This is a genomic window from Cutibacterium avidum 44067, from assembly GCF_000367205.1.
GTDB classification, from domain to species: domain Bacteria; phylum Actinomycetota; class Actinomycetes; order Propionibacteriales; family Propionibacteriaceae; genus Cutibacterium; species Cutibacterium avidum.
The window spans coordinates 1,383,555-1,498,897 of record NC_021064.1; the positions used below are offsets into that span (position 1 = coordinate 1,383,555).

Here is a 115,343-nt window from a genome sequence, read left to right on the forward strand (position 1 = left end):
GCTCCTCCGGGATGGCGCGATTCCCTGCGCCGTGGGCACGAGTGGCTCCCGGACGCAGGAGGAGGTTCTCCCTCTCCTCCCGAACCTCCCGTCCGACGACCTCTCCGGTCTCGATTCGGATGCCACCTGACGGATGGGCATGGACGACGTCATCAACGCCGCGATGACCGGCCATCGTCAGGGCCCAGGCCCGGGCGCGTTCTCCCACTTCGGACATGATTCCATCCTGTCCCACCTCGGCCCGTGGGACCAGACCCGAGTAGGATCAGCCCCCGGAAGCGTCGATCTCGGCGGCCGACAGATCGTCGTCGTCGAGGGTGCGCGAGTCCAGCCAACCGTGGGGCATGACGACCTTGCGACGCGGGGTGCCCTGCCGGCCACGTGCCTTGCCGAGTTCCTTGACGGGAAAGGGCGCGTCGTGGTCGAGGGTGGCCAGCAGTGCGTCGAGTTCCTCGAAGCTGGATATCTGCCCCAAGGCGTGACGGGTCTCCCCACCCACTGGAAAACCCTTGAGGTACCAGGCCATGTGCTTTCGCATGTCGACCAGGCCATGGATGCCCTGATACCTCACGAGCAACTCGGCGTGACGTCGGATCATTGTACAGACCTCGCCCAGGGTCGGCAGGGTGGTTGTGTCGCGACCGGCGAAGGCGTCTGCCAGGTCGCGGAAGAGCCAGGGCCGGCCCAGGCAACCGCGTCCGACCTCGACGCCAGCGCATCCGGTCTGCTCGACCATCGCCATGGCATCTCTGGCCTCCCAGATGTCGCCGTTTCCGATGACCGGGACGTCGACGGTCTCGACGAGGTCGCCGATGGCCTCCCAGTGGGAGTGCCCGGCATAGGCCTCGGCGACGGTGCGAGCGTGCAGGCACACCGCAGCCGCCCCGGAGTCGACGGCGACGCGGGCGGAGTCGAGGTAGGTGATGTGGTCGGGGTCGATGCCGATACGGGTCTTGACGGTGACGGGGACGCCGTGGGCGTCGCCGGCCTGGACGGCAGCGGAGACGACTGCGGCGAACCGGTCGAGCTTCCAGGGCAGGACTCCCCCGCCGCCCTTGCGAGTGACCTTCGGTACCGGGCAGCCGAAGTTGAGATCGACATGGTTGACCCCGTACTTCTCACACAGGATCGACGTGGCCTCACCGACCATTCCGGGGTCGACCCCGTAGAGCTGCACGGAACGGACGTCCTCGCAGTCAGCGAAGGCGAGCATGTCGTGGGTCTTGTGGTCACCATGGACCAGGCCGCGAGAAGTGATCATCTCGCAGACGTAGAGCCCTGCTCCCTGCTCGGCACACAGCTGACGGAAAGCGGCATTGGTGACACCGGCCATCGGTGCCAACACCACCGGGGTGTCCACCGAAACGGTACCTCCAGAAGGCGCGGTCAGGGTCAAGGGGTTGGAAGGCACTCGCCCATGGTAGACGTGGCACACCGGCTCGACCGAAACCGTCGTGCCCGCCCCCGTGGCACCACAGGCCGCCGCAAACCACTTCGCCACACCATCCCGGCGACGAGCCGCGACGGGCTGCCCACTACCCTCATGCTGTGAGCACCCCTGATGAGACCGCATCCACCAGCGACCGTTGGGCCCGCCCGATCCCCCGGATCGGCGACACCACCTCCTCAGCCACTCGCGCCGCTGATCCCGCTGGGTGGTCCCTGAGTGACCAGGTGCAGCAGGGGCTCGACGCCGCCATCGACGCCCGCCGTGACATCCGTCGTTACCGCAACGACGACATCCCCGAAGACCTCGTCAATGCCGTCCTGTGGGCTGGCCACCGCGCCCCCAGTGTCGGTCACAGCCAGCCGTGGCGGTTCATCGTGGTGCGCGACGCCGACACCCGCGATCGCGCCGCCGTCATGGCCGACCGGGAGCGACTGCGTCAGGCCGACTTGCTGACCCCGGATCGTCGCGCCCGGCTTCTCGATCTCCAGCTCGAGGGGATCCGCGAGGCCCCGGTCGGCGTCGTCGTGGCCTGCGATCGTCGCGCCCCGGCGTCGGGGGTGCTGGGACGCAACACCTTCACCGACGCCGACATGTGGAGTTGTGCCTGCGCCGTGGAGAACATGTGGCTGACTGCCCGCGCCCACGGACTCGGAATGGGATGGGTGACCCTCTTCCAGCCAGAGGAACTCGCCGCCCTGCTTCATCTGCCCGAGCGGGTGGAGACCCTCGGTTGGTTGTGCCTGGGATGGCCTGACGAACGTCCCCCGGCCCCGGGACTCGAGCGACGCGGCTGGTCCCGTCGGCTCCCGCTGGCCGACGTCACCCTGGCCGATCGCTGGCCCGACGACGGTCAGCCCGAGGCCCCCGTCTCTGCTCTCCGGGAGACCCTGCACTCACCCGACCGCCATCGGGTGGTGGCGGCCCACGACGATGCCGACCAGCTCCTCACCCCGCCTGGATCGCTCGGCCTGCTCGACCAGACCCTGGACCGCGTCGAGGCCGCAGGTGGAACTGAGATCACCGGCGGCACCCTCGTCCTCGTCGGGGCTGACCACCCGGTCGCCGGCCTGGAGGTGACGGCCTTCGATCCCACAGTGACCCATGACGTCATGGCTGCCTCGGTTGCCGGAACGGGGCTCGGCGTCTCGACCGCCACGGCCGCCGAGCTCTCCCATCTCGTTGTTGACGCCGGGGTCACCCAGCCGGTGGAGGGCGCTCGCTCCATGCGCGTCCCCGGAGAACGCGGGGATCTTCTGCATACCGACGCCATGGCCCCAGCCCAGGTCGAGGCCCTGCTGCGCGATGGTCGGGCCCTGGGCGAGGAGGCTGCCGAGGCCGGCCTGGTGTGTCTGGGAGAGGTCGGTGTCGGAAACACCACCGTTGCCACGGCTCTGGCCTGCGCCCTCACCGGTCTGGCTCCCACGAAGGCCGTCGGCCTAGGAGCCAGCAGCGACACCGCCATGGTTGAGCGCAAGGCTGATGTCATCACAGCTGCGCTGGCCCGCACCCAGGCCGGCCCCAACGACCCCGAGCATCTCTTGGCATCCCTCGGCGGACCGGAGTTCGTCGTCCTGGCCGGGGCGTGTCTGGGGGCGGCCCAGGCCGGGTCCCCCGTCGTCCTGGACGGGCTGGCCACCAGCGTCGCAGCCCTCATCGCCACCAAACTCTCGCCAGGTCTCCACGGCTGGCTCGTCGCCTCCCACGCGTCCCGGGAGCACGCTCACCAAGCCGTGCTGGCCGAGCTTGGGGTGGAACCCCTCATGGAATTGCGGATGCGAGCCGGTGAAGGTGTCGGCGCCTGTCTTGGAGCCCAGATGATCCTCACTGGTCTTCAGGTGCGACGGACAGCCGCGCGCACGCATTGAACTCAGCTGAGACGTCAGGTTGAGCCACTGGCTCGCAGAGGATCAGTCAGGCTTCAGGACTCATTGTCCCGTGAGGTTGCCCCGTGACGCCGGGCGCAGCACGGCGAAGGGGTCGGTGACCTCGTAATCGTGTCGGGTGAAGGTCCAGGTGGCCGGTGGCCGGCCTCCTCTTTCCCCCGACTCCTCCAGGTGACCGGTCTTGACGATCTGGCCACGGCGACGCAGCACTCGCGAGAGGTTCGTGACATCGACGTCATGGCCCAGACAAGCGCAATAGATGTCGCGCAACTGGGCCAGGGTGAACTCTGCAGGCGCAAGGGCATGGGCGATGTTGGTGTAGGAGACCTTGCCACGCAGCCTGACGACGGCTTCCTCGACGGCCTGCGCGTGGTCGAAGGCCATCGGTACAGACGCCCGCACCGGCAGCCAGCGCGCTCCCCCGCCAGTCTCGACGTCGGGGGCAACCAGACCGAGATACGTCGTCGCTACCGTCCTCTCGAAGGGGTCACGTCCCGGCTCGGAGCGCGTGGACAACTGCTCGTGGTGGTCCAACAGTGAGACGTCCAACAGACCCTTGAGGTGGCGGACGACGGCCTGCTCCATGGTCTCACAGACCTCGAGTGGTCCACCGGGCAGAGCAGGCATCCCGGTGAACGGTTCGCGAGCACGATCCTTGACCACCACCTCGAGATCATCCCCCGCGACCCTGACGACGACGACCAGCACCTCGTGACGATACTTCGCCACCCCGCGCTGGTCTCGATAGGTCGGACGCGGGGCGGAATCTCCGGCGTCTCCGTGAGCCGTTGTCATCACGGAGTCAGCTTATCCGGATGCCTCGACGATCCCATTTTCGTCTCTGAGACGAGTAGTTCTAGACTATACGTCGATTACCTGAAAGGAGTCGTTCCCGTGACCACCGACTGCGCCACTACCCGCGTTTCCTCGACCTGGGCCGACAATGTCCGTCGCCTCGCGAAGGAGCGCGACGCGATCATCCTCGCCCACAACTACCAGGCCCCCGAGATCCAGGACGTGGCTGACCACGTCGGCGACTCCCTGGCCCTCGCGCGCCTGGCCGCCAAGAGCTCGGCAAGCACCATCGTGCTGGCCGGGGTCCACTTCATGGCCGAGACCGCTGCCCTGCTGTGCCCCGACAGGACCGTCCTCATCCCTGACCCCCAGGCCGGCTGCTCCCTGGCCGACTCCCTCACCGTCGAACAGCTGCGGGCCTGGAAGGCCGAGCATCCCGACGCTGCCGTCGTCACCTACGTCAACACCACCGCCGAGGTGAAGGCCGAGTCCGACATCTGCTGCACCAGCTCCAATGCCGTCGACGTCGTCAGCTCCCTACCTGCCGACCAGGAGATCCTCTTCGGTCCTGACCAGTTCCTCGGTGCCCATGTGCGCCGCATGACCGGACGCCACAACATCCACGTCTGGATGGGCGAGTGCCACGTGCACGCCGACATCTCCCCCACCGAGCTGTGTGACCAGGTCAAGGCCAATCCCGAGGCCGACCTCTACATCCACCCCGAGTGCGGCTGCACGACCAGCGCCCTGTGGCTGACCAGCAACGGCGACCTTCCCCAGGATCGTACCCACGTGTTGTCGACCGGCGGAATGCTCGATGCCGCCCGTGCCACCCGCAACAGCCACGTCCTGGTCGCCACCGAGACCGGCATGCTCCACCAACTGCGTCAGGCCAATCCCGGCACCACCTTCACCGCGGTCAACCCGGATGCCGTCTGCCCCTTCATGAAGATGATCACTCCGGAGAAGCTGCTGCGCTGCCTGGAGACCGGGGCCGAGGTCGTCACCGTCGATCCCGCCCTGGCCGAGAAGGCTCGCAGGGCCGTTGAGCGCATGATCGCCATCGGCGGGACAGCCGCCACCATCAAGGAGTCGGCTCATGCCTGAGCATCAGTGCGACGTCCTCGTCGTCGGCAGCGGAGCCGCGGGCCTGTCCTGCGCCCTGGCCGCTGCCGAGATCGGGCGCTCCGTGACGATCATGACCCGCGAGGGGATCGACGACTCCTCCACCGATTTGGCGCAGGGTGGTCTGGCTGCGGTCTGGGGCAAGGATGACTCCTTCTCCCTCCATCTCGACGACACCCTCGCGGCAGGTGCTGGGCTGTGCCACCGCGACAGCGTCGACGACCTGGTCCACCACGCCCCGGGGACCCTGCGTCATCTCATGGGCCTCGGAGCTCACTTCGACACCGGGGCCGATGGCGAGCCGGATCTCCACCTCGAGGGGGGCCACCATGCCCGTCGAGTTCTCCATGCCGAATGCGACCGATCTGGACACGAGGTCCATCAGTGCCTCAGCGCTCAGTTGGAGGGAACCGGGATCACCGTCCTGACGGACACCCGTCTCATCGACCTCATCATCGGTCCGAGTGGGGCTGTGTGGGGTGTGACGGCTCTGTCTGACGGAAATACGGTGATGATTCCGGCGCGTTGCGTCGTACTGGCGACCGGGGGCATCGGAGCGCTGTGGTCGGCCACCTCCAACCCCTCGGTGTGTACCGGTGACGGGATGGCGGCAGCCCTGCGCGCCGGACTGACGATCCGTAACCCCGAGTTCATGCAATTCCACCCCACCGTTCTCTTCCTCCCCGGGCAGGAGGGCCGATCTCCCCTCATCTCGGAGGCGGTGCGCGGCGAGGGTGCCGTCCTCCTGGACGTCAACGGTCGTCGCATCATGACCGGAGTCCACCCACTCGCCGATCTCGCACCCCGCGACGTCGTCTCCGCCGCTGAGCACGAGGCCATGGTCGCCACCGGATCTGACCACGTGCTCCTCGACGCGACCGGGTTCGGCGAGAACATGTGGCGGCATCGCTTCCCGACGATCCTGACCAGCTGTCGAGAACATGGCATCGACCCTTGTACCGAGCCGATCCCGGTGGTTCCAGGAGCTCATTACCACTGCGGTGGCATCGCCGCCGGCATGGATGGACGCACCTCGGTTCCCGGCCTGCTGGCCGTCGGCGAGGCTGCCTGCACAGGAGTTCACGGGGCCAATCGTCTGGCCTCGAACTCCTTGACCGAGGCCCTCATCGCTGGCGAGCGCAGCGGACGCTGCTCCACCAGTCCCACTGGCCCGGTCTCCTCGACAGCCCACGTCCCTGAGCGGCTGCGCCATCGTCGCTGGCTACCGGGCGAGCAGCTGGAGTCCGTGCAGGCCATCATGGACCGCGACATCTTCATCAGTCGCAATGGCACCGGTCTGCAGCGAGCCCTCCGAGACCTGCACCGGATGGCTCCCACCGAGGGTCTCGAAGATGCCACCCTCACCGCGACCAATGCCGCTCTGATCGCGACAGCCCTGGCGGTCGCGGCCCTGTGGCGCACGGAGTCCCGGGGAGCTCATCGCCGCAGCGATCATCCGGGTCAGAACCCGTCCTTCCAGCTGCACACCGACCTGCGCCTCGTCGGTGGACGTCCGACGGTCATCACGCACAGGCAGGAGAGGAGCATCGCATGACCACACTGCCCCACGATCTGGCCCGCACCATCTCCGAACGAGGGCTCGATCCCGACCTCGTCGTCAGAACCATCGAGGCCTGTCTGGACGAAGACCTGCGCGGCGGCACTGACGTCACCACCGAGTCGATCTTTGGTGAGGCCGCCGACCGAGCCGACATCAGAGCTCGTCAGAACGGCTGCCTGGCCGGGGTTCCGGTCGCCGCTGCCGTGCTGCACGTCCTCGCCGACCGCACCGGAACCAATGTCGAGTTCACCACCCACCTCGACGACGGCACCCGGGTCTCCCCCGGCGACGCCGTCGCGACCGTCTCGGGGCCGCTGCGCACCCTGCTGGCGGCAGAGCGCACCATGCTCAACCTGGCCAGTCATCTCTCCGGGGTGGCGACGGCCACCTCCCAGTGGGTTGATGCCCTGGCAAGCACCGACACCAAGGTCCGCGACACCCGCAAGACCGTCCCCGGTCTGCGTGACCTCGACAAGTACGCGGTGCGCTGCGGAGGCGGGCTCAACCATCGCATGGGACTGTCGGATGCTGCCCTCGTCAAGGACAACCACATCGCCGCGGCCGGGTCTCTGACGGCCGCTGTCGAAGCGGTGCGATCCCACCGGCCCGACATCGTCTGCGAGGTGGAGTGTGACACCGTCGGCCAGGTGCGCGAGGCCATCGAGGCAGGTGTGACGACGATTCTGCTCGACAATATGGACGACGCCCTCATGACGGAGTCAGTCAGCATCTGTCGGCCCCGCGGTGTCGTCACCGAGGCCTCCGGTGGCCTGACACTCGACCGAGCCAAGGATGTGGCCGCGACCGGGGTCAACTACATCGCGGTGGGTGCCATCACCCATTCCGCCCCGGTGCTCGACCTGGGCCTGGACTTCGACTGAACCGGATCCCGCACACATCACGGGAGAGGGCTGGTACCCGTCACGGATACCAGCCCTCTCGTCGTCTCAGCCGACCTTTCCAATCAGTTGTCCTTGCTGCGCACCCCACGGAACCCGGCACGCCAGCGCTCCCGATTGACCCGGGCGACGGCAACCAACGGGATGCTCACCGGGCAGGCCTCGACGCATTCCCCGTAGAGGGAACAGGGGCCGAAATTCTCGTCGAGGGCATTGACCATGCGACGCGCTCGCTTCGAGCGCTCCTGACGACCCTGCGGCATCATCGCCAGGTGCGAGAGTTTCGCACCGGCGAAAAGCATGGCAGCACCGTTCGGGCAGGCGGCCACGCAGGCTCCGCATCCGATGCAGGAGGCGAAGTCGAGGGCCTGCTCGGCCTCCTTGTGCGGCTGGGGCACCGAGTCGGCGTCGGGAGCGGTTCCCGTCATGACGTCGACGGTCCCGCCGGCCTGCACCAGGCGATCCAAGTTCGAGCGATCGATGGCCAGGTCACGGATGACCGGAAAGGCCGCCGAGCGGAAGGGTTCGATCTTGAAGTGGGTGATCTCGGGGAAGGCCCTGAGGTGCTGACGGCACGCCGGGGTGTTCGGTAGCGGCCCGTGCGGCTTGCCGTTGACGACGAACCCGCAGCAGCCACACACTCCCTCGCGGCAGTCGGACTCGAAGACGATCGGATCACCGTCATTCTCGACGATCTGGTCGTTGAGCCGGTCGAGCAACTCGAGGATGCTCCACTCAGGCTCGGCGTCCTCCACGACGTGGCGTTCGAAACGTCCCTTGGCGTTCGGGCCGTCCTGACGCCAAATGTCCAATGTCACCCTCATCGGTAATCCCTCACCTGCAGATCGATCAACGAGAACGTCAGCGGTTCGCTGTGGCGAACCTGGGTGCCGTCGGGCCGTGTCTCCCACGCCGAGACCGCGCACCAGTCGTCGTCATTACGTTTGGCCTCGCCAGCCTCGGTGGCGTATTCGGTGCGGAAGTGCGCACCAGCCGATTCCCGGCGGTCCAGAGCGTCGAGGATCATGACCTCGCCGAGTTCGATGAAGTCGGCGACCCGGCCAGCCTTCTCCAGTTCCTGGTTGAGTCGGTCACCACTTCCGACGACCTTGACGTCGCGCCAGAACTCCTCACGCAGCTCACGCACCTTGGACAGACCCTCGAGGAGGCCCGACTCGTCACGCGAGACCCCGCAGTGCTCGTAGAGGATGTCGCCGAGCTTGCGATGGAACCACTCCGGACGGTGGGTCCCACCACAATTGAGCAGGGCGTCGGTGCGCTTCCGGACCCTCTCGATGGCCGCGGTGACCTCGGGAGCATCCAGCGGCAGCACTGGCTTCCCGACGAATCCGGCCAGGTAGTTCGGCACCGTCAGGGGCAGGGTGAACCACCCGTCGACGCTGGCCGACAGCAGGGAGTTGGCTCCCAGCCGGTTGGCGCCGTGGTAGTTGTTCGAGGCCTCACCACCGACGAACAGACCCGGGATGGTGCTCATCTGGTCGTAGTCGACCCACAAGCCACCCATTGTGAAGTGGGCTCCCGGGGCGATACGCATCGGCACCTCGTAGGGGTTCTCCCCGGTGGCATCGAGGTACATGTCGAAGAGGTTTCCGTAACGCTCCGCAATGGTCTTCTTGCCCAGACGCTGGATGGCATCTCGGAAGTCCAGGTACACCGAGTTCTTGAGCGGGCCCACACCGTGGCCGCTGTCGATCTGGGTCCTGGCGTTGCGGGAGGCGACGTCACGAGGCGTCAGGTTGCCGAAGGCCGGGTACTTGCGCTCCAGGTAGTAGTCACGCTCCTCCTCCGGGATGTCGTTCGCCGGACGTTCGTCACCGGCCTTCCTCGGCACCCAGATGCGGCCGTCATTGCGCAACGACTCACTCATGAGGGTCGTCTTGGACTGCCAGTACGAACTGACCGGCAGGGCGGTCGGGTGAAACTGCACGAAACAGGGGCTGGCGAAGTAGGCACCTTGACGGTGGGCCCGCCAGGTCGCGGTGGCGTTGGATCCCTTGGCCAGGGTCGACCAGTGGTAGACCGACCCGTATCCGCCGGTGCACAGGATGACGACGTGAGCCGTCCATGCCTTGACCTCACCGGTGAGCAGGTCACGAGTGACGATGCCCTGGGCCTTGCCATCGGCGACGATGAGGTCGAGCATCTCGGTTCGGTTGTGCATCGTCACCGATCCGGCGTCGATCTGGGCCTGCAAGGCCTGGGAACAGGCAACCTCGAGCTGCTGACCGGTCTCACCACGGGTGTAGTAGGTGCGAGAGACCTGCACACCGCCGAAGGATCGGGTGGCCAACTGACCGCCGTACTCGCGGGCGAACGGAGCGCCGATGGCATACATGTGGTCGATGACCTGTACAGACTCGGTGCCGAGTCGAACGACATCAGCCTCACGGCCTCGGTAGTCGCCGCCCTTGACGGTGTCCTTGACGAACCTCTTGAGGGAGTCGCCGTCAACCTTGCGGGACCGAGCGGCGTTGATACCGCCCTGAGCGGCCACCGAGTGGGCCCGACGCGGCGAGTCGTGGAAGCAGAAGGAGTCGACGTGGTAGCCGAGCTGCCCCAGGGTCGCGGCGACGCCGGAACCGGACAGTCCAGTTCCCACCACGATGACGTTCATCTTGCGTCGGTTGGCAGGGTTGACCAGCTTGTACTCGCTCTGACGACGGGTCCACGCGGTCAGCGGGTCCCCCTCGGGGGCCTTGCCGTCGAGCTCGTCCCCGACGAGGTATCCGGCCTTCTTCTGAGCCGACCCAAGGTTGTCGCGGGCCTTGGAGCCCTTGCGGGCTGCTCGTCTCGGCACGCTCACCTCAGCCTGACGTGGCTGAGGCTGCTCGGGCTTGACAAGCTCCTTGGCCGGCTCGTCGACAGTCTCCTCACCGTGACGTCCGGCAATCCTCTCGAGAGGCTTGATGATGGCACCAATGACGTTTTTCATGAGATCACCCCGGCGAGAATGAGCATGGGAAGTGCGCCGTTGCACACCACGATGGCCAGTGCGATGAGCAGGCCAATCACCGTCCAGACGGCACGGAGACGGCGGCCGGTTCCGCCGAAGTCATTGATGGTGTTGCGCACGCCTTGGCAGATGTGCAACCCGATGATGATCATGACGACGGTGTAGAAGATCGCCATCCACGGCCGCGACAGACTGGCGATGAGGTTCTGGTACGCGGTGATCTGGATGTCAGGAGTTCCCTCGTTGACCGGCCCCTGGAAGGACGAGGAGGCAACCCCCTTGCCCAAGGTCAGGTCGAGGATGTGCACCACGACGAAGGCCAGGATGACGATGCCCGACAGCACCATCGTGCGGGCCCCCCATCCCAACGCCTTCATGTTGTACCGGGAGAACTTTCCGCGGGCTCGTCGACCCCTTGCCCAGATCGTCAGACCGGCCCACACATGCAGGACCAGACAGACGAGCAGCACAATCCGGAAGCACCACAGCACCCCACCTATGGGGAACAGTGGGTACAGGACCGTGCGGAGAAACTCCGCGTAGGCGTTGTAGTCGTCTGCGCCCATGAAGGCCTTGAGGTTTCCGACCATGTGCACGAAGACGAACAACGCGAAGATCGTCCCCGTGATGGCCATGATCAATTTCAGTGTGACGTTGGAGGGACGCGCTGCGCTGCGTGCACGAATGGCCACGGCATCCCCCCCGCGCTCAAGTTCACGTCGCTCTCGAACGTCAGGCACGCTCATGGAGTCATCACCCTTTCATTGCTGTCCGAACAGCCTAAAGGACGACGTTTTCCCAAGACGCACCGGGGCCGGGATACCTGAGATGGATACCCCGGCCCCATTGTCAGTCGGATTGGTCTGACCAGAGGATCAGCAGCCGAGCAACCTCCCGGCGAGGTAGTCCTCGACCTTGTCGATGGCGATACGCTCCTGAGCCATGGTGTCGCGCTCACGGATCGTCACAGCGTCATCCTCAAGGGAATCGAAGTCCACAGTGACGCAGAACGGAGTACCGATCTCATCCTGACGACGGTAACGCTTACCAATGGCCTGAGCGTCATCGAAGTCGACATTCCAGTGCTGACGCAGCCGAACCGCCAGATCGCGAGCCTTCGGCGACAAGTCAGAATTACGGCTGAGCGGCAGCACAGCAGCCTTGACCGGCGAGAGACGCGAATCCAGCTTCAGAACAGTACGCTTGTCAACCCCACCCTTAGCATTCGGAGCCTCATCCTCGGTGTACGCATCAACCATGAAAGCCATGAGCGAACGAGTAAGACCAGCCGCCGGCTCAATAACATAAGGCAGATAGCGCTTGTTGTTGGCCTGGTCGTAGTAGGACAGGTCCTTGCCAGAATGCTTCGAATGGGTACCCAGGTCGAAATCGGTGCGGTTGGCGATGCCCTCGAGCTCGCCCCAGTCGGAGCCGGCGAACCCGAACTTGTACTCGATGTCGACGGTGCGCTTCGAGTAGTGAGAGAGCTTCTCCTTGGGGTGCTCGTAGTGACGCAGGTTGTCCGGGTTGATGCCGAGGTCGGTGTACCAGGCAGTGCGGTTGTCGATCCAGTACTGGTGCCACTCCTCGTCGGTGCCGGGCTCGACGAAGAACTCCATCTCCATCTGCTCGAACTCGCGGGTGCGGAAAATGAAGTTCCCGGGGGTGATCTCGTTCCGGAAGGACTTACCGGTCTGAGCGATGCCGAACGGTGGCTTCTTGCGGGCGCTGGTGAGCACGTTCTGGAAGTTCACGAAGATGCCCTGGGCGGTCTCGGGACGCAGGTAGTGCAGACCGGACTCGTCCTCGACCGGGCCGAGGTAGGTCTTGAGCATCATGTTGAAGTCGCGGGGCTCGGTCCACTGGCCCTTGTTGCCACAGTTGGGGCAGTTGATCTCCTCCAGAGGGACGGAGTCCGGATCGTCGATCCCGTGCTTGGCGGCGTGGCCCTCTTGAAGGTGGTCGGCGCGCATGCGCTTGTGGCAGGAGAGACACTCGGTCAGCGGGTCATTGAAGACGCCGACGTGGCCGGACGCGACCCACACGTCGCGGGGCAGGATGACGGACGAGTCGAGGCCGACAACGTCGTCACGACAGGTGACCATGTAACGCCACCACTGCCTCTTGATGTTCTCCTTGAGCTCGACGCCGAATGGGCCGTAATCCCAGGCGGCGCGGGTGCCGCCGTAGATCTCGCCGCAGGGGAACACGAATCCGCGACGCTTGCAGAGGTTGATGACGTTGTCGAGTGTGCTGGTGGAGGCCACAGCCGTCCCTTTCTTCCAAGTCCTCATTGGAGTGGACACCCGGATGGTGCCCACGCGGGCAGCGCCACCGACGGATCTGCATGTCCGGGTAGCGAGGCCATTGACCAGCCTACCGGTAACCACGCGGCAGCAATCACCACCAACCCCGCCTCGGAGCCATCCGAGATGGTGCGCCCGGGGCCATCCACAGGACGCTGGGGTACATTTGAGGCAATTCCACGCCCAGCAGTGAGGTGATCATGGTGGAGAATCGGCGGCGTACGACCAAACAGCGCCTTGCCATTCGTGCTCTGTTTGACGACGAGTCGTTCTTCCTCACTGCCCAGCAGGTCCACGACCAACTGAGGGAACGGGGGGACCAGGTCGGTCTGGCCACGGTCTACCGGAACTTGCAGACGATGGCCGAGGACGGCGAGCTCGATGCCATCCGCTCCGAGGATGGCGAGATGACCTACCGACGCTGTTCCTCAGCTCACCACCACCATCTGGTGTGCCGTAATTGCGGCAAGGCTGTCGAGATTGGCCCGGAGAAGATCCTGGAGGACTGGGCGCGCGACATCGCTGCCAAGCACGGGTTCAGCGAGACCGGACACGAATTGGAGTTGTTCGGGATCTGCTCGGAGTGCTCGACAACGCGCGACAATTCCTGATCAGCGGCGCAGCCGCGGGGTGACGAGACCCAGCTCGCAGGCTCGCACCAGCACCTCGAGACGGCTTCGCACTCCCAGTTTCTTCGCCAGATGACCAATACGCTGTTTGACGGCAGACTCACTGAGGCACAGTTCTTCCGCGATGACCGCGTTCGACAGCCCCTCGGCGAGAAGCTTGAGGACGTCGTCGTCGGCGTTGGAGAGTTCCACCGGGTTCATGTCGACCTGACGAGGTGTTGCCTTACCCCCGACCTGGGCCGAGAAGGTCTCGACAACCCCTCGGGCGATCTCTGGTGAGACGGTCACCTGACCGGCCATGACGGCGCGTACCCCAGCGATGACGGCTTCGGGCTCGGACTCCTTGAGGAGGTATCCGGCGGCACCGGCAAGGATGGCCTCGACGACGATGTCCCGGCGGGCGAAGGTGGTCAGGGCGACGACGCGAACAGAAGGATGGCGGGAGACGATCATTCGGGTGGCCGTCAGACCGTCCATCTCAGGCATTTTGAGGTCCATGAGGACGACGTCGGGCAACAGCTGGTCAACGAGCTCGACGGCTTCACGACCGTTGGAGGCCTGCCCGACGACCTCCATCTCCTCGACGCGGGAGAAATAGCCCGCGAGGGCCTGCCTCATGATCGGATGATCGTCAGTGACGACGAGTCGAACTGACATCGCACCTCCTTACGCTGCTCACCATCCTCGCATGTCCGAGCAGTCCTCATGACACCGGGTTCGACCCAGCGCCACTGACGAACAAATAATCAGAAGCAGGCCAGATTTCCGGCCATGTGAGCAGCCAACCGGCCCATGCGCACAGCATGTCGCTGCACGTGTCAGCGACATGCACGCGACTCCCTGCACCCCGTTGTAGATGACCCCTCCGAAGGGATACATTGTGCCCATGAAGAAAATCATCACCGGCATCGTGGCTGCCTTGGCAGTTAGCTCCTTCTCGATGGCAGTCCCCGCTCAGGCCTCCGCCGAGTCCACCCCTGTCCAGAACGCCGTCAATACGCAGCCAAAGGCACATGTCGAGGGAATTATAGAAGGCTTGTGCGCCATCTATCCTAATTGGTGTTATGACTGATCCTGTATCCAATATGTAGCCTGTTTGGCCCACGGGGAAACACACCAAAGTGAATAGCGGTTCGCCTGGACGTCGCCTCATCCCCAGAGGGAGCAGTCGAACCTCTGGCATCACGGCTACCATCATCACCGTGCTGGTGCTTTCCGGCGCGGACGATCTTCGCATGGCTGTCGTAACTCACCGATGCAGCAGTACGATGATCTGGCTGGTAGCCACTTATGTCTTCACCACGGTGGCCTTGCTGTGTTGGGAGCGTCCTGCGCTACAGGAATTGCTACTGCTTGTCGGCCTGGTCAGTAGCGTAGCCGCGGGAAAAATCGCAGTTAGCATTCCTCTGCTGGTCGTGCTTGCATTCTTCGCCAGCCAACACGGCCTAAGACGCCATTTCATTCCGATAATTATCGGAGCAGCTGTCGTCATGGTTCGAGCGACCGCTCATGAGGCACGATGGGCTTCCATCTTATTGGTCGCTGGCCTCGCATGCGGGATCGGCGTCGGATTCGGCTCTGCATTCCGCTGGATCGATCACCGCCGCAAGCAGGCGGAGAAACAAGCAGCTGACGCCCTCGAACAGGCGGCCCATGCCCGCGAGGAAGAACGCCAACAGCTGGCAGCCGAGCTCCACGACGTCGTGGCCAAGGACCTCACCGTCATCACCATGCTGGCGGGTTCCCTCCGCCTCAATACCGCTGACGAAGACGTCATCACGGCATCGAAGTCCATTGAAACGACCTCCCGGACGGCCCTCGACGACCTTCAGCGCCTGCTCCTGGTACTGCGAAACCAGAATCTTCCGCTGGTGTCCTCCCCCACCCATGAGGACTCCGTCGAGGCCACCGTGGCAGCCATGGTGACGCGCCTTGAAACCTTGGGATGGCACGTCGACTGGTCGGTTGATTGCGAACCGATGCCAGTGAGTGTTTCCGACGCCGTCAACCGAATCCTCGACGAGTCGACCGCGAACGCGATCAAACACAATGGTCCGACCACGGCAAAGATTATTGTCAGAGACGATGGAGATGACGTTGTCGTCACCGTCTCCAATCCGGTTACCGGATCCCAGATTGAACCCGTCCGTTCCACCGGGATGGGTATTGCGCGACTCAAGGAGCGGGTCTCCCTACTCCGTGGTGAGATCTCCATTGGTCTGCGCAATGGTTGGTGGATCGTCGATGCTCGGATCCCGCGCGCCAAACCTGATACTCCGTACAAGAACACACAAACATGAGGCCGACATCACGCCGGCCTCCCGCTATCTCTGACAGCTCAGAACAGTCCAGCGTTCTGATAGTTATTCGTGTCGTTCCAGGTCCACTTCTAGGAATTGATGTCCTGGTCATTCCACGTGGTTCGGTCGTCAGGAAGGCGACCAGCCTGGGTGAGCGGCATCTCCCGGTCAGTGGTACTGGTCGTCTCGAAGGCCTCGTAGGGCTTGAAGGTGTCCCCCATCCCGGGGAGATCACGGCGCGGTAGTCGGCCTGCTTGCACACCGGATGGGTGCTGAGCAGATTGGCTTTCACTGGACCGCTGGTGTCGGTGTGGATGATCGGCACGTTGTGATTAACCGTAGAAGTGTCGTCGTAGCCACCGCAGGTGGCCAGAGGTCAGGCTCCAGACCGGGTCAACGCTCCAGGAATGGCATCGAACGCAGTCCTCGATCCATGTGCCAGGACACGAAGGCGGCGACGAGCCCCGATCCTTCCCGGATCCTCGGCCACGTCACCTCACGGGTGGCAGGCCAGTCCCCCACCAGCAGCGCCTGCAGGTAGGCGATCGTCTCTTCATGGGGATGTGGCGTGCCCGGTGGCTGACAGTTGATGCAGACCACTCCGCCCAGGCTGGGCGAGAACCCAGGGTGCGGGCCGGGAGCTCCGCAGCGGACGCAATCGACCAGATCCGGGGCATATCCCGACGCCGACAAGGATCGCAACAAGTAGGAGTCCAACACCATCTCAGGTGGACGTGGGCCGTCAGTCGTCCCCCGGCCAAGAACCCGCAGCGCACCGGCGAGCAAGCGATACTGGGCCGGGGCAGGCTCCCGATCCACCGGGACCAGGTGATCGGCGGCCTCGACCATGACCTCTGCGGCCGTGAAGAGCCCATAGTCCTGACGCAGTGGCGCGGAATATGGGTGAAGGCATTCCACCTGAGCGACGACGTCAAGGTTTCGCCCCTGCACCAACTGCAGATCGACGAGGTTGAAAGGGTCCAACCGGGCCCCGAACTTGCTGGAGGTGCGTCGGACACCTCTGGCTACTGCGCGAATCTTGCCGTGTTCCCGCGACAGCATGGAGACGATGCGATCGGCCTCACCCAGCTTGTGTGTGCGCAGGACGACGGCTTGATCGCGGTAGGTGGGCATGACACCTATTGTCTCCCAGTCACGGTGTGCAGCCGAAAATGTTCCGCGCAAAACTGCCATGCCTGGCCTCTCAGGGTGTCCGCCGACTCTGAGCATGCCCCCACCCAGTAACGTTGTTGCGACCCCCCACCAGGAGAAGCCTCATGGATACCTTTGTCGCGCTGCTCGGCAGCGTGTGGTACCTGGTGCTCGTGGCAGCCGTCAGTCCGGTCATGATCCTCAATGCCAGCGCCGCTGTGCATGGCCAGAAACAGAACCATGGTTGGGCCTTCGTGTCGGGGGCCGGGCTGGTGCTCGGCGCCATTGGCATCACGAGTTTTGGCTTGCTTGGAAGTGCCGCCACCGACTTCGCATCCCGTCAGCTGGCTTCCCACGCCGTCGACCGTGTACTGGGCATTCTGCTCTTCCTCTTCGGCTGTTATCTGGCGTGGAAGAAATGGGGATCCCATCGCGTCCAGAAATTCCGACACAAGAAATCGTCAGGTCCGCGATCCACGGGTGCTCACGGCATGTTCACCTGGGGTGCTCTCGGCATGGCCACCAACTTCACGACAATCCCACTGTTCATCTCGTCAAGCCAGCGCATCGGAACAGCCGACCTGCCACTCATCGTGCGCATACTGACCTTCATCGTCTCGTGGTGGATCGTCCTGGTCCCGGCATGGCTGCCGATCGTTGTCGATCGTCTGCGACCCAATTCCTCGGGTATCTCCGGACGGACTCGAGAGCGCATCGGCCACTGGACCAGCGTCGCCTCGATCATCGCCTGTCTCGGCTCGGGAATCATCATCGTCTGGACGACCCTGTGATGGTCGAAGCAGACTTGCCAGTTGCTGCTGGTCTGTCTGTACAACATGGGACGTCGGCTGTAACACCAACAACGTCGGATCCCAGGCGAGCGCAACGCCACTACGCTGTGACCCATGGCTCACACCACACCGCGACCCCCGAAGCGCGGCCCGCTGCCGCATCCGTCCGGAGCTCGTCCTCCGGAACTGCCTCCAGAGCTCATCCCCCGACATGTCGCCATCGTCATGGACGGCAATGGACGGTGGGCCAAGCAGCGCGGCCTCAAGCGAACCGAGGGGCATGCCCGTGGTGAGGACGCCCTCTTCGACGTCATCGAGGGGGCCATCGAGATGGGCATCCCCTACCTGAGCGCCTACGCCTTCTCCACCGAGAACTGGAAGCGCTCCCCCGACGAAGTGCGTTGGTTGATGGGGTTCAACCGCGACGTCATCCACCGTCGTCGTGACCAGCTTGACGCCATGGGGGTGCGTATCCGCTGGGCAGGTCGTCACCCCAAGTTGTGGAAGTCGGTCATCAAGGAGCTGGAGTCGGCCGAGCAGCAGTCGGCCGACAACACCGTCCTGACCCTGCAGTTCTGCGTGAACTACGGCGGTCGCGCCGAGATCGTCGACGCGGTGCGAGACATCGCCAGGCTGGCGACCGAGGGGAAGATCGATCCGGATCACATCACCGAGAAGACCTTCCGCACTCACCTCGACGAACCAGAGATTCCTGACGTCGACCTGTTCTGGCGCTCCTCGGGAGAGCAGCGCACATCGAACTTCCTGTTGTGGCAATCGGCCTACGCCGAGATGGTGTTCTCCGACGTGCTGTGGCCCGACGTCGATCGTCGAGACCTGTGGGACGCCGTCCTGGAGTACGCGAAGCGGGACCGCAGGTTCGGTGGGGCCGTCCCCAATGAGGTCAGCCCCACCGCCTGATCTTGCTGGTCGCCCGCCCTTGGCCGGGTCAGCGGCGGGAGCGATTCACCGCGCTGACAACGGCTTTGAGGGAGGCCTGGGTGATGTCGGGATCGATTCCGACGCCCCAGAGGATCTGCGAGGTCTCGCCATCTCCGATCTCACACTCGACGTAGGCGGCGGCCTTCGCGGTGCCGCCGGACGTCATGGCGTGCTCGGAGTAGTCGAGCACCTGGACGGCGACGTCGAGGGAGGCCAGGGCGTCGATGAAGGCCGAGACCGCACCGTTGCCCTCACCATGGATCTGGGCGTCCTCGTCGTTGTTCCGCAGGTTGGCGGTGAGCTGGTAGGAGCCGGACTCCGTGGAGGTCGTGCGGCTGACCAGCTCGATACCGGGCACCTGCAGGTACTCGCGGTTGAACAGGTCCCAGATCTCGTCGTGGGAGACCTCGCGAGCCTGGTCGTCGGTGTAGTTCTGCACCGCACGGGAAAACTCGATCTGCAGACGACGCGGCAGGTCGACCTGGTGCTCGGTCTTCATGAGGTAGGCCATGCCGCCCTTGCCGGACTGGCTGTTGACGCGGATGACGGCCTCGTAGGTACGGCCGAGGTCGTGCGGGTCGACGGGCAGGTACGGGGCCTCCCAGCCGATCTCATTGATGTCAATGCCCTGGTCCTCGGCGCGCCGGGCCAGGTCTTCCAGACCCTTCTTGATGGCGTCCTGGTGGGAACCGGAGAAGGCGGTGAAGACCAGATCGCCGGAGTAGGGCTGGCGGGCCGGTACTGGCAGACAGGTGCAGTACTCGACGGTGCGGCGGATCTTGGGCATGTCGGAGAAGTCGATACCGGCGTCAACTCCCTGGCTGACGAGGTTCATGCCCAGGGTGACCAGGTCGACGTTACCGGTGCGCTCGCCGTGGCCGAAGAGACAGCCCTCGACGCGGTCGGCGCCAGCCATCTGAGCGAACTCGGCGGCCGCGACGGCGGTGCCACGGTCGTTGTGCGGGTGCAGGGAGACGCAGACATTCTCGCGGTCACGGATGGTGCGGCAGAAGTACTCGATCTGATCGGCGTAGGTGTTCGGGGTGCTCATCTCGACGGTGGCCGGCAGGTTGAGGATGATCTCGCGGTCCGGACCGGGCTGCCAGACGTCCATGACGGAATGGCAGACCTCGATGGCGAAGTCGGTGGAGGTCTGGCTGAAGATCTCCGGAGAGTACTCGTAACCGAACTCGACGTCGTCCAGGTACTTCTCGGCGTACTTGACGACCCACTCGGTGCCCTGGTGGGCCAGGTCGATGCACTGCTGCTCGTCCATCTTGAACACGACACGGCGGAAGAGCTCGGCGACCGCGTTGTACATGTGGATGGTGGCGCGGTGGGCGCCGACGAGGCTCTGCGCGGTGCGCTCGATGAGGTCCTCACGGGCCTGGGTCAGGACCGAGATGGTGACATCGTCAGGGACGATGCCGGACCCGACGACCTGACGGACGAAGTCGAAGTCAGTCTGGGAGGCTGAGGGGAAGCCGATCTCGATCTCCTTGTAACCCATCTCGATGAGCAGCTCGAACATGCGCATCTTGCGAGCCGGGGTCATGGGGTCGATGAGGGCCTGATTGCCGTCGCGCAAATCGGTGGACAGCCAGCGCGGGGCGTGGTCGAGGGTCTTGTCGGGCCAGGTGCGGTCAGGCAGCTTCTGCGGGACGAAGGGCTTGTAGCGACCGATGGGCATCTGGCTGGCCAGCTGACAGGGGAGGGGCTGAATTCGCGTCATCAGTGGTGGTCTCTCCGAAAGTGTGTGATTTCTCGGGCAGCCCGATCACCCGCAGCGAGGAGGCCACCCTTTCAACGGGTCTCGCTGCGGCACACAAGCAGGAGCGCGCGCGACATGTGTGTCAGAGTACACCGCAGTCGTGAAAACGTGGGATTCCTCTCAAATTCGTCCGAAGTCTGACATGGGCCACCGTAGGTGGGACCATCTGGTCATGCTGCTGCTTCACGACGCCCGCATTCTCGACCTGATTGACGGGTCCACTGGCGAACCCACCGATGTGTTGCTCTCCGACCGCGTCGTCGCCATCGGTCCGGAGGCCTGGCAGCGTGCCGCTGATTCCTCGGAGGCCGTGCGACGTGTCGACCTGGACGGACGCATCCTCATGCCTGGGCTGTGGGACGAACACGTCCACGTCGGGCAGTGGGCGTTGGCATCCCGAAAATTCCTCGTCAGCCAGACCGCTGATTACCAACAGGTCCTCGACGAGGTCGCGGCACACGTGGAACGACGCACGGATAGTGACGAGCCCATCCTGCAAGGGTTTGGTTTTCGGTCCTCGGTGTGGGACTCGAACCCGAATGCCGCACAGCTCGATGCCGTGACCGGAGACCGGGCAGCCGTCCTCGTCTCGGCTGATCTGCACTCGGTGTGGTGCAACACCGCGGCGATGCGCGAACTCGGCGTCCAGGGTGACGGATTCTTCCGCGAAAAGGCCAGCTTCGACATCCAGACCCAGCTTTCCCACGTCGATCCCCACGTGCTGGACGGTTGGGTCGGAAGTTGTGGGGGTGCGGCTGCTCGGCTAGGAATCGTCGGCATCCGCGACATGGAATTCGACACCGACGTCGAGACCTGGCTGCGGCGCGAGGCAGATGGACGCTGTCCGCTGCGAGTCGAGGTGAGCGTCTACCCCGAGCGTCTTGACGAGGCGATCGCGCAAGGGCTGGCCACCGGGCAGTCCCCCATCACTGAGAAGCCTGGTCCGAGCCGGGTCGCCATGGGCCCGCTCAAGGTCATCGTCGATGGCTCAATGTCAACGCGCACCGCGTGGTGCATGGATTCATATCCATCAGGTGGTGGGCCTGAGGGGACCGGAATCGACTCGGTCACGCCTGAGGACCTCGTCGAGCTCATGAGACGGGCGAAAGCTGCCAACCTGCAGTGTGCGGCCCATGCCATCGGTGATCGCGCCGTCCGGGAGGTCCTCGACGCCTTCGAGACGACCGGTATCTCGGGATCGGTGGAGCACGCCCAGGTCCTCACCGATTCCGACGTCCCCCGGTTCGCAAAGTTGGGAGTGCGAGCCAGCGTCCAGCCCCTGCACATGGTCGATGATCGTGACGCCACCGACGTCATGTGGGCCGACCGCGCCGATCGCTGCTTCCGATTCGCCGACATGGTGGACGCCGGGGCCGAGTTGGCGATGGGGTCGGATGCCCCGGTCTCCCCAGTCGATCCATGGGGTGCCGTACGGGTGGCCGTCGAGCGGACCGGGGACCATCGCCCGGGATGGCACATGGAGCATGCCCTCACCGTCTCCCAGGCCTTGCTGTCCAGTACTCGCCAGATCGCCAAGGTGGTCGAGGGCGGGCCGAGCGACGTCATCGCCGTGGGCCCCAACCCCTTCGACCTCTCCGGGAAGACACTGGCAGGGTTGACCAGTGACCTGACGATCGTCGGCGGAGAGGTGACGGCCTCAGCCATATGAGGCCGTCATCGGTCTCAGAACCCCAGCCGGTTGAGGTACTTCGGGTCGGACTGCCAATTCGGCAGCACCTTGACCTGCAGGTCCAGGTGAGTCGGCGTCCCCAGCAGAGCAGAGATCTGCTGCCTGGCCTGGGTGCCGACCTCCTTGATGTGGGATCCGCGATGACCGATCATGATTCCCTTCTGAGAGTCACGCTCGACGATGAGGGATGCGTGGACGTCGAGCAGCGGACGGTCCTCCGGCCGCCCCTCACGCAGCCCCATCTCCACGATCTCCACGGCCAGCGAGTGCGGGAGCTCCTCGCGCACACCCTCCAGGGCCGCCTCACGGATGAGCTCGGCGACGAGGGTCTCGGTCGGCTCGTCGGTGACTTCTCCGTCCGGGTAGTAGGCCGGCCCCTCGGGTAGCAGGGAGACGATAACGTCGTGCACCTCGTCGACCTGCTCACCGGAGACCGCCGAACAGGGGACGATCGCGGCGAACTCGATGCCGACCTCCTCCTGCAGCTTGTCGATGGCGGTGAGGTGCTCAACCATCCGCGCCGAGGAGACCAGATCCGACTTCGTCGCCAGCGCGATGAGTGCAGGCTTCCTGGGAAGGTCGGCGATCTGCTTGACGAGATAGGTGTCCCCCGGCCCGATCCGCTGGTTGGACGGCAGGCACACCCCGATGACGTCGACCTGGGTCCAGGTGTCGAAGACGAGGTCGTTGAGGCGCTGGCCCAGCAAGGTGCGCGGCTTGTGGAGTCCGGGAGTATCGATGACGACGATCTGGGAGTCCTCGTCGGTGACGACGCCGCGAATGACGTGACGGGTCGTCTGAGGCTTCGACGAGGCGATCGCAATCTTCGAACCGACCAAGGCATTCGTCAGGGTCGACTTGCCGGCGTTGGGACGCCCGACGAAGCACACGAACCCGGAATGGAACCCGGAGCGGGTGGACTCGGCCACCCTGGCGGCCACATAGTCGACGTCGGAGATCTCCTCGTCGTCACCGTCCATGAGATAGGCCAGCGAGGGCATCTCGTCGTCACTCATCGTCGTCCTCCTCATCGGGGTTTTCCTCGGGGGCTCGCTTCACCAGGCAGGTGTCCACCTGGTGACGTCGCCCGGTTGCCTTCTCTGCGGTGATCTCCAGCCCCTCCCAGATGATGACAGATCCGGGGATCGGGACGACGGACAATTCCTTGGCCATGAGGCCGCCGACGGTCTCGACGTCGTCATCGTCGACCTTGAGGTCGAACAGCTCACCCAGGTCGTCGACCGGCAGACGCGAGGAAATCCGGAAGACTCCGTCCTCGATCTCCTCGGTGAGAGTGGGCTCGGCGTCGTACTCGTCGACGATCTCGCCGACGATCTCCTCGACGATGTCCTCGATCGTCACCAGGCCAGCAGTGCCACCGAACTCGTCCACGACGATGACGAGGTGATTACGGTCACGCTGCATCTCGCGCAGCACCTGGTCAACCGGCTTGGAATCGGGAACGACGACGGGCGGACGCATGATCGACTCGACGGTCTCGGACGCGTAGCCCTCAGGGTTGTCGAGGACTCGACGGGAGAGGTCCTTGAGGTAGACGACCCCCCGAACATCGTCGAGGCTCTCACCAATGACCGGGACCCGGGAGAATCCGGAACGCAGGGCCAGGGACATGGCCTGACGCAAGTTCTTGGACCGCGGGATGAAGACGACGTCGGTACGCGGGACCATGACCTCCTTGGCGAGGGTGTCACCCAGCTCGAAGACCGAGTGGATCATCTCGCGCTCGCCGGCCTCGATGAGGTCGGAGGCCTCGGCGTAGTCGACCATCTCGCGCAGCTCGGCCTCGGAGGTGAACGGCCCCTCGGCGTATCCCTTGCCGGGGGTCAGCGCATTGCCGATGAGGATGAGCAGGGCTGCGATCGGGCCAAGGATCTGCGCCAACACACCCCACGGTCGCGACCAGAAGGTGCAGATGGCGGTGTCATGCTGGCGACCCAGGGTGCGCGGCGCCACTCCCCAGGCCAGGAAGTCGACGAGGACCATGATCGCCACGACGACGAGCACCTGCTGCCAGGGCAGATCGAAATGGCCGAAGATGAGGAAAGCGACGAGGGCCGTCGCCGTCACCTCGGAAATGACTCTCACCAGCATCGCGGTGTTGATGAAGGGGGCGGGATCGGCCACCATGTCCTGCACTCGCAGGTGAGGCTTCCACCCATCGGCGGCCAGCTCCTCGGCCTTGGAGTGGGACATGTGCTGAAGGGCCGTCTCCATGGCCACGTTGAGGCTTGCCAACACCGTGAAGATGAAAGCGATCGCAAGAACGACCCATTCCTGCTGCGTCACCGCTGACCTGCCTGTTCTCGATGATCATCCCATGCGGCGATGATCTCGTCGTTGAGTCCGAACATGACGCGCTTCTCCTCCGGCTCGGCGTGGTCGTGGCCGAGCAGGTGAAGCAAACCGTGGATGAGGAGGTATTCCGCCTCCCCGTCGGGGGTACGACCGTTCTCGGCCGCCTGGCGAGCCGTGACGGTCGGGCACAGCACGATGTCGCCGAGCAGACCTGACGGCGGGTCCTCGTCGTCGCCGGGAGCACGCATCTCGTCCATGGGGAAGCTCAGCACGTCGGTCGGTCCGGGAAGGCCCATGAACTTCTCGTGGTAGGCCTCCATCGTGCCCTCGTCGACGAGGATGATCGACAGCTCCGAGGAGGGATGGATGCGAAGCCGGTCGAGGGCGAAGGTCGCCAGTCCGACGAGCCCCTCCTCATCGGCCGGGGAGCCGGACTCATTGGTGATGTCGATCATCGGGTCTTCCTGTTCTTGCGCGGGTTCCTGGGGCCGTATGACTCGGCGACGGTGTCGTACCGGTCGTAGGCGGCGACGATCTTGCCGACGAGACGGTGACGGACGACGTCATGGCTGGTGAGGTTGCAGAAGGCGATGTCATCGATACCGTCAAGGATGCCCTGCACCACTCGCAGGCCGGACTTCACCCCGCCGGGCAGGTCGACCTGGGTGATGTCGCCGGTGACGACGATCTTGGATCCGGACCCCAGACGGGTGAGGAACATCTTCATCTGCTGGGGCGAGGTGTTCTGGGCCTCGTCGAGGATGACGAAGGCGTCGTTGAGGGTGCGGCCACGCATGTACGCCAGCGGTGCCACCTCTACGGTTCCGGCGCCGATGAGACGCGGGATGGAGTCCGGGTCGACCATGTCGCGTAGGGCGTCGTAGAGCGGACGCAGGTAGGGGTCGATCTTCTCCGAGAGTGTGCCCGGCAGGAAGCCGATCTTCTCCCCCGCCTCCACGGCCGGACGGGTGAGGATGATCCGGCTCACCTGCTTGGTCTGCAGGGCCTGGACCGCCTTCGCCATCGCCAGGTAGGTCTTGCCGGTACCGGCGGGGCCGATGCCGAAGGTGACGGTGTGGGCGTCAATGGCGTCGACGTAGCGCTTCTGGTCGAGGGTCTTGGGGCGAACCGTCTTGCCACGGCTACTGAGGATGTCGGCCGTCATGATCTCGGCCGGCCCCTCCCCATTGCGGGTCATCGCTACGATCCGGTCGACGTCGTCGGCAGACAGTCCCTGACCGGTACGGATGATGGTGGTCATCTCGGTGAGGATGTCGTTGGCGTCGGCAAGATCGGCGGGATGCCCGGCGAGGTGAATCTCGTTGCCCCGTACCAGGATGTCGGCACCAAGGGCGTCCTCGAGATGCTTGAGGAACTCGTCGTTGGGGCCGACCAGGGTGACCATGGGAATCGATGCGGGCACCGTCACGACTCGGCGCGCCTGGCCGGGGTTGCCGGTATCGGTGTTGTGGGAGTGCAAGGTGGTGGTCAGGGTTCTCTCCGGTATGACGCGAATGTGTACTCTCCCACTGTAGACGTAGCCAACGACTGTATTGGTCGCCGCGGTAGCCAGGAGGTGGAGATGGGACTGGGCTGGCTCGACGACGCCGCGTTCGTCCTGGGCACGGAGTTGTCCCTTGACGAGGTTCTGCGCGACGGGGTGCGCACCAGCGTCGCTCGGTGCTGGGTGGACGGTTCCACCGTGGCCAGCGAGGGGGCCCACACCGTCATTGCCAAGTGTTTTCGATCCAAGACCATGGCCCACAACTCCGGCGGTTTCGGGATCGTGCGGGAATGGGCTGGATTGGCGACGGTCCCCGGGGCGCCACGGTTGTTGGCCGCCGACCTGGATCTCGGGGTCATCGTCATGGCCGATCTCGGCGAGATGACGACCTTGGCCGATGTGCTGTCCGGATCTGATCCTGATGCCGCTGTGGAGGCGGCTCGGGCGTGGGGACGCGGACTGGGGGCGACGATGCGCGGGGCCGATGTGGCGACCTTCCGACAACTCATCAGGAAGGCCGATCCAGGGACGCTGTCCTCAGGCGGTCCGGCCTCTCCTCGGCTGCCAGGGCGTGGGGCGACGAGGCTCGCTGAGCTGTTGGACGACAGGGTGCTCAGCGCGGAGGCGTCGGCCGAGATCGGGCTGTTCGCCGAGCTCGCAGGCGGGGATGACGCCGTCCTCACCCAGGCTGATCCGTGTCCGGGAAACATCGTCATTCCCGCTGATGGGGGTGACGCCACCTTCATCGACTTCGAGGCCAGCAGCGTCCATCATCCCGCGGTCGATCTCGCACATCTGCAGGTTCCGTGGGTCAGTTGTGACGACTCTGGCCAGGTGAGCGAGGTTTTCAGGGAAGCTGCCATGGCCGGGTATCGGGAGGTCGGCCCCGAGGTGAGTGAGGACATGGTTGCCCTGGCTGCGGCTGCGGCCACCTTGCAAACCACCGAGTTGTCGCTGGGCCCGTTGCGGCGACGGGAGGCTTCCGGACGGTTCGGAAGCGGGCGTCAGCGTCTGGTCTCGCGGTGGCGGTGGGTGGCCGAGCACCCAGGAAGATCTCCGGAACTGGCCCGGATGTGTGGGAGAGCGGCTGACCTGGCCGTCCAGGATTGGGGTTGGCCCGGTGAGTTGGGGACGGTTCCCTGCTTCCGTGGGTGATCAGTCCGGAGGACAGCCCAGGAGGGCCGGCACCTCTTGACGCCGGCCCTCCGAGAGTCAGATCTCAACCGCGGAACTGATCGGTGGCCTTGACCAGCTCGGAGGCGACGAGCGGCTCGAAGGCTGAGTGACCAGCCAGCACGATGCGCAGATCCGCGCTCGGCAGGGCCTTGGACAGGCTGACGGCGGTGACGTCTGGGCAGCACATGTCGTAGCGGCCCTGGACGATGATCGTCGGGATGTCGGCGAGCTTGTGGGCATCGCGCAGCAGCTGCCCCTCAACCATGAATCCGTGGTTGACGAAGTAGTGGTTCTCGATGCGGGCGAAGGCCAGTGCGAACTCCGGATCGGAGAACTCCTCGACGTGGGACGGGTTGAAGGACAGCGAGGTGGTCGCTCCCTCCCAGGTCGTCCAGGCCACGGCGGCGGGGCCGTGGACATCGGGGTCGTCGTCCCAGAGCAGGTCGTAGTAGGCGGCGATGTTGTCGCGGGAGAAGTCATGTCCAGCTCGACGCAGCGGCTCGCAGAACTTGTCCCACAGCTCCGGGTACACCTCGGAGGCGCCGAAGTTGTAATACCAGTCGAGTTCCTGCTCACGTAGGGTGAAGATGCCGCGCAGCACCAGTTCGGTCACCCGCTCGGGATGGCTCTCGGCGTAGGCCAGGGACAGACACGATCCCCAGGATCCGCCGAAGACCTGCCAGCGCTCAATACCCAGCAGCTCACGGATCTTCTCAAGATCCTCGACGAGCTTCCAGGTGGTGTTGCTGGTCATCTCTTCCGGAGTGCGAGCCTTGGCGATGTGCGGGGTTGACAGGCCGCAACCGCGCTGGTCGAGGACGACGATGCGGTAGGCCTCGGGGTCGAAGAAACGACGGCGCTCGGTACCGCCACCACCGCCAGGGCCACCGTGCAGGAAGACCACCGGCTTGCCGTCAGGGTTGCCGCACTGCTCGACGTAGAGCTGTTGGCCATCACCCACATCGACCATCCGGGTGTCGTAGGGCTCGATCGGCGGGTAGAGATCCCGCTGTGGGCTGATGTTGAGTTCCGGGGTTGCAAGGGTCACGGAATCCTCCTTTGGTCGTGGTCGTCACTTCGATGGTATTCGTCAACATGGTTACCATTTCGCCGTGACATTAGACTCCACCAGCCGCAGGTCATCTGCCACCGTCCGTCCGACATATGCCGATCGCGGCTCTGGGCACTATGACATCCTCCTGACCCTCATGTGTGTCGTGGTCATCCTGTCGAACATCGGCGGATCGAAGGGAGTCCAGCTCGGCCCCATCACCACCGACGGCGGGTTCTTCCTCTTCCCGCTCGCCTACGTCATGGGAGACATCACCACTGAGATCTACGGGATCAATGCGGCTCGCCGCGCCATCGTCATGGGGTTCATCTGCTCGATCCTCTCGGTGCTGTGCTTCTGGGCGATCATCGCCCTGCCAGGGTTCAACGACTCCTACTCAGTGGCTCATGACGCCGCCCTCGAGATGTCGCTGGGACCGCTGTGGCAGATGGTACTGGCCGGGGCATGCGGATTCCTCGCCGGACAGTTCACGAATTCGGTCATCATGGTTCGCCTCAAGGCCAAGTGGCTGGAACGTGGCCTGGTCGGTCGTCTGATGGGGTCCACCGGCGCCGGTGAGGCCGTCGACACCGTCATCTTCTGTGCCATCGCGGCACCGGTCGTCGGAATTACCAGCTTCCGGCAGTGGTGCAACTACGCCTTCTTCGGATTCTTGTGGAAGACCCTCGTCGAGTACGCCTGCATCCCGATCACGACTCGGATCATCGCCTGGATCAAGAAGCACGAGCCGACCTACCAGGAGAGGCTGGCAGCGGCCCAGCACTGACGCCGTACCTCGAAACACCAGCGAAGTCTGCCGACAAACGCCGGTGGGGAGGTTGCCATCACGATGTCGGGCCGCTTTTAGCAGATCTCGCTGACGGTCCCGTACACCGGCGTCTTCGAACGTCACGACATGACACAACGGTGCGGGCCCCATCAGGACCCGCACCGTCACACCTTGCGGCGCCGAACGTCACGCCACTGATTCGTTCTGCTTCCAGGCGTTCTTGAAGCTGACCCGACCGTTCGTCTGCAGGATCGAACGTCGGTAGATCCTCTCTCCGGCGAGCACGGCGAAGACCGTGAAGACGAGGGTGACGATGATCGAGATGATCGGTTCCCACCACCCCGCGCGGTGACCGAGCATACGTAGCGGCATGAAGATCACCGAGGCGATCGGGACGTAGCTTCCGATCCTGCTGCTCAGGCCATCGGGACTCGACATCGAGAACACCACCCAGAAGTAGATGATCATGATGAGGTACATGAGCGGGGAAGCGGTATTCTGGAGGTCCTCATTGCGCGAGGCCATCGATCCAGCGGCGGCATACAGGCTTGCCAGGGCCACGAATCCGACGAGGAAGAACAGCAGGAACCACACCACCGACCACGACATCGCGACCGTGATGATGTCCGACCAGTGCGAGAAGGACACGGCGAGCATGCTCATCCCGCAGATGATGATGAGCTGGCCCACCGCCAGCACCGTGTTCCCGATGATCTTGCCGATGAGTAACTGCCGGGCAGGTACCCCCGTCAGCAGGATCTCCACGATCCTGGACTGCTTCTCCTCGACCACCGAGTTGGCGATCATCACGCCGTAGGTGATCGCCGACATCATGAACAGGATGCTGAAGACGATGGCCAGGGTGTACCCGACCGCTTCCGATGTGCCGTCCGATGGCTTCACCTGTCCGGTCTGAAGGGACATCCCCTTGGCCATGGCCGAGGCGTCAACCCCAGCAGCCTCGGCATTGTCAGCCACTGCTGTGATGGCCACCGCTCTCTCCATGATCCCGGTGGACGACCCGTCAGCCGAGGGGGTCTTCTCGTACCCGTCGAGGTGCCACTGGCCGTCCTCCTCGTGCAGGTAGACCGTGTTGTCGTCATCCTGGAGCTTGCGATGGGCCTCGTCCTCATCAGCAGCTCGAACCACCTCGATCTTGTCCACCGATCCTTTGGCAGCCAGGTCCCGCTGGGCCACCTTGACGACGGCAGCGGCCTTGTCATCGGTCACCACCACACTGTCGTGGTCGTGGTTGGAGGAGATGATGGACGACACCACCGGAATCGCCACGATGAGAAGCACCGTGATAATCATCGAGATGATGAATCCCTTGTCACGCAGCTTGATCCCGATCTCGCGGGCAGCGACCAGACGCCAAGCGGCAGATGTGTTCGTCATGACTGGGCCACCTCTCGGTAGATCTCGCCCAGGCTCGGGCGAAGGTGGGTCAGCTCAACCAGCCCGCCACGGTTCATCGATTCGGTGACGATGACGTCGAGGAGACGGTCGACCTGAGTGGGATCAGGGAATTCGACGAGAGCGGTGGTCCCGTCGACGTCGACGACCGTCAGTCCTGGCAACGAGCGCAGCCAGCCAAGATCGTCACGCGCTTCCACCCGGTGACGACGCGGACCGGCCTCGCGCAATTCCTCGATGGTGCCATTGGCAACCATGCGTCCCTCGTGCATGATGATCATGCGATCGCACAGCCGATCGACAAGGTCGAGCTGATGGGAACTGAAGAGGACCGCGACTCCCTGAGCGGTCTTCTCCCTCAGCACGTCGGCCATGGCGTCGACGGCCACCGGATCGAGCCCGGAGAAGGGTTCGTCGAGGATGAGGGCTACCGGATCGGCGAGCAGCGATGCCGTCACCTGGACCCGCTGCTGGTTACCCAGGGACAGCTTCTGCACCTGCTCGCGGGCACGATCAGCCAGCCCGAACCTCTCCAGGTATTCCATGGCCTCGGTGCGGGCCATCCGTGCCGAGGCCCCCTTAATCCGAGCGAGGTAGACAAGCTGATCGATGACCGGCTGCTTGGGATAGAGCCCTCTCTCCTCGGGCATGTACCCAACAGTGCGACGGTCCTCGGCCGTGATCGGCCTGCCTGACCACAACACCTGACCCGATGTAGGTTCCAGCACCCCGACGATCATCCGCATCGTCGTCGTCTTGCCAGCGCCATTGGCACCGACGAAACCCGTCATCCGGCCTGAGGGGATCTCAAAGTTCAGATGGTCGACAGCCACCAGATCCCCGAAAGTCCGGGTCAGTTCATCGACCCGAATCGACACCGGTTCTCGGCGGCGCATGTCCGTGTCGATCATGGCTACCTCCTGCGTCCTCGATCTGCGATCACATGACCATCACACCCAATTCCCGGTCATTGCACATCGGCGGCAAGGTGGATTTCAGTCTCGAGAGAACTCCCCCACACGGATGAGCCCCGACTCATAGGCCAGGGCGACGAGCTGAACCCGATCTCGCAGGTCACACTTCATGAGGCAGTTGGAGACATGGGTCTTGACGGTCGCCTCGGAGACGATGAGTTCTTCGGCGATCTCGGCATTGGACAGGCCCCGCGCCACCAATGTGGCAACCTCGATCTCGCGGGCGGTGAGCTGCTCGACTCCCCTGCCAGTCACCGTCCTACCCTGGTGCACCGACCTGGCGATGACGCGGCGGGTCACCTCGGGAGCGAGCAGGGCATGCCCATCGGCGACCTGACGCAGACCCGCGACGAGGGACTCGGCGTCGGCATTCTTGAGCATGAATCCACTGGCTCCGGCATCGAGGCCATCGAAGAGATAATCGTCTCGGTCGAAGGTGGTGAGGATGACGATCTTGACGTCGCTGAACTCGCGAATCTTCGCGGTCGCCTCGATACCGTCCATGATGGGCATCTGGACATCCATGAGGACGATGTCGGGAGCGGTTTCCCTCACCACGTCCACCCCTTCGGACCCATTGGCAGCCTCTCCGACGACCGTGATGTCGGGCTCCACCGCGAGTATGAGACGGAACCCCTGCCGAACCAGTTTCTGGTCGTCGACCAGCACGACGCGCATCAGTCCTCCCCGTCCTTCATGTCCTCGATCCTCGTCTCCTCGCCATGATGCATCGGCATGACGGCGCGGACCCGCCATCCACCGACCCTGCGCGGACCCACCTCGATGGTGCCGCCCAGGGCCTCGACCCGCTCGGACATCCCGACGATTCCCACCCCGGTCGAGGGAGCCGATCGAATCGGCCGGCCATTGTCGGTGACCTCCACCTCGACCTCGTCCTCGCTGCAGCGCACCGACACCGTCACCTCGGTGGCACTGGAATGACCCTCCACATTGTTGAGGGATTCCTGCACGATTCGGTAACAGGTGTGGCCCAACAGTGGGCCGACCATGGAGTCGTCGCCGACCCGAAGCAAACGCACTGATGCCCGACGCTGCCCGTCACACAACCGGTCCAGGTCAGTCAGACCGAGACGCGCGCGGGACTCGTCACCGGCTCGCAGGGATCCCAGCAGGGAACGCATTTCAGTGACGGCCTCCCGGGACTCCGACTCCACGATTGCCAGGGCCTCTCGCGCCAGACCCGGACCGACGTCGAGGGCTCGACGAGCACCCGCGGCATGGATCCCCACGACCGACACGTGGTGCGCCACCGAGTCGTGCATCTCTCTGGCGATCCGCAATCTCTCGTCGAGGACCGCCTGCTCTGCCAGCTGGGTACGCTGCCGTTCAATCGTGGCGGCCTGACGGCGAACCTCGGCCAGGTCTCGCGCCCACAGCCAGGACACCTGCCCCACCAATGCAGCTCCGACGACGAAGGTGACATTGACGATGACATAGGTGAGGACAAGGTAGATGACCCCTTCACCGTTGCCGTCAGGATTGATGATCTTGAGCTGCTCGGTGAGCGACCTCCCGAAAGCCACCATGACGGCGACCCATCCCATGATGACGACGAAGACTGCCAGCATCGATCCCCATGCGATCCGACGTGTCCGCACCCACACCATGAGGGAGTAGTAGGAGAAGAAGAAGGCCAGGGTCGACACCCAGTTCGTCGCCACGTACGGCGTCGTGTAAGTGCCGATGATCCAGACCAGAGTCATGACGGCGGCCGAGGCGATCGGCACCACCCGTCGGAAGGAGACAGCCACGGCAAGGACCATGACGACGATGACGTCAGCTGCCCCGAGGGTGTCGAGACGGACTTGAAGAGCGGCCAGCAGGAGCCCACCGGCACCCACAGCCAGAGCGACGAGCACCCCGACGAGCACGTCAACAGCGGGCAGGAACCCCACTCCCGGGATCTGCCAGCCCTTCTGCTCCGGCACTCGCCGACGCCACAGGTCGTCCATCGCCATGAAGGACACGATCGACTCTCGCACGTCCCCGAGCGTAACGAGTGGCGCCGTCAATCTCCTCCGTCGCGAGGATGAGATGAGGGAGAACAGGCTTGTCAGTTGGCCTTGGCCAGCCTTCCACCATTGGCATTCCAGCGACCCATGAACTCGGTCTCGAGGGCATCCAACTCCCCGTTACGCATGGCAGCGCGTATCTGGTCGACGAGCCGAACCGTCCAGCGTTCGTTGTGGATCGTCGCCAGGGTGTTGGCAAGCATCTCCTTCGCCTTGAACAGGTGGTGGAGGTAGGCACGGGAGTAATGGGTGCAGGTGTAGCAGTCGCAGCCCTCCTCCAACGGACCGAAGTCACGCCGGAATCGAGCGGTGTTGACGTTGTAGCGCCCGTCGACGGTGTAGATGGCGGCGTTGCGGGCCACCCGGGAGGGATTGACGCAGTCGAAGGTGTCGGCACCAGCACGGCAGGCGGCGAAGAGGTCGTCAGGCTCGGAGATGCCCAGCAGGTGACGGGGACGATCCTCCGGAAGTTCCTCGGCACACCAGGTGACGATCCGCCCGAGATTGACCTTCTCGATGGCACCTCCCAGGCCGAAGCCGTCGAAACGCTGGCTGTCGATCTCCATCTGCGACAGATCCCGGCAGGCCTTGCGGCGCAGGTCCTCGTACTGGGCTCCCTGGATGACCCCTAAGAGAGCCTGGTACGGCTTGCCGACCCGGGCCTCGGTGAGGCGACGATGCTCAGCCAGACAGCGTTCGGCCCACCGTCGCGTCCGCTCCAACGCCTCCTCCTGGTAGGAGCGGGTATTCATGAGCGTAGTCAGCTCGTCGAAGGCGAACATGATGTCCGCACCGAGATGGTGCTGAATCCCCATCGACACCTCAGGAGTGAAGCGATGGAGGTCACCATTGAGCGGGCTGCGGAAGGTGACGCCGTCGTCGTCGACCATGGCCTTGCGGTCGGCGTCGGCAGCAATGACGTCTTCCTCGGTGAGCTCCGAGACGTCCATCGCCAGGGTCTTCTTGAACCCGGCGCCGAGACTGAGCACCTGGAAGCCGCCGGAATCGGTGAAGGTTGGGCCGGGCCAGTTCATGAACCGTCCCAGTCCGCCAGCCTCGTCGACGAGGTCTGGCCCCGGCTGCAGGAAGAGGTGGTAGGCATTCGCCAGCACGGCTTGAGCTCCCAGCTGCGCCACGGACTCAGGCAGCAGGGACTTGACGGTGGCCTTGGTCCCGACGACGACGAAGGCCGGCGTCTCGATATCACCGTGCGGGGTGTGGATGACGCCAGTGCGCCCATAGGAGTCGTCGAGGTGCGAGGTGACGTCGAATCCGAATGGCATGGGCGTCATTGTATTGACGAGTCCCCCCTGGGCGCGCCGGGCCAGAGGGGACCAGGGACACCACCTTGTCCCTCTCCGGTACGGCCCCTACTGCTAGCCTGTGGCTACGCTGTGAGCAATGTGGCTCACCTCCGGGAAGTACTGAGGATGGAAACCGCGCCAATAACCATGAGAGAAACACGCAATCGACACAAGCGCACAAGGTTCGCGACCTGCATGGTCGCGGCGATCTGTCTCATCACGACCAGCGCGTGCGGAAAAGTCAGAACGAGTTCCATCAGTGAAGCCGATACGCTTCCCGACGACGTCAGGATCGCCGCATCCTGGAGCCAACCAAATGACCCCATCTTCAATCGCTCGGGTTTTCTGTCCCTCGACGGCGACACCACCCATGAACTCAAAAAACTTGAAAACGCACCCCGATACACCAAAGCCAGCTCCGATAGTGATGGAAATGTCGACTTCATTGACTTTTCCAACATGTACGTCATAGGGAAATCCGGAACTAGGATCATACCCCGTCACGATTCTTATGTACCGGATTCACAATTCATCAACCCATACCCCCTCGGCGGCGGAGAATTCGCCTTCTTGTCAAATTGGGGCGAGGATCCATCAAATCCCGACGGGTACACATTCCTCCTCGAATTCACCAACGGCGCTTCGATGCACATACCGCACTGGGTGTCTGAAATTATACTGTGTAACAATCAGATCTACGGGCTATCATATAACACAAACCATGACCCTTCAGGGGTACAATTATTCCGTGTCGACCGGCAGCACCACAAAACAGTAGATCTCGGAACTCTTATGAGACCCCGGTGGGGATTGACCCCCAACAGCGGCCTCGCATGCCACGGGAGGGATCTCGTCGTGCGCTTGGGAGCAACGTCATGGAACAAAAAGCGACATATCCCCAAACCACCTTGGCATTCTTTGATCTGGAAACAGGATCAGCCCGGCAGATCCCGATCACCGATGAACACGGGAAACCCCTCAATACGATCGACGGCAGAGGAGTCCGCGAGGACAGCGGCTCAGACGCGGTCATCATGGGACATGAATTCATCTGGACCCTCCTGTCCGGGCAAGTCGTGGCCACTGACCTGACCACTGGAAAATCCCGCCTCATCGTGAACACCCACTTGGCCGCAGACCAGGGAAAGTCACCCCGAATCCAAGGCAAAACCGTCGGGGTGGTCGACACCGCCACCGACAGTCCTGTCATCAGACTTTACGACCTGGAAACCGGCGCCATGATCAAAGAAGTGGACCCATCAGCAGCAAAGAAAGCCCAAGAACGCTCCGGAGGCTTGTTCACCGGCCTGACCCTGTCAGGATTCGCCCTGGTGGTGCCGCGCTGAGGTCAGCCACAGAACCGATACACCGAGTGTGGGGCATCGATCCAGACCCTCCAGGGCACGGCGAACCGACAGCAGCGCCATGATCGTGGCAGGTACGCCACTATGGTGGGCCCCGTGCGCGGAGTTTTTCTCATGTTAGGAGCTGTCCTCTCAGTTCAAATCGGGGGAGCTTTGGCTGCCACCCTCATCCCTCAGGTGGGACCGCTGGGAACCGTTGCGTTGCGAATGTCGCTGGCCGCCCTTCTCATGGCCCCTGTCGTCAGACCTCATCTACACGGCCACACCCGCGACGACTGGATGAGGGTGCTGGCTCTGGTCATCGCCCTGGGCGGCTTGAACACCGCCTTCTACTTCTCCCTGGAGCGATTGCCGCTGGGTGTGGCGGTGACCGTCGAGTTCCTCGGGCCACTGGGGATGGCCGCCCTGGGAAGCCACTCAGTGCGTGACTGGTTGGCGATCCTGCTCGCTCTGGGCGGTGTCGTCGGGGTCTCCGGTGCCCTCAATGCCGATTGGGCCAGCATCAGCATTCTCGGCCTCCTGCTGGCCTTCACCGCCGGTATCTTCTGGGCCCTCTACGCCAAGTCAGCACAGCTCGTCGGGGCGAGTTGGTCGAAGCTCGAGGGGTTGTGGTGGGCCATCGCGCTGAGCTCGGTCGTCCTGCTGCCGATCGGATTCGTTGCCCAGGGGGCTGACCTCGTCCAGCCCCGTCACCTCCTCATTGGTCTCGTGGTAGCTCTGATGTCCTCCGCCCTGCCCTACAGCCTGGAGATGTACGCCCTGCGCCACATTGACACCACGGTCTATGGCGTCTTCACCGGTATGGAACCGGCCGTGGCCGCAACTGCAGGATTCTTCATCCTGGGCCAGACCCTCACCCCGGTGCAGATGGTCGGCATGGCTTTCGTCGTCGCAGCGGCCTGGCTCGTCATGGCCCGCGGCCGTCAGCACGACTGACTACGCTGGTCGGTACGAACCGCCACCCCGAAAGGACCATCGATGGACGTCAACTCCCCTGCGCTGCAACCGCGTGGCCTGGAGAAAGTGGCCAAACTCATCGACAGGGGTGTTCGCATCCCCAATCCGTTGACCGTCGACATTGACGACGACGTCGACGTCGACAACATCAGCGGTGACGGTGTCGTCATTGGCCCCGGATGTCGGATTCGTGGCCGTCGCACGGTCATCTCCGCCGGGTGCGTGCTCGGCGACGAAACCCCCATGACGATCCAGGACTGCCAGCTCGGCACCGGAGTCAAGCTCAAGGGCGGCTTCGCCCAGGACGCCGTCTTCCTGGCCGGAGCGAACATGGCATCGGGCGCGCACGTCCGTGGCGGCACCATCCTCGAGGAAGAGGCCAGCGGGGCCCACACCGTCGGCCTCAAGCAGACCGTTCTGCTGCCATTCGTCACCCTCGGCAGCCTCATCAACTTCTGTGACGTCCTCATGGCCGGAGGAACCTCTCGGTCGGATCACTCCGAGGTCGGGTCGTCCTACATTCACTTCAACTTCACTCCTGACGGCGACAAGACGACGGCATCCCTCTTCGGCGACGTCCCGCACGGGGTGCTGCTCAACCAGCACCCGATCTTCCTCGGCGGTCAGGGTGGGACGGTCGGTCCGGTGGCGACCGGATTCGGAACCGTGGTCGGGGCTGGGTCGATCCTGCGTGACGACATCCCCGACGACGACCAGCTCGTCCTCACTCCTCCGCCCGCCGGTCGGCAGCGTCCGGTGACCCCGGCCAGCTACGCCAAGCTCGACAGGATCATCGCCCACAACGTCACCTACCTCGGCAACCTGTCGGCCCTGGAGGCCTGGTACCGCCAGATTCGTCGCCTCTTCATGTCGCGCGACCGGCTGTCCGGGCTGGTATGGCAGGGAGCCCTCGACAACCTCGTCTCGGCGCGCGCCGAGCGGGTCAAGAGGCTCAGGTCCCTCATTGGCAAGGTACAGCCGACTGACGCGGGCCGAACTCAGTTGATCGAGAATCGTGACGCCTTCCTGTCCGCCCTCGACGTCGTCGACGCCCAGGCTCCCGGGGACGTCGTGCGGCTTTGTGATGCTGCCGCGAACAGTGGAGCCGAGTACCTCGACGTCGTGCAGGGATTCGACGAAACCACCCAGACAGCCATCGTCGAGTGGCTCGGCAGCATCGTCTCCGCCCAGCAGTCCCAGGCTCAAGACGTCATCGACCAGCTGCCGTTGCCGTTCTGATTTCGCTGTTCTCCTGGTGTTCCGGAGCCTCGACCCGAAACTGTCGGCGTCCACAGCCATGATGAGCGTCGAGGGGAGGGGCCATGACACCAATGTCTGAAGCACCGGACGGTGACCTGCACAGCCGCGGATTGGCAATCCTGCGCTGTCTCGTCGGTCGCGATGATGCCGAGTTCCACCCCGGCCAGTGGGAGGCGGTCGAGGCCTTGGTGGCCCACCGCCGACGTGCACTGGTGGTGCAACGCACCGGATGGGGAAAGTCGGCGGTCTACTTCGTCGCTGCTCTGTTGCAACGAGCTGCCGACTTCGGACCGACCCTCATCGTCTCCCCTCTCATCGCCCTCATGCGCGACCAAGTGGCTGCAACGGAGCGCGCAGGTGTGCGAGCCGCCGCGATCTCCTCGGCCAATGTCACGGAGTGGGCTGACATCACCAGTCGTCTCGACGCTGACGAGATCGACGTTCTGCTCGTATCTCCGGAACGACTCGTCAATCCGAAGTTCGCCAGTGAGCAACTGCCTGATCTGGTGAGGCGACTGGGAATGCTCGTCATCGACGAAGCCCACTGCATCTCGGACTGGGGCCATGATTTCCGTCCTGACTACCGACGTATCCGGGATCTCGTCTCGGCACTGCCTGCCGAGATCCCGGTGCTGGCGACGACGGCCACCGCCAATTCGCGAGTCGTCCAGGACGTCGCCGAACAGATCGCACCAGGCCACGACCGTGACGACGTGTTCGTGCTGCGCGGGCCGTTGGCCCGGACGTCTCTGCGTCTCGGTGTGCTCAACCTGCCCAGGCCAGCCGATCGTCTGGCCTGGCTCGTGCAGCACGTGGGTGAACTGCCCGGCTCCGGGATCATCTACTGTCTGACGATCTCCACGGCGGAGGACACCGCTCGAGCACTGGCCGAGGCCGGACACCAAGTGCAGGCCTATACCGGACGCACGGACCCGGAGGAAAGGGCCGTCCTCGAGGAGGCTCTGCGCAACAACCAGGTGAAAGCCCTCGTCGCCACCAGTGCCCTCGGCATGGGGTTCGACAAACCCGATCTGGGATTCGTCGTTCATCTGGGAGCACCGAACTCCCCCATCGCCTACTATCAGCAGGTCGGACGGGCCGGCCGCGCCACCGAGAACGCTGACGTCCTGCTGCTTCCGGGTCCTGAGGACCAGGGGATATGGACCTACTTCGCAACCGCATCCATGCCTACCCAGGAACGTGCCGACACTACTCTGGGAGCACTGTCCAACGGTCAGGTGCTGTCGGTGCCGGCGTTGGAGACCCGCGTCGACATCAAACGCAGTCAGCTCGATCTGCTGCTCAAGGTGATGGCGGTCGATGGGGCGGTCGAGAAGGTTCGTGGTGGTTGGCGGGCGACCGGAAAGCCGTGGATCCATGACACCGAGCGCTACGAGCGGATATCCCAGGCGCGACGCGATGAGCAACAGGCCATGCTCACTTACGAACGGCTGGACACCTGCCGGATGGCCTTCCTCACCGGACAGCTCGACGACCCGTCGGCGGCTCCCTGCGGTCGCTGCGATGTTTGCGCCGGACCTTGGTACCCGACGGACATTGACCCGGCGGCATCGTCCTCGGCGACGACCACCCTGGATCGGGTCGGTGTTCCCGTCGAACCGCGCATGACCTGGCCGTCAGGCATGGACACCCTGGGAATTGGCCTCAAAGGTCGCATCAGCGCCGACGAGACGGCCGAGGAAGGACGGGTCATCGCCAGGCTCTCTGATCTGGGCTGGGGCGGCCCGTTGCGAGACCTGCTTCGTAACGACGCCGACGGCGTGCCCATCGACACCGAGATCACCCCAGCATTGGCCAAGGCTTGCATCCGGGTGCTGGCCGAGTGGGATTGGGAGCATCGTCCAGCCGCCGTGGTCCGAGTGGCATCCGTCACCCGACCTCACCTCATCGACTCTCTCGCCTCGGGGCTCGCCCGCGCTGGCCGCCTCCAGGATCTTGGCGGTCTCGATCTCGCAGAGAATGCCCCACGTCTCGATCCGTCAAGGAACTCGGCTTATCGCCTCCGCGACGTGCATGATCGTTTCAGCGTCGGGCCACAACTCATGTCCCGCCTGTCCCACCTCGGCGGCGCCCCTGTTCTCCTCGTCGACGACGTCATATCCACGCGATGGACGATGACTGTCGGCGCACGCCTGTTGAGGCGAGCTGGGTCTGGCCCTGTTCTGCCGCTGGCACTCGCGCTGACCCAGTGACACCCCGGGGATCACGCACGAATCGCACCACTCGTCCGTCACCGCCACCGTCTCTGTGTTGTCGTCATGAAACAAAAGTGGATTCGTCACCTAAACGCGAACGCGACCACCCCAGCGACCCGTGGTGGGGCACGATGGAAGTAGCACCTATCAGCCAGGAGGATTCATGTCCCTTGCCAAGTTCACCGCCCGTTCCGCTCTGTCGGCGATCTTCATCACCGGAGGCCTCGGCGAGATCAAGAGCGCCGATCAGCTTTCCGGCGCTGTCGACGGACTGCTCGCGAAGCTGCCTGAGGCAGCTACCTCTCAGATCCCCGATGTTGATCCCAACCTGCTGGTCAAGGCCAACGGCTGCACCATGTTGACCGCTGGATCCCTGCTGGCCCTCGGCATCAAGCCGCGTCTGGCCGCCACCATCCTGGCTGCCCAGCTCGTCCCCGTGACTCTCGCTGGCCACCCCTTCTGGGAGAAGGATGACGACGAGAAGATCGGTGAGCAGATCCAGTTCCTCAAGAATCTCGGTCTCATCGGCGGCCTGCTCGCCGTCGCTCTTGGTGGCGCCACCAAGAAGAAGTGATCCACTGAGATGCCGTCGTGCCACGGCGACACGCTCTCCACGCCAATGATGGGGCCGGACGGATCATCCGTCCGGCCCCATCGTCATGCCAGGTACGACGCGCTGCGGGATGCTCTCACTCAGCCATACCGACCATGGCCTGCAACTGGGCGAGGCCGACCACGCCTGCGGTCGAGGTCCGCAACACCCCATCGGAGACGGTGACCGGGCGAGCTCCGGCAGCCACGAAGGACTCAACTTCTTGGTCGGTGATGCCGCCCTCAGGCCCGACGATGACGATCACCTCACCAGACTCGGGCAGGTCCTGGCTCACCAGAGGCTCGGTGGCCGACTCGTGGAGCACATAGGCAGCGTCAGCATCGCGAATCCTCTCAACCACATCCTTGGTCTGCGCCAATTCAACCTGGGGAACGAGGAATCGTCGTGACTGCTTGGTGGCCTCACGGGCAGCCGCCTGCCACTTCGCCACACCCTTGGCCTGCCTGTCGCCTTTCCAGCGCACGATGCTGCGATCGGCCGGCCAGGCCAAGATCTCGTGGACACCCATCTCGGTGAGGGTTGCCACCGCAAGCTCAGCGCGGTCGGTTTTCGGCAGGGCCTGGACGGCAACCCAGCGGTGAGCCGTGACAGGGACCTCGAGCACCTCGGTCACCTCGACGCTCACGGATCCCTTCGTCACCTCGACGGCAGGTCCGCGCACCGCATGTCCCACGCCGTCGGTGACGAGGACGGACTCCCCCACCCGAATGCGGCGCACCGAACCGGCATGGTGGCCTTCCGCACCGGTGATCTCGACCACCGACCCGGGCGTGGCCCCGGCAACCTCCCCGAGGAAGCAGGCGTCACTCATCCGCCGAAGGCTTCCTTGATGCGGGAGAACATGCCGCGTCCACCCGACTTCTCCACGGACGCCGACACCTTGGTCTCCCCGCGGACCTCGGCCAACTGGCGCAACAGGTCCTTCTGGTGGGAGTCGAGCTTGGTCGGTGTCTGAACAATGAAGGTGACGCCCAGGTCACCCCGACCGCCACGACGCAGCCGCGGCACTCCCCGCTCAGGCACGACGATGCGGGTTCCCGACTGGGTTCCTGCCGGCACCTCGACGGTGACCGACTTCTGGGACTCCTCGAAGTCCTCGCGATCGGCCTCGAGGGTGTGCACCGGAACCTTGGTTCCCAGCGCAGCCGCCGTCATCGGAATCGTGACGACCATCTCGAGGTTGTCACCCTCGCGGGTGAAGACCTCATGCGGGCTGATCGTCATCTCGATGTACAGATCACCTGCCGGGCCACCACCGGGCCCCACCTCTCCCTGCGAATCCAGGTGGATCCGGTTGCCATCGGCAACACCAGCAGGAATCTTGACGTTGATGGTGCGGGTGGTGCGCACTCGTCCCTCACCGGAGCACTCCTGACACGGATCCGGAATGACCGTGCCGTAACCACGACAGGTCGGGCAAGGCTGGCTGGTGCGAATGTCGCCCAGGAAGGAACGCTGCACCGTGATGACCTCACCGCGTCCCTGACAGGTGTTGCAGGTGACGGGCTCGGAGCCGGACTCGGCCCCCTTGCCCTGACACTTGGGACACACAACTGCGGTGTCGACCTCCAGCGGCTTGGTGACGCCGAACACCGCCTCGGCCAGGCTCAGGCACATCCGCACCAGGGCGTCCTGACCTCGCCGGGTCCGGGAGCGTGGCCCACGTCCGCCACCACCGAAGGAGGTTCCACCACCGAACATGGCGTCAACGAGGTTGGTGAAGTCGAATCCAGCGCTGCTGAATCCTCCCTCCCCGAATCCGCCCATGCGGGCGTTCGGGTCACCACCACGGTCGAAGACGGCGCGTTTCTGCGGATCCTGGAGCACCTCATAGGCCTCCTGGACCTTCTTGAACTCGTCCTCGGATCCCGGTCCGGCGACATCGGGGTGGAGTTTCATGGCCTTGCGGCGATAAGCCTTCTTGATCTCGTCGGCGCTCGCATCGCGGGAAACACCGAGAATCTCGTAGTAGTCGTTGCTCAAGGATCATCCTTCTGCCAGGAACCGGCCCACATAACGGGCCACGGCTCGCACGGCTGCCATGGTTGAGGGGTAGTCCATTCGGGTGGGTCCGACCACGCCGAGACTCGACAGGGTATCGTCGGATCCATATGTGCTTGCCACCAGTGAGGTGGACTGGAAGGGCACGTCAGTGTTCTCGGCACCAATACGCACCGTGACCTCACCGGCTTCTCCAGCGGTGGCCTCGCCGAGCAATCGCATCAGGACGACCTGCTCCTCGAGAGCCTCCAGAACCGGACGCACCGTCGTCTCCCACTGTGCACCGAATGCGGTGAGATTGGGAACCCCGGCAACCACCACGCGGGCGGATGGGTCGACGGCGAGGATCTCCAGGACGGTCGCGACGACGGAGGTCGCGCGCGGCCCCTCAGCCGGCCCGAGTTCGTCAAGAAGCCGATTGAGGGAGTCGACGGCCTCTGCCACCGTCAGACCGACGAGGGCCCGGTTGAGCCGGGCGCTAAGGGCGACAAGATTCTGCTCGTCGTGACCGGGAAGCTCCACGATCCGCTGCTCCACCGACCCCGAGGACATGATGAGGACGATGAGGATGCGGTCGGTCGACAGGCTCACCAACTCGAGGTGACGGATCGTCGCCGTCGTCGCCACCGGATACTGCATGATGGCGACCTGGTGAGTGATCTGGGCGAGCAGTCGCACCGTGCGACGCACGATGTCATCGAGGTCGACGGCTCCGGTCATGAAGGCCTGGATGGCCCGGCGCTCTGGCCCGGACAGCGGTTTGAGGGTGGCGATCCGGTCGACGAAGAGGCGATACCCCTTGTCAGTCGGAATACGACCGGCGCTGGTGTGGGGGTGGGTGACGTACCCCTCCTCCTCCAGGACGGCCATGTCATTGCGAACGGTTGCCGGGGACACCCGAAGTCCGTGGCGTTCCACCAAAGCCTTGGAACCCACCGGCTCCTTGCTGGAGACGTAATCGGTGACGATGGCCTTGAGCACGTCGAGCTTGCGGTCGTCGAGCACAATCCCTCCTCACGCGATCCCATCGGGTACAAGTCCCACTTTGGCACTCTCAGGTGCCGAGTGCCACCTTATCGCGTTCACCTGACGTCCTTCTGCCTCTCTCGCTGGCAGCGCACCCCCCGGGACGTGCCACACTGGTGGCCATGTCGACGAATCCCGAGACTCCCCAGTGGTCCGCTCTCACTGCCCGGGTATGGACGGCCGTCGTCGAACCAGAAGCCGTCACCTGCGGACTGGTCGCCGGTGACGATCATGTCCTCCTCATCGACACCGGCTCGGCTCCTGAACAGGGACACGCCCTGGCGATGTCGGCGGCATGCATGCTAGGTCGTCCGGTTGATCGGGTCGTCATCACCCACCATCACTATGACCACAGCGGCGGGCTCCCTGGGATTGACGGGGCTGAGACCTGGATGCATGAGGCCGCCCTGGCTCACTGTCCTGATCTCCGGGTCGACCATCCCATCGCGCTGATGGCCTATGTCGACCTGGGCGGCGTCGGCGCCGAGGTCATCCACCCCGGTCCGGCCCACACCGACGGGGACCTCGTCGTCATCGTCCGCGACGAGAAGGTGACCTTCGTCGGGGACCTGGTGGAGACCGCAGGGGAGCCACAGTCCGACGAGACGACCGATGTCCGCGGCTGGCCGCGCGCCATTGACTCGGTCATCACCGGCACCGATGGTGTAGGCGTCTACGTACCTGGCCACGGGCACCCGATCGATGCGACCGCCGTCATGAAGCAGCGCGCCGATCTCGCCGAGAGAGTCCCCGTCGAGATCCCGCTCACCCCGGTGACCGGGCACGTTCCTCCCCAGCTGGCCTGATGCGGACCCGGCCCCGCACGGCTAACTCAGCGCAGCAGTTCAGCAACCACCCGGTAGGCATCCTCGTCGGCTGCGACGACGAGTGTTCCCGACATCTCGCGAGGCCCGTACTCCGCCCCGTCGACAGTCCGAACAACCCCGCCGAGCTCGCGCACCATAAGGGTGCCAGGCAGGTGATCCCATGGGTAGGAGTGCTGATAGGCGGTGACGTCGTTCTCCCCCAGGCAGATCAGTGGGTAGTCCACCGCGCAGCACCACTTCGACATCCGCCACTCCACCTGTGGTGAGGCGATCTTGTAAGCCTCATGGGTCGTCGCGGCGCGAACCGGGATGTGGGACCCGTCGCGGGTCACCGTCTGACCGTCGCAGGTGACCCCGGCACCGCGCTCAGCACACCACATGTGGCCGTGCTGGGGCTGCCAGATCCAGGCCCTCACCGTTTCGCCACGAATAAGTTGAGCGAGCATGACCCCGTGGTCCACCGATCCGTGGACGAAGTTCTTCGTGCCATCGATGGGATCGATGACCCACGCCAGGTCGGCGCCCGGAACGGCGTCGAGGATGGTCGGGTCGGCAAAGGCGGACTCCTCCCCGACGACGACCCCACCGGCGTGCTTGGTCAGCGCCGCACCAAGCTCCTTCTCGGCCTGACGATCTGCGTCGGTGACGAAGTCTCCGGGCTTCTTCTGGTGGATCTGGTGATCATTCAGGGACCGGAACCGCGGGTCGATGATCCTGGCACTGACGTCCCGGATGAGGTCGCAGACCGTCTCGGCGTCGATACTCATGCCGTCTCCCCATCGTCCAGCTCGTCGACATGGTCACAGGTGACGAAGTCGATGAGTTTCTCCATCTCGGTGTTGAACCGTGGATCCAGGTCGTGCCAGTCGCGCACCCTCTTCAACATGGCCTGCCAGGCCTTGCCCACGTCGGCCTGGGTGGAGTGTGGCAGGCCGAGACGTTTCAGGGTGCCGAGCTTGAAGTCCTCGTCCATCGGAACCTCCGGCCACCCCTTCCGTCCGATCCGCTCGGGCTTGATGGCCTGCCAGATGTCGATGAACCGGTGTCCGGTGATCATGACGTACTCGCCATATCCGCCGCGTCTCACCTCGTCAGCCACGCGGGATTCCTTGGTTCCGGCGACGAGGTGGTCGACGAGCACTCCCAGTCGATGCCCGGGGCCCGGCTTGAACTCGGCGACGATTCCGACCAGGTCGTCCATACCGCCCATGTATTCCACGACGACCCCGACGTGGCGCAGGTCGTCTCCCCAGATCTTCTCGACGAGTTCGGCGTCGTGACGACCCTCGACGTAGATGCGGCTGGGAAGCGCAACGCGGGCTGGCCCAGCCGCTCCGGCAACGGACCCCGACGCCGTGTGCTTGATGCTGGCACTGCCCTGACGAGGGGGGATGCACAGATTGACGGGCTTGCCGTCCACCCAGAAACCCGGACCGATGGGGAAGGACTTGCGCTTGCCCTTGCGATCCTCGAGCACGACCAAGCCGTTCTGCCACGCGACGACGGCCCCGACGTATCCGCTCGATGGATCCTCGACGACCATGTCGAGTTCCAATGGCATATCGACGCTTGCCTTCATGTGAGAGGTGCGCCAGCCACTTGCGAGGACGTCGTGGGAATACCGGTCGATCACGGTAGCCACTGTATTGCCACGCATGGCCATGACGACAAGCCGTGCATCACCAGCTGAAATGACCCGCCCGGCATGGCCACCCGCGCAATGACCTCACACCAGCAGATCCGTGATGATCCTGTCGGCCACCATTCGCCCGGCCAGGTTGAGCACCAGGTGACTGCCCTGGATCGCCCCGAGTCCCTGCTCCACGACGTGGTCAGCCCGGTGACGTTCCACCTCCGTCAGCTCGGATAACGGCAACCCGTCAGCCAGACGCAGCTGCAGCAGCACCGTCTCCTCATGATGCTGCTCCGTGTCGAGGACCTCGTGGTCCTCGACGGGCAGACGACCCTCGGCCAGCCTGCTCCGGTACATAGCAGGATGCTTGACGTTCCACCACCTCGTCCCGTTCACGTGGGAGTGGGCTCCAGGACCAATCCCCCACCAGTCATGTCCCAGCCAGTACGCCATGTTGTGACGACACCGGTGGTCATGACCGTCGCGGGACCGGGCCCAGTTCGACACCTCGTAGTTGACGTACCCCGCCTCGGTGAGGGCCTTCTCGGCGATGAGGTACTTGTCGGCGAGGTCGTCCTCGTCAGTCATCGATAATTCGCCACGCCGGATGCGCGCTGCCAGCCTGGTGCCCTCCTCAACAATGAGGGAGTAGGCGGAGACGTGATCGGGCTCGGCCGACAGCGCGGCCTCGAGACTGCACCGCCAGGAATCCATGTCCTCCCCGGGAGTGCCGAAGATGAGGTCGAGGCTGACGTCGTCGAATCCCACCTGGCGGGCCAGCCTTGCCATCTCCACGGCACGCCCGGGCCGGTGACGACGATCCAGAATCGTCAGGACGGACTCATCGGAGGACTGCATTCCCATGGACAATCGGTTGATCCCGGCCGCGAGCAACCCAGAAAGCACATCCTCGTCCAGGGTTTCCGGGTTGGCCTCCGTGGTGATCTCGGCGTCGTCGTCGATCCCCCACGCAGTACGGATGTGATCGACGAGCTCTCCCAGTTGGGCCGGGGTGAGCATCGTCGGAGTGCCTCCCCCGAAGAAAATGGTGGACACCGCCGGACGCCGTCTCCACATCTGCCCAGCGAGGTCCAACTCGCGATGAGCCGCCTCCAGGTAACCAGAGATGGCGTCCTCCCCCATGGCTGAGAGCACATAGGTGTTGAAGTCGCAGTATCCGCACCGGGACGCACAGAACGGCACGTGCAGATAGATGCTCCATGGGCCGTCAGCTGCCTGGAGCTGGGGCAGGTCGCCGTCTGCGTGAGTCATGGTCCTCCTGATGTCCAAGGTGCGAATGCGGCCCTTGCATGATGCCATCTGGGCCGAAGACGGCTCAGCCACACGAGTCCACAGCTATTCGAATGGCGAACACCACGATCAACGGGTGAAATTTCAACAGTTTGAGGTTTAAGCTGCCGTCATGAATTTCTCTCGCCGTCACTTCCTCAGCGCATCCGCCGGTTTGGCCACTGCCGCGGTCCTGACCGCATGCGGATCGAACACCGGTGGCGTCTCCACCGACTCGAAGTCCAGCGCCGCTTCGGGTGGCTCCGGAAAAATCGTCCAGTGGTACCACGAATACGGCGAGAAGGGGGTCCAGCAGGCCGTCAATCGCTACGCCAAAGATTACAAGGACGCCACGGTTACCGTGAAATGGAACCCCGGTACCGACTACATGAAGCTGCTGAGCACCACCCTGCTGTCCGGATCGGGCATCCCTGATGTCTTCGAGTCTGAGTACGGCGCCACCCTCGACATGATTCAGAAGGGTCAGGTTGTTGATCTCACCGACACCATCGGTGACGCCAAGTCCAAGTTCTCGAAGCCGGTGCTAGATCGCATGACCCTCGACGGCAAGATCTACGCGATCCCGCAGGTCGTCGACATGCAGCTGCTCTACTACCGCAAGTCGGCCCTGGAGAAGGCCAAGCTGTCGGCCCCGACCACCTTCGAGCAGCTCGTCGAGACTGCCAAGGCCGTCAAGACCAAGGAGATGGGCGGCTTCTTCGCCGGCAACGACGGTGGCGTCGGTGTGCTCGGCAACCTCCTCATCTGGGCCTCCGGATTCGACCAGCTCAACGATGACCACACTGATGTCGCCTTCATGGAGCAGGCCTTCTTCGACGCCGTCGCCGCTTACCGCGACTTCTACAAGTCCGGCGCCCTGCTGACTGCCGCCTCCAAGGATTGGTTCGACGCCTCCCCCTTCACCAATGGCGAGACCGCCATGCAGTGGGGTGGCCTGTGGTCGTTGGGCGACATCTCCAAGAAGTGGAAGGACGACTTCGGCGTCATCCCGTTCCCTGCCATCGGTAAGTCCGGCAAGCAGGCCGTGCCCTTCGGCGCCTACGGTTCCTGTGTCGCTGCCAAGGGAGCAAACAATGACGTCGAGGCCGCCAAGAAGTACGCCAAGTGGCTGTGGGTCGATCAGACCGACAAGCAGGTCGACTTCGCCAACTCCTACGGCACCCACATCCCGTCGCAGCCTGACCTCACCGACAAGTGCTCCCAGATCAGCAGCGGCGCAGGCAAGGCCGCTGCCGAGATGGTCGACAAGCACGGCAAGGCCGCGAGCCTCTTCTGGACCTCCAAAATTTCTGACGCCTACAGCGCCGCGCTCACGAACGTCGTCAAGAAGGGTGCAGACCCGAAGTCGGCCTTTGCCGGAGTGCAGTCGACGGCCAAGGCCGAGCTCAAGCGCGTCAACAAGTGAGTTCGTCGGCAGTCTCGGTGCCCCCCACCCGCAGTTTCTGGCAGCGGGTTCGGGGGCACCAGGGGCGTAACCTCTGGTTTGCCCTGTTCGTTGCGCCGTTCCTGATCGGACTGCTGGTCTTCGTCTACATCCCGATCATTTGGAGCGCCTACCTGTCGCTCTTCGACGCCCGGGCAACCCTGTCCCCCACGAAGTTCGTCGGTTTCGCGAACTACCAGAACCTGTTGTCGGACACCCTGTTCCGCAACTCGATGCTGGTCTTCATCATCTTCGCGGTCTTCATTGTTCCGCTCACCTACGTCTGTTCCCTGGCCCTTGCGCTGGCCCTCAACAACGTCAGCAAGTTCCGGGCCTTCTTCCGCTCCTCCTTCTTCATCCCGACAGCCTGTTCCTACGTCGTCGCGGCAATGGTCTGGCGACTCAGCTTCTTCAACGGAGCACGGTTCGGCCTGGCGAACTCCCTGCTGCGCAAGGTCGGCGGTAACAACATCGACTGGCTGTCCGGAGTGGGCTACTGGTACTGGATCGCGCTGATCTCACTGCGGTTGTGGCTGCAGGTCGGCTACTACATGATTCTGCTCATCGCGGGTCTCAACCGCATTCCCACCGACACCTATGAAGCTGCCGCGATTGACGGTGCCGGCCGCTGGGCGACCCTGCGTCACGTCACCATGCCGCAGCTGCGGGGAGTGAGTGCGGCCGTCCTCATGCTGCTGCTCATCGGTGCTTTCCAGGCCTTCGACGAGTTCTACAACTTGTTGTCCTCCTCAGGCACCTACCCGCCCTACGCTCGCCCCCCGCTGGTGCACCTGTACCTCATCAGCGTCGGTGGAGCCGACCAGGATCTCGGTATGGGTGGCGCCGGGACCGTCACCCTCACCGCCATCATCGTGCTGTTCGGACTGGCCCAGAACTGGCTCATGAGTGGCCAGGAGCGTCGCGAGAAGAAGGCCATCAAGCAGGCCGCCAAGACCCACCGCAAGGAGGTGTCCGATGGCTGAGGAACGTTCCCACATGGTCACGGGCCGCTCGGGGAGCCTCTTGCACGGTCTCAAGATCGTCGTGCTGTTCATCCTGGCCCTGCTCTTCCTGCTGCCCTTCTACGTCATCTTCCGCAATGCCTTCAGCAGCTCGGAGGCCTTCGTCGCCGCGGACTGGAAGTGGTTGCCTGACAACCTCGACTTCTCGGTGCTGCGGGATCTCTTCTCCGACACTGACCTCAACCTGCCTGGGGCGATGGTCCACTCGGCCATCCAGGCCGTCGGCCAGACGGTGCTGACGGTCATCGTCAGTTTCATGGCTGGCTACGGGCTGGCGCGATTCCGCAGCAAGGCTGCGACGGTGGTGTTGCGTCTGACGGTGCTCACCCTCATGGTGCCGACCGCTGTCACCTTCGTGCCGAGTTTCATCATGACGACCCGATTCGGGTGGATCGACTCCTACCGTGGCCTCATCATCCCGATGATGTTCTCGGCCTTCGCGACCTACATGTTTCGGCAATCCCTGCTGGAGTTCCCCAAGGAGCTGGAGGAGGCTTCGAACCTCGACGGAGCCAATCCGTGGACGACGATGTGGCGCATTGTCGTCCCCAATTCCAAAGGAATCATCGCGGCCGTCTCGACGATCACCTTCATCGGCGCCTGGAACTCCTTCCTGTGGCCGCTGCTGGTGGCTCGCGACAACACCACGACCGTCCAGCTCACCTTGAGTCGGTTCATGACGAGCCAGGGAGTCAACTACTCCGAGCTCTTCGCCGGCGCCCTGGTGGCCATCGTGCCGGTGGTCATTGTCTTCCTCGTCCTGCAGCGCTACCTGGTGCAGGGCCTGGAGACCTCTGGCATGGACTGAGGAACCGTGCCCCTGCGTGGCTACGCCGTCGAGAACCATCGCGAGGGCCGGGACACCAGATGGTGTCCCGGCCCTCGCACGTCAGTGGAGTGGCTCAGTCCTCCAGGGTCGACAGGTCCCCCTCGTCCTCCCCCAAGGCACGAGCTTTGAGGACGCGACGCATGATCTTGCCCGAGCGAGTCTTCGGCAACTTCTCGACGAACTCGATGGCGTCGGGCTTTGCGATCGGCGAGAGGGTCTCGGCTACGTGGCCGCGGATGTCGGCGATGAGATCCTTGGACGGCTCATATCCAGTGTTGAGCACGACGACCATGTGGATCGCATTGCCCTTGACCTCGTGCGGCAGACCGATCGCGGCGCACTCGGCGACGGCCGGGTGGGAGCCGACGGCAGCTTCGACCTCGGCGGTGCCGATGCGATGACCGGACACCTTGATGACGTCGTCGGTACGACCAATGATCCAGATGTAGCCGTCCTTGTCGATACGGGCGGAGTCGCCAGTGAGGTAGGCCCCCGGATACTTCGACCAGTAGGTGTCGAGGTAACGGTCGGGATCCTTGTAGAGAGTACGCATCATGGCGGGCCACGGGTTCTTGAGGACCAGGAAGCCCTCTTTGCCGGCGGGCAGTTCGTTGCCCTCCTCGTCCACGACAGCAGCCTCCTGACCGAAAACCGGTCGACCAGCGGCGCCGGGTTTGAGAGGCATGGAGGGAACCGTGGTGATCTGGAACATGCCGGTCTCGGTCTGCCACCAAGTGTCGGTGATCGGGCACGTGCCGTCGCCGACGACGTCGTGGAACCAACGCCAGGCCTCCGGATTGATCGGCTCGCCGACCGAGCCGAGCATGCGCAGGCTGGACAGGTCGTGCTTGCGTACCCAGGCCTCGCCGAAGCGCATCAGGGTACGGATGGCCGTCGGAGCGGTGAACATGCTGTTGATGCCGTAATGCTCGATGAGCTGCCACCACACATCCGGGTAGGGGAAAACCGGACTGCCCTCGGCCATGAAGGTGGTCGCGCCGCGCAGCAGCGGGGCGTAGATGACGTAGGAGGTGCCGGTGATCCAGCCCGGATCAGCGGTGCACCACCAGCGATCTTCCTCGTGGATGTCCATGCAGTACTTCATGGTTGCCGACAAATGCACCTGGTAACCACCGTGAGTGTGGACAACTCCCTTCGGCTTACCGGTCGAGCCCGACGTGTAGAGGATGAACAACGGATCCTCGGCGTCCACCTGGACGGTCTGGCACTTTCCCTTGGCAATCGGCAACTTGCACAGCTCGTGATACCAGTGGTCCCGGGTCGGGTCCATGGTGACCTCGGTGGCCGTGTTCTTGACGACGATGACGTTCTCCACGGTCGGTGAGAACTTCACCGCATCGTCGACGATCTGCTTCATCGGGAAGACCTTGCCGTTGATCCACGACCCGTCAGCGGTGATGACAACCTTGGACTCCGAGCCGTCAATGCGCTGGTTGAGGGCATCTGAGGAGTAACCGGCGAAGACCACCGAGTGAACGGCGCCGATCTTGGCGCAGGCCAACATCGCGAAGAAGATCTCGGGGATCCGAGGCAGATAGATGGTGACGACGTCACCCTTGTGCACGCCCATGGCCTCGAGGACGTTCGCCATCTGCTCGACTTCGCGGTTGAGGGCGAAGTAGGAGAAGGTGCGCACCTCGTCGGTGTCCTCACCGACCCAGATGAGAGCCAACTTGTTCCGACGGGCGGTATCGAGGTGACGGTCCACCGCATTGGTGACGATGTTCGTCTTGGAACCGGTGAACCACTTGAAGAAGGGCTTGCCTGAATCGTCGAGGATCTTGTCCCACGGCTTCGACCATTCAAGCTCCCCGGGCTCGTTCCTCCCAGTAAGCGACTGGGTCGGCCTTGGCCTTCTCCTCGAGCGTCTTCCAGTCCGAGACCCAGGCGTTGTCGATGATGCTCTGATCAGGCTCGAAGACGTCCTGCTGGTCCGCCATACGGTCCTCCTCGACCTTCTACCGCTCTTGCGGCATCCGTTTCGTGTGTTGGGAACGATAGAACCACATCGACGGGTCTTTTGTGAGGAAAATCACAGAAAATTCCCGATTCTTCTTTGCGACACTGGATACATGACTTCCTACCTGCCTCCGTCGTCCACTCCTGTCCGCCGACGTCGGGCCGAAACACCGAGCCGCACGAACTCCATCGCCAGCAGCGCCGGGGTGATGACTGTCGTCGTCGCGATCATGTGGGTCCTCGAGGTCGTCGACACCGTGCTCGGCAACACCCTCGATCAGTTCGGGATCCATTCCTGGACCGGTCAGGGACTGTGGGAAATCTTCACTGCTCCGTGGCTGCATTACGGCTGGGCCCATCTGGCCGGTAACTCCGTGCCGCTCTTCGTCCTCGGCATGCTCGTCTACATGGAATCGACATCAACTTGGGTCATCTCGGGGCTCATGATCACGGTGTGCTCGGGCCTCTTCGCGTGGTTCTTCAGCGCACCGGGAACCATCACCCTCGGTGCGTCCGGGATCGTCTTCGGTTGGTTGGCGTATCTGCTGGTCCGGGGCCTGTTCACCAAGAGGCTGCGCGACATCCTGGTGGCCATCGTCGTCTTCCTCATCTACGGGTCTGTGCTGTGGGGTGTGCTTCCGGGACAAGCTGGGGTGTCCTGGCAGGCCCATCTGGGCGGTGCGGTCGGAGGTGTCATCGCGGCGTCGTGGCTGGCTCGTCGTCCCAGGTGAGACTGCCTAACCAGGGGTGGTAGCTTCCACCGGGTGAGCACCCATCCTTTCGTCTCCGACACCTTCGACGCAGACCGTTGGCGCGAGGTCAACCTTCCCGGCGACCCCTTGACCGACATGACCTTCCACCGCCTCATCTCGCGTGGAGAGATCGACCACGCCCCGGCCGGCGAGGACCTGCCGGTGGTGCGGATCGCCTTCGACCGTCCTGCCATCCGCAACGCCTTCCGCCCGCACACCGTCGACGAGCTGTACCGCTGCATCGACGCGGCACGCTGCACCCCTGACGTGGCAGCGATCATCTTGACCGGGAACGGCCCCTCCCCGCGCGACGGCGGATACTCCTTCTGCTCCGGCGGTGACCAGCGCATTCGCGGTGCAGCTGGCTACCAGTACGAGTCCGAGGAGACGGCCGGCGACGAGAACCTGGCCACCGACACCCGCCGAGAGCGGATCGCCAGGGGCCGTCTGGGGCGTCTCCACATCCTCGAGGTGCAGCGGCTCATGCGCGCCACCCCCAAGCCGATCATCGCCGCCATTCCTGGTTGGACGACCGGTGGTGGCCACTCCCTCATGGTGGTGGCCGACATGGCGGTGGCCAGCCGGGAGAACGCTCGGTTCAAGCAGGTCGATGCCAATGTCGGCTCCTTCGACGCCGGATATGGTTCGGCTCTGCTGGCTCGCCAGATCGGTGACAAGAGGGCCCGCGAGATCTTCTTCCTGGCGGAGACGTACACCGCCGAGCAGGCCGAGCGGTGGGGGGTCATCAACCGCGCCGTCGATCACGTCGAGCTGGAGAGCACCGCCATCGAGTGGGGCCTGACGATCGCCGGCAAGTCCCCGCAAGCCATCCGAATGCTCAAGTACGCCTTCAACATGGTCGACGACGGCATCGCCGGTCAGCAGGCGTTCGCCGGGGAGGCAACCAGGATGGCGTACATGACCCCGGAGGCCCAGGAGGGGCGCGACGCCTTCCTCGAGCACCGCTCCCCCGACTGGTCCAGCTACCCGTACTACTTCTGATTCCTCACCTCTGGACACCACGACCCGACAGGAGGCCCGATGGCCGAGACCGCACGACTGCACGTCGTCAGGGTGGAACGCACCCAGACAGACGTCGTCTGGCTGACCGAGCGCTTGACACGCTTCTTTCAAGGCTCAACGCGCTCGGTTCTCGTGCCGGCCGGGAGCGAGGAGAACCCAGTGGCCACCCTCGAGGACGTCGAGAGGAGGACGGTCTTCCTGCCCGATGAGGTCGGGCTCGTGATGCGCACGTCCGGGTCGACCTCTGCTCACGGACGCCTCGTGGGTATCTCAGCGGCTCAGCTGCTGGCGTCCATCAACGCCACGGATGCGCGACTTGGCGGGGCCGGAACCTGGGTGCTCGCCCTTCCCCCCAACCACATTGCCGGTCTGCAGGTCGTCGCCAGGGCCGCAGCCGGTGATCGCTCGGTGGTCGTCGTCGAGGGGAAGGTGACTCCTCGGGCCCTGTCTGACGCCATCGACGAAGCGGTACGGAGGGATCCGGACGGTCGGGTACATCTGTCCCTGGTGCCGACCCAGCTGACCGACTGCATGGATGACTCAGTTGCCCGTGACGCCTTGACGCGGTGTTCCGCGATTCTCGTCGGGGGTGCCGCGACCTCCTCGCAGTTGGTTTCCGACGCTCGGGCTGCGGGGATGCCGATCGTACTGACCTATGGCATGAGCGAAACCTGCGGCGGTTGTGTCTACGACGGGGTTCCGCTCGACGGGGTGCAGGTACGTCTGGACGAGGATGGTCGGGTGTCACTGTCCGGTCCGATGGTGATGTCGGGGTATCTCGATGAGGGACCGGCCGATGATTGGTACCTCACCGGGGACATCGCCCACTGGCAGGACGGCCGACTCGCCGTCGATGGTCGGGCCGACGACCTCATCGTTTCCGGTGGACTCAAGATCTCCCCCAGCCAGGTGGCCGATGCCGTCACCGCAACCGGGTCGGTGAAGGACTGCGTCGTCGTCGGGCTGCCCGACGAGAGGTGGGGCCAGGTCGTCACGGCCGTCGTCGCGGGATGCCAGGAGCCGGAGCGTATCCGGGACACCGTCGATCTGCCACGGGAACTTCGTCCGCAAATCGTCGTGACGGTCGAGGCCATTCCCATGCTGGCTTCCGGGAAAGTGGATCGTCTCGAGGTAAGGAGACTGGCCGAGCAGGCCAAGGCAGACGGATCTGCCTGGACGCGTTGACTCAGGCCGCTGCTGCCTCGCGCGGCCGGCCGACAGGCCCGGAGTAGCATCTCCTCTCGTGCACACCTTGTCCTGCGATGTCGACCTGTCCGCTGCGAGTGGGGCTCGGTGGTTGGATACCGCGCGTCGTTACTGCCCGCCCGAGGTCGAGCCGTGGATCTGGGTGGCTCCCGACACCGACGATGCCCCGGCCATGGTCGGGTGGGGCGAGCAGGCCCGCTTCACCGCAGGCGGCCATGGCGCTGCCGCGAAGGTGTTCAACGCCTATTCATCGTGGGCTGCTCAGCACTCCGACGCAGCTCCCGTGGCTTTCGGTTCTTTCCCGTTTTCCCGGGACGAGGACGGATTCCTCGTCGTCCCCGCTGTCCTCCTCCTCCGTCGTCACCTGGGCGAGCGCACTCTCGTCTTCTGCGCGGAATCCACCCCGATTCATCGCGGCGATTCCGACCTGCCGGTCATCGAGACTCAGCTTCCCGATCTTGACGCCGAGCACTGGAGCCAGGCCGTCAACGCCGCGACGACCCGGCTGTCCCAGGACCCCGAGCTGGAAAAAGTGGTGCTCTCACGGTCAGTGACCGTCCAGGCATCCGCCCCGATGGACCGTGGACTCGTCGCGTCCCGGCTCTCGGGCAAGTTCAGCGGCTGCTGGACCTACTGCCATGACGGCCTGGTTGGCGCGACTCCCGAGCTGCTCGTTGACTGCCGCGATGGCCTGTTCCGTTGCCGAGTGCTCGCCGGTACCCGCAAGCCTTTCTGGTCCCATGAGCTGTTGCAGGATCCCAAGGAGCATCGTGAGCACGAGCTGGCGGTGGCTTCCGTGACAGGACGACTAACCGAGGCTGGCCTGTCCGACCCTGCCATCCGCGGGCCTTTCCTGCTGGAACTGCCCAATGTCACCCACTTGGCCACGGACATCACCGCCAGGGTCGGCACGTCGAATGCTGCACAGATCGTCGACGTCATCCACCCGACCGCAGCTGTGTGCGGCACTCCTCGAGAGCTCGCCTACCAGTTCATCGAGCAGACCGAGGTCATTGACCGAGGACGATTCGCCGGGCCAGTGGGATGGATGTCGCCGGATGGGTCAGGCCAGTGGGCCTTGGCCCTGCGCTGCGGTCAGTTCTCCGAGGACAACCGATCCGTCCGGATACATGCCGGTGCGGGCATCATGCCCAGCTCCGACCCGGACAAGGAGTGGATCGAGACCGGAGCCAAGATGGAGGCCTTCCGTAGCTGTTTGGAACAGTCCACGGACTTGTCATGACGCCGACCTCGAGATGGGTACATTCCTCACTTGTTTCGAGCGCTAATCCAATCGAGGGTTTTGTCGATGACCTGATCACGAACAGTCTCGTTAAGGATCTCGTGCATAAGACCTTTCCACACAATTGCAGTCTTATCTTTCGAGCTAATCGCGTTGTACCAGTTAACATCAGCGAATGACGGCGCAAGCCCGTCGGCCTCGCCATGCATAATGAGGGTCGGGGTGGTGAAGTCTTTGGCATTGAAAGTGGTGTACAACTGACCGACGACCATCTGAGTCAGCAGGCCTGCGGTCATGTACCTGTTGTTGAGCAGGTCGTAGGCAAAGCTTTCGTAGGATCGCGAATCTGTGCATACCCCGTCGTACGTCGTCTTCGGGAAGACGACCAACGTGTTGGGGATCTTCACCTTGGCCGAGGTCGCGTAGGGCGAGGATGGAAGACGGACATTCTTCGGATCCTTCTGGAACTGCGGCAGTAATGAACGCCTGACGCTCGTCATCTGGTCAAGCGGTAGCAACTGAGAGACGGTGGGCTTAGCGTGTTTTTCGGCCTCAGTCAGGTTCTTGGCCGTTATCACCTGAGGCTTGAGAGTGTCCTTGCCATAGCGGTTCATGCCGATTCCACCAGCCGTGGAGATGATGCCATCGACGTCATTGGGGTAAGCGATGCCGTAGCCTTGGACGGCCTGAGCACCCATCGAGTGCCCCAGCAAGAAGATTTTCTTACCTGGCGTGTCTTTCTTCGCGATTCCGACCAACTGGTGGATGTCACCGATAATTGAATTCCAATCGTCAATATGACCGCGCGGAACCACGTTATTCACGTAGGGTGCAGCGCTCCTGCCATGTCCGCGGTGATCCAGCCGAAAAACGTTGTATCCAGCCTGAGCAGAACGTTTGGCTACGTAGTCATATCGACCTTGATGTTCATTTGCGCCGGGGATAATGACAATGCTGCCGCGAGGATGTGCCACCAGGTCCTTCTTGATGAAAATCTTTGTCTGCCACTGGTCTGTGGACGTCATATATCCGGTGACAGTCTCAATCTGTGGCGCAGCAGCCTTGTTAGCACCAACAGGCGCCTCAGAATATTGCGCTGGTGTAGCCTGAGCGCAGACACATATACCGACAAAGGTGGTGACTCCAGCAACAAGACCGGCGGTCATCCGCATCCACAGTCCTTGCCTCTTCTGTCCTGACATTGGCGAGCCTCCTTTGGCTTCCACGAGTCCCTCTCGTGGCCCTCGCCCTAGGAGTCCACGGGGTCACTCTCGAGACACCACGTGATGCCTCGAGCTTCGTCCGGAGGCTACCGATGCTAAGCGGCATGTGCGTGCGCCGATGACAGGATCATACCGGAGGCAGAGACACCTCGACGACCCTCCTACCATGAACCGGCTCAGCCAATAGGCGGCGCATCTGTTCGTGTAGGCGCGTGGGATCACTTGACGCAACGGTGCAATGGTGTGCCCCAAGTCCGGCCGCCAGGGCCGACAGGTCCAGACATTGCGGAGTAAGGAACATTCTCTCGAGAACAGGACGAGGTGCCGCAGCATGCTCCAACCCACCAAAGATCGCACCACCGTGATCGTCGAGGACAATGACTTGCACGTCGACGTCATCATCGGTGTCGCCAGTGAGTAGCGCCGTAGCGTCATGGGCAAAGGTGAGATCCCCGACGACCACCCGGACTGGGCATCCACCGCCTAGCGCATGGCCGATTCCCGTGCTCACCGTTCCATCGATACCAGCCAGTCCGCGATTAGCCACTGCGTGAGGTGACTCACGCTGCGGCACTGCACCGATGTCGAAGGCTCGGATGACGTCAGAGGCCCCAATGACGAGTTGCGGAGCCCCTTGCCGCGCTGAGGCCTGCCAGATAACGTCACAGATCTCCTGTTTGCAGGTGAGGCCGACTGGTTGGTCGGCGTCCAGCCAGCGTGACAGCCAGGACTCATCAACCTCAACGTCGATCAGCCTCGCTGGGCCAGATACCACTCGCGCCACCCCAGCGACATCGGTCCAGCGCGCCCGATCAGTCACGACAGTCACCCCGGGGCGCGACAGCAGCCGCGACACTGGACGCGAGAGGGTTGGATGCCCCATGACAAGTATCCCGTCGACATCCTTGACCAGCGAGCCAGCCAAGACTGCCTGGTAGTTAGTCAGGGCATGGGAACCAGCCCGGGCCCCCGAGGTCGGTTCGGCCAGCAACGGCCATCCGCCCTGCTCGGCCAGCCTCTGGGCATCACTTCCAGCACCGTCTCCAGCAACCACGACGGTACGCGGCGGCATCGACAGTGGTGTCCCGTCACCTACCGCTGGCCTGCGCTGAGTACTTTCGGAGTGCTCAGCTCCATAAGGCTCGATGTGACGACGTGGTATGTGTGTGGGTCGCCATGAATCATCTGGTACCAGCGGATCGCGAAAACCGACGTTTAGGTGAGCGGGGCCAGGGTCATAGGTAAGTACTCCGGTCGCGGCACTTATCGCACGCAGCACGAGTGAGTCGAGCCTTCCATCGGCAGGAAACCCGGCGGGGATTTCAGCGTCGAATCGCGATGCCGACCCGAAGATTCCAGCCTGCAATGTCGTCTGGTTGGCCCCGGTGTGCCACATTTCATGTGGTCGGTCAGCTGAGACGACGACAAGTGGCACCCCCGCCGCATCCGCTTCCAGCACGGCTGGATGCAGATTTGCCACAGCAGTCCCAGACGTCGTCACGACCGCTGCCGGATGCCGCAACCCGGCTGACGATTTCGAGATCCCCAGGGCGACGAATCCGGCCGACCGTTCGTCGAGACGCACGTGGGCGTGCAGCCATCCAGCAGCCTCAGCATCCGCCAAGGCATATCCGATGGGGGCGTCGCGGGATCCGGGACAGTAGACGACATGTTCGACCCCAGCTCCGACAAGGGCACTCACCAGTCGGCGAGCTATTGCAGTGGAGGGGTTCACGGTCATCTCCGTTCCAAGTCGGCCAGGGCGGCCACGGTGAGATCCAGACGCTCGGTCCATCTCGGACACAGGTCGTCGTCGGGATCGTCGGCCTCGGCGTCGACCACGCCTCGCTGCGGAGTCAGGTAGCCGTCGACGGGCATCAGGGGTGAGCCGCAGACATCACCACGGAAGAGCCTCAGGGTCCCCAACCCGCAGGCATGGTCGAGCTCGGGCAGGGCGGCCGCCAGGTGGGTGGCCAGTCCGATGCCGACGCTGGTGTCCAGGGCCGAGGAGACGACGGCCGGCAACCCGGCGGCATCAATGACCTCGAGGGCGCGGACAACACCGGCCAACGGCTGAGCCTTAACGATGATGAAATCAGCCGCACCAGCTCGTGCCACCGCAACCGGATCCTCAGCGCGACGCACCGACTCGTCGGCCGCCACCGGAACATCGACCCGGCGTCTCACCTGGGCGAGATCCTCGACTTGGGGGCAGGGCTGCTCGACGTACTCCAGTCCCTCGGCTGCAGCGTTGAGTTCGGTGATGGCTCGCACTGCCGTCTCGACGTCCCACGCAGCATTGGCGTCCACCCGGATCTGGCCGTCTGGCATGGCCTCACGCACCGCGGCGACCCGGCGGCAGTCCTCCCACAAGTCGCTGCGGGGATCGGCGACCTTGACCTTGGCGGTGGTGCAGGCCGATTCAGCTGCCATCGTCCGGGCGAGATCAGCGTCGACGACAGGGATGGTGACGTTGACGGGGATGCGGTCACGTCGGGCGGCCGGGACAGGTTGAGTGGCTCCCTCGATGCCCGCACGCAACCAGGACGCGGACTCGACCGGGTCGTAGTCCCAGAAGGGTGACCACTCCGACCAGCCCTCGGGCCCGTGCAGCACCATTCCCTCGCGCACCTCGATGCGTCGGAACCTGACGGTCAGGGGCACCGACCAGACGCCGAGCTCGTCGATCCCCCGGTCGGCGAGGGCGGCCGGCACAGCCAGACGGTGCAGCCGTAGCTCGCCGCTCATTTCTTCTCGGAACCCTCGCCGGTCCTCAGGGCGGCCACGAAGGCCTCCTGGGGCACCTCGACCGAGCCGACGACCTTCATCCGTTTCTTACCGGCCTTCTGCTTCTCGAGCAGCTTGCGCTTTCGGGAGATGTCACCACCGTAGCACTTGGCCAACACGTCCTTGCGGACGGCGCGGATGGTCTCTCGGGCGATGACGCGAGCGCCGATGGCAGCCTGGATCGGCACCTCGAACTGCTGGCGCGGGATGAGTTCCTTGAGCTTGGCCGCCATCGCGACGCCATAGGAATAGGACTTGTCGCGGTGGACGATGGAGCTGAGGGCGTCGACCGGATCGCCATTGAGCAGGATGTCGACCTTGACGAGGTCAGCGGCCTGCTCACCCGCCTCGTGGTAATCCAGCGAGGCGTAGCCCTTCGTGCGGGACTTGAGCTGGTCGAAGAAGTCGAAGACGATCTCCGAGAGGGGCAGTCGGTAACGAATCTCCACGCGGTCCGAGGAGAGGTAGTCCAGTCCCTGCTGGACCCCACGACGCTGCTGGCACAGCTCGAGGATGGTGCCGATGTACTCGGCAGGACTGAGGATGGTGGCATCGACGATGGGCTCGTGCACCTCGGCGATACGCCCGGAGGTCGGGTACTCCGACGGGTTGGTGACGGTGACGGTCGACCCATCCTCCATGAGGACGTGGTGCACCACCGAGGGCGCGGTGGAGATGAGGTCGAGATCGAATTCGCGTTCCAGGCGCTCGCGCACGATCTCCATGTGCAGCAGGCCCAGGAAGCCGACACGGAATCCAAACCCCAGGGCGGTCGAGGTCTCGGGCTCGTAGACGAGGGCTGCGTCATTGAGCTGCAGCTTGTCGAGGGCATCGCGCAACTCCGGGAAGTCCTTGGCGTCGATGGGGAAGAGCCCCGAGTACACCATCGGCTTGGGATGCTGGTACCCTCCGAGATCCTTCTCGGAGGGCTTGGCAGCATTGGTGACGGTGTCGCCGACTCGGGACTGACGAACATCCTTCACACCGGTGATGAGGTAACCGACCTCGCCGACGGACAGTCCGTCAGCTGGCACCATATCCGGGGAGATGACGCCGATTTCAAGCACCTCGTGGGCTGCCCCGGTACTCATCATGAGGATCTTCTCGCGGTGGCGCACAGCACCGTCGACGACGCGAACATAGGTGACGACGCCGCGGTAGGTGTCGTAGACCGAGTCGAAGATGAGGGCACGAGCTGGGGCGTTGGCCACTCCTTCGGGAGCAGGCACCTTGGCGACGATGGTGTCGAGCAGGTCGTCCACCCCGTCACCGGTCTTCGCGGAGACCCGCAGCACCTCGGACTCATCGCATCCAATGATTCCGGCGATCTCAGCGGCGTGACGATCCGGTTCGGCGCCCGGAAGGTCAATCTTGTTGAGAACTGGGATGATCTCCAGGTCAGCCTCCAGGGCCAGGTACAGGTTGGCCAGGGTCTGGGCCTCGATGCCCTGAGCCGCGTCGACGAGCAGAATCGCCCCCTCACAAGCCTGCAGGGACCGCGAGACCTCGTAGGAGAAATCGACGTGCCCCGGGGTGTCGATCATGTTGAGGATGTGGGTGACACCGTCGACCTCCCAAGGCATCCGCACCGCCTGGGACTTGATGGTGATGCCGCGTTCCCGCTCGATGTCCATACGGTCCAGGTACTGAGCGCGAGCGCTGCGCTCGTCAAGGACACCGGTGATCTGCAACATCCGGTCGGCCAGGGTCGACTTGCCGTGGTCAATGTGCGCGATGATGCAGAAGTTCCGAATGATGGCCGGATCTGTGCTGCCAGGCTGAGGCGCGGACATCTGCTCCCTCATGTCTCGACGATGGTGCCGGGGGTGCCCGGCTCAACTTCCAGTGTCTCACGCACCAGCGACACGGTGCTCATTCCGTCGACCACACGTCAATCCCGACGGTCAGCTCCACACCCGACTAGGCTCGAATCATGGTCGCCGACGACAGCCTCCGACATGCGAGCCTCGATCCGTCCACCCAGCAATCCTTCGAACTGCGCTGGGAGCGTTATCTCCCCGATCTGTGGATCGGTCTCAGCAGGGTCTACGGCGATCGCGCCGACGAAACCTTGCAGAGAGTCCGGGACATTCTCGTGACCCGGATCGCCGAGCGCCCCGACGATCTCAAGCGTCTCGACGAGGCTCGGCTCCTCGAACCTGACTGGCTGCAGAAGCCGTCCATGATCGGGTACGCCACCTACACCGACCGCTTCGCAGGCACCCTCAAGGGCATCAACGATCATCTGGACCATCTGTCCGAGATGGGGGTGCGATATCTGCACCTCATGCCCTTGCTGCAACCACGACAAGGAGCCAATGACGGGGGCTACGCCGTCGCCGACCATCACACGATCCGTACTGATCTGGGCACGATGGACGATCTCGACGATCTGACGGCCACGCTGAGGAGCCACGGCATCTCCCTGGTCGTGGACCTGGTCGTCAACCATGTGGCGGCCGAGCATGAGTGGGCTCAGCGAGCACGTGCCGGTCAACAGAAATACCGTGACTACTTCCACGTCCTGAAGACTCAGAACGAGGTCGATGCCTGGGAGAAGGATCTCCCGGAGGTCTTCCCCGACTTTGCGCGTGGCAATTTCACCTGGAACGACGACTGTCAGGGATGGGTCTGGACGACCTTCAACGAGTTCCAGTGGGACCTCAACTGGGCCAATCCCGACGTCTTCTGCGAGTTCCTCGACCTGATGTGTGAACTCGCCAACCGCGGAGTCGAGGTCTTCCGTCTGGACGCCATCGCCTTCATCTGGAAGAAGCTCGGCACCGGTTGCCAGAACCTCCCGCAAGTCCACGACATCACCCAGTCACTGCGCCAGGCGATGCGAATCGTCGCCCCTGCTGTGGCCTTCAAGGCCGAGGCGGTCGTCGGCCCGAATGACCTCATCGGGTACCTGGGACGAGGCCGTCACTGGGGCAAGGTATCGGACATGGCGTACCACAACAGCCTCATGGTGCAGCTGTGGAGCGCCCTGGCTGCCCGCGACGTCAGTCTCATGGAGACGGCCTTGAGCCGGGTCCCCGACAAGCCCTCGACGACAACTTGGGCCACCTATGCCCGGTGTCACGACGACATCGGATGGGCGATCGACGACGCTGACGCTCACGACACCGGGCTGGACCCCGTCGCCCATCGTCGATTCCTCTCAGACTTCTACTCCGGGGATTTCCCCGGGTCCTTCGCCCGCGGCCTGGTCTTCCAGGATAACCCGGAGACCGGGGACCGTCGCATCAGCGGCTCCCTGGCGAGCCTCGCTGGATTGGAACGTGCCCTGGAGGCCGAGGACCCGGCCCTCATCGACGCCACCATCGCCCGCATCGTCATGATGCACACCGCGATCCTGGGGTACGGCGGCGTGCCGCTCATCTGGATGGGCGACGAGGTCGGAATGCTCAACGACGACTGGCAGCGCGACCCTGATCATGCCGACGACAACCGATGGGTCCATCGTCCGGTGATGGACTGGTCGTTGGTGGAGCAGGCTCAGGCCGAGCCTCACAGCGTCCCTGGTCGAATCTGGCGCGGGGTGAGACGAGCCATCAATGCCCGTCGTCGCAGCCCCGAGTTCCACGCGTCGGTGGAAACGGTCGTGCTGCCCTCACCCAGCCGCAAGGTCATCATGTGGGGACGACCGCATCCCGAAGGCCGGATGATCGAGCTGTACAACGTCAGCGAGCAGGAAGTCTGGTTCCCCATGGAAACCCTGCGATCGGAGCTCGACGACGTCGTCACCGAGCTGCTGAGCGGATTCGACTACGATCTCACCCCCATGAACCTGCGGCTGGCCCCGTACGAGTGTCTCTGGTTGAGCGCCCGACCTGGGTCCTGATGTAACCACCACAATGCTCCGACTAGGGGCGAGGCCACGAGAAGACCCGCTGATTTGGGTCGTACGGCGTCGATTTGGTAGCGTTTCCTGTCGCGCCTGTCTGGCGCTTTCCACGTACACCGATCAAGGAATCAGAGGCTGCCCAGTGCCGAACATCAAGTCGCAGATGAAGCGCGTGAAGACCAACGAGAAGTCGCGCCAGCGCAACAAGGCCGTCAAGTCCGCCCTGCGCACCTACGTGCGCAACTTCCGTCGCGCCGCTGAGGCCGGAGACGTCGAGGTCGCCACCAAGGCTGCCAAGATCGCCAACCGTCAGCTCGACAAGGCCGTGTCGAAGGGCGTCATCCACAAGAACCAGGCCGCCAACCGCAAGTCGGCCATCTCCAAGAAGCTCAACTCGCTGGCCGCCTGAGTCTTCCTCTCCCCTTCAGGGGATGCACAGAGCGCCTCGACCCACTGGGTGGCCGAGGCGCTTGACGTGCCTGTCGTGGAGCACGTCAAGACACCACCGCCAATCATGCGGCCCGGCCGAACCCAGGAACTCCATCGAACCTGACACACTTCAGAGCCTCGGCAAGACTACCGTCCGCGGCCCTGGTTCATGATTGCCGGGCCTTCTCGACGTCGATGAGCATCGACTCCAAGGCGTAGTCGGCGTCAACTGCAGCACCCTTGACGGCGGCGTCGCAGGTACTGACGAGCCGAATTGCCTTGGCCGCCCCAGCCTTGCTCCAGGACCGTGCCTGCTTGTTGAGGGCCTTGAGTTTCCACGGCGAGACGCCGATCGCCTGAGCCAGCTGCTTGTCCCCCATCCGCTGGCTGCGCATGTCCAGGAACAGTCCCAAGGATCGCAGACCGCGAGCCATTGCGGCCGTCACCGCTGCTGGCTGAACCCCGGTCGACAACCCCCAGCGCAAGGTTTCCAGGGCATCGGGAAGCCGTCCTTCCAGGCTGGAGTCGGCAACATTGAATGCCGAGATCTCCGCCCTGCCACCGAAATAAGTCTTGACGGTCTCGGCCCCGATCCGACCATCCGGTGAATCGCTGGCCAGCTGGTCGATGGCCGCAGCCAAAGTGCGAAGATCGTTGCCAAGGGCTTGGTGCAAGGCGTCGTAGGCGTCATGATCCATGTCGAGATGGGCTCGACGGGCCTCCTTGGCGATGAAGTCAGGGATGGCCCAAGGCTTGGGGGGTTCCACCTTCACCGTCTCGATCTTCGCCTTGGCGAGCTTGGTCAGGAGTCCCTTTCCCTTCATCCCCCCGGGATGGACGAGGACGAGGCACAGGTCGTCCGAGGGTTGTGCCGCTGTGGTGACGACCAGGTCGAAGAGGTCCTTGTCGAGATCGGCGATGGAATCGACGACGACGATCGTCGCCTCGCTGAACAGGGACCCTCCGGTGGCTTCCACGAACCGGCCCGCGTCGACCTCGCGGCCCTCCAACTCAACCAGTTCAGCCTCGGGGACCTCCCGTCGGGCAGCCGTCACCCGGGCGTCGACGGCCCTGTCCGACAACAGGGTCTCCGACCCCTGGACCAACAATGCCGTGCCGTAGACCGAACTCACCCTCCCAAGGATGCCAGAGGATGCCGTCAGGATCGCGTCAGGTGGTGTTCTGGCTCGTCAGAGGATCAGTGAGAGTGCAACCACTCCAGCCGGGTGCGCAGCAGATCCATCGGCGCTGACTCATTCTTGGGGCCCGGCACCTCTCGGTAGAGCTGCCCCCAGCCCGCCTGCGGAGTGAGGTCGTGATGGCGGGAGTAGTCGAGCAGGGCTCGATGAATCTCTCGGCGCATTTCGCGCGGGTCACTGATGGTGTCATACACCGAGCCACCACGGCGCTGCAGGGCGACGAGGTCGTCACGTCGGGCCTGCCTCTCCTCGGCCGCCTTCGACGCCTTGGAGGCACGGCGAGCCGAGGCTACGCGGCGGGCCTGCTCAGCGCGGATCTTCTCGTCACGGGCCAGCAGGGCGCGCTCCTGCTCAGGACTCAAGAGGTCGTCGAGGGCGAAGAGTCCGCCATCGGACGGGAGGGGAGCGTAGGTGTCGATGACCTCGCCGAGGATGGCATCGGAGGCGACGGCCTGCCAGGTCCCGGCATCGGGGTCAGGCTCGGAGCGTTCCCGGGTGTCGAACTCCTCGATGAGGTCCGGCTCCTCGGGCGGCCCGATGACGTGGTCGCGGGTCTCCTCCATCTCGGAGGCCATGTCGAGCAGACGTCCCACTACCGGCAAGAAGACCGTGGCACGCTCGCGACGATTGCGCGCACGAACCACACGCCCCACCATCTGTGCGAAGAACAGCGGGGTCGAGGCCGTCGTCGAGTAGATCAGCACGGCGGCGTCGGGAACGTCGACCCCCTCAGTGATGAGGCGCACACAGACCGCGCAGATCTTGTCCGGGTCGTCACGGTAGGCGGTGAGTTTCTTGGCCGAGGCCGCGTCCTCGGACAGGATCACCGAGGGCTCATTGCCCGTGACCTCTCGCCAGACCTCGGCGTATTCCTTGGCCACCTTCTGATTCGAGGCCGGGATGAGCACCTTGGCATGCGGGATCGTCCCGGAATCGCGCAGCTGGTTCACCCGCGCCCATGCCGCGGCCATGACATGGGCGATCCACTCCCCGTCTGAGTCCAAGGCGGTACGCCAGGCCATTTCCTCGTTGGCCTTGGTGAGTTCGGAGTCGCCGAGAATGGCGGTGTGGGTCTCCCCCAGCGCGTCGGTCCAGGTGGATCGTCCGGTGTAGGTGGCGAAGGTGACGGGACGCACGACCCCGTCACGCAGGGCGTCACCGTAGCCATAGGTGTAGTCGGCCACCGACTCGAAGGCGCCGTCGCCGACTTCCTCGTAGCGGACGTGAGCGATCCTGGCCTCATCGGAACGGAACGGGGTTCCGGTGACACCGAGGCGTCGCACCGCACCCGAGAAGGCCTCGATGACGCCAGATCCCCAGCTCATGACGTCGCCGGCGTGGTGGATCTCGTCGAAGATGACGAGGGTACGCATGTTGGTAGACCGGGCTGCGTGGAGGGTTGGTTTCTGGGCGACCTGGGCGTAGGTGACGACGCAGCCGTGGCAGTCGGGCGGAAGCGCCTCGGCATTCGTGGTGTCGCGCAGGTCAAAGCCGAGTCCGCGGGCCGCACCTATCCACTGGGTGCGCAGATGATCGGTCGGGCAGACGACGATGACACGGTTGATGACGTGGTCCTGCCACAGGTGAGCCGCGACGGCCAGGGTGAACGTCGTCTTGCCGGCACCAGGGGTGGCGCACACCAGCCAGTCACGTGGGCTGGAAGCCAGGTACGAATCCAGTGCCTCCCGCTGCCATGTGCGCAACCGCATCGGCATGCGAGGCCCCTTGGTCGTGAACCGTGACGCCACCTGCTCTCCTTCCCGTGAGGGCTCACCTCAGGTGAACCGACCGCTCAGACTAGCGCGCTTTTCCGACACCTCCACATCGACGAATCTCCCTGCGACGCGGAACACGGGATCTGTCACGGTCGCGTCTGTACCAGGACGGTCCCGCCACTGCGCGCCAGCAGAACCGTGCTTTCCTCGTCAGTGCGGTGAACCTGCATCCCCATCTTCTTGGCCAGGGAAATGGCCTTGTGAGAGGGATGTCCGAAAGGGTTGGCCTTGCCTGCCGAGATCACCGCGACGCTCGCCCCTGTCGCGGCCCAGAAGTCGTCGTCCTGATGAGCGGATCCGTGATGGGGAACCACGAGGACGTCACTCGACAGATCAGCGTGATCTGCCAGGACGTGGCGCTGCTCACCAGGCTCGGCATCTCCTGGAAGGAGAACCCGTAGTCCCTCAACGGTGGCCTTGACGATGACAGAGGAATTGTTCTCAACGGCAGGCTCCTCCTCCGATTCCTCAGCGTCGACCAGGTGGATTCCGCCGAAAAGCGTGAGCCTCGCCGTACCAACCGTCATGACCTGGCCCGGGTGTGCGACGAGAACCTGGGCTCCCATCTGAGTGGCGACCTGCGTCACCCGCTTGGCTGCCCATTCCGGAGACGCCAGTTGAGAGACGACGACAGTCGTCGTCGGCCCGTGACCACGAATGACGTCCAACCCGTCGATGTGGTCGCCGTGGTAGTGACTGAGAACCACCATGGGCACCTGATTGACGTCTAGATCATCGAGGCACCGGCCCAGCCTGTCAGGATCAGGACCAGTGTCGACGACGACTGCGGCACGAGGGCCAGCACGCACCAAGGCAGCACTTCCCTGCCCGACGTCGCAGATGGCCACCTGCCACGCCCCCGGCCAGCCAGGAACAGGAGGGCGGACGACAGTGGCCGCAACCACCGCAAGACCCGCCACCACCGTCAACCATGGCCGTGCCAGGACAGCAGGCGTGATCAAGGCCAGGCCCAGGCACAACCCACCGAGGACGACGAGGGCCGTCCCTCCCGCTGGCCAGGTCAACAGGCCAGCCGGAGCCTTGGCTCCCAGGTGCGCGATCCAGATGATCGGCTGGACACACCATCCCGCCAGGCGTCCCAACGGCACGGCCAGCGGTGGCCAGATGAAGGCCACGAGTCCAGCCGTCATTCCCAGGGCCGAGGCGAGCGGGACGAAGGGAGCTGCGGCAAGGTTGGCGATCAGACCGGTAGTGGAGACCGTCCCTGCCATCCAGGTGACGACTGGCTGGGTCGCAAGCTGGGCGGCCCATGGCACGGTGACGGCCGCTGCCAACCAGGTCGGCACCCACGCCATCGCGGTCGTCCAGGGTCGGGCCCACCACAAAATCCCTGCCGTGGCGCAGGCGGACAGCCAGAATCCCACTGATCGCACCAGCCACGGATCGACGAGCATGAGGCTGGTCACCGCGACCGCCAAGGTCCGTACTCCCCCGCGACGATCGAAAGACACCCCGGTCGCTGCCATGGCGACGGCTCCCATGGCAGCTGCACGCACCACGGATGCCTCTGCCCGACACACCGCGACGAAACCGACGACCCCGATCACCGAGAGCACGCGTAACCCGCGCCTCCTCATGCCGCACCACGCTCCGATCCACCACAGCAAAGCGGTCGTGGACGCCAGGTTGGCTCCTGAGACGGCCATGAGGTGGGTCAATGCAGTGACGCGGAAGTCCTCCGACATCTCCTCCGAAACCGCTGCGGTATCCCCCACGACCAAGGACGGCACGATGGCCCGCTGACCGTCAGGGCACCCTGCCACCGCCCTCACCAAGCCGGCGCGAAGGCGATTGACGGCGCGGTCTAGCGGACCGGCGGGAGCGACAACCTTGGGCGGTGAGCGCAGCTTCATGACAGCCGCTTCCGAGCGTCCCTCCCGTGGCGGGGTCAGCAGCCCACGCACCTCGATCTGTTCCCCGACGGACAGCTTCGCGGCTGCGGCCGATCTGAGCCCAGTAGCCATGACGACAACCTGGGTCGACTGCCTGATGACCCGGTCCTCGGTGGCGACGCGACTGACAGCGAGGGTGATCATAACCATCGGTCCTCCCGACCCGTTGCCGTCAAAGGTCCGTGGCTCCACGGTCACTCGACCTATCACGGTCACCATGGCCCCTTCGTCAGCCAGCTCCGCCACTCCCATGCCATGGACGATGTGGTCGCGCATTCCGGAGGTGACAAGGACGCTGAGACCCACGAGGGCCGTGACGACCACGAGCCATCCCTTGCGCCGGGCTGCGATCATGCTCGCGAGAAGCCATCCTGCAGCAGCGACGAGGACGAGCCGAGGACGACCACTGATCCCAAGTGCAGCCGCCACACACGCCGTCACGGCGACCGGAACCATGCGGACGTCAGGTGTGACGGCCTGCTCCCCATGGCCATTCTCAGACCGTGGCATGGGGTCTGATCTTCTCGAAGGTCTTGGGACCGACCCCTGAGATTTCGCGCAACTGATCGACCGAGGTGAAGCGACCATGTTCCTGCCGCCACGCCACGATCCGACCGGCCATGACCGGCCCCACCCCATCGATCGACTCGAGCTCACCCTGGCTCGCGGTGTTGAGATTGATCGGAGCGCCAGCCGCGGACGACCCACCGGCGGCCCCACCAGTATCACTCGGTCCGGTTTTCTGAGTCGCTGCGACACTGCCAGTCTGGCCAGGCGGGGCCACCGTTCCGTCCCCACGAGCTGGAATCCATATCTGGCAGCCATCGCAGACTGGAGCGGCAAGGTTGAGGCGTCCCGGGTGAGCTCCAGATGCCATGCCTCCAGCTGCTTCGACGGCGTCAGCAACCCTCGCGTCGACAGGCACCGTGTAGACCCCGGGATGCCTCACCCGCCCCGCCACGTGCACCTGGACACTCTGGTTCTTGGTGGGAGCTGATGAGGGGCTCAACACTGCCGCTGGAGCAGACGCAGATCCCTCAGGAGTCTCCGCATCGCTGCTGGCCGCGCCCGGCAGAGTCGCACCTTCTGGCACCGTCGAGACGACCACCGCCCCAGCGGGTACCTCGGCGGGTTTGGATCTCAGCAAGACGACGGCCACCACCGACAGCACCAGGACGAGCAGGATGCCCACGGCCGAGGCGTGGACACGGGTCACTGTTCGTGTCGGACTCGGGGCCTCCTCCTCTGCCGGTTCCTCCGCCACGGGGGTGGCAGAGCGTCTGGGCCCCATATTTCGGGCAGGCAGCCGCGCCATGAGGTCCTCAAGACGTTCTCGGTACTCATCGCTCATACCGTCAGTTGTCGTCGCAGGACCTGGAATCCGCCACCTTTTTCAAATCTGTGGACAACGCGACGCGGCGGCGAGTCTGTTTTCCACAGGCTCGCCGCCGCGTCGTCAGAGTGTCAGCTCATGACCGGCATGATCACGAAAATTTCAGGGGGTCACTTCGCAACGATGGAAATCATCTTCGGCAGACGGGCAATGACCTTGATGATCTCCTTGCCCTCGGTAAACCGCTGGACGTTGGAGTCAGCCAGGGCCAGCTCACGCGCCTCCTCCTCGGTGATGTCAGGGCTCACCTGGATCTTGGCACGAACCTTGCCCGTCACCTGGACGACCATGGTCACCTCCTCGGCGACCAGCAGCTTCTCGTCAGCGGTCGGCCACTGGGAGTTGGCGACGGACGGCTCGAGGCCGAGCATCTCCCACATCTCCTCGGCCAGATACGGGGCCACTAGGGAGAGCGCCTGGGCGGTGAAGGTGACGGCCTCGCGCACCGCGGGGTCGGCCGGGCCGCAACCCGCGTCAATGGCCTTGCGGGTGGCATTGACGAGCTCCATGATGCGCGCCACGACGACGTTGTACCGGCCGCCGTCGAGCAGCTCGGTGATGTCGGCGATGCTGCGGTGAGTCACACGGCGCAGGCCGCCGTCGCCCTTGGTCACGTCGACGTCGGGGTCGCTGGTGACCTCGGAAGCCACCCGCCAGGCACGCTGCAGGAACTTCAAGATCGAAGCTGGGGAGACGTCCGCCCAGTCGATGTCCTCGTCCGGCGGACCGGCGAAGATGACGGTGGTCCGCACCGCGTCGACGCCGAACTCGTCGATCTGCTTGCCGAGATCAACACCGTTGCCCAGCGACTTCGACATCGCCCGACCCTCATTGATGACCTGGCCTTGGTTCATGAGACGCTGGAAAGGCTCGGTGAAGTCGACCATGCCGAGGTCGTGCAACACCTTAGTGAAGAACCGCGAGTACAGCAGGTGCATGGTGGCGTGCTCGACGCCGCCGATGTACTGGGCGACCGGCATCCAACGACGCACGGCGTCGGTGTCGAACGGCCCCTGGTCGAAGTGCGGAGAGCAGTAACGCATGAAGTACCAGGACGAGTCCACGAAGGTGTCCATGGTGTCGGTGTCACGCTGGGCGGCCTCGCCACACCTGGGACAGGAGACCTTTCGCCACTCGCGAGCCTCCTCACCGGCGAGCGGTGACTTGCCCTTGGGAGCCAGCTCGGCCCCGCGCAGATCGGGCAGCTTGACCGGCAGCTGGTCGTCGGGGACCGGGACGTCGCCACAGGTATCGCAGTGGATGATCGGGATCGGACATCCCCAGAAGCGCTGACGGCTCAGCAGCCAGTCGCGCAGACGGTAGGTGATCGTCGACTCGCCGATGCCTTTGTCCCCAAGGAACTCGCACATCTTCTCGATGGCCTCAGCCTTGGTGGTGATGCCGTCGAGGAATCCGGAGTTCTGGTATGCGCCGTCACCGGTGGTGGCAATGCCGGACTCGCGCGGATCGGCCTCGCCTGTGTCGATGACAGGGATGACGTCGATGCCGTACTTGCGGGCGAAGTCGAGGTCGCGCTGATCGTGGGCCGGCACGGCCATGACGGCACCGGTGCCGTAGTCAGCCAGCACATAGTCGCCAGCCCACACTGGAATCTTGGCCCCGTTGACGGGATTGGTCGCCTCGACACCGAGAGGCACACCGGTCTTCTCGTACTCGGTGGACTGACGCTCGATCTCGGACTTCTTCTTGACCTCGCCAAGGTAAGCCTCGAAGTCGGGACGGGCTTCGTCGGAGACGATCTCCTGGGCCAAGGCCGAGTCGGGAGCGACGACCATGAAGGTCGCTCCGTAGAGGGTGTCGGCGCGAGTGGTGAAGACCCGCACCGGCTCCTCGCGACCGTCGATGGTGAAGTCGACGTAGGCCCCTTCGGAACGCCCGATCCAGTTGCGCTGCATCGACAGCACACGATCGGGCCACTTACCCTCAATCTGGCCCATGTCGTCGAGCAGACGCTGGGCGTAGTCGGTGATGCGGAAGTACCACTGGTTGAGCTGACGCTTGGTGACGACGGCGCCGCAGCGCTCACAGCAACCGTCCTTGACCTGCTCGTTGGCGAGCACGGTCTGGTCGTTGGGGCACCAGTTGGCCCAGGAATCCTTGCGGTAGGCCAGCCCCTTCTCGAAGAAGCGATTGAACAGCCACTGGGTCCAGCGGTAGTACTCCTCGTCCGAGGTGTGCAGCCTCATCGACCAGTCGAAGGAGACGGCATAGCGCTTGAAGGAGGCTGCCTGGGTGTCGATGTTGTTGTAGGTCCACTCGGCGGGGTGGGTGCCGTGCTTGATGGCGGCGTTCTCGGCCGGTAGACCGAAGGAGTCCCAGCCGACCGGGTGCAGGACGTCGAACCCGCGCAGTCGCCAGTAGCGCGCAAGCACATCGCCGATGGCGAATGCCTCAGCATGACCCATGTGGAGGTCACCGGAGGGGTATGCAAACATGTCGAGGACGTAGCGGCGCTCCTTGGAACCGTCGTCAAGGGCTGCGAAGGTGCGGTTCTCCTCCCAGTACCTGGACCACTTCTCCTGGGCTGCGGCTGCGTCGTAGCCCGTCGTCTCGCGCACCTGGTCGCTCACGTCACACCTCTCGGATCCACTACGGGCCTCACCAGACCCGCGACACATACGGGCCAGAGTCTAGCGAAGCTGCCCCACACCTACCGTCAGGGTTCCCTGTCCTTCCTTGTGAACACTCGTTGAACACGAGCACAGTTGGTGTCATGAGCACCACGGCACACCGCGCGAACATGCCAGCCGGGAAGACCGAAACGGCCTCCGTTCCGGCCATGTCCGCCCTGGCCCCCGCCGACGACGCAACGTCGACCTACTCCCCCACCCCAGCCCGCAAGCCTCACGAGGCCGACGAGGGCATGGGAAGCCTCAACTCCAAACTCAACTGGCTGCGTGCCGCGGTGCTCGGAGCCAACGACGGCATCATCTCGACGGCCGGCATCGTCATGGGTGTCGCCGGCGCCACCATCGATCGTTCCTCCCTCCTCATCGCCGGCTTGGCAGGGCTTGTCGCCGGTGCCCTGTCCATGGCCGGCGGCGAGTATGTCTCCGTGAGCTCACAGCGCGACATCGAGAAGGCCGTCATGGCCAAGGAGGCCGCTGAGCTGCGCGACTTCCCTGACGAAGAGCTCGAGGAACTCGCCGGGATCTACGCCGAGAAGGGCCTGTCCGAGCAGACTGCTCGTCAGGTTGCCCGAGAGCTCACCGCTCACGATCCGCTGCGGGCCCACGCCGAGGCCGAACTGGGTATCGACCCCGACGAGTACACCAACCCCTGGCACGCGGCCTTCGCCTCGATGGCTGCCTTCACCGTCGGTGCCTTGGTCCCGTTGCTCGCCATGGTGTGTTCCCCGACGGCAACCCGCGTCTACATCACCATCGCCGCCACGATGATCGGCCTGTTCCTCACCGGTCTGGGGTCAGCCATCGCGAGCGGCAGCGGCAAGGCCCGTCCCATCGCCCGCAACATCATCGTGGGCATCTGTTCTATGACGATCACCTATCTCATCGGTCACCTCGTCGGTATGCAGGTCTGACTGTCGTCGCCGCTGTGACTCATTCGCCCACCTGCTCCGCCGGGAGTGGGTGGGCGATCAACGTTGGGTCGCGATCCATGATCTCCCACAGCTTGGGCGGCACGAAGGCGTCGACGATGACCATCAAGGCCTGTGGCAGGTCCGCAGCCCCCACCATGGATTGGCATCGGTGGGCGCACACTGACGCCACCGCCCCGTCTCCATTCAGCCACCCGGCCAGCCCGCAGAGGGCCAGCGGGGCCGGGGCCATCCGATCAGGGATCATCCCGACGGCTTGGCTCCAGATCGTCAGCCATCTCGACGCGTGCTCCCGTTCCATCGTCATCCACAAGGTGCGCGCCACCTCCGGACGCTGGACGGCAACGGCCATCTCGACGGCGGCGGCATCATCAATCGGTGAACCGGACCTCACGAGAGCACGGCATCTGGCAGCGACGACGTCATCACCGCAGCGAGAGAGTCGTCGTCGCGCATTGGTGATGAGTCGACGAGTACCTGAGTCACAGGTTCTTCCGGGCCCGGACAGTTGATCGACCAGATTGGTACGGCTCGGCAGAACGGTGAGCCCCCGGTAGACCGCCTCGGCAGCAATCTCCGGGGCGGGAATGTACGGGTGATTCTCCCCACAGCTCCGTTCATCGCCGAAGATGCTGCGCCAGCACTCACCATCTGTCCAGGCAGCGTCACCAATGTTCATGCCCTTCATCGCCCGGATGGCCAACGCCAAGGCAGCCATGCCACGGTCTTGGTCCTCGGTGAAGGCCAGGATCACCGTCCGTCCACGCCCTGCCAACGAGACGACTCGGGATGCGAAGGCGTCCATGGCCAGGGTCAGTTCAACGTCGTCGAGATCAACCCGGGCGACGAAACCTTGGCAGGTCGCGCCATCGTCAGCGACGATGAGGAGCAGGCTCTCGCTGGGTTGGAAGCCGAGCAGGTAGGGCGCCAGGGTTATCGCCTCGTCGACAGTCCTGACAGTCAGTGGATCACGGTCATCGGTGGTGGACGAATGCAGTGTTGTCATACCTTCAGTTGTCGTCCCGACCCCGTGAAATCCGCCAAGCAATTGGGTACCTGTGGACAACTCCCGGCAGCGTCATCTCGTCTCAACGCCAACCTGTGGACAGCACCGACGGCCACCAACCACGTACAGTGGAGCCACCATGAGCCAACCGCCTGACATCAGCCAGTATCAGCCGCCGAAACGCCACCGCGGCTGGATCGCCGCCATCATCGCGGTGGCTGTCATCATCGCCCTCGTTCTGGTGGCTCGCCGGGTCACCAGCGAGCCTGATCTCCCCCCGTCCCCCATGCCAACTCCGGTGGCGACACCGTCATCGGCAACCACTCCGACACCGATTCCGGCATCAGTGACGGCTGTGGCCTCCTCGGTGCCGTTCTCGTCCAAGGACAACTCGACCGAGGGAACATGGTCGATCGACGACGTCAGTTGGGGCCCCGGAAGTGTCACCCTCACGGTGACCATCGAGGTCACCAGGGGATCCCTGAGCGACTACACCTTCTTCATCATGGAGAACGAGTCGACCAACATCCACGAGGCCAACCTGCCGCCCACCGGAACCCTCGGCGACACCGTCTCCCCGGGACATAAGGTGCACGGCACGGTCACCATTGACTGTCCGCGCGCTGACGCCACCGTCATGTTCACACATGGATCGGGGATGTCCTCCCCCATCTCGGCTCTGACGATCAAGGCGTGACTCGCCACCTCTGATGCCCATCTGGCATGGCCTGGGGCCCGGCACGATGCCGGTCCCCAGGTCATCAGCTCAGTCCCGTCACTTCACTGTCATCAGTCTGCGTCGTCGCTCAGATGACCTCGACGCGTGGGTAGCGCGGCTGCCACATCGCCGAGAACACCTTCTCAACCGGGGTGTCGGTGGCCTCGGTCGCCACACCTTCCTCCATCGCCTGCTGGGCAACGGCAATGGCCACCGACGCCGACAGCGGTCTCAGGGTCTTGATGGACGGCAGCAGCGAGGCTCCCATCACCCGGTTGTCGACGTGCATGGCGACCGCCTCGGCAGCAGCCGCGATCATGCCGTTGGTGACGCGAGACGCCTGCACTGCGATGGCTCCCAAACCGATGCCCGGGAAGACCAGGGCGTTGTTGGCCTGAGCGATCTGATACGTCACACCGTTGACCATGACCGGCTTGAACGGCGAACCGGTGGCCACCAGGGCGCGTCCTTCAGTCCACTTGAGAATGTCGGAAGGCAGTGCCTCGGCCTTACGGGTCGGGTTCGACAGCGGCATGATCACCGGACGATCACAGTGGGCCGCCATCGTCTTGACGATCTCCTCGGTGAAGGCCCCCGTCTGGGCGGAACAGCCGATGAGGATCGTCGGATGGACGTTACGCACGACATCACTCAACGTGTACTGGTCAGGGGCGTCAGTGGTCCACCCTTCCAGCTCCTCCTTGCTGCGAGCGAAGGGCTGCTGGAAGTCACGCAGCCGCAGACCTTCCCGCAGCAGGCCACGGGATCCCAATCCCCAGAAGTGGGAACGCGCAGTTTCCTCGTCCAGCCCCTGGCTGACCATGAGCTGTACCAGGAGATTCGCGATGCCGGTGCCAGCCGAACCAGCGCCGTGAATGACGATACGGTGCTTGCTCAGCGGGGTGCCGGAAGCCTTGACGGCACTCAACACGGCGGCGACGACCACGGCTGCGGTGCCCTGGATGTCGTCGTTGAAGGTGCAGTAGTCGTCCCGATACTTGTTGAGGATTCGGGTGGCGTTACCGGCCGCGAAGTCCTCCCAGTGCAGCAGGGCGTGCGGGAACATCCGGTGGGCCGTCTCGACGTACTGTTGGACGAAGGCGTCATAGCGTTCTCCGCGCACACGGGGGTGACGCACGCCGAGGTAGCCGTCGTCATTGAGGCGTTCCATGTTGTCGGTGCCGACGTCGAGGATGACGGGCAGGACGCGGTGCGGGTGGATTCCGGCTGCCGCGGTGTACACCGCTAGTTTCCCGACGGTGATCGCCACGCCACCGACACCCTGGTCACCGATGCCGAGGATGCCCTCTGCATCAGTGGCCACGATGAGGTCGACATCGTCAGGGCCATGGCCCAACTGCCCCAGGGCCTGCTCCATGTCCTCCGGGTCGTCGATGGACAGGTAAATACCGCTCGGACGGTCGTACCAGTGGTTGTATTCCTCAATTGCCTTGCCGATCGTCGGGGTGTAGACGATGGGCAGCATCTCCTCGATGTGCTCGGCGATGAGGCGGAAGTACAGCACCTCATTACGGTCGTGCATGTGGTTGAGGTACAGGTACTTCGCCAGGTCGTCCGGCTGCGCCGAGTACTGGGCGTAAACCCGCTTGAGCTGGTCAGTGATCGTCATGACTCCCGACGGCAACAGGCCCGTGAGACCAAGGGTCTTGCGCTCCTCGAGGGTGAAAGCCGTGCCTCGGTTGGCCAGGGGGTTCGTCAACACCTCCTGGCCGCGAGCCGCAATCTTGAGAAGTTCTCCGTCACTGTCCTGTGCATACTGAAAAGGAACTGACATACCCCCTAGCCTAGAAGGTCGTCAGCACAAATGTTCAGCAGGTCACGAGATGGATGACAAAGTGTCACGCAAGCGTTCCGCGGAGGCCGCAAGGGAGGCAATTTCCGCTGCGCTCATGGAGACCGGGACCACTCCCTCGATGCCGTCACGCGAGACGATGCACGGCATGGACAGGGCTACCCCGGAGACTCCGTGGACATCCTCGATGACGCTGGACAGCGGCAGGACGGAACGGCCCGGACGCAGCAGGGACTCGGCAAGACGAGCACCCGTCAGACCGATGGCGTAGTTCGTCGCACCCTTGCCCTCGATGATCTTGTACGCGGCGAAGGCGGCCTCGTGGGCCAGGTCAGCGAGCACATCCTCGGTGAAGACGCGCTCACCCTCGACGGTCCAGTCGTGGATCGGCACACCGGAGATGTTGGCGGTCGACCACAGCGGGAACTCCGAGTCGCCGTGCTCGCCGACGATGGTCACGTGTACATGGCGCTGCTCGACGTTGGCCCACTGACGGATGAGCCAGCGCAGCCGCGAGGTGTCGAGCATGGTGCCGGTCGAGAAGACACGGTTGGCCGGCAACCCGGTGGCCTGCTGGGCTACGACAGTCAGGACGTCACAGGGGTTGGTGACGAGCACGAACAGGGCGTTCGGAGACTGCTCGACCAGCTGCGGCATGAGGGAACGCAGAATATTGGCATTGACGCCGGCGAGGTCCAGACGGGTCTGGCCCGGCTTCTGACGAGCTCCGGCAGTGATGAAGACAACATCAGAGTCGGCAGTGTCGTGGACATCAGCGCCACCCATCACTGAGGCGGGGGTGAACTGAGTGCCATGGGCGAGGTCCGCTACCTCGGCCTCGACCTTGTCCTTGGCGATGTCGTAGAGGGCAACGAGGTCGGCCGATCCGCGGATGAGGCAGGCGTAGGCCAGCGAGGAACCAACCGAACCGGCCCCGACGACGGAGATCTTGGAGGCGCGACGAGTGACGTCAGAAGTGCTCATGGCGCTCATTTTAGGGTGCCCTCGCACCTGATCCCCAACGCTGCGCACCAGGGCCGCGCATCTGAACAAGATGCCAGCAGCCCTGAGCGGTTGTGCACGCCCTGATGTCACCGCCCCTTCGCGTGGCACCATGCCTGTGCGAGTTCCCGAGCGTTGGATTCAGGGTCGGCGTTTCGACAAATTGCCGAGACGACGCTGAGGCCGTCGCAGCCCACCCGGGCTACATCCTGAGCGTCGGAGGCAGTGACTCCGCCGATGACGCACACCGGCCACGGGCTGACGTCGACGACGTCAGGGCCATGAGACAGCGCGGCCTCCACGTGGGCGGGGGTCTGCGCGGACAAGCCGATCAGCAGATTGTCCCCGAGAACCTCTCGAGCCTGGGCGACCGGCATGTCGGACTGCCCGACATGGGCACCGTCAGCTCCGATCTCAGCGACCAGATGGACCCGGTCGTCAATGATGAGGGGTATTTCGTCGCATACATCTCTCACCCGTCGTCCCAAAGCGACGAATTCGTCATCAGGCAGGTCGTGGTCGCGGAATTGGACCAGAGTCACCCCGCCGGAGATAGCGCGTAGCACGGTCTCGACGATCTCCTCTGGGCCACCACATTGGGCGGTGTCTGTGACGAGGTACACCGAAAGATCGAAGTCAGGCCGTGACATCGCGAAGCCCTCCCCGCGCGCCGACTTCGTCGGGTGACACCAGGAACAGTTCGTCGATGAGAGCTTGAGCGAATCCGCCCAGGCCCACACTGCGATCCGCCGCTCGTTCGGCAGCCACGCACAACATGGCGGTTGCGGATGCAGCTGCAATGAGATGATCTTTCTGGACGCCTGCAAAGGCCGCTGTCAGAGCCCCTAGTGAGCATCCAACCCCGGTCACTCGCGCCATCCATTCATGCCCCGATGACACGGTTACGTGCCGGTGCGCGTCCACGATGTGATCGACGGGGCCGCTAGTGGCGACCACGGTGCCGTATGTGCGCACGAGCTCAGCGGCGGACCCCAAGGCATCCTCGACAGCATCTCCGGCCTCAGGGCCTCGGGGGGACGCTCCCGTCCCAGCCAGGGTCAATACCTCGGAGGCATTTGCCCGGATGACGGCTGGAGCACCGACGTGCAACGCGTCCAGGGCGACCTGGGTACGCCATGACATCCCGACTCCCACCGGGTCGAGCACCCACGGTGTGTCACTACCTGCTGCGCCACGCACGGCAACAACTATGGCTTCAGCGGTCTCCCGGTACGGAGTACCAATATTGACGAGCACGCCGTCAGCCAACGATGCGAATCCCTCAGATTCCTCGGGGTTATCGACCATGGCGGGGACTGCCCCCGCAGCCAACAACACGTTCGCGGTAAAGTTGGCAACCACGATGTTCGTCAGGCACTGGACCAGCGGCTTGTCCCGACGCAGCCGCTCCACGGACTCTGACACCAAATTCGACAGTTCAGTCATGTCAACCACTCCCTTCGCCGGCATTACCCGGACAGGTTCAGGCGGTCGGTGCCATCTCGGCACCCTCTCAGCCCTTGTGGTGGGCTCCCGCGTTGTTGTGGTCCAATCTTACCCACGATGCGCGCTGGCAACGCCGCGGTCCTGTCTTCTACCTGAATCCGCTCTACCAGCCCATGTCTCAAGTGGCACAATGCGGCCATGAGTTCCCGTCTTGACCCTGTCGTCGACGTTCTCAGTGCTGCTTCGTCAGAAGCTGCCGGGAGTGGAACCTCGTTGTCCTGGGCAGCCGTTGACGACAGTGAGGTGCGCTGTAGCGACACCGACGATCGCGTCTACAGCATCGCGTCGATGTCGAAGTCGTTCACCGCTGCCAGCGTCCTTGGGATCTGTCACGGGCTGATCGACGTGGCTTCTCGACGGCCCGCTCTCGACGACACCCTCGGTAGTTGGATTCCGCAGCTTCAGGAGCCCATCGCCAGCGCAACGATTCGTGACGCGTTGTCCATGTCTACCGGTCTACCACCGACGATCCGTGGGCTGACCGTCAGCAGGCCATGTCACGCGAGGAGTTCGAGGCGCTGTTGGGTAAACCCTTCATCACGAACTTCGCGCCGGGAACGGGGTACGCCTATTCCAACCTCGGTTACGCGATCCTGGGCCGCGTCGTCGAGTTGGCGACCGAGCGGCCATTCATCGACGTCGTCGAGGAAGACATCATCCGTCGGGTGGGGATGACCGAATCCTTCCTCGACGTCACGCAAGTACCCGAGGGAAAGCTCACCCCAGGCCTCGGCAGAGATGGCAGCGTCCAGCCCTTGCTTGGCCCCGGAACCTTCTCCCCCATCGACGGCCTCATCTGCACCGCCAAGGATGTCGGGATCTGGGTGAGCCATTTCATCACCGCGTGGACCAGCGAGGACGATGGTTGGGGTCGGGTCTTCCGCGAGATGCAGCAGGTGTACCGGTACTTCACGACATACGGCCCAGTCACCGAAGGGTACGGATATGGCCTTCACGTCGCTGTCACGGGGAAGGAACACATCGTCTATCACTGCGGTGGATACCCGGGTTATGGATCGACGATGATGTGGCATCCGCGCTCGGGAGTCGGCATCGTGGTGCTGGCGAATCGGACGTATCACCCGGCCATCCGCGTAACCTCCACGGCCCTCGACACCGTTGTTCCCGGGGTGGGTGACCTGCTGTTGCCCTCGGCAGCCAAGGATCGCAAGACCTGCGACGCCGTCCATCCTTCGCCGATGAATCCCCAAGTCCGGCAACATCTCGACGACGTCGAGAAAATCATTCGCAACTGGTCGAACGATCTGGTGGCTCGGGAGTGGAGCCCGACGATGGACATGGATCGTCCGTTGGATCAGCGCCGCAAGGATTTCGAGGACGTGGTCGAGGCCACCGGGGAATCCGTGGATGCCGCGATCGACGTCGTCGAGATGACGCCGTATCGCTGGATCTGGCGTGTCGAGGGCCCCCTGGCTACCCGTCAGGTCACGGCTTCGGTTAACCCGTTGGGTCAGGTACAGGCCCTCGACGTCAGGATCGTTTGATAGGTCAGATCGTGTCGAGTGAGGTGCCGCGAGTTTCGCGGGCGAACATGTATGTCACACCGCCGACGACGAGCAGCACGGTGAACAGGATGAACGCCGGGAAGACCGCGTCCAAGGTGACATTCTGTTTGACCGCAGATCCGCCCACCATGAGTCCCATGAGCGCCGGACCGATGACCTTGGCAGTCGCACCGATGCCGTAACCGAGTCCCAGACCGGTGGAGCGAGCCTCGTTGGGAAACTGCTCGGCTCCGAAGGCGTTCAGAATGCCGAAGGCGCCGTCGCCGAAGGCCATCGCAACAAGGACGCCGGCAAAGAAAACCTGCCAGCCCCAACCCAGATGAGCCGAAAGCGCGATGATCAGAGTTCCGGCGGCACCTACCAGACCGAATGACAGCATCGTGATCCTCCGACCGATGCGGTCGGCCAGCCATGCTGACAGGAAGCGCCCGATGAGATCGGCCAGAGAGACGAACATAAACAGGATCCCGACTTGCTCTGCAGACTTGCCGAACCCGGTCTTGAGGAGGGTCTGACCCCACGACTGAATCGTGAATGATCCCAGAATGAAGCAGAAGGACCCTAGGCTGACTATGAGGAGGCCCTTGCGGTACTTGCCGAAGACAAGTGAGTACGAAGCGTCTTGGACGTGCTCTACCGACGGCAGATCTCCAATGTCGTCAGCCGGCATCTCCAACGCCCACGCCAAAGCCTCACGGGCTTCATTTTCCCGTCCATGACTCTGTAGAAACCTTGGTGACTCGGGGACAAAGCGAATCCACACAAGCAGGAAGACAGGAATCGCCCCCAGCGCGATGAGAGCACGCCAATTATCACCCAAGGCTTTTTGCCCGAGAGATCCCAGGAAAAGACCGAGCGGTATGAATACCGACGCCAATCCCGCAAGAAGGCCGCGCTGTTTAGCTGGCACAAACTCTTGAACATACGGAATCGATGTGATATTGAGGCCGCCAACACCGATCCCCACACCAATACGCAATATGGCTAGCATGACCCAGCCGTGATCTGGAGTGAACACTGATACGACGGTGAATGCAACGAACATGAGGACGCACCAGAAAAATGACGAACGGCGTCCGATTTTGTCTGCCAGACGTCCCCACATAATGGCACCGATGACCGTACCCAGGCCAGAACAGGCGAGGATGACGCCCGCCTCAGTGCCGGTCAGGTTCCATGGCTTAGTGAGGACGGATACCACGAAACCAATGAGGAAGATGTCAAAGAACTCGGAAATGTTTCCGATGATGGCCAGGGCGACAAGATTCTTCTGATTGCGCGTCAAAGGGCGCGAATCTATAAGATCTAAGGCTGATTGCTTGGATGCTGTAGAGGTGGACATGTAACTATATCTCCTACCTGCGCCGCGGTTGTTGTCAACGCAGAATGTCTGTGTTCGAAGGAATATTGAGCTCACTGGGACTCACACGAGTAAGGTCTCCATAATGAGTCAGGGCGTAAGCAGATGTCCGCTGCCCGTAATAGATTCCCTGGACCACGTCACCTGCAAGATACCCGTGCAATGTTCCTGCGACGAAGGAGTCTCCTGCGCCTGGACGGTCGACGACAGGCACCTGAACCACTGGGAAGGTGTGGTCGCCGTGCTCGTCGTCGGATAGATAGACACCATTGATCTGGTCAGTGGACACAACCGTCGGTGCTCCGAACAATTCACGCAGATCGTGACATGCCTGTTCGCCGTCAGATTCAATCCCAAATACTGCCATGCCGTCACGCACCGAGCAAAAGACAATGTCCGATATGCACGCAATGGATTCGAGCACTTCTCGGGCCCGTCTCGGCTCCCACAACAGGGAACGATAATTGACGTCAAGTGCGACGGCTATTCCACGGCGGTGGGCCTCCTCGACAAAATGGCTCACCACAACAGCCGTGTTCTCGGTCAGAGCAGCCGTAATGCCAGTCACGAAAACCAGTTTCGTGTCGAGCATGGCCTCCCAATCGAGATCCTCGACACGGACGTCACGAAAAGGGGTGTGCTCGCGATCGTAAAGCACACGTGCTGGCATCGGATACTCACCGGGCTCCATGAAGTACAGTGCGACGCGCCCCTCAGGCTTGATACAGATGTGGGAGACATCGACACCGACACTACGAAACTCGTTGACAACCCGGTCGGTAAGATCGCCCTGTGGCATAACAGATGTCCAGCAGGTGTCGCGACCGAGCTGGGACAGCAAGCCTGCAACGTTGGCTTCGGAGCAGGCAGCGGTGGCCCGTAGCTGCTGGGCATTAACAAGACGCTCGCCCTTGTAGCAGGTGAGCCGGATCTGCCCCTCACCGATAGTTGAGATGTCGTAAGTCATGCCGTCACCCCCTGGGACGCAGCTGGGGTGCCGTAGCGGTTGGTGTATCGGTCGTGGTTGGAGTCGATCTCCGACTGCGGGAGCGGGGAGATTTTGCCGATGAGCTTGGCAAAAGTCAGGGTCCTGGCGACGTCCTCGACCATAACGGCTGCCTTGACAGCCTTCTCAATAGACGTACCGACAGTGAAGACACCGTGTTTCTTGAGTAGTACGGCTGGGGACTCGTCGATGAACCGTACAATTTGCTCACCTATCTGCTCAGTGCCGATCTGGGCGTAATCTCCGCACGGGACTCGTCCACCGAACTCATCAGCGACGGCGGTCATGGCGCAGGGTATGTCCTGGCCTGTGGCAGCCCAGGCGGTGGCGAAGGTGGAGTGAGTGTGGATGATGCTGCGGATGTCGTCATGGCGACGATAGACGTACAGGTGCGAAGCGGTGTCCGAAGATGGTCCACGATCTCCCTCGACAACCTTTCCGTCAAGGTCGACGACAACCATGTCGTCAGGGGTCATGTCGTCGTACAGCATTCCGGAGGGCTTGATGATCACCAAGCCGGTCCCGGGGTCTCGGGCAGACAAATTGCCCGAGGTCCAGGTCACCAGGCCGTGTCGGGGCAGGTCGAGATTGCCTTCGCAAACGTCTTTCTTGAGCTCTTCGAGCATCGAACGTTCTCCTTTGAACAGCGGTATAGGAATTTTTTGGAGGTTTGGTGTCGGTCGGCCCAGGATTCAAGCTGGGCCAACCGATCTCGAATCAGGCGAGGGCCCGACGAATCGGGATTCCGGCGGTTCGAAGACGCCCCTCGATGAACTCACGCGCCGACACACTGCGATCATTGGAATCGGGGGCATCGTCGTTCCACATCTCGATCATCATTCGGCCGCGCCAGCCCTGCCTGGCAAGGATGGCGAAGGAATCGTCCCAGTCAACGGTCCCCTCTCCCATCGGTACCCGTCGAGGCTCGCCAGGCCGGACATCCTTCACGTGGATCGCAACCATGTGGCCACGCCCAGCCTCGAGTTCGATCGAGGCATCGAGCTGCTGTTCGGCAATGTTTCCGATGTCGGGGTAGACCTGCAGGTAAGGCGAGTGAGCGAGCTTGACGAACTCCATGGCCTTGCGGATGGAATTAACGTCGGTGCCGTCGACATTCTCGATGCCCATGACGACGCCGAGACGGGCCGCCATCGGGATGGCGTCGAGGAGAAGGTCGGTGTACCACTGCTCGGCGTGGTCATTCATCTGCTCGTAGTAGCAGTAGTACCCCGCCACCTGAAGCACGGACGCTCCGAGATCGTGGCAAAGGTGCAGGCCTTCGGCTAGCACGTCACGGGCACGTTGACGCACCGCGGGGTCGGCGCTACCGGGGCCAATGCGCCTATGCACTGACAAGCAGATACCACCGATCGTGGTCTCTGTTTCCTCGGCACAGCGACGCACCATACGACGGCGGTCCTGATCCCACTCAAGCCGTGCGGCCCTTCCTTCGGTTTCGTCGACTGATAGGTCGACGAAACCGAAGCCGGCCTCAGGCACCTGGGTAAGGAAGCGACGCCAGTCGTCATCAGTCTCAAGCTGGTTGCCAACAAGAGCCTTCTCGTAAATACCGAGTGCCACTCCGTCCGACAGCGACTCGGTCATCTCGGCCACACCTCGTCTAGCGTGGAGCGTAGTTGCTGTGCCGCAGCCCTTGGGTCGTCGGCGGCGACGATTGAACGACCGGCGATGACAATGCCGACTGGATGCTCAGCAAAGACCGGAAGGTCCTTGGGAGTGATGCCTCCAGTGACGGTGACCGTGAATCCCATCTCGGCGAGTTCGTCGACCCGCCCGAGATCCTCGGGTTTCCACGACAAGTCCCCGGCGGCCTCCCGGTCGCGGGAACGCTTAACGATGACGTGCTGGACACCCAATTCACGCCAGGTGCGGGCGCGGTCGGCGTCGTACCACTCATCCGCGAGCTCGACCTGGACTTCGCCACCGAATTCCTCTGCCACCTTGCACACTTGATCGATGGTGGTCAGAGATGCCCCGGCGACACAGGAGACGAGGTCGGCTCCGGCTTCGAAGCACAGCCGGGCGATCTTGGCCCCGGCTTCGGCTATGCGAACATCGGCGAGAATAACCTTCCCAGGATAGACCGCCCGGATAGCACGCACCGCATCCATGCCCTCGGCTAGAACCAGGATGGTGCCACACTCGATGACGTCAACCTCGTTGGACACTTGGGACAGCGGGGCGAGGGCCGACGGCAGGTCGTAGGTATCAAGAGCAACTTGGAGTCGTGGCATCGTCGTCACCCAGCCAGGGGCTGGAAGCCAAGGAAGGTCGCGGCGTTGTTGATGAGCAGGTCATCGACGTAGCTGCGGTCAAAGCCCTCGTCCTCAATCAGACGCGGGCAGAAAACGGCCGGATCATAGTCAATGCCGGAGACCGAGCCGTAGACCTTCTGGTAAGAGGCTTTACCGGAATCGGTACCCAGCAGTACCTGCTTGCCGTAGCCCTTCTTCCCGAGGGCCTTAATCAGGTTGACGCGGGTATTGTCCGGGACGTACTTGATGCGGTTTGTGCCGTCGAGCTCGACGTAGCAGCCAAGCTTGCAGATCTGCTCGTGGACCCACGGATCCCAGTTACGCTGCATGTGACCGATTGCGATTTTGGCAGGATCGACGCCCTGGTCGACGAGGAAGCGTGCCTGCTCGGGGCCGCAAGTTCCGGCCGTTACATGGGTGTTGATAGGGCATCCGGTCTCCTTAGATGCGATAGCCACCGCCTTGCCAGATTTCTGTTCCCACTCGGTAATCTTGCCGTAAGCGGTCGCCCACTTTATGACGCCGGCCTTGGCCCCGGTGCGTTCGACGATGGGGCCCATGTAGTCGAAGCGGTCGATGCCCTCGACAATGTCGGCAATGAGCAGATCGGCAATCTGGTTGACGGTGTACTGGTTGACCCAGCTCTGACGCCATTCCAGGTAGACCTTCTGCTGGTGAAATCCGGTGGCCTGGACGACCTGGAGGCCTGGGACCTTCTCGACAACTTCAAGGGTCTTGAGCACACCACGACCCGAGGATGCGGGGCACATGTCGACGATCGTGGCGCCGTCGGCCCAGCTCATGGAAGCTTCGACGAAGTAGGTGGCCTCCTGAGCGGCCTTGTCGACGTCGTCGAGCAGGTGATCAGGATCGATGTAGACCTCACCGGCGCCAACACGGATGAGGTGGTCGTGGGCATTGACGACACCAAGCGTGTCGGGTGAAACGTCGCCAGTGATGGTACGAACGACGGCCATTGGGGTGATTCCTCTCTCACGACTGTGTGACGAGAACCATTCAGCCGTCAGCCTGACATCCTTCGCAAGGCCATGGGATCACATATGTGAATTCACTAAGCGCTAAAGCGCCGGTATGATGGTTTAACACCGCGTTTCTGCGGGGCCATGAGTACGAAGATTCACATTTGTGAGATACATATGACTGACCGCGAACACATCCAGACCCTACTGACCGTGGCAAAGCGATACTGGCTGGAACAAGCGACTCAGGCCGAGATCGCTGCTGAGATCGGCTACTCCCGATCGATGGTGTCACGCCTGCTCGACGAAGCGCGGCGCCGCGGAATCATCACGTTTACCGTGCAGCACCCGTTACAACGAGCAGTTGCGTTGGAACAGGACCTGACGCGCACCTTTGGGTTAGCGTGCGCGCGCGTAGCCATGTCGGATGACGACTCTGCGGCTCACGAGGTGTCACGGATGGCTTCCGATCTCGTGACTACATATATGCACCCGGACTCGGTCATCGCGCTGTCGAATGGGCGTGGAGTAGCTTCGGTGGTGCGCGCCATGACCCCGACACGTCACCCTGAAGCGACAGTGGTCCAGGCAATTGGGGGGACAGCGCGGGGGAATCTACTCCTTGACTCCCCCGAACTGTGTCGCCAACTGGCGGAGCGACTTGGCTGCGCTTACCGAGTGATGCCCGCGCCAGTGTTGGTATCGAATCCGCAAGTAGCAGCGGCTTTAAAGGCGGAGAAGTCCATTGGAATGACGATCGCAATGGCCTCCCACGCCGACATCTTGGTGACAGGGGTGGGCGCGGTCGGGGTGAATTCGGTGGCACCGATTTTCGATCATGTGATGCCCGAACGGGCTCATGCCGAGTTGTTGTCGCGGGGAGCGGTCGGCCACATCTGTGGGCACCACATCGATGCTCAGGGCCGTCACGTCGATGCGGGCTTCTGCCAAGGGTTGATGACAATACCGATCGACCGAATCCCATCAATCACCCACGTCATCGTCAGCGCTTTCGGAGCCGAAAAGGCCCCGGCTTTGACTGCGATCCTTCGAGGCAATCTGGTAACGGATCTGGTAACCGACATCGCAACTGCGAAGGCTGTGCTCGATCCTCGCGGCTGAGGTTGGTATGACCGGACCCGCAAAACAGAATACCCACCTGCCATGAACTCCGCGAGATCAACAACGTCCCCATCTTCCTCACCGACGACGGCGTATCCCTCCCCCACGGCATGGCCGTCGCCGCAACCGAACGCGGCGCCGACGGGCTCATCATCCAAGGCCCCTCAGCCAGTGGACACAGCGCCACCTTCGACCCCACGCGGACACCACAACCGGAAGACCTCCCCACTCTCGTCTCACACGTGCGCAAGGCCAGCCCTTTGCCAGTGATCGCCGCCGGCGGCATCGATGGCGCTGAAGCGGTACGAGCAGCACTTGATGCAGGCGCCATCGCGGTTGCCGTAGGGACCCTTCTGCTCCGCACCAACGAAGCCGGAACCTCAGCCACCCACCGGGCGGCACTGGCCGACCCCGCCTTCGACGACACCACCATCACCCACGCGTTCACCGGACGACCGGCCCGCGCCCTCACCAACGACTTCATCACCCAACACCACGCCACCGCACCCCACGCATACCCCGCCGTGCACCATCTCACCCGCCCACTGCGACAAGCCGCCACCCAAGCCGGAGACACCCACCGAGTCCACCTCTGGGCCGGCACCGGCTACCGCAACGCACCCACCGGCCCAGCCGCCAACATCATCCGCACGCTCTACCCACTCCCCGACGATGGCCACCTCACCTAACCGGTATGGATGTAACGCTCCTGTGCGGTGATCCTTCGTGATGTGACCCCCATATGTGGTGTGCTTGTGTGGGTTCACAAGCATCTTTACTGGGCGAGAGGACGATTCCGATGATCGACATGAGCCGCCGTTCGTTTACTGCCATGGCCATCTTCGGCCCGCTTATCAGCCGAACAGCGTTACCTGAGCATAAGGTGTCCGGGCCGCCGATTGACGGGCCGGATAGCCTCCACATCGAGTGGATACCTGCTCCATATCAGCAGTACGGATCTGATCCGGTGAAGTACGGAAATCACGACCTTGCGCGCCGCCCCTCTGCGCCTTCGCTGACGAGAATCGTCATCCACGACACCGAGGAGACCTACGACAACACCATCAAACTTGTGGAGAAGCCGAATTACCTCGCATGGAACTACACGTTGAGATCATTTGACGGTCACGTTGCGCAGCACCTCGATCCCAAGGACATCGGCTGGCACTCCGGGAACTGGTACTACAACATGCACGCCCTCGGACTCGAGCACGAGGGTAAGGCTCTCGAGGGAGAATCCTGGTACACGGACGCGATGTACCGCTCGAGTGCAGCGCTAGTCCGCTATCTGTGCGATAAATATGGGATCCCGCTGACGCGTGGTCGCGTCATTGGCCATGACGAGGTTCCTGGCATTGACACCGAGCACATCAAGGGGATGCACTGGGATCCGGGCGCCTTCTGGAACTGGGCTCGATACTTTGAGCTGTTGGGCCGCCCACTCACCGAGGGCACGGTGAGCACCAGACCCAAGCGCGATGACGTCGTGAGGATTTTGCCTGATTTCGAAATGAACACGCAGGCCTACAACGGCCAGGTCGTCAGAGGAGTGAACTTTGTGACGGCGAGGCAGGCCCCGTCGTCGGATGCCCCGACGGTTGTTGATGCCGGTATCAGCCCGGAGCCGGCAACAACAGAACCTGCCGACGTCGGCGCCCGGCTGAACACGGGTGCGGAGTATGTCGTCGCAGAGGTTGGAGGGAAGGACGACGAGTGGGTCGCCGTCTGGTACCTGGGAGCTAAGGCGTGGTTCCACAATCCCGCTCAGCAGCCGGTGGCACGAGTCGTCCCGGAGGCGCGAACGATCACCGTGGTTTCGCGCACGTCAGGTTATGGCCGGGCGTACCCGGAAGCCTCTGCCTATCCGGACGGCACCTGGGTGCAGCCCGAGGCTGCGTTGCCGTACGTGTTGGAGCCTGGTCAGCGCTATGTCGTCATCGACCCTCAGCCCGCGACAGACTATTACCGGTCCAAGACGTTCGACGCTCCGCCACCCAAGGACCACGTCGATGTGACCGGAAAGGACCGGTACGTATGTGTCTTCCTGGGACACCGTCAGGGCTACCTGAAAGCCACAGACGTGCAGAGCTGACCTCGGCAGTAGGAGTCGTGCGAGAGGGGCGGCGCGGTGGTGGACGGCTTCTTGGGGCGGTGAAGGTGCGTTGCGCATGAGTGTGTGTCGATACCCATACGCAAATACTGGCCTGGCTTGGTCCGATTTGGTGAGGATGGGTGGGATCCGGTAACGTTTGCCTGGTCGCCCGGGCGGTCGGGTGAACGAAGAGGATGACCCTCCTGAGGAGTTGTTTTCGGGGCATTGGCGCAGTTGGTAGCGCGCTTCCATGGCATGGAAGAGGTCAGGGGTTCGAATCCCCTATGCTCCACCAGACAGGATGTTCCGGCGTGGTGGACGCCGCAGCGGAGGATCGTGTCGAAGGCCTGACAAGGTCGCCCGCGGGGCATTGGCGCAGTTGGTAGCGCGCTTCCATGGCATGGAAGAGGTCAGGGGTTCGAATCCCCTATGCTCCACGTAAAATGAGAATATCGAAGCTTGCCCCGCCTGATGGTGGGGCAGTTTTGTTTCTGCGGTGACCTGCGCCGAGGCATCGATGTTGGTGTGGGCGAGGACGCTGACGGTGGCCTCGGCGGATATGTGGGTGGCGTTCTCTTCGTCGTCGATGGTGATGTGGGTGAACAGTGTGCGGTTGAGGATGCGGCGTTCGGCTGGTTCGCAATTGCTGTGGAGGTCGTCGAGGTCGACCAGGAGTTCGGTGAGCTGATCCAAGCCTGTTCAGGCACTGGTCTAGAAACGAGAATGAGTACATGCCGAAGTGGCAGGTTCCCGGGAAACCGCAGACACGGCGCTACACCCCGGATGAGAAAACGGAGGCGGTCCGGATGGTCCCGCTGCGAGCAGGGCCGGGAAGGCCAAATCCCTAGTGGTGGTGTAGCTGCGTACTCCTTCTCGGGGTCAGACGGTCAGGGCTGGTAGGTCGTGGTCTGTGTGTTCGAGGTAGGTGTCGGGTACCAGAGTGATACGGGCAGCGGGCCCAGGACTTCGAGGCCACGGTAGCGACATCCTTCGACCCATTCGTCGGTCTGCTCGGCCAGAACGGCTCCGGCCAGGCGCACGATCGAGGATGCTGACCCCACGGTGTGGTCCCACCGACCTCGAAGCGAACACTACCTCATGTTTGTCCACCTGGTCCCCGACCTTCCATAATCGACCGGCCGCACCCTACCGCACAACCGCCACCACGACGGGAGCCGCGAACGTCTTGGTGAGCCTTTTACCACGGTTGGCCGGTGCCACGACCGCCGTGCTCACGTGGGCATAGCCCTACCCCTCTTCCATGACACCGGAGCGCAGCGGGCCAGAAAGGCATCCAGATCGCCGTTCTTGACAAGAGTGATGGTGCGGGCGCCTGTCATCATCGAGGAGAAGCGGTTTTCGGCACCGCCCTCGAGCTGGTGATCACTCCGCACTTGAACGCCCACGCCTTGGCGTCATGAGAGCGGAGAAAAGAACTCGTGATCACATTGGACCATGAGGTCATGGATCTGGTGGGTGATTTGATACAGAGGTCGACCCGACGCATAGATACGCATGTGTATGCCTCCTGAGCTGCTCACCGTGATAGTGGACGATCGGAAACTGGTAGCCTCTAACATATGTTAGGGACTACCAGTTCTGAACGGTGGGCAGGAGTGTGGGCTCTTGCTGGAGGAATGGCTCTGCTCTACGTCAACACCACCATGGTGAACGTCGCACTGCCGGACCTCGGCAGCAGCATCCATGCGGGCAACCGAGCCTTGCAGTGGATCGTGTCTTCCTACACGCTGGGCTTTCTCGCTGCGCTGCTCCCCGGCGGTCTTTTGGGCGACAGCATCGGGCACCGCCGCCTTCTGTTGATCGGCGTCTGTCTGTTCGGAGTGGGGGCCGCTGTCCCCTTGTTCAGTCCCACGGTGATCGGGCTGCTCGTGGGACGGGCCGTCATGGGACTGGGCGCGAGCGTGTTCACTCCGATGTCACTTGCCTTGATCCCGTGGCTCGTCCAGGCGCCATACCGGGCACGTGCGACCGCCATCTGGAGCGCTGCCGGCTCGCTGGGCGCACCGCTCGGTCCCATCCTCGGCGGGCTGGCCATTGACAACTGGGGATGGAAGGCAATGTTCGCGATCGACTTCGTCGGTGCCCTTGCCCTCGTGATGGTGCTTGCGGCGTGCATCCCACCAGACCCGATGCGCCCTGTCAGGCGAGCGGCCCCTGCCCCGCAGATACTTCTGTCGACTGCCGGGTTCATCCTGATCACCGCCGGACTGATCAACTCACCGGGCGGCTACATGGCCACGACGTCAGGGATCGCCGCACTCATTGTGTGCCTCGTCGTCGACTCCCGGACCCAGTCGCCCCTGGCCGACTTTTCGGCATCAAGCTGTAACTCCCCTGAGGGCCGCTCGGACCCAGTCGCCCCTGGCCGACTTGTCCCTGCTCAGGAATCACCACTTCCGCACGTCCGCCATGGGCCTCATGGTGGTCAACTTCGTTCTGTTCGGCGTGTTGTTCATCGTGCCGGGATTCATCCAGAGCGTGCTGGGACACTCGGCCGTTGCCGGGGGGCTGATGCTGCTCCCCATGGCAGCGGCGACTGGACTGGGGCCCTTCGCTGCTGCCCGCGCGTCCAAGCATCCCCAAAGCGCACAACTAGCTCTCCCCAGCGGTCTGGTCCTGATCGGGATCGGGATGGGCATCGCCGCCGCCACCAAGGTCGTCTCAGGCGCTGCGCCGATCATGACGGGACTGACACTCTTGGGATTGGGGCAGGGGCCTTCTCAATCATTTGCCCCTGCGCACGCCATGGACCAAGTTGACGAAGAAGCACATGGAACTGCGGCGGCGCTCATCAACACCATTCGTCAGATCGGGTCCATGCTCGGGATCGCGATCCTCGGCAGCCTGCTCGGAAACCGCTACACCCGGGCAGTCACCAGCCAATCAACGCACCTTCCCGAGTTCATCGTGAAGCAGATCAATACCGGTATCGGTGTGGCCAAGGCCACAGCCCCTCAGTTCCCTGGGCTCCGGGACCAGATCGATGCCACGGCCAACACTGCCTACGTCACTGCCATGGATTCGGTACTGGCCCTCTGTTCGGTCGCCGTTATCGTCAGCGCACTGCTCCTGTTCACCACCGCCATGGGCCGTACTTCGCCCAGTAGAGTACGGCTCATGGCGACGTCCCGATCTCGAGCAGCGAAGAAGCTTGAGCTGCGCCGCAAAATCCGCAGTGCAGCCATCGATCTCTTCACGGCCCGCGGTTACGCAGAGACCACCGTCGAGGAAGTCGCAGCTGCTGCGGACGTGTCACCCATGACCGTCTATCGACACTTCGGCACCAAGGAATCCCTGGTTCTCTCCGTCGCCAAGACCTCTGATGTCGATGTCCTGCTTGCAGCTGTCTCCGAAGGTCATGTCCTCGACGCGGCTTCATTGACTGATGCCATGGTCGCTCACATTGCGTCCAATCCGGTAGAGCAGCTTTACCAGCGGGTCGTGCTCATCACGTCTACCCCGGAGCTCGGCGAGGCTCTCTGGACACGGACGACCACATGGACCGACGCACTCGCCCCACACATGCCCGCGACAACGAGCCTCGCCCGCCGCGCGGAGGCTCGCAGCCTCGTCGCCGTGGGGCTCGAGGGACTGCTTGCCTGGCCGGCCACCTCAACCCAACCGGATGTCCGCCTACTCAAGCAGTGTCTGACCGAGAGTTTCCAGGTGTGGCTGACCGGATCGCAGCCGCCGGAGGCATGACGCTCAAGTCGACTGCTCCAAGCCAGAGCGCATGCCGCAGGACCAAGCCCACCAGCCTCACTCTCATGCCCAGCGTTGCTCGCGCTGTACTGACTAGGGACGTTGATGAATCGTGAGAAGGGAAGCTCGGCGTCGGGCCGACCTTGACATTGCGGCGTACTCGTCCGGTCGGGGCATGTGTCCCATGTCCACGATGACCTCCCAGGCAGTGCCACAAATACAACTTGTAGCATTCGTGGAACGAGGTTTCTTGGCGGGCGTAAATCAACGCGTCCGATCAGTACACCAACATCACCAAGTCACAGTACGGTCGCGTTATATGTCCGCAACCTCCACCGATCGTCCATTCCGCGTCGGTCGGCCTCGCCGGATCCAATCCGATCCAGCACGGTCCACGAGCAATTCCCCAGCCCACCGAACCGAAGGAACTCCGGGTACCCACCGCCGAGCAGCCACACCACGGCAGCCCGCAGAGCAAATCCATGGGCCACCAGGCACACCGTCTGGTTCTTCTGCTCGTCCACGGCATCCCTGACGGCCGCCGTCACCCTCTCGGCAACCTCGGCGGTCGTCTCACCGTCAGAGCGCCGGAAATCCTCACCGGAGGCCATCAGGTGCGTGTAATGGGGGTCGTTGCGATGTAGAGCGGGCACGGTCTCCCCCGCCCACTGACCTACGTCGACCTCCTTGAGCCGGTCATCGAAACCGACCTCGAGGCCGGCAGCACGCCCGATCGTCTCGGCCGTCACCCTGGCACGCACCAACGGCGACGACACGATCGCCACCGGATCCATCCCGGCAATAACGGGCGCGACGGCCTCGGCCTGGGCAATCCCCACCGAGGACAGCGGAATGTCCAGCTGCCCCTGGAGTCGTCCGTCGGCGTTGAACTCGGTCTCGCCGTGCCGAACCAGGACGATCCGCGTCGTCACATCTGGTCCCAGTCGAGCTGCTCCTCAGGCAGCTGCAGGTCGACGGCCGGGCAGTCCTTCCACAGCCTTTCCAGGGAATACAGTTCGCGTTCCTCCTGATGCTGCACGTGCACCACGATGTCGACGTAGTCGAGCAACACCCAACGGTTCTCCCGCTCTCCCTCGCGGCGGGCGCGATGAGCCTTGTGCTCATGCATGGTCTGGTCGATGGCGTCAACCACGGCCGACACCTGACGCTCGCTGGCCGCAGAGATGATGACGAAGATGTCAGTGATGGCGAGGTGCTCCGAGACATCAAGGGCGACGATGTCGAAGCCCTTCTTGTCGAGGGCGGCGTGTGCCGCCACACGGGCGAGCTCGATGGCCTGTTCGGTGGCGCTCAATGATCCTCCGGATTGATGTTGATGTTGTCGTGGTAGAGACCGCGCTTGTTGATGTACTGCACGATGCCGTCCGGCACGAGGTACCAGATCGGCATGTCCTCCCCGACCCGCTGACGGCAGTCGGTCGACGAAATGGCCATGGCCGGCACCTCGAGAAGAGTGACCTTCTCAGCCGGCAGATGGGAGATGTCCTTGGCTCCCAGCGGCACTCCAGGACGCGACACCCCAATGAAGTGTGCGAGGTCGAACAGTTCCTCAGCGCCACGCCACGTGAGGATGTGACTCAGCGCGTCGGCACCGGTGATGAAGAACAGGTCGACGTCGCTGCCTCGCTCTCGTCGCAGATCCTTGAGGGTGTCGACGGTGTACGTGTCCCCCGGACGATCGATGTCGACCCGTGACACCGAGAACGACGGGTTCGACGCCGTCGCGATGACCGTCATGAGGTAACGGTCCTCGGCCTGCGAAACCTTACGTCCCTTCTTCTGCCAGGGCACGCCAGTGGGCACGAAGACGACCTCGTCGAGGTCGAACCTGGCCGCAACCTCCGAGGCTGCGACGAGGTGGCCATGATGAATGGGGTCGAAGGTACCGCCCATCACCCCGAGCCGGTAGCGGCGTCCGTTGTGGACCCGCGCCAGCCCCAGCTCAGCACTCGGCATCAGGAATGCGGCCGACCCTTGCCGATGCCACGAACGATGCCGAGTGCAATCAGCAGCACCAGCAGCGTCAGGATACCGACGACGAGGGCCGAGGACTCCATGAGAAGAGGAACCATGCTCATGGCGCCTCAGCCTATCCCACAATCACCCCAGAACTACCGTTGGACGGTCAAGGACAGCCTCACGGACGGGTCTGACCGTCGCCCTGCAAGACGTAGGTCGTCGTCGTCATCTCCCGCAGCCCCATCGGTCCGCGGGCATGGAGCTTCTGGGTGGAAATACCGATCTCGGCACCAAATCCGAACTCCCCGCCATCGACGAACCGGCTGGAACAGTTCACCAACACCGCCGCGGCATCGACGCTGGAGGTGAAGAACTCCTGGGAGGTCATCGACTTGGTGACGATCGTCTCCGAGTGGCCCGAACCGTGCTTGGCGATGTGGTCGACGGCCTCCTCCAGGTCGTCGACGATGCGCAGCGCGAGGTCCAGGGACAGGTACTCGTCGTCGTACTCATCGGGTTCGGCCGGCACGATGCGGGGATCCAGCCGAATACTGTCCTCATCGCCATGCACCGTCACTCCGCGATCGCTCATGGCGTCCACCAGCAGCGGCACCGCGGTGTCCGCAATTCCCCGATGCACCAGCACCGTCTCGACGGCATTGCACACACTGGGACGCTGCGTCTTGGCATTGACGGCAATGCCGATTGCCATCTCCACATCGGCACTGACGTCGATGACGAGGTGGCAGTTACCGGTTCCGGTCTGGATGACGGGCACCTCGGCCCCGGAGACGACGGCGTTGATGAGCCCGGCCCCACCACGCGGAATGAGCAGGTCGACGTACCCGCGGGCAGCCATGAGCTCGTCGGTGACCTCATGGCCACCCTCGACGAGCTGCACCGCCTCACGGATCTCCTCGGGCAACCGGGAACGCATCGCCGCGATGACGGCACGGTTGGACTCCAGAGCCGAGGACGATCCTCGCAACAGGCAGGCGTTACCGGACTTGAGACAGATACCGGCGGCGTCAGAGGTGACATTGGGACGAGCCTCGTAGATGATCCCGATGACGCCGATCGGCACCCGGACCTGCTCCACCTTGACTCCCAGCGGAGTGTGCCTGCCACGCACGACCTCACCGACGGGGTCGTCGAGCCGAGCGACCCCTTCCAGACCGACGGCCATTCCCTCGACCCGTTCCGGGGTGAGGGTGAGACGGTCGACAAGGGCCTCGTCCATCCCGTTTCCGCGGCCACGATCGACATCAGCACGGTTGGCGGCCAGGATGTCGTCGACGTTCTGGCGCAACCCGGCGGCCATGGCCATCAGCAGGTCGTCCTTGTCGATGCGACGCAGCCGACGCAACACCGTGGCGGCAGATCGGGCAGCCTTGGCCTGTTCGATGACTCGCGAGCTCATGGCCACATGGTATTCGTCAGATGGGCAACACCACCATGGTGACCACAGCGACGGTGAGTCACTTCTTGGTAGTTCGACGACGGCTCAACACCATGGCGTCGCGATGGATGATCTCCCGAGACGCCGCCGGGCCCATTTCTGCGGCCAGCCAGGCGCTCGAACGTCCTCTCATCACGCGCACCTCGTCATGGGAGAACTGAGCAATGCCGCGCCCGACGAGCCGACCGTCCGGGGCCAGGATCGTCACCGGATCGCCCGCCTGAAAATCCCCGTGAACCCGAGTGACACCCACCGCCAACAACGACGAATGGCGTGTGGTGAGGGCCTCGACGGCCCCCTCGTCGATGACGATCTGACCCTGCGGGGTGGCGGCGTCGGCCAACCACAGCAGACGCCGGGACCGCCGCGTCGCCATCGGTCGGAAGTAGGTGCCCACGGCTGCCCCACCCAAGACGCCACGGGCATCCGAAGCCGATGCAAGCACCACAGGGACCCCCGCGCTGGTGGCCATTCGGGCGGCCTCCAGCTTCGTCGTCATGCCCCCGGTGCCGACCCCGGATCCGGCCTTGTGGGTGTCGATCTCCAGAGCGTCAATGTCCTCAACGACATCCAGACGACGGGCGTCCGGGGAATCCGGATGAGCAGTGTAGAGGGCGTCGACGTCAGACAGCAGCACGAGGGCCTGAGCGCGCACCAACTCAGCCACCAGAGCAGCGAGTCGGTCGTTGTCGCCGAACTTGATCTCCCCGGTGGCAACGGTGTCGTTCTCGTTGACGATCGGCACGACTCCCAGCTCGAGCAGGGTGTCCAGGGTCGACCAGGCATTTCGATAGGAGGTGGGACGGACCAGGTCATTGACGGTCAGCAGTACCTGTCCGACCCGCAACCCGTGGCTGGCAAACCGTGACGTGTAGTGGGCCAGCAGGATTCCCTGCCCGACCGAGGCTGCCGCCTGCTTGCCGGCCACGGTCCGTGGGCGGTGGGTCATTCCCATCGCTGGAAAACCGGTGGCGATGGCTCCTGAGCTCACCAGGACGACCCGCTTGCCGTCCGCGACGACCTCGCTGAGCACGTCGACCAGCTCGTCGACACGGCGAACATCGATCCCGCCGCCGGGCAGGGTCAACGAGGATGATCCGACCTTGACTACCACAGTGGTGGCCGCGGAAATGACTTGACGTTGATCAGTCACGGCCCTCGAACCGCTCCTCCTCGGCGACACGGGCACGCCACGACTCACCCCGTGGATCGCGACCGACCTGGCCGTATTCCTCACGGGCGCGGTGATATTCGCGATCCATCTCGCGACGACGGGTGGCCGAGGGACGCTCGGTCTCCAGACGCTGGTCCTCACCGCGGCGGGACAACAGCTCGGCACCCGACTCGATCTGCGGGGCGAAGTCGAAGATGACGGCGTCCTCACCACCGACGGCGACGGCATCACCGGCAATGGCACCCATGGCCAGCAGCTCCTCCTCGACGCCCAGGCGGTTGAGACGATCCGACAGGTAGCCGACGGCCTCCGGGTTGTCGAAGTCGGTCTGGGCGACCCATCGAGCCGGCTTGTCACCGGTCACACGCCACAGGAAGCCGCCCTCACCGTCGCCCTGACGCTTGATGGAGAAGGCCGGACCCTCCTCCTTGGGCCTGGGCCGGATGACGATCCTCTCCGGCTCGGGTTCGGGCTCATCCTCGCGAGCCTTCTCGACCAGATCGGCCATGGCGAACTTGAGGGAGCTGAGCCCCTCTCCCGACTTCGTCGAGACGCGGAAGACCGCCCAGCCACGCTTGCCGACATCGTCGAAGACGATGTCGGCCAGGTCAGCGGCGTCCGGGACGTCAACTTTGTTGAGCACCACCAGACGTGGACGATCCTCCAGGCCACCATGGGCAGCAAGCTCCCCCTCGATGACGTCGAGGTCGGTGACAGGGTCGCGACCGGGCTCGTAGGTGGCGCAGTCGATGACGTGGACGATGGCCCGGCAACGCTCGATGTGGCGCAGGAAGTCGAAGCCAAGGCCCTTGCCCAGCGAGGCCCCCGGGATGAGGCCGGGCACGTCCGCAACGGTGTAGGTCGTCTCCCCCGCGACGACCACGCCCAGATTCGGCACCAGGGTGGTGAAGGGATAATCGGCGATTTTCGGCTTGGCTCGCGAGATCGCCGCGATGAGGCTGGACTTTCCGGCCGAGGGGAATCCCACCAGGCCGATGTCGGCGACGACCTTGAGCTCGAGCAGGACCTTGCGTTCCTCTCCGGCCTCACCGAGCAAGGCGAAACCGGGGGCCTTGCGCGCCGAGTTGGCCAGCGCTGCATTGCCGAGACCGCCACGACCACCGGCCGCGACGACGAGCTCGGATCCCACTCCGACGAGGTCTCCCAGTGGCTCGCCGGTGTCGGCGTCGGAGACGACCGTGCCCTCGGGAACACCCAGGACGATGTCGGAGCCGTTGGCCCCGGCCTGGTTGTCACCGCGTCCAGGCTCGCCGTTGGTCGCCTTGCGAGTGGACTGCCAGTGATAGTCGACCAAGGTCGTCACCTGGGGGTCGACGCGCAGAATGACCGATCCGCCATGACCGCCGTTGCCACCATCGGGGCCGCCCAACGGCTTGAACTTCTCACGCTTGACGGAGGCGCAGCCGTGTCCTCCCTTGCCCGCCACGGCGGTCAGCGTCGCGCGGTCGACGAAGGACGGGATGGCCATGTTCTGCTCCTCGAAGATGGGGTCGGGCCGTCTGGCCCAGGGTGGATCCCAAGTCTAGACGCCGGGACGCGCCACCCCATCCAGGTGGCGCGTCCCGAACTGTCAGGCCTGTGCTGGTCGTTCCGGTCCAGCAGCTCGACGTGGCGGAGCTGCTTCAACCTTCACCGAATCCGCGGCATGCCGTGGCGTACCGGAGAGCTCGTCCCTCTTCGGGCCGTCCGAAGCCTCGGCGCAGGCGTCCTGGGACGGAATCTCCACGGCGTCACCGGAGGCTGCCGAAGTCTCCTGAGAAGTTCTCTCCTTGGACTCGGACGCAGCGCGCATCTGGATACCAGTGTGGTGGGACAGCGGCACGTCCTTGAGGAGGAAGGCCAGCAGACCTGCTACAGCAACCATCGGGGCCATCCACAGGAACAGCGGGGTCAGGGAGTTGACGTAGGCCTGGACGATACCGTCCCGAATCGCGTCAGGCATCTGATTGACGGCACCCGGGGTCAGCGAGGCTGCGGCGTGGCTGTGAGAGCTCATCGAGCCCAGCGCCTTGAGAACGGCCGGATCCTTGCTGGTGGCCAGGGAGGTGAACAGGTCCGTGACACGATTGGTCAGGCGGGTGGTGAAGGCCACGCCGATGAGAGAAGAGCCCAGGCACACACCGATCTGACGGAAGAAATTGTTGTGACTGGTGGCCGTTCCCAGCAGGGTTGGGCGGACGTCGTTCTGGACCGCCATGACGAGCAGCTGGAAGAACATGCCCATGCCCAGACCGAGGACGAAGGTGTCGCCCATGATCCGCCAGACCGGGGAGTCCTGGTTCAGGGTCGACATCAGCGCCATGCCACCGGCAGCGACGATCGGACCAATGATGATGAAGATGCGGTACCGCCCGATCTTGGAGGTCAGCAGACCGGTGATCGTCGCGGACAGCAGAATACCGATGGTCATGGGGATGAGCAGTAGACCAGACACCGTGGCCGAGTAACCGTAGGTCATCTGCATGTAGGTCGGCAGATAGGCCAGCACACCGAACATGGCGCCCATGGCGAGCATTCCGATGATCGTCGAGACGACGAAGGTGCGGTTGTGAAACAGCTCCAGCGGCAGCACCGGATCGGCGACCCGACGCTCGACGACGGGCAGCACGGCCCACGCCACGACCGCGACGACGCCCAGGCCGATGATCTGCCAGGACAACCAGTGGTACTGGGAACCGCCCCAGGTGGCCAGCAGCACGATGGCCACGGCGCCGACATCCATGAGGGTCAGCCCGAGCCAGTCAATCTTCGTCGTCAGCTCATGCTTGGGCAGCTTGAGGGCAATGAGGCAGGCCACCCAGGCCACGACACCCAGCGGCAGGTTGATCCAAAACACCCAGCGCCAGGAGATCGAGTCGGTGAGCCAGCCGCCCAGCAGCGGGCCGAGCACCGAGGACACACCGAACATCGCGCCCATCGGCGCCATGTAGGCGGCACGAACCCGCGGTGGGATGAGGTCGCCGGTGATGGCCTGGGACAAGATCATGAGGCCACCGCCACCCAGCCCCTGGATGAAACGGAAGAAGATGAAGGTGGTCATGGTGCCAGCGGTGCCGCACAGGGCAGAGCCCAGCAGGAACAGACCAATGGCGATGAGGTAGAGGGTCTTACGACCGATGAGGTCGGAGAGACGGCCATACAGCGGCATACCGACGGTGATGGCCAGGGTGTACGCGGTGATGACCCACGCCATGTGCTCGACGCCGGACAGGTCACCGACGATGGTCGGCAAAGCGGTGGCGACGATCGTCTGGTCCAGGGAGGACAGGAACATCACCATCATGAGGCAGAGATAGACGACCCAGAACCGGCGGTCCGGTTTGAACTTGGCAGCCTCAGGAGCGGCAGCAGTTGCAGACATGTCACAGCTTTCTGATGATGTCGGATGGGAAGTGTGGGGCGCGTTGTCGCGCAGGTTGTGACGAGTCAGCTCGTCGCTCACTGCGTCGAGACCGGCACCCGATCGCCGGCCAATTCCGCGGACAGCCTGACCCAGACGTCGACGACCCGGTCAAAGGTGCCGACCACCTCGGCAGAACTGGCCCCAGGACGGACCATGGCCGCTTGGAAGACTGAGCGCTCCATCGCCTGGATGGTGCCCACGAGGGCAAGGACCTCCAGAGAGTCCTCGGAGCGGCCGATTCGGCGAGCAGCTGCCGTCATGAGGGCAGCACGTTGACAGTCAACGGTCTCCTTGAGGGCCATCCGAAGCTCGGTGCTCTCCCCGCTGATCCTCATGAGTTCTCGCAGATCGTCGAGGTTGACGTCGAAGTTTCGCCACCGGGCATCGAGCAGGGTGCGAATGGCATCGGCCAGTGACGTCGAGATGTCCGTCGCGAAGGTCTCGAGGGCCTCCTCCGAGTGGGCGACCACCGGGGGCAGATAGACGTCGTACTTGGACGGGAAGTGGTTGAACACGGTCCGTCGCGACACCCCAGCACGCTCAGCGATGTCGTCGACTGTGACCTCGTCCACCGGCTTCTCGACCGCCAATTCCATTGCGGCACGGCGAATGACGCCCTGAGTGCGGATTGCTGTTGGTGAAGTCACACCCATAATTATGCACTGAGTGCAGTGTTTGCATCAAGTGCAGAACATGCACTCAGTACACAAAGGGTCACGCCCTCGGTGAACGACGGCATGAGAAGGCTCACCGGAAGGCGTGCCAGGCAGCTTTGAGATAGGGCCAGGCACGTTGAGCTGACTCCCGCCACTGCTCGAGCGAGCCGGTGGCTCGGTGTACCCAGGATCCGGCTTCCTGACCGGCCGATGGTGCCAACCACAGCACCCCGACGACAACGGTGAGCACACTCACGACGAGGGCCACTGTGACCATGCGGGTCCACATCCCTCGACGTTGACGAGCTCCCGAGACATTGTCGTGGGTCCGGGAGAACCATCTGGTGAAGAAGGCACCGCCCAGAGCGATGACGAGGCTGGTGACGGCGGCGCCGATCATCGTCCCGCCGATTCCCAGGCCTCCCACGACTCCGGTCGCAACGGCCGAGGCGCAGGCACCAGCAGCCACCTCATAGGGCCGAGGCCACCGGTGACGGGGCTCGACCTTCGGCGCGGGAGCCGCTTGGGCAGCCCGAGGGTTGTGAGACTCAGCCGCGGCGGGCCGAGAGGAACGAATCGGTGCCAGCGGCGCGGTAATCCTGGGCATCGGCCCCGTCGACACCAAGGTCGGCGCGTCCGACCCCGGCTCGATCCGGTACAGCCACCTCTCGTCCTCGCTGAATATCCGATTACCCACGGTTCTCTGATCTCCCATCGTCACAGGGTCGATAACGACCAAGTCTTGAGAGTAGGTCGCCATATCGTCACTTCCAGCGATCGCGACACAGTGACGACCACGGTCGCTGGGAGGATCCGACGACAGTCGCAATCCCCGGCATAATTCTCAGGTTCCGCCAAGTCACAGGCACACAAATGCTCAGGTACCGAGTTCCCGATTCCGCTCAGATCGATCCCCCAGACGCAGATCGGCCCCCACCTCAAGGGCGGGGGCCGATCAACATCTGTGCGTGGGGACTCAGGCCTCGACCGGGACCTCCACGGGGTTCACGTTGACGATCTTGCGGCCACGACGAGTGCCAAACTCGACATTGCCGTCACGCAGGGCGAAGAGGGTGTCGTCGCCACCGCGGCCAACCCCGTCACCGGGGTGGAAGTGAGTGCCGCGCTGACGCACGATGATCTCGCCAGCGTTGACGAGCTGACCGCCGAAACGCTTCACGCCGAGACGCTGAGCGTTGGAGTCACGACCGTTGCGCGAAGAGGACGCGCCCTTCTTGTGTGCCATGTCTGTCTACCTCAGCCTTCGATTCCGGTGACCTTGACCTGGGTGTACTTCTGACGGTGCCCCTGGCGCTTCTTGTAGCCGGTCTTGTTCTTGTACTTGAGGATGCGGATCTTCGGGCCCTTGGTCTCGCCGAGAACCTCAGCGGTGACCTTGACCTTTCCGAGCGCGTCCTTGTCGGAGGTGACGGACTCGCCATCAACCACGAGGAGCGGGGTCAGCTCGATGCTGCTGCCCGCCTCGTCGGCGACCTTGTCGATCTCGACGACGTCACCCACTGCCACCTTGTGCTGGCGGCCGCCACTACGCACGATCGCGTACACGCCTGACCTACTCTCGTTCTTGTCGTACATTTCCGGGGGCCGGAACCAACGGCCCCGGACAAACCTGACCGACGACTCGCGCCGGACCGGCTACCCATTTTACATTTCCTGTAGTGGGCGGTCAAAACAGCCGTCCACCGCCCTTATCCGGGCCCATCCTCACTTGGAATGGGACTTGCCAGAGGAGCCTTTGCGACCGCGTCCACGGCCCTTGGAACGCTCGCCACCATCGGCCGGGGCCTGGGAATCCACCGGCTTGTCGAAACGGTGGTAGCCACGGCCACCACAGGCCTCGCACTCTTCGGTGAAGGCCTCGGCCAGGCCGGTGCCGATCTTCTTGCGGGTCATCTGGACCAGACCCAACGACGTCACCTCAGCAACCTGGTGGCGGGTGCGATCCCGTCCCAGGCACTCGGTGAGACGACGGACCAAGAGCTCACGGTTGGTCGGCAACACCATGTCGATGAAGTCGACGACGATGATTCCGCCGATGTCGCGCAGCCGCAGCTGACGGACGATCTCCTCGGCCGCCTCCAGGTTGTTGGCGGTGACGGTGGCCTCGAGGTTGCCGGCAGATCCGGTGAACTTGCCGGTGTTGACGTCGATGACCGTCATGGCCTCGGTGCGGTCGATGACCAGCGACCCACCCGAGGGCAGGTAGACCTTGCGCTCCAGGGCCTTGGCGACCTGCTCGTCGATGCGGTGCTCGGTGAAGGGGTCCTTGTCGGCGTCCTCCCAGTGGGTCAGGCGCGAGGCCATCTCCGGGGCGACGTGATCGACATAGGCCTTGATGGTGTCGTAGGCGTCGTCCGAGCCACCGTTGCCGGCAATGACGAGCTCGGAGAAGTCTGCGGTGAACAGGTCGCGGATGATGCGCACCGTCAGGTCCGGCTCCGAGTACAGCATGAGCGGCGCCTTGCTGGTGCTGGCCTTGCGCTCGATGACCTCCCACTGAGCCTTGAGACGGTTGATGTCGCGGACGAGATCCTCCTCGGTGGCTCCCTCTGCGGCAGTGCGCACGATGACGGAGGCATCCGACGGGATGTTGTTCTCGACGATCTTCTTGAGGCGCTTGCGCTCGGAGTCGGCCAGCTTGCGGGAGATTCCCGAGAGATGACCGCCGGGCGAGTAGACGACGAAGCGTCCAGGCACCGATATGTGGCTGGTCAGACGAGCACCCTTGGCGCCCACCGGGTCCTTGGTGACCTGCACCAGGACCTGGTCTCCCGACTTCAGGGCATGCTCGATGCGCTTGTCCTCGCCCTCCTTGCCGTACTTGGCCCAGTCGACCTCGCCGGCGTAGAGCACGGCGTTGCGACCACGGCCGATGTCGATGAACGCGGCCTCCATCGAGGGCAGGACGTTCTGGACCTTGCCCAGGTAGATGCTGCCGATCGAGGACGCGGCCGAGGCACGGTCGACGTAGTGCTCGACGAGGACGCCGTCCTCCAGCACCGCCAACTGCGAGTACTCGTCGGACTGACGGACGACCATCTTGCGGTCCACCGATTCGCGGCGAGCCAGAAATTCGGCGTCGGTGATGACCGCGCTGCGTCGGCGACCGGCGGTACGCCCCTCACGGCGACGCTGCTTCTTGGCCTCCATACGAGTCGAGCCCTCGATGCCGGTGATCTCGTCAGCCACCGACTGACGCGAGCGCGGCTCACGAACCTTGATGACGACCTCGCTGGGATCGTCGTCAGAACCGCTGATGTCCTCACCACGGCGGCGACGACGACGGCGACGACGACGGGTGGCATCCGAGTTCCGGGACTCCGAGCCATTCTCAGAGCTGTTCCCCGAGTCGTCATCGTCGTCCGACTCGTCCTCCGAAGAGTTGTCCTCGGTGTCCTCACTGCGCCGACGACGACGTCCGCCCCGACGACGGCGACGACGGTTCTGGCCTTCCTCCTCGGAGGTGGAGTCCTCGGACTCGGAGGTCGTCTCCTCCTCGACGGAATCAGCAGTCTTCTCGTCCGACTTCTCGTTCTTCTCGCCGGAGCTCTTTCCGCCCTTGCCCTTCTCAGGCTCGACCTCGGCTGCCCCCTCGGTCTTCTCGGCGGTCCCCTCAGCGTGATTGCCAGCCTCGGACGGACGAGTGGCGCGACGACGACGCTTCTTCGGCACGGCAGCCTCTCCCCCGCCGATCTCGACAGCCAAGGAGTCGAGGATGTCACTGGCCGAGCGCTCCTCGCCGTCCTTGAGCCCGAAGGGATCGGCCAAGGTTCCCTCAACCTTGTGATTGCGGGCCTGAGCCTTGGCCTTGGTCAGCGCGGCATTGATGGGATCGTCGTCAGATCCCTTGTCCTTGGCACTCTTGTCATCCTTGGCGTCCGTGATGGTCGCCTTGCCCTCGGCATTTTCCTCGGACTTGTCAGAAGCCCGGGAGGACCGACGGCGAGTGGCGCGACGACGCTGGGAGGTGCCACGCTCGGTCTCGACGGACGGAGCGGTCTCGGATGCGCCACGACGGGTGGTGCGGGTCTCGGAATCATCGTTCGTCCCAGCGGCAGACTCGGTGCTGTCGGCCTCGGACGGGGACTCGTTCTCGGCGGCTGCACGGGTGCTCCTGGTCCTCGTCCGGGTGGACTTGGCAGCGGAGTCGCCATTGCGACGGGTACGGGTGCGACGGGGCTTCTCAGCCCCGGCCGTCATCTCCTCGGACATCGTGTCCTCGGTCTTCGGCTCGGCAGCCTTGGGTTCCTCGACCTTGAGGGTCTCAGCCTTGGCGGCCTTGCGACGGCGTCCCATCGGAGGGCGAGGAAGGTCAGATGCCTCGGCATCGGAGGTGATGACGGAGCCGCCGGTACCGGCGGCGGTGATCGTCACCGAGGCGCTCTCGGTCTCGCCCTGGGCAGGAGCCCCGGCAGGACGCGATGCGACCCGACGGCGTCGAGAAGCGGGAATCTCAGCGGTGGAATTCTCGTCAGAATTCAATGTGGTGTTGTCAGTCTCGTCGAGCATTGTGCTCTCCTTGGCCTTTCGGCACGGTCAGTGCCCACCCGGATACGGCCCTGCGAAAATCCTTCCGCAGACGTGTGCAAACGCCTCGCGCTGTACTGACGGCGTCATCCCCGGCATGGGGCAAAAGCTTTCGGTGAGCCCTCGAGTCCCCCGCGGTCGCCTCTCGGCGTCGCGGTAAGAACCGTCGAGTGGGGTGGCACCCCGTTCACCTGAGTCCCAGTATGTCACGTCACAGGGGTCGATGCCAGATACCGCACAGTGACGACGACGTCACCACACCGTCACGGCAACCCCGGAAAACGGGTCGGTCAGTACCGTCGAGACCCCGCTGGCATCCTCGACACAGGCACCCTGAGCCAGTCGCGTCGCCCGCGCGGCATCAACGTCCAGCGCCGGGCATTTCTCGGCCAAAGCACGCAGTACGTCGTCCGGACGAACCAGCGGAGTGACGTGACGCAGCATGAGCCGCAGCTTCCCGTCCCAGACGTCCAGACCGATGAGAGCTGCGCGGACGTCGAAGGTGCGCATACCGGACTTCGTCATCCGCTTCACCTCGACGGTCTCGGCTGCCATGACGGCCTCCACGGCCTCGGCCAGCCCTGCCACCTCACCAACGGGCGCGATGAGCCAGGCCGACGCTGTCAACAGTTCGGTGAAGGGGGTGCGATCAGTCTCGACAGCCTCCAGCACCTCCATGCCGGGTGGCATTTCGGCGCCAAGGACCGTCAGGACCTTGTCCGGGTCGCAGATCTCGGCCAACGCCACCTCGAGGTACTCGGCCTCCGAGGCCGCCCCGGTGGCCGAGGCGTTGGCGTAAGAGATACGCGGGTGCGGGCTGAATCCCGACGAGTACGCCATCGGAATGTGGGCCCGGTTGAGAGCTCGCTCGAAGGCGCGGGCGAAGTCACGGTGAGAGGTGAACCTGGCGGTACCGCGCTTGGCGTACCGCATCCTCAGCCTCTGCTTCGGCGGGGCCTGCTGCTCGGGCTGCTTCTGGGCGCGCTTCGACATCGTCAGGCCTCCTTCGCCGGGGCGAGGTCAGGTTCGACCGGGATCAGCGGGATGAGTGAATGACCTGACGGACCCACCTGGATCTCGGTGCCCGTCTGCGGGCACACCCCACAGTCGTAGCAGGGGTTCCAGCGGCAGTCGTCGACGGCCTCGCCGTCCAGGGCGTCCTGCCAGTCGTCCCACAACCAGTCGCGGTCAAGTCCAGAGTCAAGATGGTCCCAGGGCAGCACTTCCTCGTAATCACGCTCACGAGTGGTGAACCAGTCCAGGGAGACACCGAGCGGCTCGAGCTCCTGCTCACAGCAGGCCACCCACCGGTCGTAGGAGAAGTACTCGTTCCAACCGTCGAAAACTCCCCCGTCACGCCAGACGGCCTCGATGACCTTGCCGACCCGTCGGTCACCGCGCGAAAGCAGCCCCTCGATGATGCCGGGGCGCCCGTCGTGGTAGCGCATGCCGATGGACCGACCGAACTGGCGGTCAGCGCGAATGGAATCTCGCAGCACGGACAGACGGTGGTCGACCTCATCGGCAGAAGCCTGGGCGGCCCACTGGAAAGGGGTGTGAGGCTTGGGCACGAATCCGCCGATGGAGATCGTGCACCGAATGTCCTTGCGTCCGGCCGCAGCACGACCGGCCTCGATGACGTGGGAGGCCATGTCGTGGATTCCCAGCACATCCTCATCGGTCTCGGTGGGCAGACCACACATGAAATACAGCTTGACCTGACGCCAACCATTGCCGAATGCGGTGGCAACGGTGCGGATGAGGTCGTCCTCGGTCACCTGCTTGTTGATGACCTGGCGCATCCGCTCCGAGCCTCCCTCGGGAGCGAAGGTGAGACCGGAACGACGACCATTGCGGCTCAGCTCGTTGGCCAGATCGATGTTGAAGGCGTCGACGCGAGTGCTCGGCAGGGACAGGGACACATTCGTCCCCTCGTAGCGATCCGCAAGCCCCTTGGTGATGTCAGAAATCTCCGAGTGGTCGGCGCTCGACAGGCTCAACAGACCGACCTCTTCCAGACCGGTGGCCTGCAGGCCGTCATCGACCATCTGGGCGATGGTGTCGATGGATCGCTCGCGCACCGGACGAGTGATCATGCCCGCCTGGCAGAACCGGCAGCCGCGGGTGCAGCCGCGAAAGATCTCCACCGAGTAACGCTCGTGGACGGTCTCGGCAACCGGGACGATGGGCTTCTTCGGATACGGCCACTCGTCAAGGTCCATGACGGTGTGCTTGGAGACGGTGAACGGTGCCTCCGGACGATTAGGGGCAACTCGACCGATCGTTCCGTCGTCGAGGTATTCGACGTCGTAGAAGGAGGGCACATAGACCCCGCCAGTTTCGGCAAGCCTCACCAACAAACCTTCGCGTCCGCCCGGCCGGCCCTCCTCCTTCCAGTCCCGGATGATCTCGGAGATCTCCAGGGAGGCCTCCTCACCGTCCCCCAGGACGGCGGCGTCGATGAAGTCGGCGACGGGTTCGGGATTGAAGGCGGCGTGACCGCCGATGAGGACGATGGGGTCGTCGTCAGTGCGATCAACCTGATGAACGGGGATACCGGCCAGACTGATGGCATTGAGCATGTTGGTGTAGCCCAACTCCGTCGACAGTGAGACTGACATGACGTCGAAGTCGCGCACCGGCCGGTGACCGTCAAGGGTGAACTGAGGAATCCCAGCAGCCCTCATCTGCTTCTCCATGTCCGGCCACACCGAGTAGGTGCGCTCAGCCAGGATCCAGTCACGTTCATTGAGCACCTCGTAGAGGATGGCCACGCCCTGATTGGGCTGGCCAACCTCGTACGCGTCGGGGTACATCAGGACCCAGCGGACATCAGTGTCCTGCCAATCCTTGACGATGCTGTTGTGCTCCCCACCCACGTACTGGATGGGCTTGTTGACTCGGGCCAACAGCGGTTCAATCCTACCGAGGAGATCCTGGGTACTCACGAACGGTCATGGTAGGCGGTTCGGGCCGGATCACGGAATCAGATCACACCAGATCCGGGAACCAGATGCCGATCTCGCGCTCGGCGGATTCCGGACAGTCAGAGGCGTGGACGAGGTTGCGGTTCTTGAGCGTGCCGTAATCGCCACGAATTGTTCCTGGAGCAGCCTCTGCACAGTCGGTCTTGCCATTCATGGCGCGAACGACCTGGATGGCCTTGCGTCCCTCGAGCACCAGGGCGACCAGCGGCCCGGAGGTGATGAACTCCTCCAGCGGCGGGTAGTAGTCGCGTCCGACGTGCTCGGCGTAATGATTGGATGCAGTATCAACATCAATGGTGCGCAGCTCCATTGCGCGCACGATGAGACCCTTGGCCTCGTACCTGCTGATGATCTCGCCAATGAGATGACGCTCAACGGCGTCCGGCTTCAGCAGGACCAGGGTACGTTCCGTGTCAGTCATGGCCCCAACCTATCGCAGCGCGGATCGCGACCTCAGCGGACCTCGAGGTTTCCATCAATACGCCTACCCAGCACGATGATGGACACCCAAATCGCGGTGAAGACGATCCCGACGGCGTACATCATCGGGGTGGCCAGCCCCAGCAGGATTCCGAAGATCTGCAGGGCCCACGAGAGCAGGTATCCCCACGTGCGGGGGACGCCAACAGCGCAGAGGATCGAGATGACCATGCCGACACATCCCAGGACAACTGACATGGCCACACTGATGCCGGAGACCAGGATCATGCCCGGGATCGTCAGACCGAAGACGATGACCTCAAAGGCCAGGAAACTCACCACGACCTTCGTCATCGGGTTGCCTGCGGGCAGGGTGAGGAAGCTGCCTCTTGCGATCCCGGGCTGCGCGGCCATCGTCACCAACCTCCGTCGTCGTCATTCATGTCGGTAACCATGTCATCGTCAGGCAGTGGGTCGAGGCGCTGACCCTCCATCGCCTCGATCTGTTCCTGGGACAGGTCCGGGGTCTCGACGATGGCGGTCTGCGGAGCGTCGAGCATGGTGCCGTCAGGACGCAGGATCGCCCTGGCACGACCAGCCAACACGACCGATCCGGCGATGAGGACACCGGCCCCTGGCCCGGACGCATCTGCGATGCGGAGGGCTTCCTCGAGGGCCTCGGGGACGTCCGCGACCCGGGTGAGGTGGCCGTCATCCCAATGAGCCGAGGCCTTCTCCGCCAAGTCGTCAACACTCAAGGCACGCGGCAGGTCCGGCATCGAGGTGACGACGACGTGGCTCACCGAGTCCGACAGCACCGACAGCACCCCGTCGATGTCCTTGTCGGCCATTGCCGCCACGACAGCGATGAGGGGCTCGGTCTCGAAGGATTCGCGCATCCCAGCCATCGCCGACGTCGCTCCGTGAGGATTGTGGAAGGTGTCGAGGATGACGAGCGGAGACCGTCGGACGACCTCGAGACGAGCCGGAGCCTCCACAGCAGCCAAACCCTGCTCGATGATGGCGGGCTTGAGCGGCCCGGTGAGAGCCTCGGTCGCCGCAACAGCCTGGGCAGCGTTGTGAGCCATGTGTTCACCGAAGATCGGCAGGAACAGCTCCCCCAGCGGCCCGGAAGCAGTCTGGACACGCAGCACCTGGCCGCCGAGGCCACTGCGGCGGTCCAACAGGCCCCAGTCCGGGCCCTCCAGCAGCGGCTTGACGCCGGCGTCGGTGCACTGGGCAAGCAGGATCGGCGCGGCTTCCGACTCCTGGCCAGCAATGACCGGAGTGCAACCTGGTTTGATGATTCCCGCCTTCTCGGCGGCAATTTTGTCGATGGTGTTGCCAAGGATGTGCATGTGGTCCATAGCGACAGGGGTGACGACCGCGATAGTTGCGTCCGCAACGTTGGTGGCATCCCAGCGTCCTCCCAGACCGACCTCGACCACAGCGACGTCCACCGGGGCATCCGCGAAAGCCGCGAAGGCCATGGCCGTTACGACCTCGAAGAAGGTCATCTGGATGCCGTCGATGTGCTGACCGTCAACCATGGCCACCATCGGCTCGATCTGACGCCAGGTCTCGTCGAACAGCTCGTGGCTGACGGGACGACCGTCGATGCAGATGCGCTCGGTGACGTCGACCAGATGTGGGGAGCAGTAACGTCCCACCCGCAGGCCGGCGGACCGCAGCAGCGAGTCAATCATGATGGCCGTCGATCCCTTGCCGTTGGTGCCGGCAATCTGGATGACGGGGCAGGCCTGCTGTGGATTGCCCAGCAGGTCGAGAAGGGCACGTTCCCGGTCAAGGCCGGGACCGATGCGATGCTCGGGCCAACGAGCGGTCAGCTCTGCCACGAGCTGGTCATGGCTGCTCAATAGATGACCTCGCCATCATGGCGACGCTGACGCAGGTTCTCCAGCGCCTCGGCGAGGATGGCAGCGGCCTCAGCCTCGCTACGACGCTCCTTCACATAGGCCAGATGGGTCTTGTAAGGCACGATCTTCGGCGGAGCAGGAGGATTCGCCTGGTCACGGTTAGCCGGCAGACCGCACTTCGGGCAATCCCAAGTGTCGGGGACCTCTGCCTCGGCCGAGAAGGCCGGGCGGATCACGTGGTGGTTGGCGCAGAAGTACGAGACGTACTCACGGGGGGCAGCCTCGCCGCGCTCTGCCTCTCCCATGGGGCCGGCACCGACGCGACTTCCACGGATGGCGCTTCCACCTGACATTCGTTCACTCTCCTCGAAGGGGGGTCACAATACTGCCTGAGGGCAGCATCATTGGGGGCGGGAGGGATCAGCCCTCCCATGTGCTCCGGCGCGGCAGACTGCCGCCCGATTCCGGCTCAGGAATGGCTGTAGAGCACCAGCAGGACGATGATGGAGGCCAGCCACAGCAGGCCAATGACGACCGTCAGACGGTCAAGATTCCGCTCAGCCACGGAGGTTCCACCCATGGAGGTCGACACACCTCCACCGAAGAGGTCGGAGAGGCCGCCGCCCTTGCTCTTGTGGAGGAGGACGAAGAGGGTGAGGATGACGCTCAGCACGCACAGGATGATCGACATCGTCAGCACGGGCCAGGTCATGAGGGGAGCCGAAATCACGTCGTACAGGGTAACTCACGAGCCGCCAGATCCCCACATCGAGCCCCGGAACTATGCGCGAAGTGTGCATACACATCAACGCAGGGACGAAACGACCCCCGCACCGAGTGGTGCGGGGGTCGTCGTTGAACTTGTTGCGGATCAAGCCTCGTAGAAGGTCACGATCTTGGAGAAGTCACCAGCCTTGAGCGAAGCGCCGCCCACCAGGGCGCCGTCAACATCAGGCTTAGCCATGATCTCGGCGACGTTGGCCGGCTTGACCGAGCCGCCGTACTGGATGCGCACGGCCTC

General features: G+C 63.8%; 105 protein-coding genes, 2 tRNA genes, 4 pseudogenes and 1 riboswitch (2 of these 112 cut by a window edge). Of the genes and pseudogenes, 38 read left to right on the top strand and 73 right to left on the bottom strand.

The features are described 5' to 3' along the window. Together PALO_RS06315 and dusB are read right to left on the bottom strand one after the other, a co-directional pair. Positions 1–217, bottom strand: partial view of an HD domain-containing protein gene (locus PALO_RS06315; protein ID WP_015582866.1) — the start only. It extends 902 nt beyond the left edge of the window; 217 of the gene's 1,119 nt are visible here — the first part of the coding sequence; it begins with the start codon at positions 215–217; its stop codon lies beyond the left edge, outside the window. A gap of 48 nt (positions 218–265) precedes the next feature. Then, entirely contained in the window at positions 266–1,360 is a 1,095-nt protein-coding gene (gene dusB / locus PALO_RS06320) for a tRNA dihydrouridine synthase DusB (RefSeq protein ID WP_015582867.1), read from the bottom strand. A gap of 188 nt (positions 1,361–1,548) precedes the next feature. Here dusB and bluB point away from each other — a divergent pair, with 188 nt between their 5' ends. Continuing rightward, positions 1,549–3,315 carry a 5,6-dimethylbenzimidazole synthase gene (gene bluB / locus PALO_RS06325; protein WP_015582868.1) on the top strand — a complete coding sequence of 589 codons (1,767 nt, stop codon included), beginning with the start codon at positions 1,549–1,551 and terminating at the stop codon, positions 3,313–3,315. A 60-nt stretch (positions 3,316–3,375) separates the two neighbouring features. Here the strand turns inward: bluB and PALO_RS06330 are convergent, their stop codons facing one another. Further along, positions 3,376–4,128, bottom strand: coding sequence for an NUDIX hydrolase (locus PALO_RS06330; protein WP_015582869.1), 753 nt, complete (start codon positions 4,126–4,128; stop codon positions 3,376–3,378). A gap of 99 nt (positions 4,129–4,227) precedes the next feature. On the opposite strand from PALO_RS06330, the gene nadA reads away from it, so the two are divergent. The 3 genes from nadA to nadC are packed head-to-tail and all read left to right on the top strand — an operon-like array spanning position 4,228 to position 7,695. Continuing rightward, positions 4,228–5,235, top strand: a complete 1,008-nt coding sequence (gene nadA, locus PALO_RS06335) for a quinolinate synthase NadA (protein ID WP_015582870.1) — start codon at positions 4,228–4,230, stop codon at positions 5,233–5,235. Continuing rightward, positions 5,228–6,808, top strand: a complete 1,581-nt coding sequence (gene nadB / locus PALO_RS06340; protein WP_015582871.1) for an L-aspartate oxidase — start codon at positions 5,228–5,230, stop codon at positions 6,806–6,808. The genes nadA and nadB overlap by 8 nt, the downstream gene beginning before the upstream one ends. After that, positions 6,805–7,695, top strand: coding sequence for a carboxylating nicotinate-nucleotide diphosphorylase (gene nadC, locus PALO_RS06345; RefSeq protein ID WP_015582872.1), 891 nt, complete (start codon positions 6,805–6,807; stop codon positions 7,693–7,695). Before nadB ends, nadC begins: the two co-directional genes overlap by 4 nt. An 83-nt stretch (positions 7,696–7,778) precedes the next feature. Here nadC and PALO_RS06350 read toward each other — a convergent pair whose 3' ends face one another. The 4 genes from PALO_RS06350 to PALO_RS06365 all read right to left on the bottom strand — a co-directional run bounded on the left by PALO_RS06350 (position 7,779) and on the right by PALO_RS06365 (position 12,981). Further along, positions 7,779–8,537 carry a succinate dehydrogenase/fumarate reductase iron-sulfur subunit gene (locus PALO_RS06350; protein WP_015582873.1) on the bottom strand — a complete coding sequence of 253 codons (759 nt, stop codon included), beginning with the start codon at positions 8,535–8,537 and terminating at the stop codon, positions 7,779–7,781. Continuing rightward, on the bottom strand, positions 8,534–10,666 hold the full coding sequence (locus PALO_RS06355) for a fumarate reductase/succinate dehydrogenase flavoprotein subunit (RefSeq protein ID WP_015582874.1): 2,133 nt from the start codon (positions 10,664–10,666) through the stop codon (positions 8,534–8,536). Before PALO_RS06355 ends, PALO_RS06350 begins: the two co-directional genes overlap by 4 nt. Then, entirely contained in the window at positions 10,663–11,433 is a 771-nt protein-coding gene (locus PALO_RS06360; RefSeq protein ID WP_015582875.1) for a succinate dehydrogenase cytochrome b subunit, read from the bottom strand. The genes PALO_RS06355 and PALO_RS06360 overlap by 4 nt, the downstream gene beginning before the upstream one ends. Before the next feature lie 129 nt (positions 11,434–11,562). Next, positions 11,563–12,981 (bottom strand): glycine--tRNA ligase, encoded by a 1,419-nt coding sequence (locus PALO_RS06365; protein WP_023032609.1) that lies wholly within the window; start codon positions 12,979–12,981, stop codon positions 11,563–11,565. 212 nt (positions 12,982–13,193) lie between these two features. Here PALO_RS06365 and PALO_RS06370 point away from each other — a divergent pair, with 212 nt between their 5' ends. Next, a complete protein-coding gene (locus PALO_RS06370; RefSeq protein ID WP_023032608.1) occupies positions 13,194–13,604 on the top strand; it encodes a Fur family transcriptional regulator in 411 nt (136 codons plus the stop codon). Here PALO_RS06370 and PALO_RS06375 read toward each other — a convergent pair whose 3' ends face one another. Further along, positions 13,605–14,279, bottom strand: a complete 675-nt coding sequence (locus PALO_RS06375; RefSeq protein WP_015582878.1) for a response regulator — start codon at positions 14,277–14,279, stop codon at positions 13,605–13,607. It abuts the gene before it with no gap. 229 nt (positions 14,280–14,508) lie between these two features. Here PALO_RS06375 and PALO_RS06380 point away from each other — a divergent pair, with 229 nt between their 5' ends. Together PALO_RS06380 and PALO_RS06385 are read left to right on the top strand one after the other, a co-directional pair. Continuing rightward, positions 14,509–14,694 carry a hypothetical protein gene (locus PALO_RS06380; RefSeq protein ID WP_015582879.1) on the top strand — a complete coding sequence of 62 codons (186 nt, stop codon included), beginning with the start codon at positions 14,509–14,511 and terminating at the stop codon, positions 14,692–14,694. Between the two features lie 49 nt (positions 14,695–14,743). Further along, positions 14,744–15,922 (top strand): sensor histidine kinase, encoded by a 1,179-nt coding sequence (locus tag PALO_RS06385; RefSeq protein WP_041710056.1) that lies wholly within the window; start codon positions 14,744–14,746, stop codon positions 15,920–15,922. An 89-nt stretch (positions 15,923–16,011) separates the two neighbouring features. Here the strand turns inward: PALO_RS06385 and PALO_RS12990 are convergent, their stop codons facing one another. After that, complete coding sequence (locus tag PALO_RS12990; RefSeq protein ID WP_023033383.1) at positions 16,012–16,143, bottom strand: hypothetical protein; 132 nt, start codon at positions 16,141–16,143, stop codon at positions 16,012–16,014. A 172-nt stretch (positions 16,144–16,315) separates the two neighbouring features. Then, positions 16,316–17,056 (bottom strand): DNA repair protein RecO, encoded by a 741-nt coding sequence (recO, locus tag PALO_RS06390; RefSeq protein ID WP_004811658.1) that lies wholly within the window; start codon positions 17,054–17,056, stop codon positions 16,316–16,318. 143 nt (positions 17,057–17,199) lie between these two features. On the opposite strand from recO, the gene PALO_RS06395 reads away from it, so the two are divergent. Beyond that, positions 17,200–17,865, top strand: a complete 666-nt coding sequence (locus PALO_RS06395) for a hypothetical protein (RefSeq protein ID WP_015582881.1) — start codon at positions 17,200–17,202, stop codon at positions 17,863–17,865. Between the two features lie 225 nt (positions 17,866–18,090). Beyond that, positions 18,091–18,786: an isoprenyl transferase gene (locus PALO_RS06400; protein ID WP_036902381.1), complete on the top strand. Its 696-nt coding sequence runs from the start codon at positions 18,091–18,093 to the stop codon at positions 18,784–18,786. A 28-nt stretch (positions 18,787–18,814) separates the two neighbouring features. Here the strand turns inward: PALO_RS06400 and leuA are convergent, their stop codons facing one another. Beyond that, on the bottom strand, positions 18,815–20,539 hold the full coding sequence (gene leuA, locus PALO_RS06405) for a 2-isopropylmalate synthase (RefSeq protein ID WP_023033381.1): 1,725 nt from the start codon (positions 20,537–20,539) through the stop codon (positions 18,815–18,817). A 211-nt stretch (positions 20,540–20,750) separates the two neighbouring features. Here leuA and PALO_RS06410 point away from each other — a divergent pair, with 211 nt between their 5' ends. Next, the gene (locus tag PALO_RS06410; protein WP_015582883.1) at positions 20,751–22,247 is read left to right on the top strand and encodes an amidohydrolase; all 1,497 of its coding nucleotides are present in this window, start codon (positions 20,751–20,753) and stop codon (positions 22,245–22,247) included. 14 nt (positions 22,248–22,261) lie between these two features. Here PALO_RS06410 and era read toward each other — a convergent pair whose 3' ends face one another. The 4 genes from era to PALO_RS06430 are packed head-to-tail and all read right to left on the bottom strand — an operon-like array spanning position 22,262 to position 26,064. Further along, positions 22,262–23,284, bottom strand: coding sequence for a GTPase Era (gene era / locus PALO_RS06415; protein ID WP_015582884.1), 1,023 nt, complete (start codon positions 23,282–23,284; stop codon positions 22,262–22,264). Further along, positions 23,277–24,575 carry a hemolysin family protein gene (locus PALO_RS06420; RefSeq protein WP_015582885.1) on the bottom strand — a complete coding sequence of 433 codons (1,299 nt, stop codon included), beginning with the start codon at positions 24,573–24,575 and terminating at the stop codon, positions 23,277–23,279. Before PALO_RS06420 ends, era begins: the two co-directional genes overlap by 8 nt. Beyond that, positions 24,572–25,039: an rRNA maturation RNase YbeY gene (gene ybeY, locus PALO_RS06425; RefSeq protein WP_015582886.1), complete on the bottom strand. Its 468-nt coding sequence runs from the start codon at positions 25,037–25,039 to the stop codon at positions 24,572–24,574. The genes PALO_RS06420 and ybeY overlap by 4 nt, the downstream gene beginning before the upstream one ends. Beyond that, complete coding sequence (locus PALO_RS06430; protein ID WP_015582887.1) at positions 25,036–26,064, bottom strand: PhoH family protein; 1,029 nt, start codon at positions 26,062–26,064, stop codon at positions 25,036–25,038. Before PALO_RS06430 ends, ybeY begins: the two co-directional genes overlap by 4 nt. A gap of 36 nt (positions 26,065–26,100) precedes the next feature. Here PALO_RS06430 and PALO_RS06435 point away from each other — a divergent pair, with 36 nt between their 5' ends. Beyond that, a complete protein-coding gene (locus PALO_RS06435) occupies positions 26,101–27,243 on the top strand; it encodes an aminoglycoside phosphotransferase family protein (RefSeq protein ID WP_171023486.1) in 1,143 nt (380 codons plus the stop codon). Positions 27,244–27,307: 64 nt separating this feature from the next. On the opposite strand, the gene pip is transcribed toward PALO_RS06435, so the two are convergent. Then, a complete protein-coding gene (pip, locus tag PALO_RS06440; protein WP_015582889.1) occupies positions 27,308–28,312 on the bottom strand; it encodes a prolyl aminopeptidase in 1,005 nt (334 codons plus the stop codon). Positions 28,313–28,349: 37 nt separating this feature from the next. On the opposite strand from pip, the gene PALO_RS06445 reads away from it, so the two are divergent. Beyond that, positions 28,350–29,102 (top strand): queuosine precursor transporter, encoded by a 753-nt coding sequence (locus PALO_RS06445; RefSeq protein ID WP_041710275.1) that lies wholly within the window; start codon positions 28,350–28,352, stop codon positions 29,100–29,102. 189 nt (positions 29,103–29,291) lie between these two features. Here the strand turns inward: PALO_RS06445 and PALO_RS06450 are convergent, their stop codons facing one another. From PALO_RS06450 to PALO_RS12855, 6 genes are all read right to left on the bottom strand, one after another. Then, positions 29,292–30,503, bottom strand: a complete 1,212-nt coding sequence (locus PALO_RS06450) for an ABC transporter permease (protein WP_015582891.1) — start codon at positions 30,501–30,503, stop codon at positions 29,292–29,294. After that, a complete protein-coding gene (locus tag PALO_RS06455; RefSeq protein WP_015582892.1) occupies positions 30,500–31,432 on the bottom strand; it encodes an ABC transporter ATP-binding protein in 933 nt (310 codons plus the stop codon). Before PALO_RS06455 ends, PALO_RS06450 begins: the two co-directional genes overlap by 4 nt. Positions 31,433–31,516: 84 nt before the next feature. Further along, positions 31,517–32,173: a response regulator gene (locus PALO_RS06460; protein WP_015582893.1), complete on the bottom strand. Its 657-nt coding sequence runs from the start codon at positions 32,171–32,173 to the stop codon at positions 31,517–31,519. Next, positions 32,173–33,474 (bottom strand): sensor histidine kinase, encoded by a 1,302-nt coding sequence (locus PALO_RS06465; RefSeq protein ID WP_051048746.1) that lies wholly within the window; start codon positions 33,472–33,474, stop codon positions 32,173–32,175. The genes PALO_RS06460 and PALO_RS06465 overlap by 1 nt, the downstream gene beginning before the upstream one ends. Positions 33,475–33,569: 95 nt before the next feature. Continuing rightward, on the bottom strand, positions 33,570–34,811 hold the full coding sequence (gene tgt / locus PALO_RS06470; protein WP_015582895.1) for a tRNA guanosine(34) transglycosylase Tgt: 1,242 nt from the start codon (positions 34,809–34,811) through the stop codon (positions 33,570–33,572). Between the two features lie 125 nt (positions 34,812–34,936). Next, a complete protein-coding gene (locus PALO_RS12855) occupies positions 34,937–35,302 on the bottom strand; it encodes a hypothetical protein (RefSeq protein ID WP_238137851.1) in 366 nt (121 codons plus the stop codon). Between the two features lie 405 nt (positions 35,303–35,707). On the opposite strand from PALO_RS12855, the gene PALO_RS12860 reads away from it, so the two are divergent. From PALO_RS12860 to PALO_RS06495, 5 genes are all read left to right on the top strand, one after another. After that, entirely contained in the window at positions 35,708–36,178 is a 471-nt protein-coding gene (locus PALO_RS12860) for a hypothetical protein (protein WP_015582897.1), read from the top strand. A 102-nt stretch (positions 36,179–36,280) separates the two neighbouring features. Continuing rightward, positions 36,281–37,132: an EamA family transporter gene (locus PALO_RS06480; protein WP_041710060.1), complete on the top strand. Its 852-nt coding sequence runs from the start codon at positions 36,281–36,283 to the stop codon at positions 37,130–37,132. A gap of 42 nt (positions 37,133–37,174) precedes the next feature. Continuing rightward, positions 37,175–38,392: a UDP-N-acetylglucosamine pyrophosphorylase gene (locus PALO_RS06485; RefSeq protein ID WP_015582899.1), complete on the top strand. Its 1,218-nt coding sequence runs from the start codon at positions 37,175–37,177 to the stop codon at positions 38,390–38,392. A gap of 83 nt (positions 38,393–38,475) precedes the next feature. Beyond that, entirely contained in the window at positions 38,476–40,626 is a 2,151-nt protein-coding gene (locus PALO_RS06490) for a RecQ family ATP-dependent DNA helicase (protein ID WP_041710062.1), read from the top strand. A 166-nt stretch (positions 40,627–40,792) separates the two neighbouring features. Next, the gene (locus tag PALO_RS06495; RefSeq protein ID WP_015582901.1) at positions 40,793–41,203 is read left to right on the top strand and encodes a DoxX family protein; all 411 of its coding nucleotides are present in this window, start codon (positions 40,793–40,795) and stop codon (positions 41,201–41,203) included. 115 nt (positions 41,204–41,318) lie between these two features. Here the strand turns inward: PALO_RS06495 and PALO_RS06500 are convergent, their stop codons facing one another. From PALO_RS06500 to hrcA, 3 genes are read right to left on the bottom strand one after another with little or no spacing between them, the layout of a single operon-like run. After that, complete coding sequence (locus tag PALO_RS06500; protein WP_015582902.1) at positions 41,319–42,053, bottom strand: 16S rRNA (uracil(1498)-N(3))-methyltransferase; 735 nt, start codon at positions 42,051–42,053, stop codon at positions 41,319–41,321. Beyond that, on the bottom strand, positions 42,050–43,225 hold the full coding sequence (gene dnaJ, locus PALO_RS06505) for a molecular chaperone DnaJ (RefSeq protein WP_015582903.1): 1,176 nt from the start codon (positions 43,223–43,225) through the stop codon (positions 42,050–42,052). Before dnaJ ends, PALO_RS06500 begins: the two co-directional genes overlap by 4 nt. 3 nt (positions 43,226–43,228) lie before the next feature. Continuing rightward, a complete protein-coding gene (hrcA, locus tag PALO_RS06510) occupies positions 43,229–44,248 on the bottom strand; it encodes a heat-inducible transcriptional repressor HrcA (RefSeq protein WP_015582904.1) in 1,020 nt (339 codons plus the stop codon). 143 nt (positions 44,249–44,391) lie between these two features. On the opposite strand from hrcA, the gene PALO_RS06515 reads away from it, so the two are divergent. Next, on the top strand, positions 44,392–45,075 hold the full coding sequence (locus tag PALO_RS06515) for an MBL fold metallo-hydrolase (protein WP_023032594.1): 684 nt from the start codon (positions 44,392–44,394) through the stop codon (positions 45,073–45,075). A 26-nt stretch (positions 45,076–45,101) separates the two neighbouring features. On the opposite strand, the gene PALO_RS06520 is transcribed toward PALO_RS06515, so the two are convergent. The 3 genes from PALO_RS06520 to hemW form a co-directional block, all read right to left on the bottom strand. Continuing rightward, complete coding sequence (locus tag PALO_RS06520) at positions 45,102–45,863, bottom strand: inositol monophosphatase family protein (protein ID WP_015582906.1); 762 nt, start codon at positions 45,861–45,863, stop codon at positions 45,102–45,104. After that, positions 45,860–46,738: a DUF3097 domain-containing protein gene (locus tag PALO_RS06525; RefSeq protein ID WP_177166467.1), complete on the bottom strand. Its 879-nt coding sequence runs from the start codon at positions 46,736–46,738 to the stop codon at positions 45,860–45,862. Before PALO_RS06525 ends, PALO_RS06520 begins: the two co-directional genes overlap by 4 nt. A gap of 84 nt (positions 46,739–46,822) precedes the next feature. Next, on the bottom strand, positions 46,823–48,013 hold the full coding sequence (gene hemW, locus PALO_RS06530; protein WP_171023492.1) for a radical SAM family heme chaperone HemW: 1,191 nt from the start codon (positions 48,011–48,013) through the stop codon (positions 46,823–46,825). Between the two features lie 139 nt (positions 48,014–48,152). Between hemW and PALO_RS06535 the strand changes: the two genes are divergently transcribed. From PALO_RS06535 to PALO_RS06545, 3 genes are read left to right on the top strand one after another with little or no spacing between them, the layout of a single operon-like run. Further along, positions 48,153–49,445: an ABC transporter substrate-binding protein gene (locus PALO_RS06535; RefSeq protein WP_015582909.1), complete on the top strand. Its 1,293-nt coding sequence runs from the start codon at positions 48,153–48,155 to the stop codon at positions 49,443–49,445. After that, positions 49,442–50,446 (top strand): carbohydrate ABC transporter permease, encoded by a 1,005-nt coding sequence (locus PALO_RS06540; protein WP_016667413.1) that lies wholly within the window; start codon positions 49,442–49,444, stop codon positions 50,444–50,446. The genes PALO_RS06535 and PALO_RS06540 overlap by 4 nt, the downstream gene beginning before the upstream one ends. Continuing rightward, positions 50,439–51,293 (top strand): carbohydrate ABC transporter permease, encoded by an 855-nt coding sequence (locus PALO_RS06545; RefSeq protein WP_015582911.1) that lies wholly within the window; start codon positions 50,439–50,441, stop codon positions 51,291–51,293. The genes PALO_RS06540 and PALO_RS06545 overlap by 8 nt, the downstream gene beginning before the upstream one ends. Before the next feature lie 94 nt (positions 51,294–51,387). Here PALO_RS06545 and acs read toward each other — a convergent pair whose 3' ends face one another. Both acs and PALO_RS12865 read right to left on the bottom strand, forming a co-directional pair. Then, positions 51,388–53,115 carry an acetate--CoA ligase gene (gene acs, locus PALO_RS06550; RefSeq protein WP_080634303.1) on the bottom strand — a complete coding sequence of 576 codons (1,728 nt, stop codon included), beginning with the start codon at positions 53,113–53,115 and terminating at the stop codon, positions 51,388–51,390. A 22-nt stretch (positions 53,116–53,137) separates the two neighbouring features. Continuing rightward, positions 53,138–53,275, bottom strand: coding sequence for a hypothetical protein (locus PALO_RS12865; protein WP_015582913.1), 138 nt, complete (start codon positions 53,273–53,275; stop codon positions 53,138–53,140). Between the two features lie 228 nt (positions 53,276–53,503). Here PALO_RS12865 and PALO_RS06560 point away from each other — a divergent pair, with 228 nt between their 5' ends. The 4 genes from PALO_RS06560 to PALO_RS06575 are packed head-to-tail and all read left to right on the top strand — an operon-like array spanning position 53,504 to position 57,518. Continuing rightward, entirely contained in the window at positions 53,504–54,025 is a 522-nt protein-coding gene (locus PALO_RS06560) for a rhomboid family intramembrane serine protease (RefSeq protein WP_015582914.1), read from the top strand. A gap of 33 nt (positions 54,026–54,058) precedes the next feature. Further along, a complete protein-coding gene (locus PALO_RS06565; protein ID WP_015582915.1) occupies positions 54,059–55,048 on the top strand; it encodes a 1,4-dihydroxy-2-naphthoyl-CoA synthase in 990 nt (329 codons plus the stop codon). Positions 55,049–55,087: 39 nt separating this feature from the next. Further along, on the top strand, positions 55,088–56,254 hold the full coding sequence (locus PALO_RS06570) for an AMP-binding protein (RefSeq protein ID WP_015582916.1): 1,167 nt from the start codon (positions 55,088–55,090) through the stop codon (positions 56,252–56,254). A 58-nt stretch (positions 56,255–56,312) separates the two neighbouring features. Then, positions 56,313–57,518 (top strand): isochorismate synthase, encoded by a 1,206-nt coding sequence (locus PALO_RS06575; RefSeq protein WP_015582917.1) that lies wholly within the window; start codon positions 56,313–56,315, stop codon positions 57,516–57,518. A 26-nt stretch (positions 57,519–57,544) separates the two neighbouring features. Here PALO_RS06575 and PALO_RS06580 read toward each other — a convergent pair whose 3' ends face one another. From PALO_RS06580 to lepA, 4 genes are all read right to left on the bottom strand, one after another. Continuing rightward, on the bottom strand, positions 57,545–58,720 hold the full coding sequence (locus PALO_RS06580) for an alpha/beta hydrolase (RefSeq protein WP_015582918.1): 1,176 nt from the start codon (positions 58,718–58,720) through the stop codon (positions 57,545–57,547). A gap of 148 nt (positions 58,721–58,868) precedes the next feature. Further along, positions 58,869–60,476, bottom strand: a complete 1,608-nt coding sequence (gene menD, locus PALO_RS06585; RefSeq protein ID WP_171023484.1) for a 2-succinyl-5-enolpyruvyl-6-hydroxy-3-cyclohexene-1-carboxylic-acid synthase — start codon at positions 60,474–60,476, stop codon at positions 58,869–58,871. A gap of 2 nt (positions 60,477–60,478) precedes the next feature. Beyond that, positions 60,479–61,489, bottom strand: coding sequence for an o-succinylbenzoate synthase (locus PALO_RS06590; protein ID WP_015582920.1), 1,011 nt, complete (start codon positions 61,487–61,489; stop codon positions 60,479–60,481). Then, positions 61,486–63,333, bottom strand: coding sequence for a translation elongation factor 4 (lepA, locus tag PALO_RS06595; RefSeq protein ID WP_187290313.1), 1,848 nt, complete (start codon positions 63,331–63,333; stop codon positions 61,486–61,488). Before lepA ends, PALO_RS06590 begins: the two co-directional genes overlap by 4 nt. 128 nt (positions 63,334–63,461) lie before the next feature. On the opposite strand from lepA, the gene PALO_RS06600 reads away from it, so the two are divergent. Next, positions 63,462–65,375, top strand: coding sequence for an alpha-amylase family protein (locus PALO_RS06600; RefSeq protein ID WP_015582922.1), 1,914 nt, complete (start codon positions 63,462–63,464; stop codon positions 65,373–65,375). A gap of 145 nt (positions 65,376–65,520) precedes the next feature. Further along, entirely contained in the window at positions 65,521–65,787 is a 267-nt protein-coding gene (gene rpsT / locus PALO_RS06605; protein ID WP_004811708.1) for a 30S ribosomal protein S20, read from the top strand. A gap of 187 nt (positions 65,788–65,974) precedes the next feature. On the opposite strand, the gene holA is transcribed toward rpsT, so the two are convergent. The 5 genes from holA to leuS form a co-directional block, all read right to left on the bottom strand. Then, positions 65,975–66,973 carry a DNA polymerase III subunit delta gene (gene holA, locus PALO_RS06610; RefSeq protein ID WP_036910292.1) on the bottom strand — a complete coding sequence of 333 codons (999 nt, stop codon included), beginning with the start codon at positions 66,971–66,973 and terminating at the stop codon, positions 65,975–65,977. A 32-nt stretch (positions 66,974–67,005) separates the two neighbouring features. Continuing rightward, entirely contained in the window at positions 67,006–68,754 is a 1,749-nt protein-coding gene (locus PALO_RS06615; RefSeq protein ID WP_015582924.1) for a DEAD/DEAH box helicase, read from the bottom strand. A gap of 113 nt (positions 68,755–68,867) precedes the next feature. Then, the gene (locus PALO_RS06620; protein ID WP_036910404.1) at positions 68,868–71,150 is read right to left on the bottom strand and encodes a ComEC/Rec2 family competence protein; all 2,283 of its coding nucleotides are present in this window, start codon (positions 71,148–71,150) and stop codon (positions 68,868–68,870) included. A gap of 40 nt (positions 71,151–71,190) precedes the next feature. Beyond that, on the bottom strand, positions 71,191–72,045 hold the full coding sequence (locus PALO_RS06625) for a helix-hairpin-helix domain-containing protein (protein WP_015582926.1): 855 nt from the start codon (positions 72,043–72,045) through the stop codon (positions 71,191–71,193). Between the two features lie 152 nt (positions 72,046–72,197). Further along, positions 72,198–74,678: a leucine--tRNA ligase gene (gene leuS, locus PALO_RS06630; RefSeq protein WP_015582927.1), complete on the bottom strand. Its 2,481-nt coding sequence runs from the start codon at positions 74,676–74,678 to the stop codon at positions 72,198–72,200. 143 nt (positions 74,679–74,821) lie between these two features. On the opposite strand from leuS, the gene PALO_RS06635 reads away from it, so the two are divergent. Further along, positions 74,822–75,649, top strand: a complete 828-nt coding sequence (locus tag PALO_RS06635) for a VIT1/CCC1 transporter family protein (RefSeq protein WP_015582928.1) — start codon at positions 74,822–74,824, stop codon at positions 75,647–75,649. A gap of 19 nt (positions 75,650–75,668) precedes the next feature. Here the strand turns inward: PALO_RS06635 and PALO_RS06640 are convergent, their stop codons facing one another. Continuing rightward, entirely contained in the window at positions 75,669–76,673 is a 1,005-nt protein-coding gene (locus PALO_RS06640) for a DUF4192 domain-containing protein (RefSeq protein ID WP_015582929.1), read from the bottom strand. 171 nt (positions 76,674–76,844) lie between these two features. Beyond that, positions 76,845–77,135: pseudogene (locus PALO_RS12995) on the bottom strand (hypothetical protein); the annotation flags it as partial. On the opposite strand from PALO_RS12995, the gene PALO_RS06645 reads away from it, so the two are divergent. Further along, positions 77,128–77,370: a hypothetical protein gene (locus tag PALO_RS06645; RefSeq protein ID WP_036902368.1), complete on the top strand. Its 243-nt coding sequence runs from the start codon at positions 77,128–77,130 to the stop codon at positions 77,368–77,370. The pseudogene PALO_RS12995 and the gene PALO_RS06645 overlap by 8 nt on opposite strands. 109 nt (positions 77,371–77,479) lie before the next feature. On the opposite strand, the gene PALO_RS06650 is transcribed toward PALO_RS06645, so the two are convergent. The 4 genes from PALO_RS06650 to thiM all read right to left on the bottom strand — a co-directional run bounded on the left by PALO_RS06650 (position 77,480) and on the right by thiM (position 81,676). Then, positions 77,480–79,186, bottom strand: a complete 1,707-nt coding sequence (locus PALO_RS06650; RefSeq protein ID WP_023032574.1) for an NAD-dependent malic enzyme — start codon at positions 79,184–79,186, stop codon at positions 77,480–77,482. A gap of 42 nt (positions 79,187–79,228) precedes the next feature. Further along, a complete protein-coding gene (locus PALO_RS06655) occupies positions 79,229–80,197 on the bottom strand; it encodes an L-lactate dehydrogenase (RefSeq protein WP_023032573.1) in 969 nt (322 codons plus the stop codon). Positions 80,198–80,295: 98 nt separating this feature from the next. Continuing rightward, positions 80,296–80,856 (bottom strand): thiamine phosphate synthase, encoded by a 561-nt coding sequence (locus PALO_RS06660; RefSeq protein WP_015582933.1) that lies wholly within the window; start codon positions 80,854–80,856, stop codon positions 80,296–80,298. Then, positions 80,843–81,676 carry a hydroxyethylthiazole kinase gene (gene thiM / locus PALO_RS06665; RefSeq protein WP_041710068.1) on the bottom strand — a complete coding sequence of 278 codons (834 nt, stop codon included), beginning with the start codon at positions 81,674–81,676 and terminating at the stop codon, positions 80,843–80,845. The genes PALO_RS06660 and thiM overlap by 14 nt, the downstream gene beginning before the upstream one ends. Continuing rightward, positions 81,645–81,753: riboswitch (TPP riboswitch) on the bottom strand. It overlaps the preceding gene by 32 nt. Positions 81,754–82,000: 247 nt before the next feature. On the opposite strand from thiM, the pseudogene PALO_RS13000 reads away from it, so the two are divergent. Both PALO_RS13000 and PALO_RS06670 read left to right on the top strand, forming a co-directional pair. After that, a pseudogene (locus PALO_RS13000) lies at positions 82,001–82,123 on the top strand (hypothetical protein); the annotation flags it as partial. 83 nt (positions 82,124–82,206) lie between these two features. After that, the gene (locus PALO_RS06670) at positions 82,207–83,217 is read left to right on the top strand and encodes a serine hydrolase domain-containing protein (RefSeq protein ID WP_015582935.1); all 1,011 of its coding nucleotides are present in this window, start codon (positions 82,207–82,209) and stop codon (positions 83,215–83,217) included. A gap of 4 nt (positions 83,218–83,221) precedes the next feature. Here the strand turns inward: PALO_RS06670 and PALO_RS06675 are convergent, their stop codons facing one another. From PALO_RS06675 to PALO_RS06700, 6 genes are all read right to left on the bottom strand, one after another. Continuing rightward, positions 83,222–84,580, bottom strand: a complete 1,359-nt coding sequence (locus tag PALO_RS06675) for an MFS transporter (protein ID WP_015582936.1) — start codon at positions 84,578–84,580, stop codon at positions 83,222–83,224. A 34-nt stretch (positions 84,581–84,614) separates the two neighbouring features. Next, on the bottom strand, positions 84,615–85,565 hold the full coding sequence (locus PALO_RS06680; RefSeq protein ID WP_004811723.1) for a sugar kinase: 951 nt from the start codon (positions 85,563–85,565) through the stop codon (positions 84,615–84,617). Continuing rightward, complete coding sequence (locus PALO_RS06685; protein WP_004811724.1) at positions 85,562–86,230, bottom strand: L-ribulose-5-phosphate 4-epimerase; 669 nt, start codon at positions 86,228–86,230, stop codon at positions 85,562–85,564. Before PALO_RS06685 ends, PALO_RS06680 begins: the two co-directional genes overlap by 4 nt. Positions 86,231–86,321: 91 nt before the next feature. Continuing rightward, positions 86,322–87,209: an L-ribulose-5-phosphate 3-epimerase gene (locus tag PALO_RS06690; RefSeq protein WP_015582937.1), complete on the bottom strand. Its 888-nt coding sequence runs from the start codon at positions 87,207–87,209 to the stop codon at positions 86,322–86,324. Beyond that, positions 87,206–87,859: a 3-keto-L-gulonate-6-phosphate decarboxylase UlaD gene (locus PALO_RS06695; RefSeq protein WP_015582938.1), complete on the bottom strand. Its 654-nt coding sequence runs from the start codon at positions 87,857–87,859 to the stop codon at positions 87,206–87,208. Before PALO_RS06695 ends, PALO_RS06690 begins: the two co-directional genes overlap by 4 nt. Positions 87,860–87,864: 5 nt before the next feature. Further along, entirely contained in the window at positions 87,865–88,857 is a 993-nt protein-coding gene (locus PALO_RS06700) for a phosphotriesterase family protein (protein WP_015582939.1), read from the bottom strand. 180 nt (positions 88,858–89,037) lie between these two features. Here PALO_RS06700 and PALO_RS06705 point away from each other — a divergent pair, with 180 nt between their 5' ends. From PALO_RS06705 to PALO_RS06725, 5 genes are all read left to right on the top strand, one after another. After that, positions 89,038–89,982, top strand: a complete 945-nt coding sequence (locus PALO_RS06705) for a sugar-binding transcriptional regulator (protein WP_004811728.1) — start codon at positions 89,038–89,040, stop codon at positions 89,980–89,982. A gap of 110 nt (positions 89,983–90,092) precedes the next feature. After that, the gene (locus PALO_RS06710; protein WP_015582940.1) at positions 90,093–90,671 is read left to right on the top strand and encodes a nitronate monooxygenase; all 579 of its coding nucleotides are present in this window, start codon (positions 90,093–90,095) and stop codon (positions 90,669–90,671) included. Between the two features lie 110 nt (positions 90,672–90,781). Beyond that, entirely contained in the window at positions 90,782–92,074 is a 1,293-nt protein-coding gene (locus PALO_RS06715) for an N-acetylmuramoyl-L-alanine amidase (RefSeq protein ID WP_015582941.1), read from the top strand. A 219-nt stretch (positions 92,075–92,293) separates the two neighbouring features. Next, a tRNA-Ala gene (locus PALO_RS06720) sits at positions 92,294–92,369 on the top strand. A 69-nt stretch (positions 92,370–92,438) separates the two neighbouring features. After that, positions 92,439–92,511 (top strand) — tRNA-Ala (locus tag PALO_RS06725). Positions 92,512–92,953: 442 nt separating this feature from the next. Here the strand turns inward: PALO_RS06725 and PALO_RS12870 are convergent. After that, positions 92,954–93,123: pseudogene (locus PALO_RS12870) on the bottom strand (IS256 family transposase); the annotation flags it as partial. A 588-nt stretch (positions 93,124–93,711) separates the two neighbouring features. Here PALO_RS12870 and PALO_RS13155 point away from each other — a divergent pair. Continuing rightward, positions 93,712–94,203 (top strand): annotated as a pseudogene (locus PALO_RS13155) (MFS transporter); the annotation flags it as partial. Positions 94,204–94,357: 154 nt separating this feature from the next. Then, positions 94,358–95,797: an MFS transporter gene (locus tag PALO_RS12005; protein ID WP_080634304.1), complete on the top strand. Its 1,440-nt coding sequence runs from the start codon at positions 94,358–94,360 to the stop codon at positions 95,795–95,797. Positions 95,798–96,096: 299 nt separating this feature from the next. On the opposite strand, the gene PALO_RS06745 is transcribed toward PALO_RS12005, so the two are convergent. From PALO_RS06745 to tpiA, 21 genes are all read right to left on the bottom strand, one after another. Further along, positions 96,097–96,729: a histidine phosphatase family protein gene (locus tag PALO_RS06745; protein WP_004811734.1), complete on the bottom strand. Its 633-nt coding sequence runs from the start codon at positions 96,727–96,729 to the stop codon at positions 96,097–96,099. After that, complete coding sequence (gene rsfS / locus PALO_RS06750) at positions 96,726–97,112, bottom strand: ribosome silencing factor (protein ID WP_004811735.1); 387 nt, start codon at positions 97,110–97,112, stop codon at positions 96,726–96,728. Before rsfS ends, PALO_RS06745 begins: the two co-directional genes overlap by 4 nt. Further along, on the bottom strand, positions 97,109–97,774 hold the full coding sequence (nadD, locus tag PALO_RS06755) for a nicotinate-nucleotide adenylyltransferase (protein ID WP_015582945.1): 666 nt from the start codon (positions 97,772–97,774) through the stop codon (positions 97,109–97,111). The genes rsfS and nadD overlap by 4 nt, the downstream gene beginning before the upstream one ends. Then, complete coding sequence (locus PALO_RS13005; protein ID WP_004811737.1) at positions 97,774–97,896, bottom strand: hypothetical protein; 123 nt, start codon at positions 97,894–97,896, stop codon at positions 97,774–97,776. Before PALO_RS13005 ends, nadD begins: the two co-directional genes overlap by 1 nt. A gap of 59 nt (positions 97,897–97,955) precedes the next feature. Further along, positions 97,956–99,203 (bottom strand): glutamate-5-semialdehyde dehydrogenase, encoded by a 1,248-nt coding sequence (locus tag PALO_RS06760; protein ID WP_004811738.1) that lies wholly within the window; start codon positions 99,201–99,203, stop codon positions 97,956–97,958. Between the two features lie 52 nt (positions 99,204–99,255). Further along, entirely contained in the window at positions 99,256–100,389 is a 1,134-nt protein-coding gene (gene proB, locus PALO_RS06765; RefSeq protein WP_004811739.1) for a glutamate 5-kinase, read from the bottom strand. Further along, positions 100,382–101,899 carry a GTPase ObgE gene (gene obgE, locus PALO_RS06770; protein WP_015582947.1) on the bottom strand — a complete coding sequence of 506 codons (1,518 nt, stop codon included), beginning with the start codon at positions 101,897–101,899 and terminating at the stop codon, positions 100,382–100,384. Before obgE ends, proB begins: the two co-directional genes overlap by 8 nt. 102 nt (positions 101,900–102,001) lie before the next feature. Then, positions 102,002–103,792, bottom strand: a complete 1,791-nt coding sequence (locus tag PALO_RS06775) for an MDR family MFS transporter (RefSeq protein WP_015582948.1) — start codon at positions 103,790–103,792, stop codon at positions 102,002–102,004. A gap of 77 nt (positions 103,793–103,869) precedes the next feature. Continuing rightward, entirely contained in the window at positions 103,870–104,481 is a 612-nt protein-coding gene (locus PALO_RS06780) for a TetR/AcrR family transcriptional regulator (protein WP_036910411.1), read from the bottom strand. Between the two features lie 100 nt (positions 104,482–104,581). Further along, positions 104,582–105,268 (bottom strand): hypothetical protein, encoded by a 687-nt coding sequence (locus PALO_RS12500; RefSeq protein WP_036902358.1) that lies wholly within the window; start codon positions 105,266–105,268, stop codon positions 104,582–104,584. Positions 105,269–105,466: 198 nt separating this feature from the next. After that, complete coding sequence (gene rpmA, locus PALO_RS06790) at positions 105,467–105,736, bottom strand: 50S ribosomal protein L27 (RefSeq protein WP_004811744.1); 270 nt, start codon at positions 105,734–105,736, stop codon at positions 105,467–105,469. An 11-nt stretch (positions 105,737–105,747) separates the two neighbouring features. Then, positions 105,748–106,056, bottom strand: coding sequence for a 50S ribosomal protein L21 (gene rplU, locus PALO_RS06795; protein ID WP_002515641.1), 309 nt, complete (start codon positions 106,054–106,056; stop codon positions 105,748–105,750). 159 nt (positions 106,057–106,215) lie between these two features. Continuing rightward, entirely contained in the window at positions 106,216–109,020 is a 2,805-nt protein-coding gene (locus tag PALO_RS06800) for an Rne/Rng family ribonuclease (protein ID WP_015582951.1), read from the bottom strand. Positions 109,021–109,290: 270 nt separating this feature from the next. Continuing rightward, positions 109,291–110,031: a TIGR03936 family radical SAM-associated protein gene (locus PALO_RS06805; protein WP_015582952.1), complete on the bottom strand. Its 741-nt coding sequence runs from the start codon at positions 110,029–110,031 to the stop codon at positions 109,291–109,293. A 2-nt stretch (positions 110,032–110,033) separates the two neighbouring features. Beyond that, positions 110,034–111,986, bottom strand: a complete 1,953-nt coding sequence (locus PALO_RS06810; RefSeq protein ID WP_015582953.1) for a TIGR03960 family B12-binding radical SAM protein — start codon at positions 111,984–111,986, stop codon at positions 110,034–110,036. A gap of 43 nt (positions 111,987–112,029) precedes the next feature. Beyond that, complete coding sequence (gene ndk / locus PALO_RS06815) at positions 112,030–112,446, bottom strand: nucleoside-diphosphate kinase (protein ID WP_004811748.1); 417 nt, start codon at positions 112,444–112,446, stop codon at positions 112,030–112,032. Positions 112,447–112,478: 32 nt separating this feature from the next. Beyond that, positions 112,479–112,865 carry a DUF4233 domain-containing protein gene (locus tag PALO_RS06820; RefSeq protein WP_015582954.1) on the bottom strand — a complete coding sequence of 129 codons (387 nt, stop codon included), beginning with the start codon at positions 112,863–112,865 and terminating at the stop codon, positions 112,479–112,481. Continuing rightward, positions 112,862–114,322: a bifunctional folylpolyglutamate synthase/dihydrofolate synthase gene (locus tag PALO_RS06825; RefSeq protein WP_015582955.1), complete on the bottom strand. Its 1,461-nt coding sequence runs from the start codon at positions 114,320–114,322 to the stop codon at positions 112,862–112,864. Before PALO_RS06825 ends, PALO_RS06820 begins: the two co-directional genes overlap by 4 nt. Then, positions 114,319–114,675: an RNA polymerase-binding protein RbpA gene (locus PALO_RS06830; RefSeq protein WP_015582956.1), complete on the bottom strand. Its 357-nt coding sequence runs from the start codon at positions 114,673–114,675 to the stop codon at positions 114,319–114,321. Before PALO_RS06830 ends, PALO_RS06825 begins: the two co-directional genes overlap by 4 nt. A 116-nt stretch (positions 114,676–114,791) precedes the next feature. Continuing rightward, positions 114,792–115,034, bottom strand: a complete 243-nt coding sequence (gene secG, locus PALO_RS06835; RefSeq protein ID WP_016667361.1) for a preprotein translocase subunit SecG — start codon at positions 115,032–115,034, stop codon at positions 114,792–114,794. Between the two features lie 159 nt (positions 115,035–115,193). Continuing rightward, on the bottom strand, positions 115,194–115,343 hold the end of the coding sequence (tpiA, locus tag PALO_RS06840) for a triose-phosphate isomerase (protein WP_004811753.1). It continues 630 nt past the right edge of the window; only the last 150 of its 780 coding nucleotides appear in the window; its start codon lies off the right edge, out of view — the gene reads right to left on this strand; it ends in the stop codon at positions 115,194–115,196.

Bases quoted from the DNA above. Each gene is read 5' to 3' on its own strand.
- PALO_RS06515 (WP_023032594.1), top strand. From the start codon at position 44,392: ATGTCGACGAATCCCGAGACTCCCCAGTGGTCCGCTCTCACTGCCCGG.
- PALO_RS06655 (WP_023032573.1), bottom strand. From the start codon at position 80,197: ATGAGCGCCATGAGCACTTCTGACGTCACTCGTCGCGCCTCCAAGATC.
- PALO_RS12865 (WP_015582913.1), bottom strand. From the start codon at position 53,275: ATGGCGGACCAGCAGGACGTCTTCGAGCCTGATCAGAGCATCATCGAC.
- PALO_RS06410 (WP_015582883.1), top strand. From the start codon at position 20,751: ATGCTGCTGCTTCACGACGCCCGCATTCTCGACCTGATTGACGGGTCC.
- PALO_RS06580 (WP_015582918.1), bottom strand. From the start codon at position 58,720: ATGTCAGGACAGAAGAGGCAAGGACTGTGGATGCGGATGACCGCCGGT.
- PALO_RS06545 (WP_015582911.1), top strand. From the start codon at position 50,439: ATGGCTGAGGAACGTTCCCACATGGTCACGGGCCGCTCGGGGAGCCTC.
- secG (WP_016667361.1), bottom strand. From the start codon at position 115,034: ATGACCTGGCCCGTGCTGACGATGTCGATCATCCTGTGCGTGCTGAGC.
- PALO_RS06625 (WP_015582926.1), bottom strand. From the start codon at position 72,045: ATGAGCGATGAGTACCGAGAACGTCTTGAGGACCTCATGGCGCGGCTG.
- PALO_RS06805 (WP_015582952.1), bottom strand. From the start codon at position 110,031: ATGTCGAAGCGCGCCCAGAAGCAGCCCGAGCAGCAGGCCCCGCCGAAG.
- PALO_RS06700 (WP_015582939.1), bottom strand. From the start codon at position 88,857: ATGGCCGTCGTTCGTACCATCACTGGCGACGTTTCACCCGACACGCTT.
- PALO_RS06670 (WP_015582935.1), top strand. From the start codon at position 82,207: ATGTCACGCGAGGAGTTCGAGGCGCTGTTGGGTAAACCCTTCATCACG.
- PALO_RS06500 (WP_015582902.1), bottom strand. From the start codon at position 42,053: ATGAGTGACGCCTGCTTCCTCGGGGAGGTTGCCGGGGCCACGCCCGGG.
- PALO_RS06495 (WP_015582901.1), top strand. From the start codon at position 40,793: ATGTCCCTTGCCAAGTTCACCGCCCGTTCCGCTCTGTCGGCGATCTTC.
- rpmA (WP_004811744.1), bottom strand. From the start codon at position 105,736: ATGGCACACAAGAAGGGCGCGTCCTCTTCGCGCAACGGTCGTGACTCC.
- PALO_RS06455 (WP_015582892.1), bottom strand. From the start codon at position 31,432: ATGATCGACACGGACATGCGCCGCCGAGAACCGGTGTCGATTCGGGTC.
- PALO_RS06360 (WP_015582875.1), bottom strand. From the start codon at position 11,433: ATGAGCGTGCCTGACGTTCGAGAGCGACGTGAACTTGAGCGCGGGGGG.
- PALO_RS12860 (WP_015582897.1), top strand. From the start codon at position 35,708: ATGGAACAAAAAGCGACATATCCCCAAACCACCTTGGCATTCTTTGAT.
- PALO_RS06400 (WP_036902381.1), top strand. From the start codon at position 18,091: ATGGACGGCAATGGACGGTGGGCCAAGCAGCGCGGCCTCAAGCGAACC.
- PALO_RS06800 (WP_015582951.1), bottom strand. From the start codon at position 109,020: ATGCTCGACGAGACTGACAACACCACATTGAATTCTGACGAGAATTCC.
- nadB (WP_015582871.1), top strand. From the start codon at position 5,228: ATGCCTGAGCATCAGTGCGACGTCCTCGTCGTCGGCAGCGGAGCCGCG.
- PALO_RS06705 (WP_004811728.1), top strand. From the start codon at position 89,038: ATGACTGACCGCGAACACATCCAGACCCTACTGACCGTGGCAAAGCGA.
- PALO_RS06600 (WP_015582922.1), top strand. From the start codon at position 63,462: ATGGTCGCCGACGACAGCCTCCGACATGCGAGCCTCGATCCGTCCACC.
- PALO_RS06370 (WP_023032608.1), top strand. From the start codon at position 13,194: ATGGTGGAGAATCGGCGGCGTACGACCAAACAGCGCCTTGCCATTCGT.
- PALO_RS06635 (WP_015582928.1), top strand. From the start codon at position 74,822: ATGAGCACCACGGCACACCGCGCGAACATGCCAGCCGGGAAGACCGAA.
- lepA (WP_187290313.1), bottom strand. From the start codon at position 63,333: ATGAGGGAGCAGATGTCCGCGCCTCAGCCTGGCAGCACAGATCCGGCC.
- PALO_RS06640 (WP_015582929.1), bottom strand. From the start codon at position 76,673: ATGACAACACTGCATTCGTCCACCACCGATGACCGTGATCCACTGACT.
- PALO_RS06380 (WP_015582879.1), top strand. From the start codon at position 14,509: ATGAAGAAAATCATCACCGGCATCGTGGCTGCCTTGGCAGTTAGCTCC.
- PALO_RS06460 (WP_015582893.1), bottom strand. From the start codon at position 32,173: ATGCGCGTCGTGCTGGTCGACGACCAGAAACTGGTTCGGCAGGGGTTC.
- PALO_RS06465 (WP_051048746.1), bottom strand. From the start codon at position 33,474: ATGGCGATGGACGACCTGTGGCGTCGGCGAGTGCCGGAGCAGAAGGGC.
- ndk (WP_004811748.1), bottom strand. From the start codon at position 112,446: ATGACTGACACGGAACGTACCCTGGTCCTGCTGAAGCCGGACGCCGTT.
- PALO_RS06490 (WP_041710062.1), top strand. From the start codon at position 38,476: ATGACACCAATGTCTGAAGCACCGGACGGTGACCTGCACAGCCGCGGA.
- PALO_RS06330 (WP_015582869.1), bottom strand. From the start codon at position 4,128: ATGACAACGGCTCACGGAGACGCCGGAGATTCCGCCCCGCGTCCGACC.
- PALO_RS13005 (WP_004811737.1), bottom strand. From the start codon at position 97,896: ATGAGCATGGTTCCTCTTCTCATGGAGTCCTCGGCCCTCGTCGTCGGT.
- PALO_RS06710 (WP_015582940.1), top strand. From the start codon at position 90,093: ATGGCCGTCGCCGCAACCGAACGCGGCGCCGACGGGCTCATCATCCAA.
- era (WP_015582884.1), bottom strand. From the start codon at position 23,284: ATGAGTGACGACGAGATGCCCTCGCTGGCCTATCTCATGGACGGTGAC.
- tgt (WP_015582895.1), bottom strand. From the start codon at position 34,811: ATGCCATTCGGATTCGACGTCACCTCGCACCTCGACGACTCCTATGGG.
- PALO_RS06590 (WP_015582920.1), bottom strand. From the start codon at position 61,489: ATGAGCGGCGAGCTACGGCTGCACCGTCTGGCTGTGCCGGCCGCCCTC.
- PALO_RS06570 (WP_015582916.1), top strand. From the start codon at position 55,088: ATGGCCGAGACCGCACGACTGCACGTCGTCAGGGTGGAACGCACCCAG.
- PALO_RS06680 (WP_004811723.1), bottom strand. From the start codon at position 85,565: ATGACTTACGACATCTCAACTATCGGTGAGGGGCAGATCCGGCTCACC.
- PALO_RS06620 (WP_036910404.1), bottom strand. From the start codon at position 71,150: ATGGTTCCGGTCGCCGTGACGGCGTGTGTGGCGGCTGCACTTGGGATC.
- PALO_RS06365 (WP_023032609.1), bottom strand. From the start codon at position 12,981: ATGAGGACTTGGAAGAAAGGGACGGCTGTGGCCTCCACCAGCACACTC.
- PALO_RS06480 (WP_041710060.1), top strand. From the start codon at position 36,281: ATGGTGGGCCCCGTGCGCGGAGTTTTTCTCATGTTAGGAGCTGTCCTC.
- nadC (WP_015582872.1), top strand. From the start codon at position 6,805: ATGACCACACTGCCCCACGATCTGGCCCGCACCATCTCCGAACGAGGG.
- nadD (WP_015582945.1), bottom strand. From the start codon at position 97,774: ATGCCGAGTGCTGAGCTGGGGCTGGCGCGGGTCCACAACGGACGCCGC.
- PALO_RS06395 (WP_015582881.1), top strand. From the start codon at position 17,200: ATGGATACCTTTGTCGCGCTGCTCGGCAGCGTGTGGTACCTGGTGCTC.
- PALO_RS06485 (WP_015582899.1), top strand. From the start codon at position 37,175: ATGGACGTCAACTCCCCTGCGCTGCAACCGCGTGGCCTGGAGAAAGTG.
- thiM (WP_041710068.1), bottom strand. From the start codon at position 81,676: ATGCCGGCGAAGGGAGTGGTTGACATGACTGAACTGTCGAATTTGGTG.
- leuA (WP_023033381.1), bottom strand. From the start codon at position 20,539: ATGACGCGAATTCAGCCCCTCCCCTGTCAGCTGGCCAGCCAGATGCCC.
- PALO_RS06520 (WP_015582906.1), bottom strand. From the start codon at position 45,863: ATGAGTATCGACGCCGAGACGGTCTGCGACCTCATCCGGGACGTCAGT.
- PALO_RS06675 (WP_015582936.1), bottom strand. From the start codon at position 84,580: ATGTCCACCTCTACAGCATCCAAGCAATCAGCCTTAGATCTTATAGAT.
- PALO_RS06660 (WP_015582933.1), bottom strand. From the start codon at position 80,856: ATGTCACGGCCTGACTTCGATCTTTCGGTGTACCTCGTCACAGACACC.
- PALO_RS12990 (WP_023033383.1), bottom strand. From the start codon at position 16,143: ATGGGGGACACCTTCAAGCCCTACGAGGCCTTCGAGACGACCAGTACC.
- PALO_RS06830 (WP_015582956.1), bottom strand. From the start codon at position 114,675: ATGTCAGGTGGAAGCGCCATCCGTGGAAGTCGCGTCGGTGCCGGCCCC.
- PALO_RS12855 (WP_238137851.1), bottom strand. From the start codon at position 35,302: ATGACGTACATGTTGGAAAAGTCAATGAAGTCGACATTTCCATCACTA.
- PALO_RS06775 (WP_015582948.1), bottom strand. From the start codon at position 103,792: ATGTCTGCAACTGCTGCCGCTCCTGAGGCTGCCAAGTTCAAACCGGAC.
- recO (WP_004811658.1), bottom strand. From the start codon at position 17,056: ATGCCCACCTACCGCGATCAAGCCGTCGTCCTGCGCACACACAAGCTG.
- PALO_RS06450 (WP_015582891.1), bottom strand. From the start codon at position 30,503: ATGACGAACACATCTGCCGCTTGGCGTCTGGTCGCTGCCCGCGAGATC.
- PALO_RS06355 (WP_015582874.1), bottom strand. From the start codon at position 10,666: ATGAAAAACGTCATTGGTGCCATCATCAAGCCTCTCGAGAGGATTGCC.
- ybeY (WP_015582886.1), bottom strand. From the start codon at position 25,039: ATGATCGACATCACCAATGAGTCCGGCTCCCCGGCCGATGAGGAGGGG.
- PALO_RS06375 (WP_015582878.1), bottom strand. From the start codon at position 14,279: ATGTCAGTTCGACTCGTCGTCACTGACGATCATCCGATCATGAGGCAG.
- PALO_RS06690 (WP_015582937.1), bottom strand. From the start codon at position 87,209: ATGACCGAGTCGCTGTCGGACGGAGTGGCACTCGGTATTTACGAGAAG.
- obgE (WP_015582947.1), bottom strand. From the start codon at position 101,899: ATGGCCATCCCGTCCTTCGTCGACCGCGCGACGCTGACCGCCGTGGCG.
- PALO_RS06535 (WP_015582909.1), top strand. From the start codon at position 48,153: ATGAATTTCTCTCGCCGTCACTTCCTCAGCGCATCCGCCGGTTTGGCC.
- PALO_RS06650 (WP_023032574.1), bottom strand. From the start codon at position 79,186: ATGTCAGTTCCTTTTCAGTATGCACAGGACAGTGACGGAGAACTTCTC.
- PALO_RS06560 (WP_015582914.1), top strand. From the start codon at position 53,504: ATGACTGTCGTCGTCGCGATCATGTGGGTCCTCGAGGTCGTCGACACC.
- PALO_RS06695 (WP_015582938.1), bottom strand. From the start codon at position 87,859: ATGCCACGACTCCAAGTTGCTCTTGATACCTACGACCTGCCGTCGGCC.
- PALO_RS06715 (WP_015582941.1), top strand. From the start codon at position 90,782: ATGATCGACATGAGCCGCCGTTCGTTTACTGCCATGGCCATCTTCGGC.
- PALO_RS06350 (WP_015582873.1), bottom strand. From the start codon at position 8,537: ATGAGGGTGACATTGGACATTTGGCGTCAGGACGGCCCGAACGCCAAG.
- PALO_RS06685 (WP_004811724.1), bottom strand. From the start codon at position 86,230: ATGCTCGAAGAGCTCAAGAAAGACGTTTGCGAAGGCAATCTCGACCTG.